Annotated in this window: 106 protein-coding genes and 2 tRNA genes (2 of these 108 cut by a window edge); 65 read left to right on the top strand and 43 right to left on the bottom strand. The window is 66.2% G+C overall.

Annotation, left to right across the window (positions count from 1 at the left end):
- From HPT29_RS17150 to HPT29_RS17070, 17 genes are all read left to right on the top strand, one after another.
- Positions 1-576, top strand: the 3' end of a protein-coding gene (locus HPT29_RS17150; RefSeq protein WP_173946989.1) for a baseplate multidomain protein megatron. The gene continues 3,282 nt to the left of window position 1, outside the view; only the last 576 of its 3,858 coding nucleotides appear in the window; the start codon falls outside the window, past its left edge; the stop codon is at positions 574-576.
- Positions 577-764: 188 nt separating this feature from the next.
- Positions 765-2,300, top strand: coding sequence for a DUF2793 domain-containing protein (locus HPT29_RS17145; protein WP_173946988.1), 1,536 nt, complete (start codon positions 765-767; stop codon positions 2,298-2,300).
- Between the two features lie 10 nt (positions 2,301-2,310).
- Positions 2,311-2,859 (top strand): glycoside hydrolase family 108 protein, encoded by a 549-nt coding sequence (locus HPT29_RS17140; RefSeq protein WP_173946987.1) that lies wholly within the window; start codon positions 2,311-2,313, stop codon positions 2,857-2,859.
- Between the two features lies 1 nt (position 2,860).
- A complete protein-coding gene (locus HPT29_RS17135) occupies positions 2,861-3,070 on the top strand; it encodes a hypothetical protein (RefSeq protein WP_173946986.1) in 210 nt (69 codons plus the stop codon).
- A 94-nt stretch (positions 3,071-3,164) separates the two neighbouring features.
- Positions 3,165-3,479, top strand: coding sequence for a PepSY domain-containing protein (locus tag HPT29_RS17130; RefSeq protein ID WP_173946985.1), 315 nt, complete (start codon positions 3,165-3,167; stop codon positions 3,477-3,479).
- 14 nt (positions 3,480-3,493) lie between these two features.
- Positions 3,494-4,165 (top strand): response regulator transcription factor, encoded by a 672-nt coding sequence (locus HPT29_RS17125; protein ID WP_173946984.1) that lies wholly within the window; start codon positions 3,494-3,496, stop codon positions 4,163-4,165.
- Complete coding sequence (locus HPT29_RS17120) at positions 4,162-5,559, top strand: sensor histidine kinase (protein WP_371823192.1); 1,398 nt, start codon at positions 4,162-4,164, stop codon at positions 5,557-5,559. Before HPT29_RS17125 ends, HPT29_RS17120 begins: the two co-directional genes overlap by 4 nt.
- Before the next feature lie 65 nt (positions 5,560-5,624).
- Positions 5,625-6,716: a c-type cytochrome biogenesis protein CcmI gene (gene ccmI, locus HPT29_RS17115; protein ID WP_173946983.1), complete on the top strand. Its 1,092-nt coding sequence runs from the start codon at positions 5,625-5,627 to the stop codon at positions 6,714-6,716.
- Positions 6,713-7,171: a cytochrome c maturation protein CcmE gene (gene ccmE / locus HPT29_RS17110; RefSeq protein WP_173946982.1), complete on the top strand. Its 459-nt coding sequence runs from the start codon at positions 6,713-6,715 to the stop codon at positions 7,169-7,171. The genes ccmI and ccmE overlap by 4 nt, the downstream gene beginning before the upstream one ends.
- A gap of 28 nt (positions 7,172-7,199) precedes the next feature.
- Complete coding sequence (locus HPT29_RS17105) at positions 7,200-9,179, top strand: heme lyase CcmF/NrfE family subunit (RefSeq protein ID WP_173946981.1); 1,980 nt, start codon at positions 7,200-7,202, stop codon at positions 9,177-9,179.
- Positions 9,180-9,182: 3 nt separating this feature from the next.
- Entirely contained in the window at positions 9,183-9,641 is a 459-nt protein-coding gene (locus HPT29_RS17100) for a cytochrome c-type biogenesis protein (RefSeq protein ID WP_173946980.1), read from the top strand.
- Positions 9,642-9,824: 183 nt separating this feature from the next.
- A complete protein-coding gene (locus tag HPT29_RS17095; protein ID WP_173946979.1) occupies positions 9,825-10,259 on the top strand; it encodes a hypothetical protein in 435 nt (144 codons plus the stop codon).
- Positions 10,260-10,552: 293 nt separating this feature from the next.
- Entirely contained in the window at positions 10,553-11,773 is a 1,221-nt protein-coding gene (locus tag HPT29_RS17090) for a S1C family serine protease (RefSeq protein ID WP_173946978.1), read from the top strand.
- Positions 11,774-11,914: 141 nt separating this feature from the next.
- Positions 11,915-12,613, top strand: coding sequence for a winged helix-turn-helix domain-containing protein (locus HPT29_RS17085; protein WP_173946977.1), 699 nt, complete (start codon positions 11,915-11,917; stop codon positions 12,611-12,613).
- A gap of 10 nt (positions 12,614-12,623) precedes the next feature.
- Entirely contained in the window at positions 12,624-14,057 is a 1,434-nt protein-coding gene (locus tag HPT29_RS17080) for a HAMP domain-containing sensor histidine kinase (protein WP_173946976.1), read from the top strand.
- 299 nt (positions 14,058-14,356) lie between these two features.
- Positions 14,357-17,344, top strand: a complete 2,988-nt coding sequence (locus HPT29_RS17075) for a bifunctional [glutamine synthetase] adenylyltransferase/[glutamine synthetase]-adenylyl-L-tyrosine phosphorylase (RefSeq protein WP_259060118.1) — start codon at positions 14,357-14,359, stop codon at positions 17,342-17,344.
- Positions 17,345-17,809: 465 nt separating this feature from the next.
- Positions 17,810-19,540 (top strand): calcium-binding protein, encoded by a 1,731-nt coding sequence (locus HPT29_RS17070; RefSeq protein WP_259060117.1) that lies wholly within the window; start codon positions 17,810-17,812, stop codon positions 19,538-19,540.
- 257 nt (positions 19,541-19,797) lie between these two features.
- On the opposite strand, the gene HPT29_RS17065 is transcribed toward HPT29_RS17070, so the two are convergent.
- Both HPT29_RS17065 and pepN read right to left on the bottom strand, forming a co-directional pair.
- A complete protein-coding gene (locus tag HPT29_RS17065) occupies positions 19,798-22,071 on the bottom strand; it encodes a PAS domain-containing sensor histidine kinase (RefSeq protein ID WP_259060116.1) in 2,274 nt (757 codons plus the stop codon).
- 245 nt (positions 22,072-22,316) lie between these two features.
- Positions 22,317-24,968, bottom strand: a complete 2,652-nt coding sequence (pepN, locus tag HPT29_RS17060; protein WP_173945063.1) for an aminopeptidase N — start codon at positions 24,966-24,968, stop codon at positions 22,317-22,319.
- A 210-nt stretch (positions 24,969-25,178) separates the two neighbouring features.
- On the opposite strand from pepN, the gene HPT29_RS17055 reads away from it, so the two are divergent.
- Entirely contained in the window at positions 25,179-25,619 is a 441-nt protein-coding gene (locus HPT29_RS17055; RefSeq protein ID WP_173945064.1) for a VOC family protein, read from the top strand.
- Between the two features lie 110 nt (positions 25,620-25,729).
- Here the strand turns inward: HPT29_RS17055 and HPT29_RS17050 are convergent, their stop codons facing one another.
- Positions 25,730-27,346 (bottom strand): calcium-binding protein, encoded by a 1,617-nt coding sequence (locus tag HPT29_RS17050; RefSeq protein WP_259060115.1) that lies wholly within the window; start codon positions 27,344-27,346, stop codon positions 25,730-25,732.
- Between the two features lie 276 nt (positions 27,347-27,622).
- Between HPT29_RS17050 and xdhA the strand changes: the two genes are divergently transcribed.
- The 9 genes from xdhA to HPT29_RS17005 all read left to right on the top strand — a co-directional run bounded on the left by xdhA (position 27,623) and on the right by HPT29_RS17005 (position 37,639).
- Complete coding sequence (gene xdhA, locus HPT29_RS17045) at positions 27,623-29,104, top strand: xanthine dehydrogenase small subunit (RefSeq protein WP_173945523.1); 1,482 nt, start codon at positions 27,623-27,625, stop codon at positions 29,102-29,104.
- A 4-nt stretch (positions 29,105-29,108) separates the two neighbouring features.
- A complete protein-coding gene (gene xdhB / locus HPT29_RS17040; protein ID WP_173945522.1) occupies positions 29,109-31,439 on the top strand; it encodes a xanthine dehydrogenase molybdopterin binding subunit in 2,331 nt (776 codons plus the stop codon).
- Positions 31,436-32,401, top strand: coding sequence for a xanthine dehydrogenase accessory protein XdhC (gene xdhC, locus HPT29_RS17035; RefSeq protein ID WP_173945521.1), 966 nt, complete (start codon positions 31,436-31,438; stop codon positions 32,399-32,401). Before xdhB ends, xdhC begins: the two co-directional genes overlap by 4 nt.
- A gap of 6 nt (positions 32,402-32,407) precedes the next feature.
- Complete coding sequence (locus HPT29_RS17030) at positions 32,408-32,893, top strand: nucleoside deaminase (RefSeq protein WP_247654710.1); 486 nt, start codon at positions 32,408-32,410, stop codon at positions 32,891-32,893.
- Positions 32,894-32,948: 55 nt separating this feature from the next.
- Positions 32,949-33,596, top strand: coding sequence for an urease accessory protein UreE (locus HPT29_RS17025; RefSeq protein WP_173945520.1), 648 nt, complete (start codon positions 32,949-32,951; stop codon positions 33,594-33,596).
- A gap of 29 nt (positions 33,597-33,625) precedes the next feature.
- Positions 33,626-34,096 (top strand): Cys-tRNA(Pro) deacylase, encoded by a 471-nt coding sequence (gene ybaK, locus HPT29_RS17020; protein ID WP_173945519.1) that lies wholly within the window; start codon positions 33,626-33,628, stop codon positions 34,094-34,096.
- A gap of 203 nt (positions 34,097-34,299) precedes the next feature.
- Entirely contained in the window at positions 34,300-35,298 is a 999-nt protein-coding gene (gene dusA, locus HPT29_RS17015; RefSeq protein ID WP_173945518.1) for a tRNA dihydrouridine(20/20a) synthase DusA, read from the top strand.
- Between the two features lie 1,088 nt (positions 35,299-36,386).
- Positions 36,387-36,602: a hypothetical protein gene (locus HPT29_RS17010; RefSeq protein WP_173945517.1), complete on the top strand. Its 216-nt coding sequence runs from the start codon at positions 36,387-36,389 to the stop codon at positions 36,600-36,602.
- A gap of 242 nt (positions 36,603-36,844) precedes the next feature.
- On the top strand, positions 36,845-37,639 hold the full coding sequence (locus HPT29_RS17005) for an ADYC domain-containing protein (protein WP_173945516.1): 795 nt from the start codon (positions 36,845-36,847) through the stop codon (positions 37,637-37,639).
- 31 nt (positions 37,640-37,670) lie between these two features.
- Here HPT29_RS17005 and HPT29_RS17000 read toward each other — a convergent pair whose 3' ends face one another.
- From HPT29_RS17000 to cobS, 3 genes are read right to left on the bottom strand one after another with little or no spacing between them, the layout of a single operon-like run.
- A complete protein-coding gene (locus HPT29_RS17000; RefSeq protein WP_173945515.1) occupies positions 37,671-38,384 on the bottom strand; it encodes a retropepsin-like aspartic protease family protein in 714 nt (237 codons plus the stop codon).
- Positions 38,384-38,599 carry a DUF1289 domain-containing protein gene (locus HPT29_RS16995; protein ID WP_173945514.1) on the bottom strand — a complete coding sequence of 72 codons (216 nt, stop codon included), beginning with the start codon at positions 38,597-38,599 and terminating at the stop codon, positions 38,384-38,386. The genes HPT29_RS17000 and HPT29_RS16995 overlap by 1 nt, the downstream gene beginning before the upstream one ends.
- A gap of 15 nt (positions 38,600-38,614) precedes the next feature.
- The gene (cobS, locus tag HPT29_RS16990; protein WP_173945513.1) at positions 38,615-39,451 is read right to left on the bottom strand and encodes an adenosylcobinamide-GDP ribazoletransferase; all 837 of its coding nucleotides are present in this window, start codon (positions 39,449-39,451) and stop codon (positions 38,615-38,617) included.
- A 77-nt stretch (positions 39,452-39,528) separates the two neighbouring features.
- Here cobS and cobT point away from each other — a divergent pair, with 77 nt between their 5' ends.
- From cobT to HPT29_RS16950, 8 genes are all read left to right on the top strand, one after another.
- On the top strand, positions 39,529-40,554 hold the full coding sequence (gene cobT / locus HPT29_RS16985) for a nicotinate-nucleotide--dimethylbenzimidazole phosphoribosyltransferase (RefSeq protein ID WP_173945512.1): 1,026 nt from the start codon (positions 39,529-39,531) through the stop codon (positions 40,552-40,554).
- Entirely contained in the window at positions 40,551-41,054 is a 504-nt protein-coding gene (locus HPT29_RS16980; RefSeq protein WP_173945511.1) for a thermonuclease family protein, read from the top strand. The genes cobT and HPT29_RS16980 overlap by 4 nt, the downstream gene beginning before the upstream one ends.
- A gap of 103 nt (positions 41,055-41,157) precedes the next feature.
- The gene (locus tag HPT29_RS16975) at positions 41,158-41,790 is read left to right on the top strand and encodes a uracil-DNA glycosylase family protein (protein WP_173945510.1); all 633 of its coding nucleotides are present in this window, start codon (positions 41,158-41,160) and stop codon (positions 41,788-41,790) included.
- Positions 41,791-41,966: 176 nt separating this feature from the next.
- Entirely contained in the window at positions 41,967-42,128 is a 162-nt protein-coding gene (locus tag HPT29_RS16970; protein WP_173945509.1) for a CsbD family protein, read from the top strand.
- A gap of 85 nt (positions 42,129-42,213) precedes the next feature.
- A complete protein-coding gene (locus HPT29_RS16965; protein ID WP_173945508.1) occupies positions 42,214-42,570 on the top strand; it encodes a hypothetical protein in 357 nt (118 codons plus the stop codon).
- 249 nt (positions 42,571-42,819) lie between these two features.
- Positions 42,820-43,611, top strand: a complete 792-nt coding sequence (locus tag HPT29_RS16960) for an enoyl-CoA hydratase-related protein (RefSeq protein WP_173945507.1) — start codon at positions 42,820-42,822, stop codon at positions 43,609-43,611.
- A 13-nt stretch (positions 43,612-43,624) separates the two neighbouring features.
- Complete coding sequence (locus tag HPT29_RS16955; protein WP_173945506.1) at positions 43,625-43,831, top strand: hypothetical protein; 207 nt, start codon at positions 43,625-43,627, stop codon at positions 43,829-43,831.
- Positions 43,832-44,075: 244 nt separating this feature from the next.
- Positions 44,076-46,388, top strand: a complete 2,313-nt coding sequence (locus HPT29_RS16950) for a caspase family protein (RefSeq protein ID WP_173945505.1) — start codon at positions 44,076-44,078, stop codon at positions 46,386-46,388.
- A gap of 63 nt (positions 46,389-46,451) precedes the next feature.
- Here the strand turns inward: HPT29_RS16950 and HPT29_RS16945 are convergent, their stop codons facing one another.
- From HPT29_RS16945 to moaA, 3 genes are all read right to left on the bottom strand, one after another.
- Entirely contained in the window at positions 46,452-47,318 is an 867-nt protein-coding gene (locus HPT29_RS16945; RefSeq protein ID WP_173945504.1) for an NAD(P)-dependent oxidoreductase, read from the bottom strand.
- A gap of 277 nt (positions 47,319-47,595) precedes the next feature.
- Positions 47,596-48,402, bottom strand: coding sequence for an ABC transporter substrate-binding protein (locus HPT29_RS16940; protein WP_173945503.1), 807 nt, complete (start codon positions 48,400-48,402; stop codon positions 47,596-47,598).
- 10 nt (positions 48,403-48,412) lie between these two features.
- Positions 48,413-49,453: a GTP 3',8-cyclase MoaA gene (gene moaA, locus HPT29_RS16935; RefSeq protein ID WP_259060740.1), complete on the bottom strand. Its 1,041-nt coding sequence runs from the start codon at positions 49,451-49,453 to the stop codon at positions 48,413-48,415.
- A 207-nt stretch (positions 49,454-49,660) separates the two neighbouring features.
- Here moaA and HPT29_RS16930 point away from each other — a divergent pair, with 207 nt between their 5' ends.
- A complete protein-coding gene (locus HPT29_RS16930) occupies positions 49,661-50,029 on the top strand; it encodes a gamma-butyrobetaine hydroxylase family protein (protein ID WP_173949213.1) in 369 nt (122 codons plus the stop codon).
- 128 nt (positions 50,030-50,157) lie between these two features.
- On the opposite strand, the gene HPT29_RS16925 is transcribed toward HPT29_RS16930, so the two are convergent.
- Entirely contained in the window at positions 50,158-50,742 is a 585-nt protein-coding gene (locus tag HPT29_RS16925) for a L,D-transpeptidase (RefSeq protein ID WP_173949214.1), read from the bottom strand.
- 247 nt (positions 50,743-50,989) lie between these two features.
- On the opposite strand from HPT29_RS16925, the gene HPT29_RS16920 reads away from it, so the two are divergent.
- A tRNA-Val gene (locus tag HPT29_RS16920) sits at positions 50,990-51,064 on the top strand.
- A 67-nt stretch (positions 51,065-51,131) separates the two neighbouring features.
- Here HPT29_RS16920 and HPT29_RS16915 read toward each other — a convergent pair.
- Complete coding sequence (locus tag HPT29_RS16915; RefSeq protein WP_173949215.1) at positions 51,132-51,833, bottom strand: HAD family hydrolase; 702 nt, start codon at positions 51,831-51,833, stop codon at positions 51,132-51,134.
- Positions 51,834-51,924: 91 nt separating this feature from the next.
- Here HPT29_RS16915 and HPT29_RS16910 point away from each other — a divergent pair, with 91 nt between their 5' ends.
- From HPT29_RS16910 to HPT29_RS16900, 3 genes are all read left to right on the top strand, one after another.
- A complete protein-coding gene (locus tag HPT29_RS16910; protein ID WP_173949216.1) occupies positions 51,925-52,380 on the top strand; it encodes a hypothetical protein in 456 nt (151 codons plus the stop codon).
- A 216-nt stretch (positions 52,381-52,596) separates the two neighbouring features.
- Positions 52,597-53,232 (top strand): ribose-5-phosphate isomerase RpiA, encoded by a 636-nt coding sequence (gene rpiA, locus HPT29_RS16905; protein WP_247654717.1) that lies wholly within the window; start codon positions 52,597-52,599, stop codon positions 53,230-53,232.
- A 30-nt stretch (positions 53,233-53,262) separates the two neighbouring features.
- Positions 53,263-53,763 carry a DUF2059 domain-containing protein gene (locus HPT29_RS16900; protein WP_173949218.1) on the top strand — a complete coding sequence of 167 codons (501 nt, stop codon included), beginning with the start codon at positions 53,263-53,265 and terminating at the stop codon, positions 53,761-53,763.
- Between the two features lie 71 nt (positions 53,764-53,834).
- On the opposite strand, the gene HPT29_RS16895 is transcribed toward HPT29_RS16900, so the two are convergent.
- The 3 genes from HPT29_RS16895 to HPT29_RS16885 form a co-directional block, all read right to left on the bottom strand.
- The gene (locus HPT29_RS16895) at positions 53,835-55,334 is read right to left on the bottom strand and encodes a tripartite tricarboxylate transporter permease (protein WP_173949219.1); all 1,500 of its coding nucleotides are present in this window, start codon (positions 55,332-55,334) and stop codon (positions 53,835-53,837) included.
- A gap of 10 nt (positions 55,335-55,344) precedes the next feature.
- The gene (locus HPT29_RS16890; protein ID WP_173949220.1) at positions 55,345-55,818 is read right to left on the bottom strand and encodes a tripartite tricarboxylate transporter TctB family protein; all 474 of its coding nucleotides are present in this window, start codon (positions 55,816-55,818) and stop codon (positions 55,345-55,347) included.
- Between the two features lie 68 nt (positions 55,819-55,886).
- Positions 55,887-56,858 carry a Bug family tripartite tricarboxylate transporter substrate binding protein gene (locus HPT29_RS16885; protein ID WP_173949221.1) on the bottom strand — a complete coding sequence of 324 codons (972 nt, stop codon included), beginning with the start codon at positions 56,856-56,858 and terminating at the stop codon, positions 55,887-55,889.
- 228 nt (positions 56,859-57,086) lie between these two features.
- Here HPT29_RS16885 and gor point away from each other — a divergent pair, with 228 nt between their 5' ends.
- The 5 genes from gor to gltX all read left to right on the top strand — a co-directional run bounded on the left by gor (position 57,087) and on the right by gltX (position 64,194).
- The gene (gene gor / locus HPT29_RS16880) at positions 57,087-58,472 is read left to right on the top strand and encodes a glutathione-disulfide reductase (protein ID WP_173949222.1); all 1,386 of its coding nucleotides are present in this window, start codon (positions 57,087-57,089) and stop codon (positions 58,470-58,472) included.
- Positions 58,473-58,506: 34 nt separating this feature from the next.
- Positions 58,507-58,734: a hypothetical protein gene (locus tag HPT29_RS16875; protein ID WP_173949223.1), complete on the top strand. Its 228-nt coding sequence runs from the start codon at positions 58,507-58,509 to the stop codon at positions 58,732-58,734.
- Between the two features lie 297 nt (positions 58,735-59,031).
- Positions 59,032-60,417, top strand: coding sequence for a class II 3-deoxy-7-phosphoheptulonate synthase (locus tag HPT29_RS16870; RefSeq protein ID WP_173949224.1), 1,386 nt, complete (start codon positions 59,032-59,034; stop codon positions 60,415-60,417).
- A gap of 500 nt (positions 60,418-60,917) precedes the next feature.
- Positions 60,918-62,651 carry an NAD+ synthase gene (locus tag HPT29_RS16865; protein WP_173949225.1) on the top strand — a complete coding sequence of 578 codons (1,734 nt, stop codon included), beginning with the start codon at positions 60,918-60,920 and terminating at the stop codon, positions 62,649-62,651.
- Between the two features lie 202 nt (positions 62,652-62,853).
- Positions 62,854-64,194 carry a glutamate--tRNA ligase gene (gltX, locus tag HPT29_RS16860; RefSeq protein ID WP_173949226.1) on the top strand — a complete coding sequence of 447 codons (1,341 nt, stop codon included), beginning with the start codon at positions 62,854-62,856 and terminating at the stop codon, positions 64,192-64,194.
- 111 nt (positions 64,195-64,305) lie between these two features.
- Here the strand turns inward: gltX and HPT29_RS16855 are convergent, their stop codons facing one another.
- The 3 genes from HPT29_RS16855 to HPT29_RS16845 all read right to left on the bottom strand — a co-directional run bounded on the left by HPT29_RS16855 (position 64,306) and on the right by HPT29_RS16845 (position 67,388).
- Positions 64,306-65,067 carry an ABC transporter permease gene (locus tag HPT29_RS16855; RefSeq protein WP_173949227.1) on the bottom strand — a complete coding sequence of 254 codons (762 nt, stop codon included), beginning with the start codon at positions 65,065-65,067 and terminating at the stop codon, positions 64,306-64,308.
- The gene (locus HPT29_RS16850) at positions 65,064-66,035 is read right to left on the bottom strand and encodes an ABC transporter ATP-binding protein (protein WP_210272267.1); all 972 of its coding nucleotides are present in this window, start codon (positions 66,033-66,035) and stop codon (positions 65,064-65,066) included. Before HPT29_RS16850 ends, HPT29_RS16855 begins: the two co-directional genes overlap by 4 nt.
- 225 nt (positions 66,036-66,260) lie before the next feature.
- On the bottom strand, positions 66,261-67,388 hold the full coding sequence (locus tag HPT29_RS16845) for a DUF2865 domain-containing protein (protein WP_173949228.1): 1,128 nt from the start codon (positions 67,386-67,388) through the stop codon (positions 66,261-66,263).
- Between the two features lie 157 nt (positions 67,389-67,545).
- On the opposite strand from HPT29_RS16845, the gene HPT29_RS16840 reads away from it, so the two are divergent.
- Both HPT29_RS16840 and HPT29_RS16835 read left to right on the top strand, forming a co-directional pair.
- Positions 67,546-67,971 carry a VOC family protein gene (locus tag HPT29_RS16840; RefSeq protein ID WP_173949229.1) on the top strand — a complete coding sequence of 142 codons (426 nt, stop codon included), beginning with the start codon at positions 67,546-67,548 and terminating at the stop codon, positions 67,969-67,971.
- A gap of 21 nt (positions 67,972-67,992) precedes the next feature.
- The gene (locus HPT29_RS16835) at positions 67,993-68,499 is read left to right on the top strand and encodes a CreA family protein (protein ID WP_173949230.1); all 507 of its coding nucleotides are present in this window, start codon (positions 67,993-67,995) and stop codon (positions 68,497-68,499) included.
- A gap of 84 nt (positions 68,500-68,583) precedes the next feature.
- On the opposite strand, the gene HPT29_RS16830 is transcribed toward HPT29_RS16835, so the two are convergent.
- Positions 68,584-69,195 carry a LysE/ArgO family amino acid transporter gene (locus tag HPT29_RS16830; RefSeq protein WP_173949231.1) on the bottom strand — a complete coding sequence of 204 codons (612 nt, stop codon included), beginning with the start codon at positions 69,193-69,195 and terminating at the stop codon, positions 68,584-68,586.
- Positions 69,196-69,289: 94 nt separating this feature from the next.
- Between HPT29_RS16830 and HPT29_RS16825 the strand changes: the two genes are divergently transcribed.
- Complete coding sequence (locus tag HPT29_RS16825; protein WP_173949232.1) at positions 69,290-70,180, top strand: LysR family transcriptional regulator ArgP; 891 nt, start codon at positions 69,290-69,292, stop codon at positions 70,178-70,180.
- Between the two features lie 13 nt (positions 70,181-70,193).
- Here the strand turns inward: HPT29_RS16825 and HPT29_RS16820 are convergent, their stop codons facing one another.
- Positions 70,194-70,517 (bottom strand): hypothetical protein, encoded by a 324-nt coding sequence (locus tag HPT29_RS16820; protein WP_173949233.1) that lies wholly within the window; start codon positions 70,515-70,517, stop codon positions 70,194-70,196.
- Between the two features lie 293 nt (positions 70,518-70,810).
- Here HPT29_RS16820 and cysS point away from each other — a divergent pair, with 293 nt between their 5' ends.
- The 4 genes from cysS to HPT29_RS16800 all read left to right on the top strand — a co-directional run bounded on the left by cysS (position 70,811) and on the right by HPT29_RS16800 (position 75,015).
- The gene (gene cysS, locus HPT29_RS16815) at positions 70,811-72,280 is read left to right on the top strand and encodes a cysteine--tRNA ligase (protein WP_173949234.1); all 1,470 of its coding nucleotides are present in this window, start codon (positions 70,811-70,813) and stop codon (positions 72,278-72,280) included.
- Positions 72,281-72,426: 146 nt separating this feature from the next.
- Positions 72,427-72,936, top strand: coding sequence for a GNAT family N-acetyltransferase (locus HPT29_RS16810; protein ID WP_173949235.1), 510 nt, complete (start codon positions 72,427-72,429; stop codon positions 72,934-72,936).
- Positions 72,933-74,528 (top strand): citramalate synthase, encoded by a 1,596-nt coding sequence (gene cimA, locus HPT29_RS16805; protein ID WP_173949236.1) that lies wholly within the window; start codon positions 72,933-72,935, stop codon positions 74,526-74,528. The genes HPT29_RS16810 and cimA overlap by 4 nt, the downstream gene beginning before the upstream one ends.
- 37 nt (positions 74,529-74,565) lie before the next feature.
- Positions 74,566-75,015: a DMT family transporter gene (locus tag HPT29_RS16800; protein WP_173949237.1), complete on the top strand. Its 450-nt coding sequence runs from the start codon at positions 74,566-74,568 to the stop codon at positions 75,013-75,015.
- A gap of 9 nt (positions 75,016-75,024) precedes the next feature.
- Here the strand turns inward: HPT29_RS16800 and HPT29_RS16795 are convergent, their stop codons facing one another.
- Positions 75,025-75,633: an LOG family protein gene (locus HPT29_RS16795; protein WP_173949238.1), complete on the bottom strand. Its 609-nt coding sequence runs from the start codon at positions 75,631-75,633 to the stop codon at positions 75,025-75,027.
- 129 nt (positions 75,634-75,762) lie between these two features.
- Between HPT29_RS16795 and HPT29_RS16790 the strand changes: the two genes are divergently transcribed.
- The gene (locus HPT29_RS16790; RefSeq protein WP_173949239.1) at positions 75,763-77,070 is read left to right on the top strand and encodes a LysM peptidoglycan-binding domain-containing protein; all 1,308 of its coding nucleotides are present in this window, start codon (positions 75,763-75,765) and stop codon (positions 77,068-77,070) included.
- 49 nt (positions 77,071-77,119) lie between these two features.
- Here the strand turns inward: HPT29_RS16790 and HPT29_RS16785 are convergent, their stop codons facing one another.
- Positions 77,120-77,254: a hypothetical protein gene (locus tag HPT29_RS16785; protein ID WP_259060112.1), complete on the bottom strand. Its 135-nt coding sequence runs from the start codon at positions 77,252-77,254 to the stop codon at positions 77,120-77,122.
- Positions 77,255-77,361: 107 nt separating this feature from the next.
- On the opposite strand from HPT29_RS16785, the gene HPT29_RS16780 reads away from it, so the two are divergent.
- The 8 genes from HPT29_RS16780 (at position 77,362) to HPT29_RS16745 (ending at position 84,579) form a co-directional block, all read left to right on the top strand.
- Positions 77,362-79,275: an ABCB family ABC transporter ATP-binding protein/permease gene (locus tag HPT29_RS16780; protein ID WP_173949240.1), complete on the top strand. Its 1,914-nt coding sequence runs from the start codon at positions 77,362-77,364 to the stop codon at positions 79,273-79,275.
- Between the two features lie 54 nt (positions 79,276-79,329).
- Positions 79,330-80,031: a phosphatidylserine decarboxylase gene (locus tag HPT29_RS16775; RefSeq protein WP_173949241.1), complete on the top strand. Its 702-nt coding sequence runs from the start codon at positions 79,330-79,332 to the stop codon at positions 80,029-80,031.
- A gap of 240 nt (positions 80,032-80,271) precedes the next feature.
- The gene (locus tag HPT29_RS16770; RefSeq protein WP_173949242.1) at positions 80,272-81,159 is read left to right on the top strand and encodes a CDP-alcohol phosphatidyltransferase family protein; all 888 of its coding nucleotides are present in this window, start codon (positions 80,272-80,274) and stop codon (positions 81,157-81,159) included.
- A 105-nt stretch (positions 81,160-81,264) separates the two neighbouring features.
- A complete protein-coding gene (locus HPT29_RS16765) occupies positions 81,265-81,915 on the top strand; it encodes a Maf-like protein (protein WP_173949243.1) in 651 nt (216 codons plus the stop codon).
- An 84-nt stretch (positions 81,916-81,999) separates the two neighbouring features.
- Entirely contained in the window at positions 82,000-82,203 is a 204-nt protein-coding gene (yacG, locus tag HPT29_RS16760; RefSeq protein ID WP_173949244.1) for a DNA gyrase inhibitor YacG, read from the top strand.
- A gap of 103 nt (positions 82,204-82,306) precedes the next feature.
- Positions 82,307-82,382, top strand: a tRNA-Phe gene (locus HPT29_RS16755).
- Between the two features lie 271 nt (positions 82,383-82,653).
- Entirely contained in the window at positions 82,654-82,956 is a 303-nt protein-coding gene (locus HPT29_RS16750; RefSeq protein ID WP_173949245.1) for a hypothetical protein, read from the top strand.
- A 327-nt stretch (positions 82,957-83,283) separates the two neighbouring features.
- A complete protein-coding gene (locus HPT29_RS16745; protein ID WP_173949246.1) occupies positions 83,284-84,579 on the top strand; it encodes an NAD(P)/FAD-dependent oxidoreductase in 1,296 nt (431 codons plus the stop codon).
- A gap of 91 nt (positions 84,580-84,670) precedes the next feature.
- On the opposite strand, the gene HPT29_RS16740 is transcribed toward HPT29_RS16745, so the two are convergent.
- The 3 genes from HPT29_RS16740 to HPT29_RS16730 form a co-directional block, all read right to left on the bottom strand.
- A complete protein-coding gene (locus HPT29_RS16740; protein ID WP_173949247.1) occupies positions 84,671-85,783 on the bottom strand; it encodes an amino acid ABC transporter permease in 1,113 nt (370 codons plus the stop codon).
- 3 nt (positions 85,784-85,786) lie between these two features.
- Positions 85,787-86,959, bottom strand: a complete 1,173-nt coding sequence (locus tag HPT29_RS16735) for an amino acid ABC transporter permease (RefSeq protein ID WP_173949248.1) — start codon at positions 86,957-86,959, stop codon at positions 85,787-85,789.
- A 65-nt stretch (positions 86,960-87,024) separates the two neighbouring features.
- Positions 87,025-88,062, bottom strand: a complete 1,038-nt coding sequence (locus HPT29_RS16730) for an amino acid ABC transporter substrate-binding protein (RefSeq protein ID WP_173949249.1) — start codon at positions 88,060-88,062, stop codon at positions 87,025-87,027.
- A 191-nt stretch (positions 88,063-88,253) separates the two neighbouring features.
- On the opposite strand from HPT29_RS16730, the gene HPT29_RS16725 reads away from it, so the two are divergent.
- Positions 88,254-89,891 (top strand): amidohydrolase, encoded by a 1,638-nt coding sequence (locus HPT29_RS16725; protein WP_173949250.1) that lies wholly within the window; start codon positions 88,254-88,256, stop codon positions 89,889-89,891.
- An 82-nt stretch (positions 89,892-89,973) separates the two neighbouring features.
- On the opposite strand, the gene HPT29_RS16720 is transcribed toward HPT29_RS16725, so the two are convergent.
- From HPT29_RS16720 to HPT29_RS16670, 11 genes are all read right to left on the bottom strand, one after another.
- Complete coding sequence (locus HPT29_RS16720; RefSeq protein ID WP_173949251.1) at positions 89,974-91,422, bottom strand: amidohydrolase family protein; 1,449 nt, start codon at positions 91,420-91,422, stop codon at positions 89,974-89,976.
- Positions 91,423-91,473: 51 nt separating this feature from the next.
- Positions 91,474-92,145, bottom strand: coding sequence for an aspartate/glutamate racemase family protein (locus tag HPT29_RS16715; RefSeq protein WP_173949252.1), 672 nt, complete (start codon positions 92,143-92,145; stop codon positions 91,474-91,476).
- A gap of 13 nt (positions 92,146-92,158) precedes the next feature.
- Entirely contained in the window at positions 92,159-93,601 is a 1,443-nt protein-coding gene (locus tag HPT29_RS16710) for an amidohydrolase family protein (RefSeq protein WP_173949253.1), read from the bottom strand.
- A gap of 70 nt (positions 93,602-93,671) precedes the next feature.
- A complete protein-coding gene (hydA, locus tag HPT29_RS16705; RefSeq protein WP_173949254.1) occupies positions 93,672-95,132 on the bottom strand; it encodes a dihydropyrimidinase in 1,461 nt (486 codons plus the stop codon).
- A gap of 211 nt (positions 95,133-95,343) precedes the next feature.
- Positions 95,344-96,585 carry an MFS transporter gene (locus HPT29_RS16700; protein WP_173949255.1) on the bottom strand — a complete coding sequence of 414 codons (1,242 nt, stop codon included), beginning with the start codon at positions 96,583-96,585 and terminating at the stop codon, positions 95,344-95,346.
- Between the two features lie 69 nt (positions 96,586-96,654).
- Positions 96,655-98,109: an amidohydrolase family protein gene (locus HPT29_RS16695; RefSeq protein WP_173949256.1), complete on the bottom strand. Its 1,455-nt coding sequence runs from the start codon at positions 98,107-98,109 to the stop codon at positions 96,655-96,657.
- An 18-nt stretch (positions 98,110-98,127) separates the two neighbouring features.
- Positions 98,128-99,858 (bottom strand): dipeptide ABC transporter ATP-binding protein, encoded by a 1,731-nt coding sequence (locus HPT29_RS16690; protein WP_173949257.1) that lies wholly within the window; start codon positions 99,856-99,858, stop codon positions 98,128-98,130.
- A complete protein-coding gene (locus HPT29_RS16685; protein ID WP_173949258.1) occupies positions 99,855-100,769 on the bottom strand; it encodes an ABC transporter permease in 915 nt (304 codons plus the stop codon). The genes HPT29_RS16690 and HPT29_RS16685 overlap by 4 nt, the downstream gene beginning before the upstream one ends.
- The gene (locus tag HPT29_RS16680; protein ID WP_173949259.1) at positions 100,766-101,737 is read right to left on the bottom strand and encodes an ABC transporter permease; all 972 of its coding nucleotides are present in this window, start codon (positions 101,735-101,737) and stop codon (positions 100,766-100,768) included. The genes HPT29_RS16685 and HPT29_RS16680 overlap by 4 nt, the downstream gene beginning before the upstream one ends.
- Positions 101,738-101,804: 67 nt before the next feature.
- Positions 101,805-103,370 carry an ABC transporter substrate-binding protein gene (locus HPT29_RS16675; RefSeq protein ID WP_173949260.1) on the bottom strand — a complete coding sequence of 522 codons (1,566 nt, stop codon included), beginning with the start codon at positions 103,368-103,370 and terminating at the stop codon, positions 101,805-101,807.
- A gap of 204 nt (positions 103,371-103,574) precedes the next feature.
- Positions 103,575-104,282 carry a GntR family transcriptional regulator gene (locus tag HPT29_RS16670; RefSeq protein WP_173949261.1) on the bottom strand — a complete coding sequence of 236 codons (708 nt, stop codon included), beginning with the start codon at positions 104,280-104,282 and terminating at the stop codon, positions 103,575-103,577.
- A 176-nt stretch (positions 104,283-104,458) separates the two neighbouring features.
- Here HPT29_RS16670 and HPT29_RS16665 point away from each other — a divergent pair, with 176 nt between their 5' ends.
- Positions 104,459-105,649, top strand: coding sequence for an amidohydrolase family protein (locus HPT29_RS16665; protein WP_173949262.1), 1,191 nt, complete (start codon positions 104,459-104,461; stop codon positions 105,647-105,649).
- A 58-nt stretch (positions 105,650-105,707) separates the two neighbouring features.
- Here HPT29_RS16665 and HPT29_RS16660 read toward each other — a convergent pair whose 3' ends face one another.
- From HPT29_RS16660 to HPT29_RS16650, 3 genes are read right to left on the bottom strand one after another with little or no spacing between them, the layout of a single operon-like run.
- Positions 105,708-106,868, bottom strand: a complete 1,161-nt coding sequence (locus HPT29_RS16660) for a M20 aminoacylase family protein (protein WP_173949263.1) — start codon at positions 106,866-106,868, stop codon at positions 105,708-105,710.
- A gap of 10 nt (positions 106,869-106,878) precedes the next feature.
- On the bottom strand, positions 106,879-108,114 hold the full coding sequence (locus HPT29_RS16655) for a Zn-dependent hydrolase (RefSeq protein ID WP_173949264.1): 1,236 nt from the start codon (positions 108,112-108,114) through the stop codon (positions 106,879-106,881).
- Positions 108,111-109,319, bottom strand: coding sequence for a diaminopropionate ammonia-lyase (locus tag HPT29_RS16650; RefSeq protein WP_173949265.1), 1,209 nt, complete (start codon positions 109,317-109,319; stop codon positions 108,111-108,113). The genes HPT29_RS16655 and HPT29_RS16650 overlap by 4 nt, the downstream gene beginning before the upstream one ends.
- 106 nt (positions 109,320-109,425) lie before the next feature.
- On the opposite strand from HPT29_RS16650, the gene HPT29_RS16645 reads away from it, so the two are divergent.
- On the top strand, positions 109,426-109,911 hold the full coding sequence (locus HPT29_RS16645; protein ID WP_259060110.1) for an Lrp/AsnC family transcriptional regulator: 486 nt from the start codon (positions 109,426-109,428) through the stop codon (positions 109,909-109,911).
- Positions 109,912-109,930: 19 nt separating this feature from the next.
- Here the strand turns inward: HPT29_RS16645 and HPT29_RS16640 are convergent, their stop codons facing one another.
- Positions 109,931-110,335, bottom strand: coding sequence for a hypothetical protein (locus tag HPT29_RS16640; RefSeq protein WP_259060109.1), 405 nt, complete (start codon positions 110,333-110,335; stop codon positions 109,931-109,933).
- 125 nt (positions 110,336-110,460) lie between these two features.
- Entirely contained in the window at positions 110,461-110,688 is a 228-nt protein-coding gene (locus HPT29_RS16635; protein WP_173949268.1) for a hypothetical protein, read from the bottom strand.
- Positions 110,689-110,995: 307 nt separating this feature from the next.
- Here HPT29_RS16635 and HPT29_RS16630 point away from each other — a divergent pair, with 307 nt between their 5' ends.
- On the top strand, positions 110,996-111,412 hold the full coding sequence (locus HPT29_RS16630; RefSeq protein WP_173949269.1) for a hypothetical protein: 417 nt from the start codon (positions 110,996-110,998) through the stop codon (positions 111,410-111,412).
- Positions 111,413-111,485: 73 nt separating this feature from the next.
- On the opposite strand, the gene HPT29_RS28655 is transcribed toward HPT29_RS16630, so the two are convergent.
- From HPT29_RS28655 to HPT29_RS16610, 3 genes are all read right to left on the bottom strand, one after another.
- Complete coding sequence (locus tag HPT29_RS28655) at positions 111,486-112,619, bottom strand: collagen-like domain-containing protein (RefSeq protein WP_285892594.1); 1,134 nt, start codon at positions 112,617-112,619, stop codon at positions 111,486-111,488.
- 117 nt (positions 112,620-112,736) lie between these two features.
- The gene (locus HPT29_RS16615) at positions 112,737-113,528 is read right to left on the bottom strand and encodes an ABC transporter ATP-binding protein (protein ID WP_173949270.1); all 792 of its coding nucleotides are present in this window, start codon (positions 113,526-113,528) and stop codon (positions 112,737-112,739) included.
- On the bottom strand, positions 113,525-113,686 hold the 3' portion of the coding sequence (locus HPT29_RS16610; protein ID WP_173949271.1) for an ABC transporter permease. The gene runs 615 nt beyond the window's last position; 162 of the gene's 777 nt are visible here — the last part of the coding sequence; the start codon falls outside the window, past its right edge; it ends in the stop codon at positions 113,525-113,527. The genes HPT29_RS16615 and HPT29_RS16610 overlap by 4 nt, the downstream gene beginning before the upstream one ends.

Here is a 113,686-nt window from a genome sequence, read left to right as displayed (position 1 = left end):
ATGATCGGCGAGCGCAGCTATCGGCTCTCGCGCTTCCTGCGCGGCCTCGCCGGGTCCGAGCCCGAGGCCGGCCGCACGGTGCCGGCGGGAGCCCTTCTGGTCAAACTCGACGAGGCTGTCGTACCGCTCGCCACGGGCCTGCAGGATCTCGGCCGGACCTGGCGCTACCGCGTCGGTCCCTCGGGCCGGGACCATGGGGATCCGGCGGTTGCCGAAACGATCGCGACGGCGGGGGCGGATGCACTCAGGCCCTTGAGCCCGGTGCATGTCACGGCCACCCACGAGGCCGGCGGCGTCCGCCTCGCATGGACGCGCCGCACGCGCCAGGGCGGCGACGGCTGGGAGCCGCTCGACGTGCCGCTGGCCGAGGATGCGGAGCGCTACGCGATCGACATCCTCAAGGACAACGGGGTCGTGCGCACGCTCGCCAGCCCACAGGCCTCCGTCCTTTACGCCCATGCCGACGAGGCGGCCGATTTCGGCGCGCCTCAATCCGCGCTCGCCGTCCGCATCGCGCAATGGAGCGCCGTGGCCGGGCGCGGCATCGAGCGGCACGCGACGGTCGCCGTGCGCTGACCGACCGCGTGCTTTTCGGCCGCGCCGGCGCGCCGGGCACGATACCCTCCACCGTCATGGCCGGGCTTGTCCCGGTCATCCCGATTGCTTGAAGCGCCGCGCTTTTCGTATCGGGATCACCGGCACAAGGCCGGTGATGACGTGGCGGGTGGCCCCATTTCCCTGTCTCCATCAGAGCCCATCACCTCATGTCCTCCACGCCTCATCTCTCCCTGCCGCTGCTCGCTGCCGCGCAGGCGCAAAAGCACGTCACCCACAACGAGGCGCTCGCATCGCTTGACGCGCTCGTGCAGCTCGCCGTCAAGGAACGCGGCCGCACCGCGCCGCCGGCCTCGCCCGAGGACGGCGACCGCTTCCTCGTCGGCGCGGGCGCCACGGGCGCCTTCGCGGGCCATGAGGGCGCCGTCGCGCTGTTCGACCTCGCGAGCTGGCGCTTCCTCACGCCGCGCCCCGGATGGCGCGCCTATGTGGAGGCCGAGGATCTGCTCGTCCTGTTCGACGGCGCCGCCTGGACTCCCGTCGGGGCGGTTCCGGACGCGCTCGACAATCTGGATCGGCTCGGGATCGGCACGGCGGCCGACGGGACCAACCGCCTGTCGGCGAAGCTCAACGCGGCGTTGTTCTCGGCGCTGTCCGCCGAGGAGGGCGGCACGGGCGATCTGCGCGTCGTGCTCGACAAGAGCACGGAGGCCGGGGTGCTGTCGCAGCTCTACCAGCGCGGATACAGCGGGCGCGCGGAGACCGGCCTGATCGGCAGCGACGATTTCTGCATCCGCGTGTCCGCCGACGGAACCCTGTGGCGCGACGCGCTGCTCGTGGACCGCCGGACCGGCGTCGCGTCGTTTCCCTGCGGCCTCGCGAACGTGCCGGGTGCGAACCTCCTGATCAACGCGGCCTTCCGGGTGAACCAGCGCCGGTTCGCCGGCGGGGCGCTCGCCGCCGGCGTCTACGGCTTCGACCGCTGGAAGGCCGGACCGGGCGGCTGCACCCTCGGCGTCGCGGCGGACGGCACGGTATCGCTGTCCGGGGCGCTCGATCAGGTGGTCGACTTCGCTCAGGCGGCCGAGACCGGCGCGGCGAGCTTCGCCGGCGCGACCCTGACGCTCTCGGTCGAGGATCCGTCGGATCCTCTGCCGGTCGCCGTCGGGACGAAGACCGCCACGATCCCGGCCGGTCCCGGACGGCGCTGGGCGAGCGTCACGCTCGACGGGTCCGAGACCTGGCCCGTCACGGTGCGGCTCCAGCCGTCGGCCCCATGCTCCTTCAGGCGGGTCAAGCTGGAGCTCGGCGCGCAGGCGACGCCCTGGGCGGGCGTGCCGGCCGACATCGAGGAGCTGCGCTGCCGCCGCTACTACCAGCGCCTTGCCGCCAGCGGCGGAACGCCTGCCATCCTCGGCGCCCTCGGGCAGCGCGTCGGCAACAACGTCATCGATTGTCCCTGCACCCTGCCGGTGCCGATGCGGGCCGACCCGGTGCTGACGACCAGCGGGCCCGGCTGGTTCAACGGAGCCCCGTCGGGCAACCAGATCGGCTTCTACAACAATTCTGGCGCGTCCTGGACGCTGATCACCGGAGCGCTGACCGTCACGACGCTGGCGGCGGCCGGTGCGGCCGGCCTCGTCCTTCGGCTGCAGGCCGGCACCGCGTTCAGCGGATCGGTTGGCGCGGTCGGTAACCTCTATCTGGGTAACCTGGCCTTCTTCGCCCTGCAGGCGGAACTGTGAGGAGACGCGGATGACTGGTTCTTCGTCACGCTTCGAGACCGCCGTCGAACAGACGCTCCGGCACGAAGGCGGCTTCGTGCAGCATCCCCGCGATCCGGGCGGCGCGACCAAGTTCGGCATCACCCGCGAGACCCTCGCCCGGGCGCGCGGCCGTCCGGCCTCCGCGGCCGACGTGCGGCGCCTCACCCGCCGCGAGGCGGTCGCCATCTACCGGCGGCTGTTCTGGAACGCCGTGCGGGCCGACGAGCTGCCGCCCGGGCTCGATCTCGCGGTGTTCGACCTCGCGGTCAATTCCGGCCCCGCGCGGGCCGCCGGCATGCTGCAGGAGATCCTCGGCGTCCCGGCCGACGGCATCGTCGGACCGGTCACGCTCGAGGCGGCCCGCGCGGCCGACATCCCGGAGACGATCCGCCGCCTCACGAAGGCGCGCCTCGGCTTGCTCGGACGCCTCGCCGCCTGGCCGGTCTTCGGCATCGGCTGGCGCCGGCGCGTCCTAGCCGTCGAGCGGGAGGCCCTCCGGCTCTCATCCCTTCCACCCTCGTCCTCAAGGAACGTCTGACATGCTCGATACCAAGACCATTCTCGCCAGCCGCACCGTCTGGGCCAACCTCGTCGGCCTCGCGGCGCTCGTCCTCGGGCTCCTCGGCTTCGACGGGTCGGCCCTGGCCACCGGCGCCTTCGAGGAGACGCTCGTCCAGCTCGTCGCGGCGGCGAGCTTCATCGCCTCGACGATGTTCCGGATCCTGGCCACGAAACAGATTCTGAATTAGAAGCATTTTCAGGGAGATGGGGCCGGTCGTCGGCACGGAGGCCGGCCCGATCGCATTCAGAATTCGTTCAGTGCGGCAAAGGCATGGTCGTCTCATGCGTCTGGTCTGGGTGTTGATAGCGTTGTGGGGCATGGGGGGGGCGGCGTCGGCGCAGAGCGCGGCCGCGGCCCTCAAGAACTGCCTGCCTCCCCGCGAGATGCAGGAGGCGGTGGCGGCCAAGGGCGTCGTCGCTCCGGCATCCGCCGTGATGACGGCACGGCGCCAGATCCCGGGCGCCGACGTGGTCCGGGCCAGCCTCTGCCGCAACAGCGACGACCTTGTCTATGTGATCTCGGTCCTGCAAAAGGACGGTCGCATCGTCCAGGTGACGATCGACGGACCCTCCGGTCGCGTGAAGTCGGTCCATTAAGGGAAGCTCGAACCGTGCGCCTACTCGTTGTCGAGGATGACAGAACCCTCAATCAGCAGATCGTGACCGCCCTTGAGCAGGCGGGCTACGCGGTGGATGCCGCCATGGACGGCGAGGAAGGGCAGTTCCTCGGCGAAACCGAGCCCTACGACGCCATCATCCTCGATCTCGGCCTGCCGAAGGTGGACGGGGTGTCGGTCCTGACCGCCTGGCGCCGCGAGGGGCACAAGACCCCGGTGATCATCCTGACCGCACGCGACCGCTGGAGCGACAAGGTCCAGGGCTTCGACGCCGGCGCCGACGACTACGTGACCAAGCCTTTCCACATGGAGGAGCTTCTCGCCCGCGTCCGCGCGCTGCTGCGCCGCTCCGCCGGCCACGCCACGAGCGAGATCGCCTGCGGGCCCGTGAAGCTCGACACCCGCTCGGGCCGGGTCGCCGTCGACGGCAACCCGGTGAAGCTCACCTCGCACGAGTACCGGCTCCTGTCCTACCTCATGCACCATACCGGCCGCATCGTTTCGCGCGGCGAGCTGACCGAGCATCTCTACGATCAGGATTTCGACCGGGATTCGAACACGATCGAGGTCTTCATCGGCCGCCTGCGCAAGAAGCTCGGGGTCGACATCATCCAGACGGTGCGGGGACTGGGCTATCTCCTCGACGCGAGCCAGACCAAGACGTGACCGGCCTGTCGCCGCTCGTCAAACGGTTTGCGGGCCGGCCCATCGCGGTCCGTCTCGCGGTCTCGTCCGTCTTCTGGAGCTTCGTGATCCTGCTGATCGCCGGGCTCATCCTGTCGACGCTCTACCGCGACAACACGGAACGCGCCTTCGACCAGCGGCTCCTCGTCTACGCCAACACGCTCGCGTCCAACCTCGTCGGGCCGGGCGATCCGGACCGGGATCTCGGCCCCATTGGCGATCCCCGGTTCGAGCTGCCCCTGTCGGGCTGGTACTGGCAGGTGGCGCGGCCCAATGCGGCGGCGGGCGAGATCCGCTCGTCGAAATCCCTGTTCGGCGGGCAATTGCCGAGCCTCGCCACCGGGGACAACCGCTTCGGCCAGATCCGCCGCGGCTACGGCCGGGCGCCGGACGAGCGCAACCTGCGCATCATCGAGCGCGACATCGATCTCGGCGAGGACGGACGCTACATCATCCGGGTCGCCGGCCCGGCCGACGAGATCGACGTGGCCGTGCGGGACTTCATCTTCGCCCTGACCGTCACCTTCGCGCTCCTCGGCATCGGCCTCGGCTTCACCACGCTCCTGCAGATCCGCTTCGGCCTGCGGCCGCTCGCCAATCTGCGCAGCGCTCTCGGGGCGATCCGGCGCGGGGAGGCGGAGCGGATCGTCGGCGAATACCCGCGCGACATCTCTCCGCTGGCAGGCGAGCTGAACCTTCTGCTCGACACCAACCGGGAGATCCTGGAGCGCGCCCGCACGCAGGTCGGCAATCTGGCCCACGCGCTCAAGACGCCGCTCAGCATCATCATGAACGAGGCCGAGAACGCACCCGACGACGTGGCCGCCCGGGTCCGCGAGCAGGCCACGACCATGCGCGACCAGGTCAATTACTATCTCGACCGGGCACGCGCGGCGGCGCTCGCGGGAACCCTCGGCACGCTCACCGAGGCCGAGCCCGTCATCGCGGGCCTCGCGCGCACCTTCGCGAAAATCTACCGCGACAAGGACCTGGAGGTGGCGCTGGCGGTCCCGCCGGACCTGCGCTTCCGCGGCGAGAGGCAGGACCTGGAGGAGATGGCCGGCAATCTCATCGACAACGCGGCCAAATGGGCCGCCGGCAAGGTCGAGGTGTCGGTCGAGATCGTGCGCGAGGACGACCGGCCCCGCTTCCGCCTGCTCATCGACGACGACGGCCCGGGCCTGCCGGAGGCCGCCCGCGCGGAGGTCCTCAAGCGCGGCCGCCGTCTCGACGAGACCAAGCCCGGATCGGGCCTCGGGCTCTCGATCGTCAGCGATCTGGCGGCGCTCTACCGCGGCTCGCTCCGACTCGACGCGTCGCCCATGGGGGGCCTGCGCGCCATCCTCGAACTGCCAGGGGATAGGAGCGCGCCTTAAGGACATTTACGCGTGACACCGTGCCACCGTCGTGCTTCAGGGGAACACGCAGTAAATAGGACTTTATGGTGATCTGGATCATTCTCCTGGCGATGACGGCGGCGGCCGTGATGGCGGTGCTTTGGCCGCTGTCGCGTCATTACGCCGTCACGCGGCAGGCGGATCCGGACACGCAGTTCTACCGCGAGCAGATCGCCGAGATCGAGCGGGATCAGGCGCGCGGCGTGCTGATGCCGAGCGAGGCCGACGCCGCCAAGGCCGAGGCCGGACGGCGCCTCCTGCGGGCGACCGGCCTGCACGGCCAGGATCAGGCGGCGGTCGGCGAGCCGGCCCTGCGCCGCCGTCGGGCGGCCTCGACCCTGGCCCTGTCGATCATCCCGATCCTGGCGCTCGCCACCTATGAAATCTACGGGTCGCCCCAGGCGCCCGCCCAGGTACCGACGGCTGCAACGGCCCAGCCGGCCGGCAACGTCGATCTCATGCAGGCGGTGGCCCAGATCGAGACCCATCTGGCGAACAACCCCCAGGACGGCCGCGGCTGGGAGGTCATCGCGCCGGTCTACCTCCGCATGGGCCGCATGGACGATGCCGTGAAGGCCTACGAGGCGGCGGTCCGCTCCCTGCCGCCGGATGCCGACCGGTTCGCCAATTACGGCGAGGTCCTGGTCATGTCCAAGGACGGGCTCGTGTCGGCCGATGCCCAGGCGGCCTTCGAACAGGCCGTCAAGCTCGATGCGGCTTCGCCCAAGGCCCGCTTCTACCTGGCCCGCGCGGCGGCGCAGGACGGGCAGACCGCGAAGGCCAAGGCCGCCTATGCGGAACTGCTCGCATCCTCGCCCGCGGACGCGCCCTGGGTCGAGGCCGTGAGGCAGGAACTGGCATCCCTCGACGCGCCGGCCGGCCAGGCGGCGGACAACCGGATCGGCCCGGAGGCGATCGCCGGCATGGTGGCGGGCCTCGCGAGCCGCCTGGAGGCGCAAGGCGGCTCGGCCGAGGAATGGGCGCGACTGATGCGCTCCTATACGGTCCTGGGCCAGCGTGATAAAGCCCTGGCGGCCGCACGACGGGCCCGGGAGGCGCTGGCGCAGGACAACGCCGGCTTGAAGACCATCGACACGATGGCCCAGGAACTGAAACTGACCGACGCTCAGCCATGACGCGAAAACAACGCCGCCTCACTCTCATCGGTGTCGCAGGATGCGTCCTGGCGATCGCGCTCGGCCTCGTGCTCTACGCCATGAACGACACGATCGTGTTCTTCAATTCGCCGGCCGACATCCAGGCGAAGAACGTGCAGCCCGGGACGCGCATCCGCCTCGGCGGCCTCGTCAAGGAGGGCTCCGTGCAGCGCGGCTCCGACCAGCAGATCACCTTCGAGGTCATGGACGCGCAGGCGGCCATCCAGGTGAGCTACAAGGGCCTGCTGCCCGACCTGTTCCGCGAGGGACAAGGCGTCGTGGCCGAGGGCGTGCTCGTCGGCCCAGGCGCCTTCCGGGCCGATTCCGTGCTCGCCAAGCACGACGAGAACTACATGCCCCGCGAGGTGGCCGATACCCTGAAGAAGCAGGGGCACTGGATGGGCGAGGCCAATGCCGCGCCCAAGACGCAGTAACGTGACGCAGTAGCAAGGGAGAGCCTTCGTGTTGGTCGAGGCCGGACATTTCGCACTCGCGCTGGCGCTTGGGCTGTCCCTGATCCAGTTCGTCGTGCCGCTCTGGGGCGCGCGCGCCAACGATCCCGTGCTCATGGCCGTGGCGCCGGCGGGCGCGCTCGCCGTGCTCGCCTGTATCGCGTTCTCGTTCCTGGCCCTGACCCTGGCCTACGTGAACTCCGACTTCTCGGTGCTCAACGTGGTCCAGAACTCCCATTCGGCGAAGCCGCTGATCTACAAGATCTCCGGCGTGTGGGGGAACCATGAGGGCTCCATGCTGCTCTGGGTGCTGATCCTGTCCCTGTTCGGCGCCGTGGTGGCGGTTGCACGAAACGTCCCGATGCGGCTGCAGGCGAACACGCTCGCCGTTCAGGCCCTGATCACCATCGCGTTCCTGCTGTTCATCCTCACCACGTCCAATCCGTTCGCCCGCGTCTTCCCGGCGGCCCCCGAGGGGCAGGATCTCAACCCGCTGCTGCAGGATCCGGGCCTCGCGATTCATCCGCCGCTGCTCTACATCGGCTATGTGGGCTTCTCGATCTCCTTCGCGTTCGCGTGCGCGGCCCTGATCGACGGTCGCATCGATGCGGTCTGGGCCAGGATCGTGCGTCCCTGGACGCTCGGCGCCTGGGCGTTCCTGACGCTGGGCATCGCCATGGGGTCGTACTGGGCCTATTACGAACTCGGCTGGGGCGGCTGGTGGTTCTGGGACCCGGTGGAGAATGCCTCGCTCATGCCGTGGCTCGCCGGCACCGCGCTCCTGCATTCCACCGTCGTGATGGAGAAGCGCGACGCGCTCAAGGTCTGGACCATCCTGCTCGCGATCCTGACCTTCTCCCTGTCGCTGCTCGGCACCTTCCTGGTCCGCTCGGGCGTGCTCACTTCGGTGCATTCCTTCGCGGTCGATCCGGAGCGCGGCACGTTCATCCTCGGGATCCTGATCTTGTTCATCGGCGGCTCGCTGGCGCTCTTCGCCTGGCGCGCGCCCATGCTCCGGCAGGGCGGCCTGTTCGCGCCCGTGTCGCGGGAGGGCGCGCTCGTCCTCAACAACCTCTTCCTCGCCACCGCCTGCGCGACCGTGTTCATCGGCACGCTCTACCCGCTCGCGCTCGAAGTGCTGACCGGCGAGAAGATCTCGGTCGGGGCGCCGTTCTTCAACTTCACCTTCCTGCCGCTGATCGTGCCGCTGCTGCTGCTGCTGCCGCTCGGCCAGACGCTGGCCTGGAAGCGCGGCAACTTCCTCGGCACGGCCCAGCGCCTTTATGCGGTGTTCGGCGTCTCGCTGGTGGCGACAGTCGCCCTGTTCGCGCTCCAGCACGGCGGGCCGGTGGCCGCGCCGCTCGGGGTCGGGCTCGGCGTCTACCTGGTTCTCGGCTCCCTCAACGAAATCCTCACGCGGTCCTGGTCCCGGGGCACGCCGCTTGCCGTCGCCTGGCGCAAGGCCTCCGGCCTGCCGCGCTCCGCCTGGGGCACGGCGATCGCGCATGCGGGCGTCGGCCTGACGGTCATCGGCATCGCCGCGACGGCCTGGGGCGTGGAAGCCATCGGCAGCCTGCGGGTCGGCGAGCGGCTCAGGGCGGGCGATTACGAGGTGCGCCTCGAACGCATCATTCCGCGCGTCGAGGCGAACTACCGGGAGGACGTCGCCATCCTGACGGTCATGGGGGCGGGCCGGGAGCTCGGCACGATCGAGACCATGAAGCGGCTCTACGTGACGCGCGGCATGCCGACCACGGAGGCCGGCATCCTGACCACGGGCCTCGGTCAAGTCTATGCCAGCATCGGCGAGGTGCAGGCGGACGGGTCGATCGGCATGAGGCTCTACCACAAGCCGCTCGTCCTGCTGATCTGGATTGGCTCCCTCGTAATGGCGGCCGGCGGCGCGCTGTCCCTGACGGACCGGCGGCTGCGCATCGGGGCTCCGGCGCGTGCGAAGATCGCGCCGCCGGCTGCGGTCCCGGCGGAGTAGGCCATGCGTTTCGTGCTCGCTCTCCTCGCGGCTCTCGCGCTCGCCGGTCCGGTCCTCGCCGTGCAGCCGGACGAGGTGCTGAAGGATCAGGCCCTGGAGAAGCGGGCGCGCGACATTTCAGCGGGCTTGCGCTGCCTCGTCTGCCAGAACCAGTCCATCGACGATTCCGACGCGCAGCTCGCCAAGGATCTGCGGCTCCTGGTGCGAGAGCGCCTGGTGGCGGGCGACACGGACGCCCAGGTGCGCGACTTCCTGGTGCAGCGCTACGGCGAGTTCGTGCTGCTCAAGCCCACGTTCCGAGGGCACACCCTGCTGCTCTGGCTGACGCCTGCGCTCGTTCTGGTCCTCGGCGGCATCGGGGCCTACGCGGCCATGAAACGCCGCCCGCGGCCCGCCGCCGCACTCGACGCGCAGGAGCAGAAGGCGCTCGAGGACCTGCTCAAGCGCGATCAGGGGGCCTGACGGCCCGCGGCCGGGTCCGCGGGACGGGCGATCCGGGCCGGTCTCTCGAACGGCGGCGCGGCGCGCGTTAAGCACGTTCCCGCCTTTCTGTTGAGCAAGCCATTTTGTCGCGGCGCCAAGCTGAGGATCGGCTGATATCCGACACTCACATCTCCCGATATTTCCCCTGCGAAAGGTCCGGTCGTGAAGCTTGCGGCCCGTGGATTGTGTCTGTTCCTTCTCGCCCTTCCTTTCACCGCCCGCGCGGGCGAGGATCTCGTGGCCGAGGATCTCGTCGCCAAGCGCGAGTCCTGCCGCATCGAGGCGCGAAGCCGGATCGTGCCCAAGCGCAAGATCCAGGTCGACGATTACCGGCGCATCGTGGAGCGGCGCGCGGCCTACGTGACCCAGTGCATCAGCAGCACCGTGGTGGCCCGCAGCAGCGCGCCGCTGCCGCCGCAGCGGGTGCTCGACGACGCCGACGGGCGGCCGGACGCGGTCCTGCCTGGCCGGGACGCGCCGAGCCGCAAGGTTGGGCGTGCGAACCGCGAGAGGACGAAGATCGCTTCGGCGAGGCCGGCCAAAGCGGCGAAGTCCAAGGGCCGGAAGGTCAGGGTCTCGTCCCGCCGGGGGCGGTAACGTCTCCCACGTCGTGGCCGCTTCAACACACTCGGGCTGTTTCAAGACACTCGGGCTGTTATGGCCGGGCTTATCCCGGCCATCCCGGTCCGGTGAGGCGCGGCACCTCAAACAAGCGAGATCACCGGCACAAGGCCGGTGATGACGAGGGAGGGGAGGCCGAGGCCGCCCATCCTCAAACCTTACCAACAATTCATCTCCGGGTGAGGGTGCCGTAAGGCGCGACCCCCCATCTTGCTCCCATGACGAACCCGAGAGGGTTCCGCCGAAGATTCTTCGAGGAGAGACAAGAGATGTTGGACAAGGTTTCCACCCCCGCCCGCAAGCGCACCGCAAAGTGGCTCGGCGCAGCGGCCGTGGCCGCGATCATCGCGGGCGGCGCCGTCGAGAGCGGTCTGGTTGCTCCCACGCCCGCCCATGCCGAACTGCGCTCGATGGCGCAGCCGGTCCAGAGCGTCCCGTCCTTCGCCGACGTGATCGACCGGGTCAAGCCTGCCGTCGTGGCCGTGAAGGTCAAGGTGCAGAACGTCGCCGACCGCAACAACAACGACGACGACGAGGACGGCCAGCAGTTCTCGATGCCCGACCTGCCCCCGGGCCATCCGATGGAGCGCTTCTTCCGCCAGTTCCGCGATCAGATGCCCGGCCGCGGCGATCGTGGTCCGCGCCAGGAGCGTCCGCGCCACTTCGGCCAGGCTCTCGGCTCCGGCTTCTTCATCTCGGGCGACGGCTATGTGGTGACGAACAACCACGTGGTCGAGAACGGCTCCGCGGTCGAGATCACCATGGACGACGGCAAGACCCTCGACGCCAAGGTGATCGGCACCGACCCGAAGACCGACCTCGCCCTGCTGAAGGTCGAAGGCAACGACTTTCCCTATGTCCGCCTGGCGCCCCAGAAGGCCCGGATCGGCGACTGGGTGATGGCGATCGGCAACCCGTTCGGCCTCGGCGGCACGGTGACGGCCGGCATCGTGTCGGCCCAGCACCGCGACATCGGCTCGGGCCCGTACGACGACTACATCCAGATCGACGCCTCGGTGAACAAGGGCAACTCGGGTGGCCCGACCTTCAACCTGGCCGGCGAGGTGGTCGGCGTGAACACGGCGATCTTCTCGCCGTCGGGCGGCAATGTGGGCATCGCTTTCGCGATCCCGGCGAGCACGGTCGAGAGCGTGGTGTCGTCACTGAAGGACAAGGGCTCCGTGACCCGCGGATTCATCGGCGTGCAGATGCAGCCGGTGACCAAGGAGATCGCCGAGGCGATCGGCCTCAAGGAGCCCAAGGGCGCTCTCGTGGCCGAGGCCCTGAAGGACAGCCCCGCCGCCAAGGCCGGCATCCGGACCGGCGACACGATCGTGGCCGTCGACGGCGAGCCGATCAAGGAAGCGAAGGATCTGTCCCGCAAGGTGGCGGGCGTCGCTCCCGGAAAGTCCCTGTCGCTCACCCTCTGGCGTGAGGGCAAGGAGCGGACCGTGACCCTCGAGGTCGGGGCTCAGCCGAAGGGCGCATGATCCACACAAGGTAGTAGGACACCGGGGTTTTGAGTTGATTGCCCCTGACACCTGGTGTCTTCTGCCCACGGCAGGCCGGCCTCATCCCCCTCCAAGGCCGGCCTGCCGTCGGGTTTTCTTCATCGCGTCACACGTGGGCTTATGCGGATTCTCATCATCGAGGACGACAAAGAGGCGGCGTCCTACCTGGTCAAGGCGTTCCGGGAAGCGGGCCACGTGGCGGATCACGCCGCCGACGGGCTCGACGGCTACGCGATGGCCGAGGAGGGCGATTACGACGTGCTCGTGGTCGACCGCATGCTGCCCAAGCTCGACGGCCTGTCCCTGATCCGGTCCCTGCGCGAGCAGCGGGTCGAGACGCCGGTCCTCATCCTGTCCGCCCTGGGCCAGGTCGACGACCGGGTGAAGGGCCTGCGCGCCGGCGGCGACGATTACCTGCCCAAGCCCTATGCCTTCTCCGAGCTTCTGGCCCGCGTCGAGGTTCTCTCGCGCCGCCGCAGCGCGGCCCCCAGCACCGAGCCTACGGTCTATCGCGTCGCCGATCTCGAGCTCGACCGCCTGTCCCATCGGGTGACGCGCTCCGGCCAGGAGATCGTGCTGCAGCCGCGCGAGTTCAGGCTGCTCGAATATCTCATGAAGAACGCCAACCAGGTGGTCACCCGCACCATGCTGCTGGAGCACGTGTGGGACTATCACTTCGACCCGCAGACGAACGTCATCGACGTGCACGTCTCGCGCCTGCGCGCCAAGATCGACAAGGGCTTCGACAAGCCCCTGATCCACACCATCCGCGGGGCGGGCTACATGGTGCGCGTCGGCCAGGAGGGCGACGAGGAATGAGCGTGCCGCGATGAACGCTTCCATGAGCGCCCTCGGCAAGCTCGTCCGGACGACGGCGTTCAAGCTGTCCTTCGCGTATCTCCTCATCTTCACCATCTTCGCCTTCGTGGGCCTGGGCTACGTGGCCTGGAACGCCCAGCGGCTGCTCACCGACCAGTTCGTGTCGACCATCGAGAGCGAGATCAACAGCCTGTCGGACCAGTACCGGTTCGGCGGCCTGCGCCGCCTCGTGAACATCGTCGAGCGACGCTCGCGCGCGCCGGGCGCCATGCTCTACCTCGTCACCACGGAAACGGGCGAGCGGGTCGCGGGCAACGTGGGCGCCCTGCCGCCAGGCGTGATCGGCCGCACGGGCCAGTTCGAGACGCTCTACAACCGCACCGACGAGACGGAGGCGCGGCCCGACATGGCGATCGTGCGGGTCTATCTCCTGCCCGGCGGGTTCAGGCTGCTGGTCGGGCGGGACATCGAGGAACGCCGGCGCCTTCAGGAGGTGATCTACCGCGCCTTCGGCTATTCGCTGCTCTTCATCGTCGTGCTCGGCTGCGTCGGCGGCTGGTTCATCACGCGGCGCGTGCTCAAGCGCGTCGACGACATGACCGAGATCACGCGCCACATCATGACCGGAGATCTGGGCGGGCGCCTCAAGATCGCCGGAACCGGCGACGAGCTCGACCGCCTGGCTCAGAACCTCAACGACATGCTCGACCGCATCGGCGAGCTGATGCGCGGCATGCAGGAGGTCTCGGACAACATCGCCCACGACCTGAAGACGCCGCTGACGCGCCTGCGCAACAAGGCCGACGAGGCCCTGCGTACCGCGAGCACGCCCGACGAGCTGAGATCCGCCCTCGAGGCCACCATCGAGGAGAGCGACAACCTCATCCGCATCTTCAACGCGCTGCTCATGATCGCCCGCCTGGAGGCCGGCAACGCCCGCGAGGGGCTGGCGGATTTCGACGCCGCCGAGGCGGTGCGGGATGTGGCCGAGCTCTACGAGGCGCTGGCCGAGGAGGCGGGCGTGTCGCTCGCCGTGTCCGTGGAGGACGACCTGCCTGTCCATGGCAGCCGCGAGCTCCTGGGCCAGGCCATGGCGAACCTCCTCGACAACGCGCTGAAATACGGTTCCGCGGCCGGCGGCGTGCCTCAGACGATCAGCGTGTCGGCGCATCGCCGCGACGGCGAGGTGCGGATCGCGGTGGCCGATCACGGCCCCGGCATCCCGGCCTCCGAACGCGGCCGCGTGCTCGAGCGGTTCGTCCGTCTCGAGACGGCGCGCTCCCGCCCGGGATTCGGCCTCGGCCTCAGCCTGGCGGCCGCCGTCGCGAGGCTGCACGGCGGAGCCCTGCTGCTGGAGGATAACGAGCCCGGCTTGCGGGTGATCCTGGCCATGCCTCTCAAGGCCGTCGAACTGCCGCAGGCGCCCCTGCAATCGGCCGCGTGACGGTGAAGGACATCGCTGCGGTTTCCACGTCATCACCGGGCTTGTCCCGGTAATCCCGACTGCTTGGAACGCCGCGGTTTTCCGTGTTGGGATGGCCGGCACAAGGCCGGCCATGACGAGAGAGGGTGTCAGGACGGGAGCGGGATGGCCGGGACTGATTCCCGGATCAAGCCCAGGGACGGCCATGACGGGGTCGGGTTCATTCCCGAGCGATGCAAACCCGCCGGGCAAGATTTCGATTGCCTCCTCGGCTCCGGCGTGAACACTCAGGGACCCCGCAGACACCCGATGGATTGGCCGTGCCGGACCCGACGAACTCCTTGCTCGAACGCCTGACGAAGGCCCCGCTGGTTTCGGATGCGAGGCGCGCCAAGGCGCAGCTGGCGGACTTCCTCGGGCGCGTCCGCGAAGAGCCCGAGGCGGAGGCGCTCGCGGGCCGTCTCGCGACCGGTCTGCCGCGCGACCTTCTTCTGGCGCTCGCCGATCACTCGCCCTTCCTCTGGCAGCTCGTGGTCAACGATCCGGTCCGGATGGCACGCCTCGCCTTCACGCCGCCGGAAGAGGCGCACCGCGCCATCATTGACAGCCAGACCCATCTGTTCCGCGAGGTGCGGGCCGGCGCGATGACGCGCCATGATGCCGTACGGGTGTTCCGGCAGAACCGCAACGCCCATGCGCTGCTCGTGGCGCTGGCCGATATCGGCGGACTCTGGGGCACGGAGCAGGTCACGCAGGCCCTGTCCGACTTTGCCGACGCCTCCGTGACCGGCGGCGTGAACCTGGTGCTGACCGAGGCGGCCGATCTCGGACGCATCCACCTCGCAAATCCCGATTCTCCCGGCGAGGGCTCCGGCTTCACGGTCCTGGCGCTCGGCAAGCACGGCGCGGGCGAACTCAACTATTCGAGCGACATCGATCTCGTCATCTTCTTCGACCCCGACACCACCGCCCTGAAGGATCCGTCCGAGGCGGCCACGATCTATACGCGCATCGCCCAGCAACTCGCCAAGCTCCTGCAGGAGCGCACCGCGGACGGCTACGTGCATCGTGTCGATTATCGCCTGCGGCCCGATCCGGGCTCGACGCCGACCGCCATGTCGCTGTCGTCGGCCTATGTCTATTACGAGACCGTCGGGCAGAACTGGGAGCGGGCCGCCTTCATCAAGGCGCGCCCCGTGGCGGGTGATCTCGTCCTCGGCGAGACTTTTCTGACGGAGCTTCGTCCGTTCATCTGGCGCAAGTATTTCGACTTCGCGTCGATTGCCGACGTGCATGCCATGAAACGGCAGATCCATGCGGTGCGCGGTCATGACGAGATCGCTGTCGCGGGCCATGACATCAAGCTCGGACGCGGCGGCATCCGCGAGATCGAGTTCTTCGTGCAGACGCAGCAGCTCGTCTTCGGCGGGCGCCGGCCCGCCCTGCGCGGGCGGCGGACCCTCGACATGCTCAAGGCGCTCCACGACGAGGGCTGGATCACGGCCACGGCGCGCGATGAACTCTCCGACGCCTATCGCTTCCTGCGCACCATCGAGCACCGGCTGCAGATGGTCGCAGACGAGCAGACGCAGCGTCTGCCTGCCGACGAGGACACGCTCAAGCGCTTCGCCAGGTTCTGCGGCTATCCCACCATCAAGGCTTTCGCCAGGGCCCTGACCGATCAGGCCAAGATCGTGCAGGGCCATTACGCGCTTCTCTTCGAGGAGGGGCCGGAGCTTGCGTCCGATGCCGGGAGCCTCGTCTTCACCGGCACCGGCGACGATCCGGAGACCCTGGCTACCCTCCAGCGCCTCGGCTTTCGCGAACCGGAGCGTGTGGCCGAGACGGTCCGCGGCTGGCATTTCGGGCGCCGCCCCGCAATTCAGAGCGCGCGGGCCCGCGAGGTCCTTACGGAACTCACGCCGGCGCTGCTCCTGGCGCTCGGCGGCACCGCCGAGCCCGATGGTGCGCTCGCGGCCCTCGACAGCGCCTTCGGCCGCATGCCCGCCGCCGTCGAACTCCTCACCATCCTGCAATCCCATGACAGGCTGCGCCTGCGATTTGCGGATCTCCTCGGCACCGCGCCGCGGCTTGCCAACACGGTTGCGCAATCCCCGCACGTGCTCGACGTGCTGATCGATCCCGCCTTCAACACGCCGCTCGTCGACGAGACCGCGATCGAAGAGCAGGTGCGCCAGATCATCGGCCATCCGGAGAGCTACGAGGACTTCCTCGACCGTGCCCGCGACGCCGCCCGGCAGATGCGCTTCATCACCGGCGCGCGGCTCCTTTCCGACATCATCTCGCCCGCGCAGGCCGGCGAGGCCTATGCGGCCGTCGCGACCGCCATCGTGCGGGCGTCCTTCGAACGGGTTCGCGAGGAGTTCGAGCCCGAACATGGCATTGTGCCGGGGGCGAGCATCGCGATCCTGGGTCTCGGCCGCCTCGGCACGAAAGAGCTGACGGCCGGGTCCGACCTCGATCTCGTGGTCATCTACGATTTCGACGAGGAGCGGCGCGACAGCACGGGACCGCGCCCCCTCGACGTGGTGGTCTACTTCACGCGCCTGACGCAGCGTCTCGTGGCGGCGCTCACGGTGCCGACGCGCCGGGGCCTGCTCTACGAGGTCGACCTGCGCCTGCGCCCGCAGGGCGGCAAGGGGCCCGTGGCGTCGCAGTTCAAGGGCTTCGTGGCCTATCAGACGACGGAGGCGGATCTCTGGGAGCACATGGCCCTCACGCGAGCCCGCGTGCTGGCGGGAGACGACGGCTTCGGCGCGAAGGTGCAGGCGGCGGTGCGGCGGATCGTGGGAGACCGGCGGGAAGCGGCAAAGGTCTTCGCCGAGGTCCGTTCCATGCGCGATCTCATCGCGCAGGAAAAGGGCGACGACGATCCGTGGGATCTCAAGCTCGTTCGGGGCGGTCTCACGGATCTGGACTTCATCGCGCAGGCCCTCGTGCTGGCGCACGGCGCCGCCCATCCGGACCTCATCGGCCATGCATCGGAGGAGACGTTCGCGGAGGCGAGCCGGGTCGGGCTGATCGACGGGGAGGAGGCGCGCAGTCTCGTGGAGGCGCATCGCCTGTTCCATGCGATCTTCCAATGGCAGCGCCTCACCATCGAGGGGCGCTTCGACCCCTCATCCGTCTCGCCCGCCATCCTGAAGCGCCTCGCCGCCATCGCGGGATTACCGAACCCGAAAGTGCTCCTGCACCACCTGAAGGAGACGCAGAGCCAGGTGGCCGGCCTTTACGACCGGATACTGAAGGTTGCAGAGGGCCGGGAATCCACAGGGCGGCGAACCTGACGGATCGACCCTGCTGCCCCTGAACCGAGCGGTCGATGCGGCGGCGATGAAGCATAGCTTTTGGCCTACCGCAGAGGTGGAATAAGGGGCGATGTTTCTGATTTCGGCAATTAATCAATATCCGTAGAAATACTACCAGTTTAATTTCAAATTGAACTATATGGTTTGGTTTAATCAAAGTAATTATATGATAATATTGATTTATTTCCGGCGCTATTCGTCGATTGTTATATAAAGTCATCCGATAATACTCGAATCGACATTCAAAACCTGGGGTTGAAATATACGTTGACTGTTTGACGTGTGTAAAAGCACTTGCCATCAAGTTCCACCGATATATTGTTTCAATTGTTCATGGGTGAACAATGTCGGTTGGCCTTTTGAATGCAGTCCTGCCCGCGGTCGGCTCTCGCCGGGCGCAGCGGATCCGTTCACAACGACCTCGCCGGCTGAAGGGGGCACAGCATGGCTACAGCCGCGACTATTCTTGAGCTTGATATGCAGCGCGTGTTCAGCAACACGGGCGGCGGCGGAATTGCCTGGGGAGGGACTGGCCAAACCGGAACCATCACCGGCAATCAGACAGGCGGAGCCGGAACGGGCTCCTCTTATTCCTCAGGCAGCACAGGTCAAACGCAAGGCTCCGGATCGAACGATCCTTACGCGGGCGTTACGGTCGTCTACAACCCGGTGACGGGCCGTATCGATACTTACGATCATGGTCTTCTCCGGAGCGTCGAGACGCCGGACGGAACGCCCATTTTTGTGGTCGGGGAAGACTTGGTCCTGACACTGCGAAAGGAACTCACCCTGGAGTTCGAAGACTATACCATCATAGAGAATGGAATCGAGACACACTACACCGCGGATGGCTCGCTGGCCGTCACCTTCGAGGAGCCCACTATCGTTGGAGGGTCGGTCACCGATCGCCCGCTGACGGTCATTTTCGAAGAGCCTACTATTGTCGGGGGACCGAATGATGGTCGCCCGCTGTCCGATGTTCTCGATGAGCAGCCATCATCCGGAGTGCCGAGTTCCAAGATTGATTGGGTGGTCAGGCGCGAAGCCATTTTCGGTAGTGACAAAGGTGGCCCGCTCGTTCGCTTCGATGTTTATTTCGGAACGCCCGGCAGTGACACGTTCAAGGGAAGCGGGCTTCTCCTGGGGCACGAGGGCAATGACGGCCTGACTGGCGCGACGGGCAACGATACGCTCGACGGCGGCACCGGCCACGATTGGCTCGACGGCGGAACCGGGGCTGACCTGATGGATGGCGGCGACGGCTGGGACGTGGCCTCGTACCAGAGCGCCACGAGCGGCATCACGGTCGACCTCACCAGCAACGCCAACAGCGGCGCGGCTGCCGGCGACACGATCCTGAACGTCGAGGTGCTGCAGGGCTCGAACCACGCCGACCGGCTCACCGGCCTCGACCGCGGCAATGGCAACGGCGTCCAGCTCTACGGCGAAGGCGGCGACGACGGGCTCACCGGCCGGGCCGGCGGTGATGCCCTGTTCGGCGGCGCCGGCAACGACTGGCTCGACGGCGGCCCGGGCGGCGACCTCCTCGACGGCGGCGCCGGCTGGGACGTGCTCTCCTACCAGAGCGCCACCGGCGGCGTGGTGGTCGACCTGACCACCAACCAGAACGGCGGCGCGGCGGCGGGGGATCAGGTCTCGAACATCGAGGTGCTGCAGGGCTCGAACTACGCCGACACGCTCACGAGTGTTGATCGCGGCGGCGGCTCGGGGGCGCAGCTCTACGGCGAGGGCGGCAACGACACGCTCACCGGCAAGGCGGGGGGCGACTACCTGTTCGGGGGCTCAGGCGGCGACTGGCTCGACGGCGGCTTCGGCTGCGACGTGCTCAGCGGCGGGGCAGGGGCGGACACCTTCCGGTTCAGCACGGGCCCCGGCGCGGGCAACGTCGACACGCTGCAGGACTTCTCGGCCGCGGAGGGCGACCGGATCGTGCTCAGCCGGAGCGTGTTCGCGAGCGCGGGGTATCAGTATCTGTCCGGTGCGGCATTCAAGCTGGGGGCTGCGGCAACGGCGGCGGAGCATCGCATCGTCTACAACCAGACGACCGGCGAACTGTTCTACGATGCCGACGGCTCGGGCGCCGCGGCGCAGGTCAAGTTTGCCGTGATCGCCAATCATGCGTCGCTCAGCGCAGCCAGCTTCTCCATCTTGTGAGATTCTTCTAGGCGGCCGGGCGGCAGGCTCGCTTCCGCCGCTCGACAATGGATCACATGGGGCGCGGCGGAGGCTGCGCCCTTCCTTTTCGAGCGAGACCATCGTCGTCGGTCCGACCACCGGCGGCTCGTGTGGTGCGCTCGTGCAGGGAGCGCACCCATGCTTCGGCCCGTGGGCCGAAACGACAGGCCTCCTGCCGGACAGGAAGGCACGGCCCCGACGATGATGTGCGAGTTTCCGGCGTTTTCGGCGTGCGATCAGGCAGCCGCGTCCGCGAGGGCGATGTCCGCGTTGGTGGCCTCGGTCAGCGGCAGGTGGACGAGCACGATGGTGCCGACGCCTTCCTGGCTTCTGATGCGCAGGCTGCCGCCGTGGAGCTCCGCGAGGGAGCGGGCGATGGCGAGGCCCAGCCCCGAGCCCTTGTAGCTCTTCGAGAATTCGGTCTCGACCTGCTCGAAGGGCTGGCCGAGCTTGTGCAGGGCGTGATCGGGAATGCCGATGCCGTTGTCTTCCACGTAGATGTTGACGGCGTTGCCGGCCTGGCGCGTGCGCACCGTGATGCAGCCGCCGTCGCTGGTGAACTTCGTGGCGTTCTGGAGCAGGTTGACCAGGATCTGGTGCAGGGCCCGTTCGTCGGCCGGCACGATGATGTCGTCGGGGTTCACGTCCACCGTGACGGAGAGGTTCTTGGCCTTGGTCTGCTCGCCCACGAGCTTGAGGGCGCGCTGGATCGATGAATGCACCTCGATCGGCTGCTTCGTGAGAGACGTACGGCCGGCCTCGATGCGCGACATGTCGAGGATGTCGTTGATCACCGACAGGAGATATTCGCCGCTCGAGCGGATGTCGGAGCAGTACTCCTCGTATTTCTCCGAGCCGAGCGATCCGAAGATGCCGCTCTGCATCACTTCCGCGAACCCGATGATGGCGTTGAGCGGCGTGCGCAGCTCGTGGCTCATGTTGGCGAGGAATTCCGATTTCGCCCGGTTGGCGCTCTCGGCCTGCGCCTTTTGATCGAGATAGCGCTCGGCGAGGTCGGCGAGCTGATGAGTCTGCGCCTCGAGCTTCTGGCGCGACTGCTTGAGATCGAGAACGGTGGCGATGAGTTCCTTCTCGGACTCGACGAGGCGGTGCTCGTGGCGCTTGAGCGCCGTGATGTCCGTGCCGACCGACACGTAGCCGCCGTCCTTGGTGCGGCGTTCGTTGATCTGAAGCCAGCGGCCGTCCTGCAGGCGGGCCTCGAAGGTGCGCGCGCCGACATCCTGCTGCTCGCGGCGCAGGAACTGGTGCTGCACCTCCGGCGGACGGCCAAGCGCCATCACTTCGGCATAGGACTTGCCCTGGAGGTTGGCGTCGGCGGGCAGCTCGTGGAGCTTCTGGAACTTCGAGTTGCACAGAACGAGATTGTTGTTGGCGTCCCAGAGCACGAAGGCTTCGGAGATCGCCTCGATGGCATCGTGCAGGCGGGCGTCGGCCTTGGCGGTCTTCTCCTCCAGGCCGCGCTGCTCGGTCACGTCGACCGCGATGCCGACCAGATGGCTTGCCGCATCGTCCGGATCGTTCATCAGCTCGGCGCGGGCGCGCAGCCACACCCAATCGCCCGAGATGCTGCGGATGCGGAACTCGTAGTCGACCAGCGAGGTGCTGGCGGAGGCGAGTTGCTCGGCCAGCGTGAAGAGATCCTGATCATCGGGATGGATCATCGTGTTCACTTCGCCGAAGGACAGGAACTCGTCCTGGCGCTCGTAGCCGAGGAGCTCGTACATGGAGTCGGACCAGTAGATGCGGCCGCGGCCGATATCCCAGTCCCACAGGCCGCAACGCCCGCGGTTGAGCGCGGAATCGATCCGATCGCGCACCTTCTCGCAGACCTCGTCGGCCGCGCGGGCGCGGTTGGCCTGCATCACATAGGCCACGCCGATGCCGAGCAGGACCATGATCGTGGCGCCGAGCAGCGACACGTGCCCGATCGTGCGCGTCCACCAGCCGGACAGAATGTGCGGCATCGGCTGGACCAGGGCGATCTGGCCCGAGGAGGCCTGCAGCGCGCGCACCGTGGCCATGCCCTCCGAGCCGCCGGGAAGCTTGATCGTCATGACGCCGGCGCGGTCGGCGAACAGCATCAGGGGCTGGGCTTCGCCGAGGACGTCCGTCAGCTTGGCCGGGGCCTCTTCCATGGGTGGGTGTACGGCCAGAACGGTGCCGGCCTGATCGACGAGCATGAGCGAGCGGTTCTGCGTCAGGGCGCTCGGCGGCATGTCCTTCGCGAGCCGCTCGAGCTGAGCGGCGGCCTGCGCGCGGTCGGCCGGGGCGCGGACGGCGCCGAGCTTCGCGGCCGAAAGCGACGCGATGATGTCGATGTCGTTGATGGCGTCGAACAGCGTGTCCTTGCGGCCGTCGCGGATCTGGATCCAGGCGCTGCCGGCAAGGGTGACGAGGAACAGGATCAGGAGTGCGGGAACGGCGAGCCTCAGCAGAGGCTCATATTGCTCGAGCCGTCGATAGGCCGGGTTCGCGTCTGATCGCGTCACCCCTAGAATCGTACCCGCGCGTGCGGGTACGCATGCGGTCACCGCCCCCGCCATGCGATGTTTCCTCCGGAACCATTTTCGTCCTGTTTCGGAGGACGTGCCGCATCTCTCCGAATCACTATCAATAGAATCTTGGGCGGGTGATTTGTCTAGTTAGTAGAACCCGAAGGTTAATAAAAAATTTCCCATCCCGCATTCCCCTGGGGAAATCTGGGACAACCCCGTAACCTATTGAAACAAACAGGTTATTTCGTCTGCTCTTCTTCCAGGGAACGGCTCACGATATCCCCTACATCGCGGGAAAGATTGGGCTTTTGCGCGATGGATCGGAGGGCCTGTTCGGCCTGCGATCGGCGGGTGCTTTCCATCATCCGCCAGGTGCTGAAAGCGGTCAGAAGACGGGCCGCAAGCTGTGGGTTCAGCTCGTCCACGCGCAGCACGATCGAGGCCAGAAACCGATAGCCTGCTCCGTCGGCGCGGTTGAACTGGACCTGGTTCAGCATGGCGAAGCTGCCGATGAGCGAGCGCACGCGATTGGGGTTGGAGATGGAGAAGGCCGGGTGCTGCATCAACCCGGTCACGCGCTCCAGGGTGCCGTCCTCCGGGATCGCCGCCTGCAGGGTGAACCACTTGTCGAGCACGAGCGGCTCGTTGCGGTAGCGGTCCCCGAACCGGGCGATGGCCTCCTCGCGTACCGAGCCGGGCAGGGTGGTCAGCACGCTCAGCGATGCGAGGCGATCGGTCATGTTGCTCGCCGATTCGAGCTGCCGCACGGCGAGCGCCTCGCCGGTGCCGGGGTCGGCCGCGGCGAGAAGGTCGAGGCACGCGTTGCGCAGGGAGCGCCGTCCGGCACTGGCCGCGTCCGGGCTGTAGGGGCCGGAATCGCTCAAGGTGTCGTAGAAGCGCTGCAGGGGCTCCGCGCAGCTCCGGCCGATCCGGTGCCGCATCTGCGAGCGCGCCCGGTGGATGGCGTCGGGGTCCACGTCCTGCCCGATCTCCTGCGCGACGTCCGCCTCGCTGGGAAGCGTGACGACGAGCGCCGCGAAGGCCGGGTCGTCGAGCGCATCCCTGGCCATGAAGGAGCAGAGCGCCCCGGCCAGGGCATCGATATCCCGGTCGTCCGCGTGAATGCCCTTCGCCAGGGCGGTGAGCAGGCGCATGGCCATGGTCTGGGCAGCCTGCCAGCGGTTGAAGGCGTCCGTATCGTGCCGGAGGAGAACCAGCAGCTCCTCATTCGGTAGATCGAGCGACAGCTTCACCGGGGCCGAGAAACCCCGGAAGAGCGACGGAACAGGCCGGGACGTCACGTCCGTGAACGTGATGCTGTCCGTAAGCTTGTCGAACAGGAATACGCCGCGGGAATCCAGGCGCTCGCAGGCGGTGTTCGCCAATGTGCCGTCCTGGGCGACGAGGCCGAGCGCCACCGGGATCGCCATCGCGTCCTTCTTCGGCTGACCAGGCGTCGGGGGCGTGCCTTGCTCGAAATCGAGGCGGAACGTCTTCGCGTCAGGATCGTGATGCCCCTTTACCGTGACCCTGGGCGTACCCGACTGCTCGTACCAGCGGGCGAAGTGGGACAGATCCCGGCCCGTCACGTCCGCGAAGGCGCCCAGGAAATCCTCGACCGTGGCGGCCGTGCCGTCGCAGCGCTCGAAATAGAGATCCATGCCGCGCCGGAAATCGGCCTCGCCGATGATCGTCTTGAGCATGCGGACGATCTCGGCGCCCTTCTCGTACACGGTCGCCGTGTAGAAGTTGTTGATCTCGCGATACTGGGTCGGGCGCACCGGATGGGCGAGGGGGCTCGAATCCTCCAGGAACTGCCGCGCCCTCAGGGTCTTCACCTCGGCGATGCGATGCACCGGGCGGGAGCGCTCGTCCGAGGAGAATTCCTGATCGCGGAAGACCGTCAGGCCCTCCTTCAGGCAGAGCTGGAACCAGTCGCGGCAGGTCACGCGGTTCCCGGTCCAGTTATGGAAGTACTCGTGCGCGATGATCGCCTCGATATGGGCGTAGTCCATGTCGGTCGCGGTCTCGGGGCTCGCCAGGACGTACTTGTCGTTGAAGATGTTGAGGCCTTTGTTCTCCATCGCGCCCATGTTGAAATCGGACACGGCCACGATGTTGAACACGTCGAGATCGTATTCGCGGCCGAACACCTTCTCGTCCCAGCGCATGGAGCGCTCGAGCGCGTCGAGGGCGTAATCGGCGCGGCTCTCCTTGCCGGGCTCCACGTAGATCGCGAGGTCCACCGCCCGTCCGCTCATGGTCGTGAAGGTCTTGGAGACCCGGCCGAGGCGTCCGCCCACGAGGGCGAACAGGTAGGACGGCTTCGGATGCGGGTCGTGCCAGACAGCAAAATGCCTGTCGGAGCCGTCGACGGTCCCGCTCTCGACCGGGTTGCCGTTGCCCAGGAGAACCGGAGCGTCCTCGCGATCCGCCTCGATCCGGGTGGTGTAGACGGCCATGATGTCGGGCCGGTCCAGGAAATAGGTGATGCGCCTGAAGCCTTCGGCCTCGCATTGCGTGCAGTAATTGCCGCTCGACCGGTAGAGGCCCATGAGCTTGGTGTTGGCCGTCGGGTTGATTTCGGTCTCGATGGTGAGCGTGAACGGCTGCCGCGGTGCCTGCGCGATGGTCAACGATTGCGGAGAGACCTCGAACTCGTCGGTGGACAGAGGGCGCCCGTTCAGGGCTACCGCCTTCAGGTTCAGCTCGTCGCCGTCGAGCACCAGGGGGGCGTCCGGGCGTCCCTCAGGGTTGGGCCTCATGGCCACGGTCGCCACGACCTTGGTCTCGGTGGGATGCAGTTTGACGTCGAGTTCGACGCGGTCGATCAGGAAGTCGCTGGGGCGGTAGTCCTCAAGGCGAACGATCTGCTGAGTGTCGGTGCGCATCAAATATCCGCGTGAAACAAAGTTGCGTTAAATGCGAGGGTCTCGGCGAGAGTCTTGGGGGAGAGACCTCCGGTCTGCTCGAAGCAGCATCCATAAGAGGCCATAGGATCTTGAGCAAATCCAAGGCTTTTTCTGCGCAAGAAAAAGGTACCTCTTGAACTCTCCGGCAATTACGCCATGACCTATCCCCGACCCATAAGGAATGTGACCATGGAATATCTGCACACGATGGTTCGCGTCTCGAACCTCGAGGAATCCCTCGATTTCTTCGTCAACAAGTTCGGGCTCGTCGAGGTCCGTCGGACGGACAACGAAAAGGGTCGCTACACCCTCGTGTTCCTGGCGGCTCCCAACGACGTCGACAAGTCGAAGGACACGAAGGCGCCGCTGCTGGAACTCACCCACAACTGGGACGAGAAGGAATATGCCGGCGGCCGCAACTTCGGGCATCTCGCCTATCGGGTCGACGACATCTACGCATTCTGCCAGAAGCTGATGGATGCGGGCGTCACCATCAACCGTCCGCCCCGCGACGGCTACATGGCCTTCGTCAAGACCCCGGACAACATCTCGATCGAGTTGCTGCAGCGCGGCGAACCCAAGCCGGTGCAGGAGCCCTGGGCGTCCATGCCTAATACGGGCACGTGGTGAGGCCGGACGATTCTTGAACGGCAATCGGCTGAGTGATGGACCCGCGAAGGAAAAGGCGCGGCTTTCGGGCCGCGCCTTTTCCTTCGGCGAAGCGCTGTCCTAGCGACGCGTCAGAGGATCTGGAAGTTTGCCGCGGTGAGCGACGCATGGTTGGCGAGCACCGCGAACTTGACCTGCGCCGCGCCGCCCACCCCGTCGGCATCGTAGAACAAGTCGCCGGTCTCCTGATCGTACACGATCCGGTGCACCGCCGTCGTGGCTGCCGTGCCGAGGGTGAACGCCGCCCCCGCCAGGGCATCGTAGCCGGCGCCGGCGAACACGCTCCGGCTGAGCAGGATGCGGTCGCCCTGCGCCAGTGATAAGTCCTGCAGCGTGTCGACGTTGCCCGCACCCAGGCCCGTGCTGAACCGGAACGTGTCCGCCCCCGCCCCGCCGCTGAGCACGTCATCGCCGAAGCCGCTGTCGAGGAGGTCGTCGCCGGCACCCCCGAACAGGTAGTCGCCGCCGCCCCGGCCGTACAGGGTGTCGTTGCCGCCCTCACCGTAGAGCTGCGCCCCCGAGCCGCCGCCGCGGTCGATGCTGGTCAGCGTGTCGGCGTAGTTCGAGCCCTGCAGCACCTCGATGTTCGAGACCTGATCCCCCGCCGCCGCGCCGCCGTTCTGGTTGCCGGTCAGGTCGACCACCACGCCGCCGGTGGCGCTCTGGTAGGAGAGCACGTCCCAGCCGGCGCCGCCGTCGAGGAGGTCGCCGCCCGGGCCGCCGTCGAGCCAGTCGTTGCCGGCGCCGCCGAACAGGGCGTCACCGCCGGCCTTGCCGGTGAGCCCGTCGTCGCCGCCTTCGCCGTAGAGCTGGACGCCGCTGCCGTTGCCGCGGTCGAGGCCGGTGAGCCGGTCGGCGTGGTTCGAGCCCTGCAGCACCTCGACGTTGAGGATCCTGTCGCCGGCGGCGGCGCCGCTGTTGGCGTTGCTGGTGAGGTCGACCGTGATGCCGCTCGCGGCGCTCTGGTAGGACACCACGTCCCAGCCGGAACGACCATCCATGACATCGCTGCCGGCGCCGCCATCCATCCAATCATTGCCGTTGCCGCCATCGATGATGTCGTTGCCGCTATAGCCTACAATGCTGTCGTTGCCGGCGCCGCCATAGACGAAGCCGGCTTGATGGAGAAAATCGCTGCCGGTCGAGCCTAAGGTCATCGCGGCGGTGAGATAGCTTCCATCAGCCAACTTCAAAACGACATTTGTCTGCTGAACGGTTGTGCCCCCGTCGTCCGTTCCACCGCTTGAACCACCGTCGCCGGCACCTCCACCCGAGCCGCCGTCTCCAGCGCCTCCATCGATGCCACCGCCGGTGCCGCCGTCAGCGCCGCTAGACGGCACTTCGCCGAAACGAATGCGATCGTGGAACGTTGCATCGAGCGTCGCCGTTGCCCCTCCGTCAGCTCCCTCTCCCAATCTGTAAGCCGGCGATCCATTTGGATTGGCAGGATCGATAGCATAACGTTGACCGTTGATGACGATGACGTCATGAAGTTTACCCTCGATCATGACTCGGTCGGCGACCTCAAGGGTGACCTCACCACCACCACTGATCCCACCGCCGCTGGAGCCTCCATCGGTCGGGCTGCTGATTCCACCGCCGTTCGCGGTCCCGGCCAAAACGGTTCCGGCGAGCACCCTTGCCTGCAGTCTCGCCATCTCTTCCCAAAGATTGTATGCCAATTTCATTCTCCGATCTTAAGGACGGAGATCGCCCTCGTTCGAGTGCACAGCCCTCAGAGCCACCCCGTATAATACGATATATTATTTCGAATTGTCATCAAGCTTAGGTTGCTCAAGAGCGGGAATCTTCCTCAGAAATTGCAGGAAAGAGTACCTAGGACCTTTTTTCGATCACGCTTCCAGCCGCCTTCGGCGCCGCACACGCGCCTATTGCGTAATCCTGCCGCTCGGTCATTCTATGCGGCTGATCAGCGAACCGGGACGAACCCGGCGGAGGACGATTTGAGGCGTGCAGCAATCCGCTTCTGGCGGAACGGACAGGCAGTCGAGGTTTCAGGTTTTCACCCGCGCACCACGCTTCTGGACTACTTGAGGCTTCAGGAGCGTCGCGTCGGCACCAAGGAGGGGTGCGCGGAGGGCGATTGCGGCGCCTGCACGGTGGCGCTCGGCCGGTTGAGGGGCGGGCGTGTCCATTACGAACCGGTCAACGCCTGCATCCTGCTGCTCGGCCAAGTCGACGGGGCGGAACTCGTCACCGTCGAGGATCTCGCCGCGAACGGCGAATTGCATCCGGTCCAGACCGCCATGGTGGCGAGCCACGGGTCGCAATGCGGCTTCTGCACGCCCGGGATCGTGATGAGCCTCTTCACCCTCTATCACGAGGGCGAGCGGCCGTTGACCCGGGAGAGCGCCAACGATGCGCTGGCGGGCAACCTCTGCCGCTGCACCGGCTACCGGCCGATCGTCGATGCGGCGCTTCAGGCCTGCGGCGGACAGGCCGGCGATCCCTTCTCGGCCAGGAGCGATCAAACCGCGCGCGGTCTCATGGACCTTGCCGACGGCCGTGACGTCTTCATCGGCAGCGAGGCCTGCTTCTTCGCCGCGCCCGCGAGCGAAGCATCCCTCGCGGCTCTCTATGCGCAGCACCCGGACGCGACGCTGGTCGCCGGCTGCACGGATGTGGGCCTTTGGATCACCAAGGCCATGATGGAGATCGAGAAGATCATCTGGCTCGGGCGCGTGGCCGGGCTCGATGTCATCGAGGATTCCTCCGACGCGCTCGGCATCGGCGCGACCGTGACTCACGCAGCCATCCATCCCGCCCTCGCACGGATCGACCCCGATCTCGGCGAGATCATGCGCCGCTTCGGGTCGCTGCAGGTGCGCGCCTCGGGAACCGTCGGCGGCAGCATCGCCAACGGGTCGCCGATCGGCGATCTCGCGCCGGTCTTCATCGCGCTCGGCGCGGAGCTGGAGCTGCGCCGGGGCGAGGCCACCCGCACCCTTCCGCTCGAAGATTTCTTCATCGCCTATCGCAGGCAGGATCGCCTGCCGGGCGAGTTCGTGCGCCGCGTGAGCGTGCCGAAGCTGAACGGCCATGAGGCCTTCCGCGCGTACAAGATCTCGAAGCGCTTCGACGAGGACATCTCGTCGGTGCTCGGTGCCTTCAAGCTCATCCTCGACGGGCGGCGCATCGCGGAGGCCCGCGTCGCGTTCGGCGGCATGGCCGGCACGCCGAAGCGCGCCGCCGAGACGGAGCGGGCGCTGGCGGGCGTCTCCCTCGACGAGCCTGAAACATGGGGCGAGGCCATGGCGGCCATCGCACGCGACTACCAGCCCCTCGACGATCACAGGGCCTCGTCGGCCTACCGCTCGACGGTCGCGCGCAACTTGGTCTTCAAGGCCCTGAGCGAAACGGCGTCGGGCGACACGCGGGCGACGCGGATCGTCGGCGGGCGCGAAGCGCTTCAGGCGGCGGAGTAGAGCCATGAACGCACCCGCCAAGCCGATGATGGAAGCAGAAGCGCTTCGCCACATCCGCCAGCCGCTCCCGCACGATTCCGGCCTGAAGCACGTTCAGGGCTCCGCTCAGTACATCGACGACATCCGCGAGCCCGACGGCACCTTGCATGTCGCCGTCGGGCAGTCGCCGAAGGCGCGCGGGCGCCTCGTGTCTCTTGACGTTTCCGCCGTACGCGCGGTGCCCGGCGTCGTGGCGGTGCTCACTGCGTCCGACATTCCCGGCAAGAACGACGTGTCGCCGGCCTTCGGCGACGATCCGCTCTTCGTCGACACCGACATCAGCTTCCTGGGCCAGGCCCTGTTCGCCGTCGTGGCGACGAGCCGCGACGTGGCGCGCCGCGCCGTCAAGAAGGCCGTGATGGAGATCGACGCGGAGACGCCCAGCATCACGGTCGAGGACGCGCTCGAGCGCGGCGAGACCGTGCTGCCCGATTATGCCTATGGCCGCGGCGACCCGGATGCCGCCATCGCTCAGGCGCCGCTGAAGCTGGCGGGACGGTTCCGCGTCGGCGGTCAGGAGCATTTCTACCTGGAAGGGCAGATCGCCCTGGCGGTCCCGGGAGAGGACGGGGACATCCATGTCTATTCCTCGACCCAGCACCCGACGGAAGTGCAGCATGTGGTGGCTCGCGTGCTCGACATTCCCGACGCATACGTGACCTGCGAGACGCGCCGCATGGGCGGCGGCTTCGGCGGCAAGGAGAGCCAGGCGACGCAATGGGCCGTGACGGCCGCCCTCGCGGCCCGCGCGACGGGACGGCCCTGCAAGCTTCGCCTCGACCGCGACGACGATTTCGTCCTCACCGGCAAGCGCCACGACTTCCGCTGCGACTGGACCGTGGGCTTCGACGGTGACGGGCGCATGCAGGGTTACGCGGTGGATCTGCTCGCCCGCTGCGGCTACTCGGCGGATCTGTCCAGCGGCGTCGTCGACCGCGCGATGTTCCACGCGGACAACGCCTATTGGATGCCTGCCGTGCGCATCGCGTCGAAACGACTGAAGACCAACACGGTGTCGAACACGGCGTTTCGCGGCTTCGGCGGCCCGCAGGGCATGCTCGCCATCGAGCACGTGATGGACCGGATCGCCTGGGCGACGGGGCGCGACCCGCTCGATGTGCGCTATGCGAATTTATACCGCGAGACCGAAAACGTCACGCCCTACGGCATGGAGGTCGAGGAGACGGACACGCTCCTCAATCTCGTGCGCACGCTCGAGCAGACCTCGAACTACCGCGCGCGCCGCGAGGAGATCGCGGCCTTCAATGCGTCCTCGCCGATCATGAAGCGCGGTCTCGCGCTCACGCCGGTGAAGTTCGGCATCAGCTTCACGCTCACCCACATGAACCAGGCCGGCGCCTTGGTGCACGTGTATCAGGACGGGTCCGTGCATCTGAACCACGGCGGCACCGAGATGGGGCAGGGGCTCTACGTCAAGGTGGCGCAGGTCGTGGCCGAGGAATTCGGCATCGCCCTGGAGCGCGTGCGCATCACGGCGACCACCACCGCGAAGGTGCCGAACACCTCGCCGACGGCCGCGTCATCCGGGTCAGATCTCAACGGCATGGCGGCGCGGGTCGCGGCCGGAGCGATCAAGCGGCGGATGATCGCACACGCGGCCGAGGCCTATGGCGTTCCGGAGGATCAGATCGCGTTCCGCGACGACCGGGTGTTCGTCGGCAATCAGAGCCTCTCCTTCGACGAGCTGGCGAAGAAATGCATCGCGGCGCGCGTGCCGCTCTCCGAGGCCGGACACTACAAGACGCCAAAGATCACCTGGAACCGCGACAAGGGCACCGGACGGCCGTTCTTCTACTTCGCCTATGGGGCAGCCTGCTCGGAGGTGATCGTCGATACGCTGACCGGCGAGAACCGCCTGCTGCGCGCCGACATCCTCCACGATGTCGGCCGCTCGCTCAATCCGGCCATCGACATCGGCCAGATCGAGGGCGGCTTCGTGCAGGGCATGGGCTGGCTCACCACCGAGGAGCTGGTCTTCAGCCGGGAAGGGCACCTGCTCACCCACGCGCCCTCGACCTACAAGATCCCGGTCGCCTCCGACGTGCCGGCGGAATTCAACGTGGCGCTCTTTCCCAACGAGAACCGGGAGGAGACGATCTATCGCTCCAAGGCCGTGGGCGAGCCGCCGATCATGCTGGCGAACAGCGTGTTCTGCGCCCTGGCCGACGCGGTCCATGCGATCGACCCCTCGCGGCCCGTGCCGCTCGATGCGCCCGCGACGCCCGAGGCGATCCTGCGGGCCTGCGAGGCACTGCGCGGGAGGCCGATGGGGTGAGGGTCTGGCGCCAGCTCACCGATCTCGTGACGCGGCACGGCTCCGCCGCACTCATCTCCGTGCATGACGTGAAAGGCTCCGCGCCCCGGGAGGCCGGGGCCCGTATGGCGGTGCGGCCCGACGGGGCGTTTCACGGCACCATCGGGGGCGGGCAGCTCGAATTCCGCATGCTCGATATCGCCCGCGAGATGCTTCAGGCCGGACGGGGGCCGGCCAGGATCGTCGATCAGGCGCTGGGTCCTGATCTCGGCCAATGCTGCGGCGGCCGGGTGGCGATCCTGATCGAGACCTTCGACGGGCGCGATCTCGATGATCTGGCGCCTCTGGTCGAAGCCGAGGCCGGGGGCGGGCCGTTCGAGGTCGAGTGCCGGATGGAGGAGGGGCGCGTCAGGCGCGAGCTCGCCTCCGCGGTGGGCGACGACCGCTGGACGGGCTGGCACGAGACCCACGGCGTGGCTCGCACGCCGGTCCTGCTGTTCGGCGCCGGCCATGTGGGGCGCGCGCTCGTCCTCTCCCTCGCGCCGCTGCCCTTCGCCGTCCGATGGCTCGACGACCGGGAGGACGCCTTTCCCTCCCATGTCCCGGCGAACGCTCGGGCGGTGCGCCTGCGCGACCCGGAAGCGGAGATCGCCGGGGCCGATCCCGCCTCCCTGATCCTCGTCATGACCCACGACCATCCCCTCGACATGGCGATTACGGCCGCGGCCCTGAAGCGGGCCTTTCCCTATGTGGGCCTCATCGGCAGCGCCACGAAGCGGGCGCGCTTCGAGAAACGCTTCCGGGAGCTGCACCTGCCCGAGGAGAGGATCCGCGCACTGGTCTGCCCCATCGGGCTGGCCGGGATCGCCGACAAGGATCCGGCGGTCATCGCCGCCTCCGTGACGGCGCAGCTGCTGCAGGTCCGCGAAGGCGGGAATCCCGAGCGAAATCTCTCGCCTCCCGCGCCCTCAAACGATACATAAGCCTCCATGAACACCATGAAGACCGACGATCAGCGCTATCTGGCGCGCGCCATCGAATTGTCCCGCGAGCACATGGACCGGGGAGCCGGCGGCCCGTTCGGCGCCGTGATCGTGCGCGACGGTAAGATCCTGGCCGAGGGCTGGAACCAGGTCACCTCCGCCAACGACCCGACGGCCCATGCCGAGGTCACGGCGATCCGCCGTGCGTGTCAGGAGATCGGTGACTACTCGCTCGAGGGCGCCACGCTCTATACGAGCTGCGAGCCGTGCCCCATGTGCCTCGCCTCCGCCTATTGGGCCAGGGTGAGCCGCATCGTCTTCGCCAATACCCGGCAGGATGCGGCCGACATCGGCTTCGACGACAGCCTGATCTATGACGAGATCCCCAAGTCCATCCCCGAGCGCATCCTGCCCATGGACCACCTTCCGAGCCTGGAGGCGCGGGCGGTGTTCGACGCCTGGGCGGACAAGGACGACAAGATCGCCTATTAATATCCCGCTGCGCTTCCTATCTGAGCTTCACCCGACACTCATCGAGATCTGCCCCATGCCCCGCGTCACCACCATCGTCCGCAAGCCCGCCGTGAAGGCCGACCGCGTCATCGATACGATCGCCCTGGACCACGAGGCGCGCAATCGCCGCCAGGGGAGCCTGCGGGCCGAGGGCGGGACCGAGATCCTGCTCGACCTCGACATGGAGACCACGGTCAACGACGGTGACGCCCTGCGGCTCGAGGACGGACGGCTGGTCCAGGTGAAGGCAGCGGCCGAACCGCTCTTGGAAGTGAAGGCCGAGAATCCCTTGCGTCTCACGCGGCTCGCCTGGCATCTCGGCAGCAGCCATGGCCTGGTCGAGGTCACGGCGGACGCCCTCTACGTCGAGAACGATCCGTCGGTCGCCGAGCTCGTGCGCGGGCAGGGCTGCACCGCGACCCCGGTGGAGCGCCCCTTCCGGCCGGAGCGCAGCGCCCATGTCTGCGATCACGACCACGGCCATCATCACCATCATGATCACGGCCACAGCCATGCCGAGAGCCACAGCCACGCTCATGCGCACAGCCACGACCATCACGATCATGGCCACGAGCACGATCATGACCATCATCACCATGACCACGGGCATCACCATGATCACGGCCCGGGCTGCGGATGCGGTGGGCATCACCACCATCATGGGCACAAGCACGATCACTGACCGCACCTGACGCTCCCCACGCCACGACCATGTCGAAGACCACCCGCGCGACCCAGGCGCTGCAGCAGGCCCGAGTCGCCTTCACGGTCCACGCCTACGACTACGACCCGAACGCGGAGCGCATCGGCCTGCAGGCGGCCGAGGCCATGGGGGCCGACCCGGCGAGCGTGCTCAAGACCTTGATGGTGCTGGTGGACAACCGGCCGGCCTGCGTGATCCTGCCCTCCGACCAGGAAGTGAACCTGAAGAAGCTCGCGGCCGCTCTCGGCGGCAAGGCGGCCCAGATGATGAAACCCGGGGATGCGGAGCGCATCACGGGCTACCATGTGGGCGGCATCAGCCCCTTCGGTCAGAAGAAGCGCGTGCCCACGGTGCTCGAACAATCGGCGCTCAACCACGCCGAGGTGTTCATGAACGGCGGCCAGAGGGGCCTGCAGGTCAAGCTGGATCCCCGCGCGGCGGCGGCGGTGCTCGACGCGAAGGTGGCCGGGGTGGTGTGAGGGTCTCCAACGCCGTCATGGCCGGGCTCGTCCCGGCCATCCCGATCCGGTGAAGCGCGGCGTTTCAAGCAAGCGCGATCACCGGCACAAGGCCGGTAGACAACCCCCTGTCGCGGTATCGGCTCGCGGCTATTTGCCTTGAGCGCTCCATCACCATATGAAAGGGCCGCTCCCCGAGATCCCGACCGATTGCTTTGCCGACAATGACGCAGAAATTTATCTCCGTGGCCCCCATGATGGACTGGACCGACCGACATTGCCGGGCGTTCCACCGCGTCCTGTCGCGGCGGACGCGGCTCTATACGGAGATGGTCACCACCGGGGCTGTCATTCACGGGCCGCGGGACCGGCTCCTGGGCTTTGATCCCTCGGAGCATCCGGTGGCTGTGCAGCTGGGCGGCTCCAGCCCGGAGGAGCTCGCGCAGGCCGCGGGGATCTGCGCCGATTTCGGCTATGACGAGATCAACCTCAATGTGGGCTGCCCGTCCGACCGGGTGCAGAACGGCCGCTTCGGCGCCTGTCTGATGCAGGAGCCCGAGCTGGTGGGCGAGTGCGTGGCCGCCATGAAGGCCGCCGTGTCCCTGCCGGTGACGGTGAAATGCCGGATCGGCGTCGACGATCAGGATCCGGAAGAGGCCCTGGACCGTCTCGCGGCCAGTGTCGTGTCCGCCGGCTGCGACGAGCTGACGGTCCATGCCCGCAAGGCCTGGCTCCAGGGGCTCTCGCCAAAGGAGAACCGGGACATCCCACCGCTCGACTACCCGCGCGTCTATCGCCTCAAGGCGTCCCGACCCGATCTGCCGGTCGCCATCAACGGCGGGATCAAGACCTGGGGCGAGATCCGCCAGCACCTGACGCAGGTGGACGGCGTCATGCTGGGCCGGGTCGCCTATCACGAGCCCGAGATCCTGCTCGGGGTCGACCGCGAGCTTCATGGCGAGGAGCCGCCGGTGGCGGACGGCTTCGAGGCCGTCGAAGCCTACGAGCCCTACATCGCGTCGCACCTCGAGAGGGGCGAGCGCCTGAGCAGCATCACCCGCCATATGCTGGGGCTCTTCACCGGACGTCCGGGAGCGCGGGCCTACCGGCGCCATCTGGCCACCGAGGCGGTCAAGCCGGGAGCCGGTCTCGCGACGCTCCGCGAGGCGGTCGCGCATGTCTCCCGTGCGACGGAGTGCCAAATTCCCGCCGACGCGGCCTAAAAGCCCCGGGCTGAATCCGGCACTTCTGCTGCCGCCCGCCGCTCACAAGGGTGATTCCCTAGAGGCAAATCGTCCAAATGGCTGAAAGATAATCGTATTTTCGCATCGGCGATCAAAATAGTAACATCGTTACTTTAAGGCGTGCCGTCGCTGTTGCGCCTATCCAGGGTTGGATCTGAGCCGAACTTCAACATGAAGTTTGACGCGCTGACAATCGATAATTGATTGTTCTGCCTCCAGGTTAACTCTGGATTGCAAAATGTTATTCCAATCCATTTCCTGCTTTACAATAACGTTATGACATTTATTGTTGTTCTTGAGAGTTAAGCAACTCTAGAGACTGTCTCTTGGGAAACTCTCATAAATCAGTGAAAAGGGGAATATTATGCTCGTTCAAATCTATCCTTCCTCTAAATATCCTTCTCTCTACCCTGCCGCACGCTACCCGGAACAGCTGCCGCGCTGAACCGATCGGGAGGCAGTTATACTTTCCAGATAACCAAATCCTAGTCACCAATACTCATTAAATGGAGAGAGGAGCCTCTTCTGGTTCGCGAAGGGGCTCCTTTTCTTAGTCTTCCTTCACCTGTCTGCAGCGCTCGCTCAAGTCTGGGGATCGGCCCGCATGAGGGTACCGGGGCGTCGCGCCGCTCCCGTGATGAAACGAGGTTCGCACAATAATGAGGGTGCCGCTACTGGCGTGGTCTTGTGCGCCGGTTCCTCGGATCGGTGATGCGCCGCCTTGAGTCGAGCGTGGCGGCCGGGCAAGGGGCACCGGAATCGTCTCGATGTCCCTAGTCGGAACGCTTCGGGGAGCGCAGTGCCTTCAGGCGCATCTGGCCCGACGCCCCGGTGCCGGACGTGCCGGGCGCCGTGCTGAGTCGTCCTCACGATGTCACGCGCCGATTTCAGCAACCTGTAGTCATAGGACTGCAACCGATAATATTTCGACGTTGAAGTTTGTCCGCGAAAACTTCGAAAATACAGGTTCGAGAGCCATGGCGAGCTTTACTGTAACAAAGTAACGACTATCTTGCCTCCCTGGGCAGGCACTACGGCCTGGTCACCCATCTGGAGGAAGAATGATTATGTCCCTTCGTTCGTGCGCGGCCGTTTTGGCCATCATCGCCGGTGTCGCGGCCACATCAGCCACACAGGCAGGTTTCGCTACAAACGGGCTCACCATCAACGGTCTGACGATCAACGGCAGGGCTGTCCGAGGAAGCGCGCTCGGCGTTCCGTCCGGCGGGAGCCGCGTGACGTCTGTGATCCTCCAGGACGGCTCCACGGTCGCTGTTCGCTGATGTCGTGTTCAACCTCCCTTGCGCGAGCGGGGAGGTCGATCCCGCCCGCATGCCGCCGCGTGTTCTCCGGGATGAACCGGCGCCAGCATGACCGGACGGACAGACGCGACTGCGAGCCGCGATGGCAGCCAGGCGGCCGCTCCCAGGGCCGCTATTCTGCCCGACGGCACCCGCCTCCTCGTCAAGTGAACGGATCCACGATTGAAAGCTCCTCCCGCGTGAAGCGGGGGAAGCATCGGCTCATGCGTCTGTTTTATCGCTTCGTGTTCCTGCTGTCTCTCGTCGCGGCTTCGGTCAGGCCCGCAGCTGCCCTCGAGGGGCATTTCCAGGCCAATGGGCTCGACCTCGTTCTCAGCCTCGACGACGGGCGCATCTTCAGAGGTCAGGCCCTCACCGGCATGATTCTGGTTCTCGGCACGGCCGCCGGCGACAGGGAGATCCGCATCGACGGCGTCGTCCACGAGGGGAAGGTCAGGGACCTTCCAGCCACGCTGTTCCGGATGTCGGTCAAGGACCGCGAGACCGGGATGTTCGAGGAGCTCTGCGAGCGCGACCCCAAGGGCGACCGCGTTGCCTTCGCCTATCCGGACGGCGCCGGCGGCTTTGCCCTCGCATGCACCAGCGGGGCCGAAGGCAAGTGCATCCTGTTCGGGTATTTTCCGTGGCAGAGCGATCCGGCCGTTCCCCTGCGCGATCTGCATCGCGCCTGCACGCACATGCTGCGCGCCGATTACGGCGGCGACGACCGGCCGAGCACCCGCGATGGCACGGCGGTCAACGTCTATGACCGTTTCGGCATTCAGACGCCGGACCACGCGCCCGGCATGGAGTTCGAGGCGGCCTGGGGGGCGGACGGGGCGATCTGCGTGTCGCATCCGCGCATCGCGGACAACATCGATCTGGACGAGTTGGCGCGACGCTACCCGCAGCTGCTCGGGCGTCTCGGCCCGCAGGCCTGCCATGAGCAAGCGATGCGCAGGGACCCGCGGGCGCTGCTCTTCAACGAGTCGATATTGACCTGGCGCACGCGGAAGTGACGGCCAGCGGATCGCCGTCGCGGCGGAACGATCAGTCCGGATCGTTCTGTGCGGCCTGCGCCCTGAGGATCAGCCGGTTGCCGCGCACCTCGTAGGAGCCCAGGCGCTCCAGGAACGTCATCCCGAGCAGGTTGGCGTGAAGCACGCCCGAGCGGGCGATCAGCGCGCGAACATTGCGCTCCGTGATCGAACCGACCGTCAGGCGCTCGATCACGACCGGGGCCGCGAGGGCTCCCCCGTTGGCCGTTGCGACCGGAATCGAATAATCGAGGCGGTCCAGCCTGAAGCCCGTGGCGGCCGCATCTTCGGCGCGCAGAACCACCGTGCTGGCGCCGGTGTCGAAGACGAAGCGGGTCTCGTGGCCGTTGACCTCGCCGCGCACCACGAAGCTGCCGTCGGTGCGGCGTGCCGCGACCACCTCGCCCTCGGGCGTGACGACGGTGCGGCCGACCGCGATGTCGCCGATGGCGCGGTCGATCACGGCCTGCAGTTCGCCGCGGGACGCATAGGTGACGAGCAGGGCGATCAGGATGCCGCCGCTGACGGCGACGGACTGCACGCCATAGGTCCAGTGGCGGGAAAAGCCCTCGACAATGGAGTCGGCCATGAGCAGGGACAGGCCGCCGAGGCCCAGCAGGCCGGCCGCTTCCAGGGCCGAGAACTCGCCGATCGGATCATCGCCGAACAATCCGACCAGAAGGGCCGCCAGGAGAAGAAGGAAGCCTGCCCCGCGAGTGCCCGGCATCACTGAGCCTTGTCGGATTGGGGCGCGAAGGGCGACTCGACCGCGAAGGCCTCGCGCATCCGGTCCGGCAGCGCCGCCATGATCTTCTGGCGCTCCTCTTCGGGGATGCGATACCAGCTCGCAATCTCGTCCCGCGTGCGGCCGCAGCCCTCGCACAGGCCCGTTTCGGGATCGATCATGCAGACGCGGATGCAGGGGCTGGAAACGCGGGTCATCACACCTTCATGTCGTCATGGCCGGAGAGCGGTCAAGAGGCCGATCAGCGCAGCGATCTCCGCGGCCTGCTGGGCGGCGCCCGCCACATCCCCCGTCTGTCCGCCGAGATGCCGCGATGCGAAGCGGGTGAGCGCGAGGCCCGACACCCCCGAGAGAACCAGCATGAGGGCGATGCCGACGGGTGGCAGGCCCGCGAGCGCCCCCAGGCCAACGGCGATCACGCCGGCGATTCCGGCCGCGAGCCAGAACGTCTCCCGCGCCGGCTGCCCGACCGCCCGGGACAGGCCGTCCAGGCGAGCCGGTGGAAGGAACACGATGGGCATCAGGCCCGCGGTCCGCGACAACGAGGCGACGATGAGAACCGCCGCCATGGCGGCCCCGCCGTCGGCCCGGGACGCGAGGGCGGCGAGGGCGCCGATTCGCAGGGCCAGGCTGAGGCACAGCGCCGAGGCGCCGAACGAGCCGATTCGGCTGTCCCGCATGATCTCCAGGCGTTTCTCGCGGGTCGGACCCCCGCAGCTGTCGGCCAGGTCGGCCAGTCCGTCCTCGTGGAGCGCTCCCGTGGTCGTCACCATGGCGGCCACCGAGAGCATCGCCGAGAGCCAGGGGCCGAGACCGGCGAGCAGGGCCAGGCCCAGCACAGCCGCCGGCAGGAGGCCGATCAGGAGGCCGGCGAGCGGGATCGCCCGCACGAGGCGCGGGAAGCTCGGAAGCGCATGGGCGTCCTGCTCCCAGGGCAGGGCCGGGACCGGAAGGCGGGAATAGAAGCGCACGCAATGGGCCAAGTCGACCGCGAGCGCCCGCCAGCCGCCCCCGTTCGCTGCTTCGCCCTGTTCAAATTGCTCCGACATGCTTCACCCCGCGTGCCTGGATCGTTATAGGTCACGCCTCGTCGCGTTCTGCAATGCCCCCCGGGCCGGAGCCCTCCATGTCTGATGCCGTGTCCTCACCTTTCGACGATATCCGCCGCCTGATCACGACCATGCCCGGTCCGGACGAAGCGGCCGTCGAGGCCGTGCGGCAGCGGGACGGGCAGCTCACCAAGCCGGCCGGGAGCCTGGGACGCCTCGAGCGGATCGCCGAGTGGCTCGCGGCCTGGCAGGCCAAGCCTTCGCCCAGCGTCGACCGGCCGCTCGTCTGCGTGTTCGCGGCGAGCCACGGGGTGACCGCCAAGGGCGTGTCGGCCTTTCCGTCCGAGGTGAATCGCCAGATGCTGGAGAACTTCGCGGCCGGCGGAGCGGCGATCAACCAGATCTGCGCGGCCTACGGCCTCGGCTTCAAGGTCTTCGATCTCGCCATCGACATGCCGACGGGCGACATCACCGAGGCCGACGCCATGGACGAGAAGGCCTGCGTGGCCACCATGGCGTTCGGCATGGAGGCGATTGCGGGCGGCACGGACCTTCTTGCCGTCGGTGAGATGGGCATCGGCAACACCACCGTGGCGGCCGCCATCTACACGGCGCTCTACGGCGGGCCTGCCGAGCACTGGGTCGGGCGCGGCACGGGCGTGGACGACGAGGGTTTCAAGCGCAAGATCGCGGCCGTCGAGGCGGCCATGGCCCATCACGGCGACCACCTGAAGGACCCGCTCGAGGTTCTGCGCCGGGTCGGCGGGCGCGAGATCGCCGCCATGTCGGGGGCCATCCTGGCGGCGCGCCTGCAGCGCATCCCGGTGGTGCTCGACGGCTACGTGGCGACGGCGGCAGCCGCCATTCTCCACGCGATCCATCCGTCGACCCTCGATCATTGCATCGCCGGCCATCTCAGCGCCGAGGGAGCGCACCAGGACGTGCTCACCCGTCTCGGCAAGGTTCCGCTTCTGGCGCTCGGCATGAGGCTCGGAGAGGGATCGGGCGCGGCGCTCGCCGCAGGCCTCGTGAAGGCCGCGGCCGCCGTGCACCGGGACATGGCCACCTTCGGGCAGGCAGGAGTTTCCGAGCGTCTGTCGTGAGGCGGTCCGGTCATCGCTCCAGGTCGAGCGGAATCGCCTCCGTGCTCGTCGCGCTGGTGCTCGCCGGCGGGGCTGGGCTCGTGCTGAAGCCGAGTGGGCGCTCCCTCGAGGGCAGGGCACAGGTCACCGACGGAGACACGATCCGCATCGGCGAGTCGCGCATCCGCCTCAAGGGCATCGACGCCCCCGAGATGGAGCAGCGCTGCTCCCGTGCCGGCCGCTCCTATGCCTGCGGCGAGACGGCCCGCCGGGTGCTGATCGACCTCGTGTCGGGCGAGACCGTGCGCTGCCGCGCCACCGGACGGGACCGCTACCAGCGCGTCCTCGCCCGCTGCACGGTGAACGGCCGCGACATCGGCGCCCGCATGGTGGAGGGCGGCTGGGCAGTCTCCTACGGGCGCGATTACGAGCCCGAGGAAACCCGCGCCCGCAGCCGCTCCGCCGGTCTGTGGGAGGGCGATTTCGAGCGTCCGCAGGCTTGGCGCCGGGAGAACATGTAGGCTGGCTGTGAAACATTCCGATGCCCCGGCAGGGCCCTGCTGAGACGTTTCGCCCGATGCCTGCGCTCTCACGAGTCCGGGCCGCGAAACCCATGTCTCAGGGATGAATCCCTCTCCAGCATTTGACGATCTCGCCGGGCAGCTGCGAGCCTGCCGGATCTGCCGCGATGCGCCGCGCTACGGAACGGCCCTGCCGCACGAGCCGCGGCCGATCATCCAGGGCAGCGCGACGGCCCGTCTGTGCATCGCCAGCCAGGCGCCCGGGACCCGGGCCCATGCGAGCGGCATCCCATTCGACGACCGGTCGGGCACGCGGCTGCGCGACTGGCTCGGGGTCGACAGGGCGACGTTCTACGACGCCTCCAAGGTCGCCATCGTGCCCATGGGTTCATGCTTTCCCGGACAGGATGCCAAGGGCGGCGACCTGGGCCCGCGCCGGGAATGCGCCGAAGCATGGCGCCGGCCGCTCTTCGAAGCGCTTCCCGGTCTCGACCTGGTCCTTCTGATCGGCCAGTACGCCCAGGCTTGGCATCTGGGCGATGGCTCCAGGGACGGTCTGACCCAGACCGTCCGACGCTGGCGGGAGATCCTCAGCCAGCCGCAGAAGCCCCGCACCCTGCCGCTGCCGCACCCCTCCTGGCGCAACAACGGCTGGCTCAAGACGAATGCCTGGTTCGAGGCCGAGCTTCTGCCGGTGCTCAGAGCCGAGGTCCGGCGGATGCTTCCTGAGAGATGATATTCACATGAAAAATGAATAAGAGCTCTCAATAGAAATTCTTAAAAATACATGACGAGTTAGTACGAATATTTTGGAACATTAAGGTAAATGGGACGTTACCAAAGTATCGATTAGGTATTTTCATGTCGTTTGTCGCTGATAATCATAGAAGTTCCATCTTCGCCGGGCGTCCGATGCGGGAGATCCAAGCCAAATGGGATCGCCTGTCCATGTCGGATCTCGCGCAGATCAAGACAAAGGCGCAGCTGATAGCCCGCGTGCAGGAGCAATATGGACTGCCTCACGAAGTGGCGGTCCGGGATGTCGAGATCTGGAATCTCGACCGTCGCTTCTGATCGATACGACGCGCCGAAGGACCGCAGGGGCAAATCCCCGTTCATGCATGGCGGCCTGCATGGACATCACGAAGGAGTTGCCATCATGAGAGCTCACCATTTCGCCGTCGGAGACCACGTGCTCTATACGGAGCGCCGGTTTCCTCATCTCGTCTGCAAGCAGCCCTACACGATCGTCGGATGCCTGGATTCACGGCGTTTCGAGCCGCAGTATCAGATCCGATCCGAGACCCGGCTTTATGATTGCGTGGCTGGCGAAGACGAACTCAGCCGCGGCGGATCGCCGATGAGCGCCTTCCGCAACGGGGAGGTTCCGGACTTCCTTGACGGCACCGGCACGACCGAGCCGGCGAATCTCAATCTCGTTCCCTGGACGAGCCTGCCCCGCAGGGCCCGGCACAAGAACGAAGAGGTCTGTGCATTGAGACATCGGCAGGCATGATCAAGCGCGGATCCCGCCTGAGGGCGAGTGGCCCGACGTCCCTGGTTGTGGCGGGTCTCGCGGTCATTTTCTGCTTCGGCCTTTTCACCATGATCCTTCTCTGAACGCCGGGGCCGCTATCGGGGCGCGTCCGGCGGACACCGGCGATCTGCCGTCGATCCGATCGTCCTTAGTCGGAACGCGACTTTTCCGGGTTCTCCGCCTCAAGATCCGTTCTATGTTCTAGCTTGAGGATCAGGAGCCCGATGCATGAGCCCAACCACCCTGCGCTGCACCGTCGACGGATCGGTCGCGACGATCACGCTCGCGCGGCCCGAGAGGATGAACGCGTTCAACGCCGCCATGCATGCGGACCTGCGCGATGCGCTGGATCGGTGCGAGCGGGACGAGGCCGTGCGCGTGGTGGTGCTGACCGGGGAGGGGCGGGCCTTCTCCTCCGGCCAGGATCTCACCGTCGACCTGAAGCGCGACGATCAGGGCCGCATCGATCTCGGCCCCGCGCTCGCCCGCGACTACAACCCGCTGGTGCTCCGGCTCGCCAACTACCCGAAGCCCACCATCGCGGCCCTGAACGGCCCGGCGGTCGGAGCCTCCATGAACATCGCGCTCGCCTGCGACATCGTCGTGGCGGCACGCTCGGCCTATCTGCAGGAGGCCTTCGCGCGGATCGGCCTGATCCCGGACGCGGGCGGTACCTGGATCCTGCCGCGCCTCGTCGGCCCCAAGCAGGCGCTCGCTCTCATGCTGAGCGCCGAGGCGGTTCCGGCCGAGGAGGCCCGGCGCATGGGCCTCGTCTACAAGGTGTTCGACGACGCGTCCTTCGCGGTCGACGTGGCGGCCTTCGCGGCGCGGTTGGCCGAGGGCCCGGGGCTCGCCTACCGCCTCACCAAGCGGGCGGTGGCGGAAAGCCTCGCCAACAGCCTGGAGACGCAGCTCGACCTCGAAGCCAGGCTCCAGAGCGAGGCCGGATCGAGCGAGGACTTCATGGAAGGCGTCGCGGCCTTCCGCGAGAAGCGGACACCCCGGTTCGAGGGACGATAAGGAGATCAGCCCGATGCGCCCCACCTACTGGATTCTTGGCCTCGCCACCCTGAGCATCGTGATCGGGCTGTTCATGTCGCGGGATCCCGAAAGGGCCGAGCGGCTCAACCAGATGTACCGGGACGCGGCTCTGACGGGCGAGACGCGCCAGATGGTGATCGTGGGCCTTGCGGTCGCGATCGGGGCCTTCGTGGTCTACCTGACCATGACCCGGCGGTAATGATCGAGCACGTCCGCCCCCTTGCTGACCCTGCACGTCATCAACCGCTCTGTGCCGGTGATCCCGATTAAGGAAAAACGCTGCGCTCCACACGATCGGGACCGCCGGGACTGGCCCGGCCTCAATGGACAGGATAGCGTTTCGAAACCGATTCTGCCGTTCCGCTTTGTTCACGGGCCATTCAACTGATCTGACCTTATCTGTTCGCAAAGGCCCGCGCGGCGGGTGAAAGGGTGAATGAACCGTGTCTCGTCTGAAACGTGCTATCGTTATTGTCGGTTTGACCCTGGCGGCCTTGGGCGGGCCGGCATCGGCGGCGTTCGCGCAGGATCGCCTTGCCCTGGTGATCGGGCAGGGCGCCTACACGGGGCGCTCGCTCGCGACCGCGATCAATGACGCCGGGCTTGTCGCCCAGACCCTCACCAGCGCGGGATTCGAGGTGATCCAGGGGCGCGATCTCGGCGCCAACGACCTGCGCAGCCTCGTTCGCGACTTCCTCGACAAGGCCCAGGATCTGGAGCCCGGTTCCACCGTGGTGGTGTATCTTGCCGGCCACGGGGTCCAGCTCGAAGGCGAGAACTATCTCGTCCCCGTCGATGCCCGCATCGAGCGCGACGTGGACGTGCCGATCGAGGGCTTTCGCCTGTCCGATCTCGTCCGCTCCCTCGAGCGCAGCCCTGCTCAGGCGCGGATCGTCGTGGCCGACATGGCGCGGGATTACCCGCTCGCCGCCGCGGGCGAACCGATCGCCAGGGGCCTCGCCCTGATGGAGCCGCCCGCCGGCTTCCTGATGGCCTATTCCTCAGCCCCGAACATCACCGCCGTCGACGGCCAGGGACCCTACGGGCCATATGCGACCGCGCTGGCCGAGATGATCCGCCAGCCGGGCATGCCGCTCGACGAGGTTTTCGCCCGCACGCGGCTTCGCACGCACGAGGCGACGAACGGCGTGCAGATCCCCTGGCATTCGGCCAATCTCGGGCAGGCCTCCTTCGTGTTCTTCGAGCAGGCGGAAGCCGCGGCGCCGCCCCTGGTGCGCGAGGTGCGCCGGATCGAGGAGGTGCCCGCCGAGGAGGCCTATGCCATCGCGGTCGAGCGCGACACGATCCAGGATTACCAGGCGTTTCTTCGCCGCTACCCGGATCATCGTCTGGCCCGCCGCGTGACCGCGCTTCTGGCCGCCCGCCGCGAAGCCCTCGTGTGGCGCCGGACCCTGGCGAGCAACACGCGTGAGGCATACTGGACCTATCTGCGCCGCTATCCGAACGGCCCGCACGCGCCGGACAGCCGGCGCCGGCTCGCGCGCCTGTCCGCACCCTACGCTCCGCCGGCCGCCTTCGAGGAGGTGGTCTATGACGACCTGCCTCCACCCTTGCCCGAGGTGGAGCGGGTCGAGGTGGTCGAGGTCGTGACCATCATCCGCGATGTGCCGCCGCCTCGGGTGCCCGTCTATCTCCTGCCGCCGCCCGACGAGGACGAGGATTTCGTGACCATCATCCGCGAGCCCCCGCCGCCGCCGGTGATGGCCGGAATCCTGCCGATCCCGATGGCGATCCCGGTGCCCGTGCGGGCCCGCCCGCCGCGGTCGTTCTACCAGCCGATCGCACCGGTGACTCCGCGGGGTCCCGTCGCCATTCCCGTGGCCGCTCCGCCGGTTCTCGGTGCCCTCATGGGCGCCGAGGGTGGCCCCCGCCCGCGTCGAGGCCTGCGTCCCGAGCAGCCGGTCGTCCCGCGCCAGCCCGGGCTCGCCGCACCGATCCAGCCGATCCCGGCTTCGGTGGATCGCAGGGGACCACGCGAGGACAGGGGTGCCCGCCCCGGAGAGGCGCCACGCGCCGGTCCGGTCCGTCTTCCCACGCGCCCGATCCCGCTCGCGGACGTCCCGCGGGAGCGGCTGCGTCCGGAGCGGTTCGACGCGGGCGAGCCGCCGCGCCCGGACGGGCCGCGCGGCCTGCGTCCCGCCGCGCGCGACCCCGAGCCCCGCCGGCTCCGCCCCGAGGCGCCCGTTCGGGATGCGGCCCGGCCCGGCGACCCGCGGACCGACAGGGGCGAGATCCTGCCGCGCCAGCCTCGTCCCGAGCGGCCGCGGCCCGACAGTGAGCGGGAACGGCCGGGATGGGGCGACCTCGACCGCCCGGCACCGCGCATCAGGCCCGAGCAGGGCGCTCCCGCGGCCGTTCGTCCGGCGGATGGGCTTCCGCCCCCGGAGGAGCGCCATTACCGCGGGACCGACCGCCCTCGTCAGCCTGTCGAGCGCGAGCGGCCTGCCACGATGGAGAGACCGGACCGCGAGCGTCCTTCGCGGCGCATAGCACCCCAGTTCGAGCGCCCGGACGCGCCGACGGTTCAGCCGAGGCCGGTCCCGCGGATGGAAGTGCCGCGGGAGGAGCGGGCCTTCCGCGAGATGCAGCGCCCACCGGCCCAGCCGCGTCCGGGCCGCGGCGATGACCAGCCCGCTCGGATCCGGCCCACCCCCGGGCCGTCGGGCGGGCGCCCGAGCGGAAACGGCTCGGAATGGTGCCGACCTGGGTATCCTTGCGCCGAACGACTCCGCTGAAACGAAAAGCGCCGGAACCGCGAGGCTCCGGCGCTTCTGTTTCAGCTTCCTGAAGGCAAAGGTTTACTTGCCAAGCCGGGCGATCAGGCTCGACGTGTCCCAGCGCTTCCCGCCCATCTTCTGTACGTCGGCGTAAAACTGGTCGACGAGGGCCGTGACCGGAAGGCTCGCGCCGTTCTTGCGGGCTTCCCCCAGAACGATCGACAGGTCCTTGCGCATCCAGTCGACGGCGAACCCGAAATCGAACTTGCCCTGGTTCATGGTCTTGCCGCGGTTCTCCATCTGCCAGGAGCCGGCCGCGCCCTTGGAGATCACCTCGAGGACCGCCTCGATGTCGAGGCCAGCCTTCTGGCCGAAATGGATGCCTTCTGCCAGCCCCTGCACGAGGCCCGCGATGCAGATCTGGTTGATCATCTTGGTGAGCTGGCCGGCGCCCGCTTCGCCCAGGAGGCGGGATGCGCGGGCAAAGCTCATGATCACCGGCTCGGCCTTCGCGTAGACGTCTGCGTCGCCCCCGCACATGACCGTGAGGACGCCGTTTTCCGCCCCGGCCTGACCGCCCGAGACAGGCGCGTCGATGAAGGAGAAGCCCTTCTCCTTGGCGGCGGCATGGAGTTCGCGGGCGACCTCCGCCGAGGCCGTGGTGTGATCGACGAAGACGGTGCCCTGGCCCATGCCGTGGAAGGCGCCATCGGGGCCGAGCGTCACCTCGCGCAGGTCGTCGTCGTTGCCCACGCAGGCGAACACGATCTCCTGTCCCTCCGCGGCCTCGCGCGGCGTCCTGGCGGCGCGCCCGCCGTTCTCGGACACCCATTGCTCGGCCTTCGCCGCCGTGCGGTTGTAGACCGTCACCTCATGGCCCTTGGCCTTGAGGTGACGCGCCATGGGATAGCCCATCACGCCAAGTCCGAGGAATGCAACCTTCGCCATCGTGTGCTCCCTGAATGCTTCGCCGGTTCTAGCGCATCGCGCGCAAAAGTGGACCCGGTTTTTCCACGATCCCCGGTGCGGACAGCAACGGGGAGGCCGGTGCCGCCCTCGCACGTCATCACCGGGCTTGTCCCGGTGATCCCGATCGGATGAGCGTGGCGCTTCAAACAATCGGGATGGCCGGCACAAGGCCGGCCATGACGTGAGAGGGTGTCAGTGAGGCCGCAGGATGGCCGGCACGGGGCCGGCCATGACGGAGGAGACGGATCCCGCGCCGCTACTTGATGTCGAAGGAAAAATACTTGGCGCTGATCCGGTCGTAGGTTCCGTCCGCCTTCACCTGCGCGATGGCCCGGTTGAACTGGTCGCGCAGGGATTCGTCCTCCTTGCGCAGGCCGATGCCGTAGGCCTCGCGCTTGTAGGCGGGCTCCGCGGGCGCGTCCCCGATGATGTGGCAGCAGGCGCCCTCGCGGCTCTCCAGGAATTTCGAGAGGAGCAGTTCGTCCGCGAAGACGGCGTCGATGCGGCCGACGAGGAGGTCGAGATTGGCCTCTTCCGCCTTGGCGAAGAGCACGATCTCGGAATCTTTGTAGAAGGTCCTGAGATAGGTTTCGTGATCGGTGCGCTCGATGGTGCCGATCCTCTTGCCCGCCATGGCGGCCGGCGTGACCTCGCCGGGAGCCGTCTCCTTGGAGCCGATGAACACCGCCGGGATGCGGTAGTACGGATCGGAGAAGGCGATCCGCTTCTGCCGCCGCTCGGTGATCTCGAGCGACGACATGACCGCATCGTATTCGTGGGTTACGAGACCCTTGATGATGCCGTCCCAGGCATGGGGCACCAGCTCGCACGTGGCGTTCATGGCGTCGCAGAGGCTCTTGAGAAGATCGACCTCGAAGCCCTGCAGCTCGTTGTTGGCATCGATGAAGTTGAAGGGCGGATAGGCGCCCTCGACGGCCACGCGGATCACGGGCTTCTGTGCCGGGGCAGCGTCCTGCGCCAGACAGGCCTGCCCCCCGATCGCGACGAGCAGGCCGGCGAGAACCGCCAGTCGCCGCCCGAACATCCCGATTCTCTGACTCATGGAAACGCGCTCAGCCCCCTGTCACGCTCATGTGGCGGGAGAGGGCCGGGCGGGCGTGGCGCCGGTCGATGATGAAATCGTGCCCCTTCGGCTTGCGGGCGATGGCCTCGACGATGGCCCGATCGAGCAGCTCGTTGCTCTCGGAGGCGCGAACCGGCGCCCGCAGGTCGGCCGCGTCCTCCTGGCCGAGGCACATGAAGAGCTGGCCCGTGCAGGTCAGGCGCACCCGGTTGCAGCTCTCGCAGAAATTGTGGGTCAGCGGCGTGATGAAGCCGAGCCGTCCGCCCGTCTCCTTCACCCGCACATAGCGCGCCGGTCCGCCGGTGCGGTCGGCGAGATCCTCCAGCTCGTAGCGCGCGGCGAGGCGCGCGCGCACCTGGGAGAGGGGCAGGAACTGGTCGATGCGCTGCCCGTCGATCTCGCCCAGCGGCATCACCTCGATCAGGGTCAGGTCCATGCCGCGCCCGTGGGCCCATGCGAGCAGGGATTCGATCTCGTCCTCGTTCACGCCCTTGAGCGCGACGGTGTTGATCTTCACCTTCAGGCCGGCGTTCTGCGCGGCATCGAGCCCCTGGAGCACCTTGGTGAGGTCGCCCCAGCGGGTGATGGCGCGAAACTTGTCGGGGTCGAGGGTGTCGATCGACACGTTGACCCGCTTGACCCCGCAGGCGGCGAGGTCCCTCGCATGGCGGGCGAGCTGCGAGCCGTTGGTGGTGACCGTGAGTTCGTCGAGCGCGCCCGAGTCCAGATGGCGCGACAGGGATCCGAACAGGGTCATGATGTCCCGCCGCACCAGGGGCTCGCCTCCGGTGATCCGCAGCTTGCGCACGCCCCTGTCGACGAAGGCCGAGCAGATCCGGTCGAGCTCTTCCAGGGTCAGCAGGTCGCGCTTGGGCAGGAAGGCCATGTCCTCGGACATGCAATAGACGCAGCGGAAATCGCAACGATCCGTCACTGAGACGCGCAGATAGGTGATCGCCCGGGCAAACGGGTCCAGAAGGGACCGGCCGGTCTTGCTGGAAGTCTCGGGATGAGCCGGGAAGGCCCCCATGGCGGAGAAATCCTCGTTCGCGCGAACGCTTGCCTTCGATTTGACGATCAAGCACTTAGCACATCGTGCGGAAAAGGGGATTCTCATTTCCGCGCAGATAGTGGGCTCATCGAAGATGGGGGCATCGGGTGGATCCCGACAAGGGCATACCCGGTTCTCGCGTCCGCGAGCCCGGCGTGAGACCGAAAATCAGGAAAGGGACGGGCCATGACATCCGAGCGCTGGCCGACGGAACTCCGCCTCGCCAAGGACAGGCGCAGCCTGCGGGTCGCTTTCGACGACGGCACAGCCTTCGACCTGCCGGCAGAGTATCTGCGGGTGACGAGCCCCTCGGCCGAGGTCCAGGGGCACAGCCCGGCAGAACGCAAGACGGTGCCGGGCAAAAGGGAGGTCGCCATTCTGGCCGTGGAGCCTGTCGGCAACTACGCCGTCAAGCTCGTGTTCGACGACATGCACGATACAGGGATCTACGGCTGGGACTTCCTCTACCGGCTCGGGGCCGAGCGGGGGGAGAAATGGCAGGCCTATCTCGACGAGCTCGCCGCCAAAGGATTGTCGCGGGATCGCGTAAGGTGACAAGAAAGGCGGATCTCTCCGGACCGTCATCACCGGGATTGTCCCGGTGATCTCGATTGCTCGAAACGGCGCGCTCGTCCGCTCGAGATGACCGGCACGAGGCCGGCCATGACGGGAACGGTGATACCTCAGCGCTGGACGACGACCCGGGCGCCCACCTTGGCGCGGTTGTAGAGATCCGTCACATCCTCGTTGGTCATGCGGATGCAGCCCGAGGAGACGGCCTCGCCGATGGTCTCCGGCTCGTTCGAGCCGTGAATGCGGTAGATCGTGCTGCCGATATACATGGCGCGGGCGCCGAGCGGATTGTCCGGGCCGCCCTTCATGTAACGGGGCAGATCGGGACGCCGCTTGAGCATGGCCGCCGGCGGACGCCAATCCGGCCATTCGCGCTTCATGGTGATCGAGTGGGTGCCGGCCCATGTGAAGCCCGGACGGCCGACGCCGATGCCGTAGCGCAGGGCCTGGCCGTTGCCGAGGACGAAGTACAGGCGACGTTCGCTCGTGGAGACCACGATCGTGCCGGGAGCATAGCGTCCGTCGAAGGACACGACCTCGCGGGGAACCGGCGAGGCCTGCGCCTTCAGGGCCTCCTCGGTGCTGTAGAGGGGCTGGCGGGTCAGAGGATCGAATGCTGTAAATGCCGCAGCCGGCGTCGCAACGGCGACGAAGGCGCCGACGAGCCCGGACAGAGCAGCGCGAGTGCGTCCCATTTTTGCCTCGGATAAAACACGGTTGATGGCAGGTCCTGCATGTCGATAACGCAACAGCCCCGCTTCGGATCCAAGCTTTATCAAGGTTTTGCTATAAAATCCTAGTGCCGAGATGCCCCAATCCAGCCACATCGTAAGCGGCAGGTTAAAGTCACGGTGCCACAATTCATGGATCGAAATACTTCGCCGGCAGCGTGCTTCTTTGGCTTGACGCAGGGGGTTGTGCGCCTTTAGAAGGCCCTTGTCAGGGCGCGTAGCTCAGCGGGAGAGCATTCGCTTCACACGCGAAGGGTCACAGGTTCAATCCCTGTCGCGCCCACCATTCCTTCCTGACAAGCCAAGCTTCACATTGTCGTGTGCGACGGGTCGCACGCGATCCATGCGGCACATCACGCGGCCATGGGTCTCAGAACGGCTCGCACGGCGGCGAACAGGCCGTCGAAATGGTCGATGACGAGGTCGGGTCCCAACTCGCGAACCGGCACGTCGGTATAGCCGAAGGGGACCGCCACCACCGGGATGCCCGCGTTCTTGGCCGTCACGATGTCGGTCCGCGAATCGCCGACCATCACGGCCCTGCCCGGGTCTCCCCCGGCCCGCTCGATGGTGAGCGTCAGGTGGCGCGGATCGGGCTTGAAGTAGGGAAAGGTGTCGCGGCCGCAATTGGCCGCGAAGCGGTGGCCGATGCCGAGCGCGTCGAGCAGTTTGACCGAATGCTCCTCGACCTTGTTGGTGCACACTGCCAGGATGAAGCCGGCCTCCTCCAGCCGATCCAGGGCCGCTTCCACGCCAGGATACAGTTTGGTGCGGACGCAGATGTTCTGCCCGTAATGGACCATGAACTGGCGGAACAGCTCATCGAGCCGGGAGGGCGCCAGCTCCTTGCCGGCAGCCTCGAAGCCGCGCTCGATCAGGGCTCGGGCGCCTGCGCCGATCATGTCGCGCGCCTGCGCCACGGGCAGGGCGGCGAGTCCCTCCCGTTCGAGGATCACGTTCAGGGTCCCGACGAGGTCGCCGGCCGTGTCTGCCAGGGTTCCATCGAGATCGAAGACCGCGATGGGCGAGACGATGTGCGGGGTATCGATGGCCATGAAGGTCGGCTACCTGCTGGAGGCAAGGGAATCAAGCCTTGGGATGATATGGTGCCTATGGTTGATTCGTTCTTACCGGATGGAGTGTTGAATGCGGTTCCTTGGTTCCGCGGCGTTGATTTTGGCTGTCCTGGCGCCGGGAGGTCTTGTCGGCCCCGCCCTGGCGGCCTCCTATGATTTCGTGCCTGCACCTCAGACTGACCTGAACAGGATTTATAGGATCGATCGGATCACCGGCGAGGTGAGCTCCTGTCAATATGGGCTGCAGGAAGGCACCGTCGGGGTCACCCTCTGCTATAGCGCCGGCGAGGGCGCTGGAGCCCAGGCCCCCGGTGAATACGGTCTGGTCGCCTCCCGGCACGAGCGGGAAGGGGGCGTTTTCCGGGTCAATTACCGGACCGGCCAGATGAGCATCTGCTACGTTTTCGACGAGCGGGTGGTCTGCACGCCTCAGATGACGCCATCGCCGGCCGCCTCGACGGCAGCGCCGACGGGGGCCACCCCGAGCGTCGGACCGGGCACCGGGGCCTCGCCGCAGCGTCCATGAGGTTCTCCATGAGCTTCATGGACGCTTTGGAGGCTCTGGCGGGGGCTCCGCGGTCGGCTCAAGATGAAACGTTCTTTCTTCCTGCCGTCCTGACATGCTAGAGGCGAGCGAAAGGCCAACTGCAAGCCAGGGCGGACGCAATCTCAGAGGATTTCAGTGAGCGACAATCTCAAGCGCGCTGCGGCCGAGAGGGCTGCCGAGCTCGTCACCGACGGCATGAGGCTGGGCCTCGGCACCGGTTCGACGGCCGCCCATTTCGTCGCGGCCATCGGCGAGCGGGTCCGGGGCGGCCTCAAGGTGGTGGGCGTTCCCACCTCCGAGGCGACCCGTGACCAAGCGCAGCGCGAAGGCATTCCCCTGTCGACACTCGACGAGACCCCGGATCTCGATCTGACGGTCGATGGAGCCGACGAGCTCGACGACGATCTGCGGCTCATCAAGGGCGGCGGCGGCGCGCTCCTGCGCGAGAAGATCGTCGCGTCCGCGAGCCAGCGGATGATCGTCATCGCCGACGGGTCGAAGCACGTCACCAAGCTCGGTCGATTTCCCCTGCCCATCGAAGTCGTGCCCTTCGGCCTTACGGCCACCGAGCGGGCCATCGTCCGGCTTTTGGACAGCCTCGGCATGAGCGGTGAGCTGCAACTGCGGCACGCGCCCGACGGGGCCGCCTATGTGACGGATGGGGGTCACTTCATTCTCGACGCGCATCTCGGGCGCATCGACAAGCCGAACGTGCTCGCCTCGACGCTGAACAACATTCCCGGCGTCGTGGAGCACGGTCTTTTCCTGGGCCTTGCCACCGGGGCGATCCTCGCAACGGGCGACAGGCTCGTCGAACTCGGTCAGCTCTGACCCTAAGCCATGACGATTGGAGCCACTTCTATGATCCGCACCGCCTCCCGCCTGGCCGCGACCTCCGTCGCGCTGTTCCTGCTCGCCAGCCCGGCTTTCGCCCAGGCCCAGCCGAGCGCGAGCCACCTCGCCGTCGCCCGCGAGGTCGCCATGAGCTCGGGCATGACCCGCTCGTTCGACGCCATGTCCGAGCCGTTTCTCGTGCAGCTGCAGCAGATGAACGTCACCCGTCCCGAGATCAAGCAGGATCTGGAGCAGGTCGTGGCCATCATCCGGCCGGAGCTCGAGCAGCAGAAGCAGAAGATGCTCGACAACGCCGCGCGGGCCTTCGCGCTGCGCCTGTCCGAGTCCGAGCTGAAGGACATCGCGGCCTTCTACAAGTCGCCGGCCGGGGCCAAATACGTGCAGGTCCAGCCGGGCGTCCTCGACGACATCGTGCGGGATCTCGCGGCCTGGACGCAGCAGACCTCCCAGTTCATCATGACCCGCGCCCGCGAGGAAATGGGCAAGCGCGGCCACCAGCTGAACTGAGCTAGGCTGCACCCCGACATGAAAAAGGCCCGGGAAACCGGGCCTTTGTTTTTGAAGCGGTGCCTTCGAGGTCAGTCCTCGACCGCCTTGAAGCGTCCCAGGCCTTTCAAGAAGAAGGGCAGGACCAGGGCGATCACCGCGATGCCGAGCAGGGTCGCGGAGATCGGGCTCTGCAGCAGCACCATCGGGTCGCCCAGGCTGATCGAGAGGGCCCGGCGCAGCTGGCTCTCGGCGATCGGTCCCAGGATCAGCCCGACCACCACCGGGGCGATGGGGAAGTCGAACCGCCGCATCAGGAAGCCGAGCACCCCGAACACGGTCAGCATGATCAGCTCGACCGGGGATGGGTTGGCCGCGATGGTGCCCATCGTGGCGAAGACCAGGATGCCGGCATAGAGCCAGGGCTGCGGGATGGCGAGGAGCTTCACCCAAAGGCCGACCAGCGGCAGGTTCAGCACCAGCAGCATGGCGTTGGCGATGAACAGGCTGGCGATCAGGCCCCACACGAGGGCAGGCTGCTCGGCGAAGAGCAGGGGGCCGGGATTGAGGCCGTATTGCTGGAAGCCCGCGAGCATCATGGCGGCCGTGGCCGAGGTGGGAAGGCCGAGCGTCAGCAGGGGCACGAGGGTGCCGGCCGCGGACGCGTTGTTGGCGGCCTCCGGGCCGGCGACGCCCTCGATGGCGCCCTTTCCGAAATCCTCCGGGTGCTTGGTGAGGCGCTTCTCGGTCGCGTAGGACAGGAAGGTCGGGATCTCCGCCCCGCCCGCCGGAAGGGCCCCGATCGGGAAGCCGAACATGGTGCCGCGCAGCCAAGGCTTCCAGGACCGCTTCCAGTCTTCCTTGGTCATCCAGAGCGAGCCGCGGACGGGCTCGAGCTTCTCCTCATGGATGTGGCGGCGTGACGCCACGTAGAGGGCCTCGCCGACAGCGAAGAGGCCGACCGCCAGGGTCGTCACCTCGATGTTGTCGTAGAGCTCCGGAATGCCGAAGCTGAGGCGGGACTGGCCGGACAGGATGTCGATGCCCACCAGCCCGAGCAGCAGGCCGATGAACAGGCTGGTGAGGCCGCGGACCGGGGAATCGCCGAACGTGGCCGAGACGGTCACGAAGGCCACGCACATGAGAGCGAAGTAATCCTCCGGCCCGAAGCTCACGGCGATCTCGACGAGATAGGGGGCGAGCAGCGTCAGGCCCAGGGTGGCGATCGTGCCGGCCACGAAGGACCCGATGGCCGAGGTCGCCAGCGCCGGGCCGCCGCGGCCGGCCTTGGCCATCAGGTTGCCTTCAAGCGCCGTTGCCATGGAGGCGCTTTCGCCCGGCGTGTTGATCAGGATCGCGGTGGTCGAGCCGCCGTACATGCCGCCGTAGTAAATGCCGGCGAACATGATGATCGAGCCCGCGGGATCGAGCTTGAAGGTGATCGGCAGGAGCAGCGCCACGGTGAGCGCCGGGCCGATACCGGGCAGAACGCCGACGGCGGTGCCGAGAAGGACGCCGATGAGGGCGAACAGCAGGTTCATCGGCTGAATGGCGACGGCAAGACCGCTCGCGAGGGACGTGAAGGCTTCCATGGGCAGGGCCTCAGAACAGACGCTCGAGCGGCCCTGCCGGGAGGGACAGGGTCAGGAGCTTGCCGAACAGCAGATAGACGAAGACGGCGATCACGGCGCCGATCAGGAGATCGGTCAGGAACGCCCGGCGGCCGAAGGCGGCCGAGGTGGTGGCGAACAGGATGGCCGTGCCGATCATGAAGCCACCGCCGATCGCGATCAGGACGATCAGGGCTGCAAGACCGCCGAGGATCAGGATGATGGGCTTCCAGTCGAGGCTGTCACGGGGCGGGAGATTGCCCTGCAGGGCTCCGATGCCGTTGCCGATCGCGAGCAGCGTCAGGCCGATCGAGACGACGACCGGCATGACCTTCGGGCCGAGATCGTAGGGGGACAGGATCTGGAGCTTGGTCATGTCCCACCAGACAAGACCGGCCAGGCCGAGAAGAAGAAGCGCGATGACGAGGCCTGCCACGTCGACGCGCCGCTGGGGTGATGTGCTCATAGGTTATCCCAAAAAAGAAGCGCCGCGCTCCGAGAACGCGGCGCTTCCAACGGGCTTTATCTTGAAATTTAAGACTTCACCAGCCCCACGGCGGTGAGCACTTCTTTCGTGCGGGTCTGCTCGTCGGCAAGGATCTTGGTGAAGGCGTCGCCGGACACGTAGGAATCCTCCCAGCCCTTGGCCTTCAGGATTTCCTGCCACTCCTTGGACTTGGCCATCTTGTCCATGGCCTCGGTCAGGGCCTTCTTCTGGTCGGCCGAGATGCCGGGAGGGGCCACGACCGCGCGCCAGTTGGCGATCTCGAGATCGACGCCCTGCGCCTTGATCGACGGCAGGTCGGCGGTGGCCTTGTCGGCCGGCGTGGTGAGGCCGATGAGGCGAAGCTTGCCGGCCTTCACCTGGCTCTCGAACTCGCCGTAACCCGAAATACCCGCCGTCACCTTGCCGCCAAGGATGGCCGCCAGGGCCTCGCCGCCGCCGGAGAACGGGATGTAGTTGATCTTGGTGGGATCGGCGCCCGCCGCCTTGGCGAAGAGAGCCGCCGCGATATGGTCGACGCCGCCCGCGGAGCCGCCGGCCCAGGTCACCTTGGCCGGATCGGCCTTGATGGCGTCGGCGAGTTCCTTGGCGCTCTTGATCGGCGAGTTCGCCGGAACGACGATCGCCTCGTATTCCGCGGTCAGGCGGGCGATGGGGGTCGTCTGGTCGAGGGTGATCGGCGACTTGTTGGTGAGGAGGGCGCCCACCATCACGTAGCCCATCACCATGAGCTGGTTGCCGTCACCCTTGGAGTTGTTGACGAGCTGGGCGATGCCGATGGAGCCGCCGGCGCCCGGAACGTTGGCGACCTGCACGCTCTTGGCGATGCCCGACTGGGTCAGGGCCTGTTGCATGGAGCGAGCCGTCTGGTCCCAACCGCCGCCGGGAGCCGCCGGAGCCATGATCTTGAGCTCCATCTGAGCTGCCGCCGTTGTCACGAACCCTGCCACGGCCGCCGCAGCGAGAGCGCCGCGCCAAAGACCTTTACGAAACTGGCTCATCGATTTCCTCCGTTGACGCCGACATCCGGTCGGCCTGTCGCGGCAGACCCTAATGAGGGAACAGCAGGGCGGCAAGCGGCTTGCACCTTTATCCTTACCGTACCTTCGCGTAAGAGCTGCGCTATTCAGGTGAGCAGCCATGTCTCCGAAGCAGGGCTGGCGGAGGACTTCGGCGAGAACCGTCCTTATATGAATGATCGAGTTGCAGAATTGAGCGGAGACCGCCCCATGTCCTCTTTCGACGTTGACCTCTTCGTGATCGGAGGCGGATCCGGCGGTGTTCGTGCCGCCCGCATCGCGGCGGGCTATGGCGCGAAGGTCATGCTGGCGGAGGAATACCGGGTCGGCGGCACCTGCGTCATCCGCGGCTGCGTGCCGAAGAAGCTGATGGTCTATGCCAGCCGCTTCGCCGACGACTTCCACGATGCGGAAGGCTTCGGCTGGAGCGTCGGCGAGACGCGCTTCGACTGGGCGACCCTGATCCGCAACAAGGACCGGGAGATCGACCGGCTCGAGGGCATCTACCGGGCGAACCTGGAGAAGGCGGGCGTCGAGGTCATCGACAGCCGCGCCGTGATCGAAGACGCCCATACGGTCCACGTGCTTAAGACCGGTGCCCGCATCCGCGCCCGCTACATCCTGGTGGCGGTGGGCGCCCATCCGACCCTGGAGCCCGTGATTCCGGGCGGCGAGCTCGGCATCACGTCCAACGAGGTTTTCCATCTGGACACCCTGCCGAAGCGCATCCTCGTGGTCGGCGGCGGCTATATCGCGGTCGAGTTCGCGGGCGTCTTCGCCGGGCTCGGCAGCGAGGTCACCCTGCTGCACCGGGGCGACAAGCTCCTGCGCGGCTTCGACGAGGATGTCCGCGATGCCCTCGGTGAGGCCTACGCCCAGCGGGGAATCGACCTGGCTCTCGGCACGACCCTCACGCGGCTGGAGAAGACGGCGGACGGGATCGCCGCGACCCTGTCCGACGGCTCGGTGCGGATGGTCGACCAGGTTCTCGTGGCCACCGGGCGGCGGCCCAACACCAAGGGGCTCGGCCTCGAGAAGGCCGGCATCACCGTCGACGAGGTCGGGGCCATCCCGGTCGACGGCTATTCCCAGACCCTCGCGCCCTCGATCTATGCGGTGGGGGACGTGACCAACCGGGCGAACCTCACGCCCATCGCCATCCGCGAGGGACACGCCTTCGCCGATACGGTGTTCGGGGCAAAGCCCACCATCGTCGACCACGACCTCATCCCCACGGCGGTCTTCTCGACCCCGGAGATCGGCGTCATTGGCTGCGGCGAGGCGGCGGCCCGGGCGATCTACGGCGAGATCGACGTCTACAAGACGGCCTTCCGGCCCATGAAGGCCACCCTGTCAGGCGGCAAGGACCGGGTCTTCATGAAGCTCATCGTCGACAAGGCCAGCGACAAGGTGGTGGGCGTCCATATCATGGGGCATGATGCGGGCGAGATGATCCAGCTCGCTGGCATCGCCGTCACCATGGGGGCGACCAAGGCCGATTTCGACCGCACCGTGGCGGTTCACCCAACGGCATCCGAGGAACTGGTCACCATGCGCACGCCCGTGGTGGTCAAGAAGCCGGTGGCGGTGGGATAAAGACGCCCGAGCGCTCTGTCAGAAGGGGAGAGGGGTGAGCCTGATCCATAACGAGCAGACGAAGCTGACGGCGACGGCGCTCAACAACGTCGCCGTCGCGTTCGTGATCGCCGGGTTCGTGGGACCGATGGTGGCCGTCGGGTACGGGTCGGACGCCATGCCGAGGGATGCCATCGCCATCGTGGTCAGCATCATTTGGCTTTTCGTAGGCTTTATCCTACATTCCATAGCGAAGTTGATCTTGAGAGACCTGAAGCCATGACCCTCCTGGAAGCCTATGTCTATTTCGGCATCCCGGTCATCGCCGTCGCGATGGGGTTCGGCGCCCTTTGGATGTCCCGGCGCGAGAGCCGCCAGCGCCACGCCCGCTGAGGAGCGCCATTCTTCCATATCGAAGGATTTGCGGCTCGATTCGAGGCGCCGCGGCATCCGGTCCTCTGGAGCGGGTCTGTGAACTAGCGCACTCGCCTTTTTGAATATGTCGTGTATAGGTGCCGTTTCGTGCCGCTTGTTGCGGTGCACGACGAGAATTTTGAGAAAGGACACGGGGGTAAGTGTCATGACCGAGCGGTGGACGCCCGACAGCTGGAGAAACAAGCCGATCCAGCAGGTGCCGGCCTATCCGGACCTTGAGGCGCTTGAGAGCGTCGAGCAGCAGCTCGCCGGCTTTCCCCCGCTGGTGTTTGCGGGCGAGGCCCGCAAGCTGAAGCGGACCCTGGGCAAGGTTGCCAAGGGCGAGGCCTTCCTGCTCCAGGGCGGCGACTGCGCCGAGAGCTTCGCCGAGCATTCGGCCGACAACATCCGCGACTTCTTCCGCCTGTTCCTCCAGATGGCCGTGGTGCTGACCTATGCGGGCGGCTCCCCGGTCGTGAAGGTCGGACGCGCGGCCGGCCAGTTCGCCAAGCCGCGCTCGGCCCCGACGGAGACCATCGACGGCGTCGAACTTCCGAGCTATCGGGGCGACATCATCAGCGACATCGCGTTCACGCCGGAGGCGCGCACGCCCGATCCGCGCCGCCAGCTCATGGCCTACCGCCAGTCTGCCGCGACGCTGAACCTGATCCGCGCTTTTGCCACCGGCGGCTACGCCAATCTCGAGAACGCCCACCGTTGGATGCTCGGCTTCGTGAAGGATTCCCCGCAATCCTCGCGCTACAGTGAGCTCGCCGAGCGCATCACCGAGAGCCTGAACTTCATGCGGGCCATCGGGGTCGATCCGGAAACCCATCCCGAGATGCGCTCGACGGATTTCTACACCAGCCACGAGGCCCTTCTGCTCGGCTACGAGGAGGCCATGACCCGGGTCGATTCCACGACCGGCGACTGGTACGCCACCTCCGGCCACATGCTCTGGATCGGCGACCGCACCCGCCAGCTCGACCATGCCCATGTGGAATACATGCGCGGCATCAAGAACCCGATCGGGCTCAAGTGCGGCCCGTCGCTCACGGCCGACGGTCTGCTCAAGCTCATCGAAGCCCTCAATCCAGAGGACGAGGCCGGGCGCCTCACCCTGATCTGCCGCTTCGGCGCCGACAAGGTCGCCGATCACCTGCCGGGCCTGATCCGGGCGGTGCAGAAGGAGGGCCGCACCGTGGTGTGGTCCTGCGATCCGATGCACGGCAATACGATCAAGGCGGCCTCGGGCTACAAGACCCGTCCGTTCGAACGTGTCATGGGCGAGGTGAGGGACTTCTTCGCCATCCATCAGGCGGAGGGCACCCATGCGGGCGGCATCCACCTGGAGATGACCGGCAAGAACGTCACGGAATGCACGGGCGGGGCGCGCGCGCTCACCGATGCGGACCTGCGCGACCGTTACCACACCTATTGCGACCCGCGCCTCAACGCCGAGCAGGCGCTGGAAATCGCGTTCCTGACCTCGGAGCTCATCAAGCGCGAGCGCCAGTCAAGGGAACGACCGAGCGCCCTCGCGGCGGAATGAGCGACTGGTCGATTTAAGAAAAAGGGGCGCTTGGGGCGCCCCTTTTTCTTTACGCATACGCAACTCTACTCGTGATTGGGCTTAACTCAGCCAGCCCATGAAGAAGAGGATAAGAATGATCGGCAGAGGGATGCCGATAAGCCAGAGCAGGCCGCCTTTCAACATGTCAGTCTCCCAGTGTTTCGTGTGGAAATAACGAACTGGACTGTTGCGGGTTCCACCAAAAGCTTGAGCTTTGCAGGGAATGTGAAATCGAGAGATTCGAGTTTGCGCGGGACCCATGCCGCGCACTTGGATCAGCCTTGCTCCACGCGCGTTTAAGAGTTCACGGGAAAGCTTTACGCTTGGATTGCTGCCCACCCGGCAGCGCGCTAGATCCCAGCGCATCCTGCGGAAAAGTGGTCCCGGTTTTCCGCGCAGAATGATGCGTCCAGCAAGAAAGGGAGCATCGGATGGCTCTCAAAAGTGGCTTCCACGTTTGAGTCCGACGCTCAGGAATCATGGCTCAGAACACGCTCAAGATCGCCCTCGCCCAGCTCAACCCCATCGTCGGCGACGTCGCCGGCAACGAGGAGAAGGCGCGCCAGGCCCGCGCCGAGGCGGCCCGTCTCGGGGCCGACCTCGTGATGTTCACGGAGCAGTTCCTCGCCGCCTATCCGGCCGAGGACCTGGTGCTCAAGCCGGCCTTTCAGGATACCTGCCGGGCGGCCCTGGAACGCTTGGCGCGGGAGACGGCCGACGGCGGTCCGGGCATGCTGATCGGGCTGCCCTGGCGCGAGGGGGACGCCCTCTACAACGCGTATGCGCTGCTCGACAACGGCGCGATCACCGTCCGCTACAAAGTGGATCTGCCGAACTACGACGTGTTCGACGAGAAGCGCAATTTTGATCCCGGCCCCCTGCCGGGACCGGTGAACTTCCGCGGCATCCGGATCGGCGTTCCGATCTGCGAGGACATCTGGAGCGGCGACGTGGTCGAGTGCCTGGCCGAGACCGGAGCCGAACTGCTCCTGGTGCCGAACGGCTCGCCCTATCATCGCGGCAAGACGGACGAGCGCTTCAGCATCGCCAGCGCCCGGGTGACGGAAAGCGGCCTGCCGCTCGTCTATCTCAACCAGGTCGGCGGCCAGGACGAGCTCGTCTTCGACGGCGCCTCCTTCATCCTTAACGCGGATTGCTCGCTCGCCGGCCAGCTGCCGGCCTTCGAGGAAGCCATCGTCCTGACCGTCTGGGAGAAGGGCGAGGAGGGCTGGGCCTGCCGCGAGGCGCCCGTCGAGACGGTCGAGGAGGGCCGGGAGGCCGATTACGCCGCCTGCGTCCTGGGACTGCGCGACTACGTGGAGAAGAACCGCTTCCCCGGGGTGGTGCTGGGTCTCTCGGGCGGCATCGATTCCGCCATTTGCGCCGCCATGGCGGTGGATGCGCTCGGGCCCGATCGAGTTCATTGCGTGATGCTGCCCTATCGCTACACCTCGGGTGAATCGCTCAAGGACGCGGAGGACTGCGCCAAGGCGCTGGGCGTCCGCTACGACATCCTGCCGATTGCCGAGCCCGTCGAGGGCTTCGAGGCTGCCCTGCAGCCTCTCTTCGCCGGCCGGGAGCGGGACATCACCGAGGAAAACCTCCAGAGCCGCGCCCGCGGCACGATCCTGATGGCGATCTCCAACAAGTTCGGCGCCATGGTGGTGACCACGGGCAACAAGTCGGAGATGTCGGTGGGCTACGCCACCATCTACGGCGACATGAACGGCGGCTTCAACCCGATCAAGGACCTCTACAAGATGGAGGTCTACCGCATCTCGGCCCTGCGCAACCGCTGGAAGCCGGACGGCGCCCTCGGGCCGGACGGCATCGTCATCCCCGAGAACATCCTGTCGAAGGCGCCGACCGCCGAACTGCGCGAGAACCAGAAGGACCAGGATTCGCTGCCGCCCTACGAGGATCTCGACGAGATCCTCCGCGGCCTGGTGGAGGAGGAGCTTCGCGTCTCCGACATCGTGGCCAAGGGCTACGACCTGGAGGTCGTCAAGAAAGTCGAGCGGCTGCTCTATATCGCCGAATACAAGCGCCGCCAGGCGGCGCCCGGCGTGAAGGTGACGCGCAAGAATTTCGGCCGCGACCGCCGCTATCCGATCGTCAATCGCTTCCGCGACCAGGGGCTCGTCGCCCACCGGAAGGACGAGGCCCTGGAGCGCGCCATGGGCAAGCCGCGGGTCGGCCCACAGGACGTTTAGGGTTCTCGAAATCCGCCACGTCATCACCGGGCCTGTCCCGGTGATCCCGATCGCTTGAGACGCCACGCCTTCCCGACCGGGGCCGGGACGAGCCCGGCCATGGCCGGGAGGGTAATCGTGCCCGGTGGTTCGCACGCCGGGAACGAGGGCGAAACGCCCGTCACCCCTTGCGCGGCCGAGCGCGCTTCGCCATAGCATCTGCATGTCCAAGCCCATCGTCCGCTTCGCCCCGTCCCCGACTGGGCACATCCATATCGGCAACACCCGCGTGGCCCTGCTCAACGCGCTCTTCGCGCGCCGGGAGGGCGGCACCTTCATCCTGCGCTTCGACGATACGGACGTGGCGCGGTCGAAGAAGGAATACGCGGATTCCATCGAGACCGACCTGCGCTGGCTCGGCATCCCGCCGGACGTGATCGTCCGTCAGTCCGACCGGTTCGATCTCTATGACGCGGCCGCCGAGCGGCTGAAGGCGGTCGGCCGTCTCTATGCCTGCTACGAGACGCAGGAAGAGCTGGAATTCCGCCGCAAGCGTCAGCTCGCCCGCGGCCTGCCGCCGATCTACGACCGGGCCGCCCTCAGGCTGACCGATGAAGACCGGGCCAAGCTGGAGCAGGAAGGACGCAGGCCCCATTGGCGCTTCCGCCTCGAGCCGACGAACGTCACCTGGGACGATCTCGTGCGCGGGCCCTGCCACGTGGATTGCAGTTCGCTGTCCGACCCGGTGCTGGTGCGAGAGGACGGAACCTATCTCTACACGCTGCCATCCGTGGTGGACGATATCGAGCTCAAGATCACCCATGTGATCCGGGGCGAGGACCACGTCACCAACACGGCGGTGCAGATCCAGATCTTCGAGGCGCTCGGCGCGGCCGTGCCCACCTTCGCCCATCACAGCCTGCTGATCACGGCGAGCGGCGAGGGCCTCTCGAAGCGCCTCGGCCATCTCTCGATCAAGGGGCTGCGCGAGGCCGGCCTCGAGCCGCAGGCGGTGGCCTCGCTCGCCGTGCTGGTCGGCTCGGCGGAGGCAGTGCGGCCCGTTGCCGATCTCAATGACCTCGCGCGCCTGATCGACTTCTCCCATATCTCCCGTGCGCCCGCGAAGTTCGACGAGAGCGAGCTGGAGCATCTGAACGCTCGCCTGATCCACGACATGCCCTACGAGGCCGCTCGTGAGCGGCTGGCGGAGCTCGGGGCCGACGAGGGCGAGGGGTTCTGGAACGCGGTGCGCGGCAATCTGACGAAGGTGCGCGACGCGGCCGAATGGGCGAACGTCGTGCGGGGCCCGGTGTCGCCGGTGATCGAGGACGAGGCGTTCATCGCGGCGGCCACGGCCGTCCTCCCGGCGGAGCCCTGGGATGCCGCGACCTGGAAGGCCTGGACGGAGGCTGTGAAGGCCGCCACAGGCGTGAAGGGCAAGGCCCTGTTCATGCCGCTGCGCCTGGCGCTCACCGGGCTCGACCACGGTCCCGAGCTCGGCGCCCTGCTGCCGCTGATCGGGCCCGAGAGGGCGAGGGCACGGCTGGCCGGGCAGGCAGCTTGAAACACCCGACGTCATGGCCGGGCTCGTCCCGGCCATCCCGATCAGACGAACGCGGCGCCTCACATCATCGGGATCACCGGCACAAGGCCGGTGATGACGTGCGGTGCAATTTTAGGCCTTGATCTTGTAGCCCGTCCGGAAGATCCACCAGACGGCGCCGAGGCAGATCAGCATGAACACCAGGGTCATGAGAAGGCTTAACGCCACGCCCACGTCGGCGACGCCGTAGAAGCTCCAGCGGAAGCCGCTCACGAGATAGACCACCGGGTTGAACAGGGCCACCGTCTGCCAGAAGGGCGGCAGCATGTTGATGGAGTAGAAGCTGCCGCCGAGGAAGGCCAGAGGGGTCACGATCATCAGGGGCACGACCTGCAGCTTCTGGAAGCTGTCGGCCCAGATGCCGATGATGAAGCCGAAGAGGCTGAAGGTCACCGAGGTCAGCACCAGGAAGGCGATCATCCACACGGGATGTTCGATGGAGAAGTCCACGAAGAGCCGTGCCGTGACCAGGATGATCGTGCCGATGATCACCGACTTGGTGGCCGCCGCCCCCACATAGCCGATCACCGTCTCCAGCGCCGAGATGGGCGCGGACAGGATCTCGTAGATGGTGCCGGAGAATTTCGGCATGTAGATGCCGAAGGAGGCGTTCGAAATGCTCTCCGTCAGGATGGACAGCATGATCAGGCCCGGCACGATGAAGGCGCCGTAGCTCACGCCGTCGATATTGGCCATGCGCGACCCGATGGCGGATCCGAACACGATGAAATAGAGCGAGGTGGAGAGCACCGGCGAGGCGATGCTCTGCATCAGCGTGCGCCAGGTGCGCGCCATCTCGAACAGGTAGATGGCTTTGATGGCATAAAAGTTCACGAGCGCCCCCTGACCAGACTGACGAAGATCTCCTCGAGCGAGCTCTCGGAGGTCTGCAGGTCCTTGAAGTCGATGCCGTGCTCGCTCAGGCGGCGGAGAAGTCCCGCAATGCCCGTCTCCTGCGTCTGCGTGTCGAAGGTGTAGACGAGTTCGGTTCCGTCGGCGGAGAGTTGCAGGCTCTCGGATTGCAGCTCCGGCGGCAGGCTTGCGAGAGGGCTTTGCAGGTGCAGGGTCAGCTGCTTCCTGCCGAGCTTCTGCATCAGGACGTGCTTGTCCTCGACCAGAATGATCTCGCCCTTGCTGATCACCCCGATGCGGTCGGCCATCTCCTCGGCCTCCTCGATATAGTGGGTGGTCAGGATGATCGTGACGCCGTTTCCCCGAAGGCGGCGGACCATGTTCCACATGTCGCGCCGCAGCTCCACGTCGACGCCGGCGGTCGGCTCGTCGAGGAAGAGGATCTTGGGCTCGTGCGACAGGGCCTTGGCGATCATGACCCGGCGCTTCATGCCGCCGGAGAGCGTCATGATCTTGCTGTCGCGCTTCTCCCACAGGGAGAGATCCTTCAGGATCCTCTCGAGATAGACCGGATTGGGCGGCTTGCCGAAGAGGCCCCGGCTGAACGTCACCGTCGCCCATACGCTCTCGAAGGCATCGGTGGTCAGTTCCTGAGGAACGAGGCCGATCTTGGTGCGGGCGGCCCGGTAGTCGCGGATGATGTCGTGGCCGTCCGCCGTGACCTTGCCCGTGCTCGGGTTGACGATCCCGCAGACGATGCTGATGAGCGTGGTCTTGCCGGCGCCGTTGGGCCCGAGCAGGGCGAAGATCTCGCCCCGGCGGATCTCCAGGTCGACCGACTTCAGGGCCTGGAAGCCCGACGCGTAGGTCTTGCTGAGGCCCGAGACGGCAATGATGGGATCGGACGCACCCGCCGGGCGGGGCATCTCGAGGGAATCGAGCGGTTTCATGCCGGGTTGATAGCATGACCGTGGGCAGGGTGGAACGGACGGCATTCCTGCCCGAATGGGGAGGCTACGACCAACCTTCCGTCATCAGCGGCCTTGTGCGGTGAATCCCGCTTGCTTGAAGCGCCGCGCCTCATCTTGTCGAGATGGCCGGCACAAGGCCGGCCATGACGTGGGTGCGTGCTCGCTCGGCCTGAGACCGACGGGGAGCCGTCTTCGGTCAGGCGATCAGTTCTGCGCGTGCGGAACCGGGATGACGTTCGGGGCGATCACCCGGACCGTCTTCTTCTGGCCATTGCCCGCCTCGACCTCCTGCTTCGAGCCTTCGCCCTGGCCGACCACGGCATTCGTCTCGATCGATTGCGGGCCGATGCCGGCCGATTCCTTGCTGGCCGTCGGAGCGGCTGCGGCGATCTCGGCCGCTTCCTTGGTCTCGTCGTCGGCCTTCTTGTCGGCGGCCTTGCGGGCCGCCTGCGTCTTCGGCCGGGAGAGCTCCTCGGCTTTCTCGGCGGTCACGATCAGGTCGCCCTTGCGCTGCTGGAGCATGCTCTCGGCCTTGCGCAGGACCACGGCCCAGCTTTCATCCGACTTCTTGCAGGCGCAGCTCTCGTCGAAGCTCTTGCGGAACTTGAAGGCGTTCGCGAGCGACGTATAGGGCTGGTTCGTGGACAGGGAGGCGGCCCGGTTCAGGCCCTGATCGCCGCCCGGATAGGCATAGGCCAGGGTCTCCGTGCCGGGGCAGAGGGCCTGACACATCTCGTTCGCGCTCTGGCCGCCGCCCGGAGGCGTAGTCAGCGGGAAGAACGACCCGTCGCAGGTCTTCACGCAAATCAGGCGGCCGCCGCCCATGGAGGGTGGCCCGTCATCGGCGATGATCGGCTGGCCCTCGGGCATGATTTGCTGCTGCGGCTGCTGCTGGCGCGGGGCGCCGAACAGGGATTCGAAGAAGCCGCGCGGCTGGTCGGTGGAGCAGGTCTGCTGGACGGCCACCTGCAACTGCCGGCGGCGCGCCTCGATCTGGCTCTGGTCGACGGCCTGAGACGCGAGACGGGCATAGCCGGCCTCGAGCTGGCGGATCTGCCCGGCGATCGAGCCGCATTCGGCCGGGGCCGGGCCGGCCAGGAAGCCGAGCGGGCCGCGCTCGCAGCCGATGTTGCGGTAATAGCCGACGAGGCGGTTGATCTCTGCCCGCTGCGCCTGCATCTGGCCGGTCGGCGCGCTCCCGCCGCTGCGCTCCAGGGACGCCAGCTCGGCCTGGAACCGCTGGCACTGCGCCGACTGGGCATAGGCCGCCTGGCCGGCGGCCAGGAAGGCCGCGACGGCGATGAGGGAGCGGAGAAAAGATGTCTTTGCCATTGAGCTGATCGCAGAACCGGTCCGTTACGGCGTCGAATGCCTGGATAGGCTGGTCATGTGCCGCTGGAATTTGACCCTATTATGATTAACGCCTTGCCTGCTTCCAGGGAAGCTGTCTAGCTCCCTTCAGACCGGCACCAGCGAAAAGTGATCCTGCATGTACTCCCATACGACCATCGGGACAAATGACCTCACCCGCGCCAGGGGCTTCTACGACGCGGTGCTGGCGCCCCTGGGGCTCGAGGTCCGGTTCTCCGACGACACCATGATCGGCTGGGGACAGCCCGGCGGGCGGCCGCAATTCCTGGTCGTGCGCCCGTTCGACGGCCGGAAGCCGAGCCCGGGCAACGGCTCGATGATCGCCCTTCTGGCTCCGAGGCGCAGCCTGGTCGACGCCTGCTACGCCGCCGCGATGGGGAACGGTGGCACGGACGAGGGAGCCCCGGGCCTGCGTCCGCACTACCATGCCGATTATTACGGCGCCTATTTCCGCGACCCCGAAGGCAACAAGATCTGCATCGTCAGCCATCACGCCGAAGAGGCTCTCGTCAAAGCCCGGAACCATCCCCACATGTCAGCCTGACCGTGGGAGTTGAATGAACCGATGCTTGCTCGAAATGCCCTGGCTCTGGCCGTGACCCTGGCTGCCGTGACCGGTGCCGCCGCCCAGGAGCCTGACCTGATCTTCAAGAAGTCCACGGTCTGGCGGGCGCTCACCCCGGACGACAAGCTGGCGGTCTACGGGCTCGACGATCCCGTGGTCGAGGGCGTGGCCTGCCACTACACGACCCCGGAGCGCGGCGGCATCTCGGGCACCTTCGGCGTGGCCGAGGAAGTGTCCGACATCTCGCTCTCGTGCCGGCAGGTGGGGCCGGTGAAGTTCAAGCAGAAGTTCGGCCAGGGCGACGTGGTGTTCAGCGAGCGTCGCTCGCTGATCTTCAAGAAGATGCAGATCGTCCGCGGCTGCGACGCCAAGCGCAATACCCTGGTCTACATGGTCTATTCCGACCGGCCCATCGAAGGTTCGCCCAAGAACTCCACTTCGACCGTTCCTCTGATGCCCTGGGGCACCGAGGTGCCGCCCAAATGCGGCGAATGGCTCAACAAATAGGGCGGGCGGGAGATAGGAACCATTCCGGTCGTCATGACCGGCCTCGTGCCGGTCATGACGTGTGGCTGAACTGCTGCCGAGTCTTCAAACCGAGCCTTCATTCAACAGCAGCCTCGCGGCCGTCGCCCACATGATGATGCCGATCCCGATGTCGAGGATGCGCCACGTGACCGGCCGGGCGAAGAGCGGCTTCAGCAAGCGCGCGCCGAAGCCGAGGGCGAAGAAGAACGTGAAGGAGGCCATCATGGCGCCGGTGGCGAACCAACCCTTGCCTTCGTCGAACTGGGTCGAGATCGAGCCGATCAGCACCACCGTGTCGAGATAGACGTGCGGGTTGAGCCAGGTGAAAGCCAGGCAGGTGAGCACCACCCGGCGAAGGCTCTCCGGTGCTGCCTCGGACGGCCTTAACGAGGCCGACCCGAGCGCGGCCAGGAAGCTGCGCGCCCCGTAAGCCACGAGAAACGCGGCGCCGCCATAGAGCAGAACCGTCTCCACCCAGGGGACCCGTGCGCTGAGCTGCGCGAAACCCGCTATCCCGGCCAGGATCAGCGCCGCATCCGAGAGTGCACAGGTGAGGCACACGGCGAGAACATGCTGGCCGCGCAGCCCTACGCGCAACACGAACGCATTCTGGGCTCCGATGGGAAGAATCAGGCTGAGGCCGAGAAGGAAGCCGGCGAGGAGGGGAGCGGTCATGTCGAGGGTCCGATTGGGATTTGACGTTTCCTAGGCGAGCCGATCGAATTAGAGAAGTTAAAGTTAGTGATCTTGATTTAGGAATTCTAATTCGATGCTGGATTATGCCCTTCTGTCTGCCCTTGCTGCGGTCGTGCGTACCGGCAGCTTCGACCGGGCCGCGCAGCAGCTCAACGTCACGCCCTCGGCGGTCTCGCAGCGGATCAAGCTTCTCGAGGAGCGGATTGGGGCCGTTCTGGTCGTCCGCGGGCAGCCCTGCCTTGCGACCGAGATAGGGCAGCGCCTGTGCCGGCATGTGGAGCAGGTCGCCATGCTCGAAAGCTCCCTGCGCGAGAACCTCCCCGGCCTGGAACCGGAGGGCCAGCCGGTCACCCTGCGGATCGCGGTCAATGCGGACAGCCTCGCCACCTGGTTCATCCCGGCCATGGCGAAGACGGAGGGATTCCTGTTCGATCTGGTTCTGGACGATCAGGATTGCAGCGCGGACTGGCTGCGCCGCGGCGAGGTCGTGGCGGCGGTGACCTCGCATGGACGGCCGATCCAGGGCTGCGACTGCCATCCCCTCGGGGCTTTGCGCTACGTGGCGACGGCCAGTCCCGGCTTCGTCGAGAGATGGTTTCCTGCCGGGGTGAGCGCCGGCGCGGCGGCCCGTGCGCCGTGCCTCGTCTTCAATCAGAAGGACCGGCTGCAGTCGTTATGGCTGGATCAGGCGCTCGACGGCGCAGTGCAGCCGCCTCTCCATTGGCTTCCGTCGTCGCAGGCTTTCGTGGACGGCGCATTGGCGGGATTGGGCTGGGGCATGAACCCGGAAATCCTGGTCCAGGCCCATCTCCGGGCGGGGCGGCTGGTGACTTTAAAGCCCTCCCAGCCTCTCGATGTTCCCCTGTACTGGCAGCAGAGCCGCATCGTCGGTCCTCTGCTGGCGGACTTGACCCGAGCCGTGCTGACCACCGCCCGGGCCGTGCTGGCGCCGATGGCGCCCTGAGCTGGGCCGTCCGTCAGTTCGAGCAGGTCACGGAGACCGGCGGCTCCTTGGGTCCGAGGGAGGCCTTCTGGATGTTGCCGGTGACCTCATCCGGGGTGATCTGCCGGTAGGAGACGGCTTTCGCGTAGCCGTGGGCCTCGCACCAGGCATTCGCCACAACTTGGCCACATGCCTGGTTTGTGATGAGGCACTCGGCAACGCCATAGCCGTCGGCGGCGGGTACCATGAAGGTTGCTTCGGTCGAAGAGGCCTGGGATCCGTTGGGGAGCAGCGTCAAGGACGCGGCTGCAAAAAACACGACAGTACCCATTCCGAGCATGGCGAATGCGCGGCGCATCGAAGACCTCTTTTGTTGAACTCGGGCTATTATGCCACGAGTGTGCGTGAACAAAGCTCTAACGCGCTTGGCCGGAACGCGTTTCATGCGGCCCTGCAAATAAAACATGCTTACCAAATGGGAAACCTTGACGTCCCAGGGCTGAATCGGCATTGATGGCTTCATGAACACGGCAACGGTCCTCATTTCCGGGATTATTTGCGGCTAGCGCATTTCGCTGGCTGGAGCCGTCTCGTTCTCATTCCAAGATCGAAACCACCCTCCGGCCTGCGGCCTGACAGGGATTTGGTTTCATGGCGGCACGCTTGAGGCTCTACAACACGCTGACCCGGTCGAAGGACTCGTTCGTCCCGATCGACCCCGAGAACGTGCGCCTCTATGTCTGCGGACCCACCGTTTACGACTACGCCCACATCGGCAACGCCCGCCCGATCATCGTCTTCGACCTTCTCTTCCGTCTGTTGAGACATGTTTACGGTACGGAAGCCGTGACGTATGTGCGCAATATCACCGATGTCGATGACAAGATTAACGCCCGCGCGGCCCGGGATTACCCGGGCCTGCCCCACAACGAGGCGATCCGGGTGGTCACGGGCAAGACCGAGGAGCAGTTCCACGCCGATATCCGGGCGCTCGGCGTGCTCATGCCGGAGGAGGTGAACGAGGCCGGCAAGGCTCCGCGCCTCGTCGAGCCGCGAGCGACCGAGCATATCGCCGAGATGCGGATGATCATCGAGCGGCTGATCGCCCGCGGGGCCGCCTACGTGGCCGAGGAGCACGTGCTCTTCTCGGTGGCGGCCATGCAGAACCTGCCGAATGTCCCGCAATACGGCGCCTTCTCGAAGCGTTCCCTCGACGAGCTGCTCTCCGGCGCCCGAGTGGACGTGGCGCCCTACAAACGCGACCCGATGGATTTCGTGCTCTGGAAGCCCTCGGGCCCCAAGGATCCGGCCTGGCCGTCGCCGGCCGGGATCGCAGCCCCGGGCCGTCCCGGCTGGCATATCGAGTGCTCGGCCATGTCCTGGAAGCACCTGATCCAGGCCTTCGAGACAAGGCTTTCCTGCTCCGACCCGACGGCCCGCGAGATCTTCGACATCCACGGCGGCGGCATCGACCTCGTCTTCCCGCACCACGAGAACGAGATCGCCCAAAGCTGCTGCGCGTTCGACACGCCGCGCATGGCCAATGTGTGGATGCACAACGGTTTCCTGCAGGTCGAAGGCGAGAAGATGTCGAAATCGCTCGGCAACTTCTTCACCATCAACGAACTCCTGCAGGACTGGCCCGGCGAGGTGCTGCGCTTCAACATGCTGCGCACCCATTACCGCCAGCCCATCGACTGGACGGTGAAGGGGCTCGAGGAAAGCGAGAAGACCCTGGATCGCTGGTACGACCTGGCGGGCAGGGGGGAGGCGGCCTTCCTGTCGGACCACATCGTCGAGGCTCTCTCGGACGATCTCAACACGCCGAAGATGCTGGCGGAGCTTCATGCCCTCGACGGGCAGGGGGCTCACGCGGAGCTCGGCGCCAACCTGCGGGCGCTCGGCTTTCTCCTTGAAGGGGCCGAGGCCTGGAAGGCCCGCAGGCAAGCGTCCCTCGGCGTCGATTCCGAACAGGTCGAGGCACTGATCGCGGCCCGCAAGGACGCCCGCGCGGCCAAGAACTGGGCCGAGTCCGACCGCATCCGTGACGAGCTCGCGGCCCTGAACGTCGTCGTGAAGGACAACAAGGACGGCACGACCACCTGGGAGGTGGCGCGGTGAGGGACGATGTCTCTCCCCGTCATGGTCCGGATCGTCCCGGCCATCCCGCTGCATTGAGGCGCCGCGCCCCTCGGGATCGGGATCACCGGCACAGGACCGGTGACGACGGATGCGAAGCGATGTGCGCGACCAAGAGAGAGACGCTGATGGGACAGGCCTTGCCGAAACCGGGGCTCCGGCCCTTCCTGCCGGCGGATCTGCCGCTCCTCGTCGACATCTACGAGGAGAGCATCGCCGAACTGACGGGCGAGGATTACAGCGAGAGCCAGCAGGAGGCCTGGATCGCTCGCGCCGAGGACGATTCCTTCGCCGAGAGGCTCACGAAGAGCCTGACCCTGATCGCCACCGTCGAAGGCTCTCCGGTGGGCTTCATCGCGCTGAAGGACAACGAGCTGATCGATCTGTTCTACGTGCATCCCGCGGCCGCCGGCCAGGGGATCGGCACGATGCTCTACGACGCCGTCGAGAAGCTCGCCGGCGCGCGCGGCGCTGCCCGCCTCGAGGCGGAGGTCAGCGACAATGCGCTGCCCTTCTTCCAGAAGCACGGCTTCCAGCCGCAGCGTCGCAATACCATGCCGCTCGGCGACGAATGGCTCGGCACCACCACCATGGAAAAGCGTCTGACGCCCCAGGAAGACAGGAAGTTGTCGTCATGAGCCGCGAGCGCATCACCCTCTTCGACACCACCCTGCGCGACGGGGCACAGACGACCGGCGTGGACTTCTCCCTCGAGGACAAGAAGGCGATCGCCACGCTCCTCGACAGGCTCGGCATCGACTACGTGGAAGGCGGCTATCCGGGCGCGAACCCGCTCGATACCGCGTTCTTCGCCGAGAAGCGCACGAAGAACGCCAAGTTCACCGCATTCGGCATGACGAAGCGTGCGGGGCGTTCCGCGTCGAACGATCCGGGTGTTGCGGCGCTGCTCGAGGCCGAGGCGGACGCGATCTGCTTCGTGGCCAAGTCGTGGGACTACCATGTGCGGGTGGCGCTCGAGACCACCCCGGAGGAGAACCTCGCGGGCATCCATGAGAGCGTCGAGGCCGCCCGCGCGAAAGGCCGCGAGGTGCTCGTCGACTGCGAGCACTTCTTCGACGGCTACAAGGCTAACCCGGATTATGCGCTCTCCTGCGTGAAGACCGCCTACGAGGCCGGCGCGCGGTGGATCGTGCTCTGCGACACCAACGGCGGCACCCTTCCTCACGAGGTGACGGAGATCGTCACGGCGGTCTCCAAGGTCGTGCCGGGCCGGCATCTCGGCATCCATGCCCATGACGATTGCGGCTGTGCGGTCGCCAACTCGCTCGCGGCCGTGGAAGCCGGCGCCCGTCAGATCCAGGGCACGCTCAACGGGCTCGGCGAGCGCTGCGGCAACGCCAATCTGATCACGCTCATCGGCGCCCTGAAGCTGAAGGACGGCTATGCGGCCCGCTTCGATCTCGGCGTGACGGACGACGCGCTGGGCCAGCTGACCCATGTGTCACGGCAGGTGGACGAGATCCTCAACCGGCAGCCGAACCGCCATGCACCCTTCGTGGGGGCGAGCGCCTTCGCTACGAAGGCTGGCATCCACGCCTCCGCGGTGCTGAAGGATCCCCGCACCTATGAGCATGTCGAGCCGGAAGTCGTCGGAAACGCGCGCAGGCTTCTCGTCTCCGACCAGGGCGGGCAGTCGAACATTCTGGCCGAGCTGAAGCGCTGCGGCTTCGCGCTCGAAAGGGGCGATGCGCGGATCGCACGGGTGCTCGACGAGGTGAAGCGCAAGGAGGCGCAGGGCTTCGCGTTCGAAGGCGCGGACGCGTCGTTCTACGTGCTGGTCAAGCGCATGCTGGGCGAGGTGCCGGCCTTCTTCGACGTGGAGCGCTTCTCCGTCAACGTGGAGCGCCGCTTCAACGCGGTCGGCGAACTCGTCACCGCCTCGGAGGCCATCGTGAAGGTGCGCGTGGGCGACGAGGTGCTGATCTCCGCCGCGGAGGGCAACGGTCCGGTGAACGCGCTGGACGTCGCCCTGCGCAAGGATCTCGGCAAGTACCAGAACCTGATCCAGGACTTGGAACTGGTGGACTACAAGGTCCGCATCTACCAGGGCGGCTCGGATGCCGTCACCCGCGTGCTGATCGAGTTCACGGATGGTTCGGGCGAGCGCTGGACCACCATCGGAGTGTCCCCCAACATCATCGACGCATCGTTCCAGGCCCTGACGGATTCGATGGTCTACAAGCTGTTGAAGGCGGGCGCGTCGCTCTAGATTCGATCGCCACGCTCTTCTGCGCGCAGGCACCCTCATGAACGTTTCGATCCTGCTGCCGCTCTTGGGAATCCTCCTGGGCGGCGTGTTCCTCGCGTCCCAGGCGCCGATCAACGCGGCCCTGGCGAAGGCCCTCGGCGATCCGGTGCTTGCGGCCTGCATCTCGTTCGGGATCGGCTTCGTCGTCCTGGCGGCGATCAGTGCCTTCCGCGGGGCGTGGCCCTCGGGCAGCGCCGCGGGCTCGGCTCCCTGGTGGTCCTGGCTTGGTGGGGTTCTCGGGGCTTTCTATGTGGCCGTCGTGATCTGGGGCGTGCCGCAGCTCGGCGTGGTCAGCACCGTGGCGGCCCTGGTCTTCGGCCAGGTGGCCGCCGCGCTGATCCTGGACGCGGTGGGAGCCTTCGGCCTCCCCGTGCAGGCGATCACGTGGCAGCGGCTGGTGGCGGCAGGCATGATCCTGGGCGGGCTCGTGCTGTCCCGTACAGGCTGAGGCTCTGACCTAGAACTGGCTTTCGATCGCCTCTTCGTTACTGACGATTCCGATCCGCCGGGCCGCATCCTCGACCATGGGGATGACCTCCTCGACCCGTTCCGCCACGAGGTAGTTGAGCTCCAGGCCAGGGCGGATGAAGCCCTGTTCGCGCATATGGGCGATCAGGGTGAGAAGCGGCTTCCAGAAGCCCTTGGTGCTCAGCATCAGGATCGGTTTGGTGTGCCGGCCGAGCTGCGACCAGGTCATCTGTTCGACCAGTTCCTCCAGGGTCCCGATGCCGCCGGGCAAAGCCACGAAAGCGTCGGCTTTCTCGAACATCAGGCGCTTGCGGGTGTGCATGTCGGGAACGACGATGGTTTCCTGCACGTCGTCGAGGAGCTTCTCGCGGGATTTCAGAAAGTCTGGGATGATCCCTGTGACATAACCGCCGTGATCGAGCACGGACTGGGCGACAGTGCCCATGAGGCCCACATTGCCGCCGCCATAGACGAGATTGATCTCTCGTTCGGCCATGAGGCGGCCCAATAACGCCGCATTCTCAGCGAAAACGGGATCGTCCCCGAAGCCGGAGCCGCAATAAACGCAGATGGATTTGATCGGTCTGTTGGATGACATGGGCATTTCGGGGAGGCGGGGAGCCTCCCGCGCTGAGTCGTCGTAGAGCATTAATTGTCCTTTATGGCCGTAGCCTTTTGAAAGATAAACGGTTTAAATGCACGAAAGTGCCGCGTTCGAGAAAAGACCATGGCGGATCCGAGGGAAATAAAAGGTACAATCGCGTTGCTTGGCGCCGCTGCTGCAGCCGTTGTCGCAGTCCTTCTCGGGGTGCTTTACTGGTCCTGGTCCGGCAAGCCGGAAGCCTCCCAGAATGCCGCGCCCGCTCAAACGGCCCAGACTCCCACGCCTGGCGCGCCAGGGCCGGGCCAGCAAGCAGCCGCCAAGCCGGCCGCTTCCAGCGAGGCTCCCGCGGCAAAGCCCAAGGACACGCCCATCGCGCCATCCTTCGACCTCGTGCGGGTCGAACCGGACGGCGAGAGCGTGATCGCCGGCCGCGCCGCTCCCGGGGCGACGATCGAATTGCTGAGAGGCGATCAGGTCCATGCCCGTGCCGCGGCCGATGCCTCGGGCCTGTTCGCCATCGTGCCTCCGCCCCTGCCGCCCGGCTCCCATCTTGTCGCGCTGCAATCCATTGCGCCGGATGGAACCCGCCAGCGCTCGGCGCAGAGCGTCACGGTTGTCATCTCCGATGCCAAGACGCGGCCCCTCGTGACCCTGACGGCTCCGGACCAGCCGACGGTGGTGCTGTCGAACCCCGAGCCGCCGGCCAAGGTGGCCGAGGAGCCGAAATCCGACACCAAGACGGCTGACACCCAGCCGGTCGCGCCTCCGCCGGCCGCACAGCAGCAGGCCGGCCTCGCGCCGACGGTGTCCCCGCCGCCAGCCGCTCCTGGGCAGCCCGCCCAACCGGCCCCGCGGCCGGAGATCAAGATCGTGACCGTCGAGGCCGAGGAGGGGAAGCTCTTCGTGTCCGGCCTGTCTGCCCCGGGGGCGACCGTGCGCCTCTATCTCAACGAGAGCCTCATCGCGCCGGGCGGGGCAGGCGGCGACGGCAAGGTGTCGTTCTCGATCGGGAGCGGCGTAAGGCCGGGCGACTACCGGATCCGCCTCGATGACGTGGACCCGGTCTCGGGGCAGGTTCGCTCCCGCGCCGAGGTGGGCTTCAACGTGCCGGTCCAGGTCGCGTCGGCTCAGCCGCAGACTGCCGGATCGTCGCCGTCCGCAGGCTCGTCGGCCCCTGCTTCCCGGGAGGTGGCCTCCGCTCTGCCGGAAGGACAGATGGCCAGCGTCGGGTCGGTGGTCATCCCCAACATCAACACCACCATCGTGTCGCGTGGCGACAATCTCTGGCGGATCAGCCAGCGGATCTACGGCAAGGGTCTTCGCTACACGGTGATCTACGGCGCGAACCAGGAGCAGATCCGCAATCCAGACCTGATCTATCCCGGTCAGGTCTTCGTGCTGCCGGGCGATCAGGCTCCCAAGAGCAACTGAGAGCAATTGAGCCGGACCGCTCATCGGTCGGATATCCACCGCGACCTCATCACCGGCACATGGCCGGTGATCCCGCGTGCTTGAGGCTCAGTGCCTTTCCGATCGAGATGGCCGGCACGAGGCCGGGCATCACGTCCGGGTTCCATCGCCCGGCCTCCTCGGTCTCCAAGCGATCGAGGGACATCGGGAACGCTGTGCTCCGCTGAAACCTGGAACAATGACAGACTTGGGGTGAATTCACCCGTCCAATCGCCTATATCGGGACCTAACACCTCGATTGGATTCTCGCGTATGCCTCCCTCCACCGCCGTCCCGACGACGAGCGCTGCTGCGCCAAAGCCCAAAGGCTTGGCGGCCACCTGGACGAAACTCTGGCCCTATCTCTGGCCGCACGGCCGGCCGGACCTTCAGCGCCGCGTCTTCCTCGCCTTCGGGCTGCTTCTGGTAGCCAAGGGCGTCACCATGGTGACGCCGTTCGCCTTTAAATGGGCCACGGATGCGCTCGTGGCGGCCACGGGAGGCACTGCCCAGGGAGCCGAGGCGGCCGCGACGGCAGGCTCCTGGCTCTGGAAGGCGCCGATCCTGCTCACCGCGATCTACGGCCTTACCCGCATCCTCATGGCGGTCCTGACCCAGATGCGCGACGGCCTCTTCGCTAAGGTCGCCATGCACGCGGTCCGCAACCTGGCGCTCCAGACCTTCGAGCACATGCACCGCCTGTCCCTGCGCTTCCATCTGGAACGCAAGACCGGCGGCCTGACCCGCGTGCTGGAGCGCGGCCGCGAGGGCATTGAGGAGCTGTCGCGCCTCGTGGTTCTGACCCTCGTGCCGACGATCCTCGAGTTCGTTCTGGTTCTCGGACTGCTCGCCTGGGAGTTCAACTGGCTCTATTCCGCCGTCGTGTTCGTCATGGTGGTCGTCTACCTCGCCTATACCTACAAGGCGACCCAGTGGCGGATTTCGATCCGCAAGCAGATGAACGATTCGGACACGGATGCGAACACCAAGGCGGTGGACTCGCTCCTGAACTACGAGACGGTGAAGTATTTCGGCGCCGAGCAGCGCGAGACCGCCCGCTACGATCGTTCCATGGCGAAGTTCGAGAGCGCCTCCACCCAGACTTACACGTCGCTGGCGGTGCTCAACGCCGGCCAAGCGGTGATCTTCTCCATCGGCATGGCCATCGTCATGGTGCTGGCCGCCCGGGACATCATGGCTGGGCGGGCCTCCATCGGCAGCTTCGTGCTCGTCAACGCCATGCTGGTGCAGCTCTATATCCCGCTGAACTTCATGGGCATGCTCTACCGGGAGATCAAACAGGCCCTGATCGATATCGACGACATGTTCGCGATCATTGAGCGCAATCCCGAGATTCAGGACAAGCCCGGCGCCAGGCCGCTCCAGGTTGCGCAGGGCGTCGTTCGATTCGAGGACGTGCATTTCGCCTATATTCCCGAGCGCCCGATCCTCAAGGGCGTGAGCTTCGAGGTTCCGGCCGGCCATACGGTGGCGATCGTCGGTCCGTCCGGCGCCGGCAAGTCGACGATCTCACGGCTGCTGTTCCGCTTCTACGAGCCCACGAGCGGGCGCATCCTCATCGACGGGCAGAACATCGCCGAGGTGCAGCAGGGCTCCCTGCGCAAGGTCATCGGCATGGTCCCCCAGGACACGGTGCTGTTCAACGACACCATCGGGTACAACATCCAGTACGGCCGCTGGGATGCAAGTCCGGACGAAGTGAGGGAGGCCGCGCGCCTTGCCCAGATCGACCGGTTCATCGGACTCCTGCCGGAGGGCTACGACACGCCGGTGGGCGAGCGCGGCCTGAAACTGTCAGGGGGCGAGAAGCAGCGGGTGGCGATCGCCCGCACGATCCTGAAAAGCCCTCCGATCCTGGTCCTCGACGAGGCGACCTCGGCGCTCGACACCTTCACCGAGAAGGAGATTCAGGACGCTCTCGACCGGGTCAGCCGGGGGCGCACCACCCTGGTGATCGCCCATCGGTTGTCCACAGTCATCGGGGCCGACGAGATCATCGTCCTCGATCAGGGCAGGGTGGTCGAGCGCGGCGACCATGGGAGCCTCCTGGCCCTCGGCGGGGTCTATGCCGCCATGTGGAACCGCCAGCGCGAGGCGGATCAGGCGCGCGAGACCCTCAAGCGGGCCGAGGAGGAGGAGCGCAGCCCCGAGAGCGTGGCAGGTTGACGGAAGCGTCTGCGCCTGCCATCCCCTGGCAAACCTTCTCAAGGCTGTGAAAGAATGACCGATATCCTGGAATCGATGCGCCGCATCTTCGTGCCGATCCACAAGGAGGGCTATCCCTTCATCCTGATCGCGCTGTTTGCGACGATCGTGCTGGCGTGGCTGTGGTCGCCGCTCGGCTGGATCGGGACGATCCTGACCGTGTGGGTCTGCTACTTCTTCCGCGACCCTCCGCGGGTGACGCCGATCCGGGAAGGCTTGGTGGTCTCCCCGGCGGACGGACGAGTGAATCTCATCACCACCGCTGTGCCCCCGGCCGAGCTCGACCTGCCGCCCGAGCCGATGACCCGCATCTCGGTCTTCATGAACGTGTTCGACTGCCACGTGAACCGCTCTCCGGTCACCGGCCGGATTGCCCAGATCCTCTACACGCCGGGCCTCTTCCTCAATGCCGAGCTCGACAAGGCGAGCGAGGACAACGAGCGCAACGCCCTGGTGATCGAGACGGCCGGCACCAAGATCGGCGTGGTCCAGATCGCCGGCCTCGTGGCGCGGCGCATCGTATCGTTCGTGAAGATCGGCGATCATCTGAGCACCGGCGAGCGCTTCGGCCTGATCCGCTTCGGCTCCCGTCTCGACATCTTCGTACCGCTCGACGCCCAGGTGCTCGTCGGCCTCGGCCAGACGGCGGTCGCCGGAGAGACGGTGCTGGCCGACCTCACCGCCAACGAGCCCGCGCGTCAGTACCGGGTGGGCTGACGCCTTTTGCCCGCGGGAAAGGCCTCCTTCCCGCGGTCTTTCCTTACGGAACCGTTGACCGCATTCTGCGCTTCTCCCATGGTTCGCAAACGGCCGAGCTCGGGCTGGATCCCCGCCATCGTCAAGCCCGAAAGTGGACGCCGTTTTCGGGGTTTAGCCGACGATCGCCTTTTTGAAGAGCGCATCCTTCAAAAGGGAAAACCGGGTCCACTTTTCCGTACGATGCGCTAGGTTGTTGCCATGAGTGACCTTTTCCCGCCCTTCGCCCCGGATCCGAACGAGCCGCGCAAGCGCCTCTTCAAGCCGGTTCCGTTCCGGATGATCGCCCCCAACATCATCACCCTGATCGCCCTCTGCCTGGGGCTCTGGGCGATCCGGCTGGCCTTTGACGGGCAATACGAGAGGGCCGTGGTGGCGGTGATCGTGGCCGCCTTCCTGGACGGCGTCGACGGGCGGATCGCCCGCCTTCTGAAGGGAACCTCCCGGTTCGGCGCCGAACTCGACTCCCTGGCAGACTTCCTGAACTTCGGCGTCACCCCGGCGCTGATCCTCTACAGCTTCGTCCTGCACGAGCTCGGACGGGTGGGCTGGATCGGTTCGCTCGTGCTCGCCATCGCGGCGGCGCTGCGCCTGGCCCGGTTCAACGTGATGATCGACGATCCCAACCGGCCCGAATGGAAGAAGAATTTCTTCGTCGGCATGGCGGCTCCCATGGGCGCCATGAGCGCCCTTCTGCCGCTCTACCTCTCCTTCCTCGGCGTTCCCATCCAGGGTTCGTCCGTCGGGCCGGTCATCCTGGTCTACGTTGTGGGCATTGCGTTTCTCATGGTGTCGACGATCCCGACCTATTCGGGAAAGACGATGGGCAAGTACGTGCCGCGCCAGTGGGTGCTGCCGATCTTCGTTCTGTCCGTGGCGGCGTTCGGCCTCCTCGTCAGCTTTCCGTGGGAAATGCTCAGCCTGATCACGGTGGCGTTCCTGCTGCTGATCCCGGTCAGCGTGGTGCGCTATCGCAAGCTCGAGCGGCTCGATGCCAAGAACGACCCGGTGGCCAAGAAAGACCCGCTGGCCAAGAACGACCCGCTGGTGAAGCCGTCGTCCGCCGGCACCGAGCCGCCCATCGTCTGATCGGCTTGATTCGCCTGCGCCCGGTGCCATTTTGTGACCCGGCGTAGCTATTGCCTTGATGAGTATCCTTGAAGGGCCCGACGGGGCCGGAGCGTGGAGAGAAAAGTGGCGTCTTCTTCCGAGGTGTCGAATCCCAGCTGGCGTCCGAAGCTCGTTCTCGCCTCCGCGTCGCCGCGCAGGCTCGGCCTCCTGCAGCAGGCCGGCATCGAGCCGGACGCCCTTCTGCCGGCGGATGTGGACGAGACGCCCCTCAAGAACGAGGGCGCCAAGGAGTTGGCCAAGCGCCTCGCCCGCTCCAAGGCGGAGGTGGCCCGGAAGGTGGCCCGGGCGCGCGAGGACCTGAAGGACTCCTACATCCTGTCGGCCGATACGGTCGTGGTGGTCGGCAAGCGCGTCCTGCCCAAGGCGGAACTCGTCGACGAGGCCGCCGGCTGCCTGAGGCTGCTCTCGGGGCGTGCCCACCGGGTCTACACCTCGGTCTGCCTGATCACCCCGCGGGATTCGGTCCGCGAGCGCCTGGTGGAGACCCGTGTGCGTTTCAAGCGTCTCTCCCGGGATGAGTTCGAGCGCTATCTCGCCTCCGGCGAGTGGCGCGGGAAGGCCGGCGGCTATGCCATCCAGGGCCTTGCCGGCACCTTCGTGGTCAAGCTGGTGGGCTCCTATTCCAACGTGGTCGGCCTGCCTCTCTACGAGGCCGCGGCCCTGCTCGACGGGGAGGGGTATCCCGTCCGCTTCAGCTGGCTCAGTGCGGCCTGAGGCCGGGTTGCCCATCCTCCGGACCGACTTGCGCGGCATGGCGCCTGCAACCACCTAGTTGCTCTGCATGGAAAGGACGCGCATGTGAACGCCGCCAACGAGAACAAACCCCTGGCTTCCTCCGGCAAGTGCCCGATCTGCGGCAAGCCCGCCCAGCCGGACTACCGGCCCTTCTGCTCGAGGCGCTGCGCCGACGTGGACCTGAACCGCTGGCTGTCGGGCAGCTACGCGATCCCAGCGGTCGAGAACGAGGAAGACGACAAGGACGAGGACGGGCGTGAGGCCTGAGCGGCAAATTCCCGGCATTTTTGTCGTCCGAGACGCTGGACATGCGGCCCCGGTCTGACTATACACCCCTCCACGACGCGCACGGCTCCGCCGCGCTTCGGATGCCCAGGTAGCTCAGTTGGTAGAGCATGCGACTGAAAATCGCAGTGTCGGTGGTTCGATTCCGCCCCTGGGCACCACTTCTCTTTTCCTAATGTCTCGAATGTTCGAAGCGCGGGCCTGTTGAGGTGCTGCCCTTTGCTGTTGCCCGTTAGGTTCCCATCCTGGTCCGTGGGCTCGTCCACCGTTCCCTCGGCCGCGCCCGAATGCGGGCCGGCCAGCAGAATTCGAGAGACCAACAGATTAGTCTGCCGACACGTGGACCGAGACAATAAAGCGCGGTAGCTTATGCAGTGGTGGGGATGATCAACAGGGGGGAGACACTCCCTGGCATCGTTTGGGGGCGGCACCGTGTTCACGTTTCTTGCTCAGTTCTTCCTTGGAGAGCCACCGCGGCAGCAAGATTTCGACGTTGGGCCGATCTATCACTCTCCCAACCTGCACGCATTTTTCATGTTCGGCCTCATCCTGTTCTGCATGTGCGTGGCTCCGGCCGTGCTCGCCCTGTGGAAGTCTCAAAGGCAGGGATGGGCGCTCGGGATTGGACTGAGCCTCATCATCGCGGCCGCTGTGGCGTCAGGCGGTGTTTACGCCAGCGGGTACTCGGAGGCGAAGTATCCGGGCTTTCACGTGAAGGCAGCCAGGAGCTTCTGAGCCGCAAATCGAGCCGACGTCCAGACGCCAGTTCGTGTTCGGTGAATCGCGGCCATCACCTCTCGTCGATCGCGATGGCGTTGCGGGAGCCGAGCATGGAATGGATTGACGAGAAGGCTCGTCCGACCCTGGAACCTTGATGACGCGTTGCGCGCGGTCAGGTCTGCAGAGGCAAACCGAGATGGTGGGAGTTAGAACAGCTCAGTCAGTGACTGGCTCGCCGCAGCTTTCGGCACAAAGGACTCAATCGGTCGTGGCCGAAAGGCGGATCCACATTTCCGCAGGATGCGCTAGGCTTCGCGCATACCACGAGGATCGGAGCGCTTCATGACCGGCTATGGCGACACCTACTATGCCCGCACGCTCACGGATGCGGCGCGCTGCTCCTCGCTTGAGGGCGCCGTGAGCGCCGACGTCGTCATCGTGGGTGGTGGATTGGCTGGTCTCACGGCCGCTCTCGAACTCGCGCGGGCAGGGCGCTCGGTGGTGGTTCTGGAGGCGGAGCGTGTCGGATGGGGAGCGTCCGGCCGCAATGGCGGCTTCGTCGGTCCTGGCTATGCGACGAGCCTTGCCAACATCACCCGCATGGTGGGAGCCGACCAGGCGAAGGCTCTGCATCGGCTGTCGATCGAAGGCGTGCGTATCGTCGAAGACAACCTCAACACTCTCGGCATGACCGACAATGCTCGCGTCTATGGCAAGATGAGCGTTCTCCGATACCATGATCCCGACGGCCTTGCGCGCCAGTGCGAGATGATGAAGCGGGAATTCGATTACCGCCTCGAGGTGATGCCGACCGACGCCGTCAGGGACGTCCTGCGGTCGTCGAAATACTATCAGGCGCTCTACGATCCTGCCTCCTTTCACTTCCACCCGCTCAACTACGCCCGCGCCCTGGCGAAGGCGATCCAGGACCTGAACGGACGAATCTTCGAAGAATCACGCGTGGTCGGCTGCGATCTCGAAGGAGCCGAGAAGATCGTCAGGACGGAGCGGGGAGAGGTGAGGGCCCGTGACGTCGTTCTGGCGGGAGGCGGGTATACGGACAATCTCGTGCCGCGCCTGCGCCGGAGCATCCTGCCGATCGCCACTTATGTGCTCCTGACCGAGGCCGCGCCTGAGAAGATCGCCCAGGCCGTCCGGACACCCATGGCGATCAGCGACAACCGTCGTGCGGGCGATTACTACCGCTTGGTGGACGGGGGAACCCGGCTTCTCTGGGGTGGCCGGATTACCACGCAGACGACGGAGCCCCGCCGCCTGGCTGACATGATGCGCAGAACGATGGTCTCCACCTATCCGCAGCTCGAGGGCGTTCGCGTGGAGACGGCCTGGTCCGGCCTGATGGCCTATGCACGCCACCTGATGCCTTTGATCGGGAAGCTCCAGCCCGGAGTCTGGCACGTGTTCGGATTCGGAGGTCGCGGCATGAACACGACGGCTATCGGCGGGCGCGTCATCGCGGAAGGCATTCTCGGCACGAGCGACCGTTACCGGCGCTACGAGCCCTTCGGTCTCGCGTGGAACGGAGGTCCGTTTGGAGTGGCAGCCGCGCAGCTCACGTACTGGACCTATCAGGCCATGGATCTCGCGAAGGAACGCCGGGCGGCCCGCGCGGCCTGAAGGGTGTCCGTCGCTAGCGCATCGTGCGGCCCCGGCTTTCCGCACGATGCGCCGCTCAGGAAGGGATTGAGCATCGGATCCGTGCTCTAGGCTAGTCGTGGCCGAGACGCATGCGCCGTTCCAGGAACCGGCTGTAGGCGCCCATGCCGTAGGAGAACACCAGGAACACGACGGCTGCGAAGACGTAGCCCTCCAGAACAGCGATGCCGACCCAGTTCGGATCCGTCATCGCCGTGCGGACGGTCGACAGAAAGTCGAGCAGGCCAATGATCGTCACGAGAGTCGTGTCCTGGAAGAACCCGATGGAGATGTTGACCAGCGGCGGAATGGCGATCTTCAGGGCCTGCGGCAGAACGACGAGACGCATGGCCTGCCAGTAATGCAGACCCATGGCGCTCGCCGCCTCGTGCTGCCCGCGCGGAATGGCCTGCAGGCCGCCGCGGACCGCCTCGGCGATATAGGCAGCGGCGAAGATGATGATGGCGATCTGCGCCCGCAGCAGCTTGTCGACCGTGATCCCGCTCGGCATGAAGAGCGGCAGCATCACGGACGCCATGAACAGGATGCTGATGAGAGGCACGCCCCGGATCACCTCGATGAACACGATGGCGATCACCCGAATGGCGGGAAGCTTCGATGAGCGGGCGAGCGCAAGGACGACCCCGAGCGGAAATCCCAAGGCAAGCCCGACCGCAGAGAGCAGGAACGAGAGAGGCAGGCCACTCCATTGGGTCGTCGGCACGTAGGGCAGACCGAGAACGCCGCCGCCAATCAGGATCGCCGTCGCCACGATCGTGACGCCCCAAAGCGCGATGAGATTTCTGTTCCAGAAGCGCGGGATCATGGTGATCGCGATCGCACCCAGGAAGAGCACCATGGCGAGAAGCACGCGCCAGTGTTCGTCGTAGGGATAGACGCCGAAGATCATGAATCGAAGCTTCGCTTCGTAGAAGGGCCAGCAGGCCCCATGCCCGACCTTGCAGGCCTGGGCTCCACCTTCGGTCACGGCCCGCGTCACGAGCCAGCCATAGGCTCCCTTCACCCCGAGCCACAGGATCCACAGGCAGGCCAATGTGATGACGGCGTTGACGGGCGTTCCGAAGAGAGGCTTGAGCGTGCGATGCAGAAGCCGGCGCTCCACGCCCGGCTCTCTCTGCAACGGCATCTTGACCTGGGCTTCGGCGATGTCGGTCGCGGTCGTCATAGCTCAACGCTCCTTCAGCGCGACGCGGCTGTTGTACCAGTTCATGAACACGGAAATCGTGATCGACAGGCCGAGATAGACCAGCATGAAGATCGCGATACCCTCGATCGCCTGGCCGGTCTGGTTCATGGTCGTGTTCGATACCATGACGAGATCCGGATAGCCGATGGCGATCGCAAGCGACGAGTTCTTGAACAAGCTCAGGTAGCTGCTGGTGAGGGGCGGGATGATGACGCGCAGTGCCTGAGGCAGGACCACGAGGCGCATGGTCAATCCGTCCCGCAGACCCAGCGCACGGGCAGCCTCCCATTGACCCTTGCGTACGGAGAGAATGCCGCTCCGCACGATCTCGGCGATGCCGGCTGACGCGGACAGAGCAAGGCCGACGAGAAGGGCGGTGAATTCCGGCCTGAGCTGGGCACCGCCCGTCAGACGGAAGCGTCCCTTTTCCGGAAGGTCGACCGCAAAGTCGGGTTGCACGAGCAGAAGCGCGAGAACCGGCGGGAGCAGAACCGCCAGGACGATCCAGGGCCACAGGGCTCGTACGTTGCCGGTTCTGATCCGCTCGGCGGTCGCCCGGCGGTGAAAGATGACACCCAGGATACCGCCGAAGACGAGCGCCAGAAGAACGGTCGTGTGCGCGCTGGTCCACACGAGGGACGGCACGGTCAGGCCGCTGTTGCTGAGAAAGACGTGCGGCAGAATCTCCCATGCTTCCCGGACGGACGGCAGGCTCGTGACGATCAAGGCATACCAGAGGAAGAGATAGAGAAGCAGAGGCACGTTGCGAAGCGCCTCGACATAGAGGAAAGCCAAGAAGGCCAGCAGCGGATTGCGGGAGAGGCGGGCGATGCCCACGACAAGCCCGAGGATCGTCGCGAGAACGACGCTCCAGGCCGAGACCCAGACCGTATTGACGATTCCGGCCAGGATCGCACGTCCATAGGTGTCCGTGGGCTTGTAGTCGATCAGGGTCTGGCTGATCACGAAGCCTGCTTCACGGCTGAGATAGCCGAAGCCCGTCGCAATGTTCTGCTCCGCGAGCTTCTGCGACACGTTCGAGAACAGATACAATCCCAGAAGGACGATGCCCGCGACGGCGATCACCTGATAGAGAATGGCACGGAACCGCAGATTGTAGAGAAGTCTCGTCCCACTCATCGCATCGGCGCGCATGATGATCCTTTCCGGACAGAACCGAAGGCGAGCGGGCGACCGCGAGGCCGCCCGCCGATCTCAGGTTACCGGAACGGCGGCGCGTAAAGCAGGCCGCCCTTGGTCCAGAGTTCGTTCGGACCGCGCGTCAGGCCCAGCCGGGTCTTCGGCCCGAGATTGCGATCGAAGACTTCTCCGTAGTTCCCGACGGACTTGATGATGTTGTAGCCCCACTTGTTGTCGAGGCCGAGCATCTTGCCGAAATCGCCGTTCACGCCGAGCATGCGCTGGACTTCCGGGTCCTCGCTCTTGAGGAACTCGTCCACATTTGCCTGCGTGACACCCTTCTCCTCCGCCCCGATGAGCGTATAGACGGACCAGTTCAGAATATCGCGCCAGTTTGGGTCGTTCTGACGGATCGTCGGCGCAAGCGGCTCCTTCGAGATGGTCTCGGGCAGAACCACGTATTGCGACGGATCATTGGCGATGGCGCGGACGGAGGCAAGGTCCGAGCGATCGGTGGTGATGGCGTCGCAGCGTCCGTTGAAGAACGCATTTCGCCATTCATCCGAGTTCTCGAACACCACGGACTCGTACTTGATGTTCTTGGGACGGAAGAAGTCTTCCAGGTTCTGGAGCGTCGTGGTGCCGGGCAGGAGGCAGATGGCGGCATCGGCGAGTTCGCTGGCGCTCTTCACGTTGAGCTTGGAGGGAGCCATCAAGCCCTGACCATCGTAGAACACGACAGGGCCGAAATCGAGCCCGAGGGATGCGTCGCGCGTGAAGCTCCAGGTGTTCTGGCGGGACAGGATGTCCACCTCTCCGGACTGAACGGCCTGGAAGCGGACATTGGTGTTCAGCGGAACGTACTCGACCTTGTCGGGATCAGCGAAGACGGCGGCCGATACGGCGCGGCAGATGTCGACGTCGAAACCGCGCCGAACGCCCTTGTCGTCGGCATAGGAAAAGCCCGGGGCGACCGGCGACACGCCGCACAGAATCTTGCCGCGCTTCTTGACCGTGTCGAGTGTCGACTGAGCGGATGCCGGCGCTGCCGAAACAGCGGCGACGCTGGCGATGAGGCTCATTGCGAGCCAACGAACCATGGATTTTGGCTGTATCATAGCACTCCCTCTTCTCTGCGCCTTATCTGGTCGCTGAAGCGTAAAGCTAGACCCGAAACAACAATGGTTTCAAGGACTGATTTTCCTAGCGTGAGGCGTTTGAGACCTTGCTGATTGACTAAAAGGTATGCAAACTCGCCCGCGTTCAACCGCAGCGACTGCTGCACCCGCCCTTGCTGCGCGAGTGGTCCATGCCGATCCTTCCCAAAGCCGACATCGTCCTCACGAACGGCCGCGTCTTTCTTGGTTTCTCAGAACAGGTGACCGAAGCCATCGCCCTCTGGGCCGGGCAGGTCTTGGCCGCGGGAACCTCCGCCGACATGGAGCCTCTCATCGGGCCGGCGACCCGGGTGATCGACCTTCGCGGACGCCTCGCAACGCCCGGTCTGTGCGATTCACACATGCATCTTCTCCCCTATGGGGTGATCATGGGACATGTGGATGTGCGTGCCTCTTCCGCCCCGACCCTTGCTTCCCTGCTCGAAAAGGTGCGGCAGCGCGCCTCAATGACGCCGCCGGGCCACTGGATTCAGGGGCGCGGATACGATCAGTTCGAGCTCGACGTCGGACGTCATCCGCTGCGGGAGGAACTCGATGCGGTGGCGCCCGAACATCCCGTTGCGATTGTCAGGGCATGCGGCCATGTGACGATCTGCAATTCGAAGGCGCTCGAATTGGCCGGCATCGACGAGACGACGCCCGTTCCGCAGGGCGGCGCCATCGAGCAGCGAGACGGTCGGCTGACCGGCCTGCTGGCCGAGACCGGTCGTGATCGCCTCAAGGCTGTGCTGCCGGAGCCGACCGATCAGGAGCTCGTTCAAGCCATCGACGATGCCGGCCGGGCCTGCCTGTCCTACGGCATCACCAGCGTCATGGATGCAGGCGTGGGAATGAGGGCGGGCTACCGCGAGGTGGCCGCCTATCGCACGGCCCAGCGCCTCGGTCGTCTGCCGGTGCGGACGACCCAATGCCTGCTTGGAGGGCCGGGCGGGATCGTGGAGCAGGCCTATGCGGATGGCGTGGTGACCGGCGTGGGGGATTCCATGCTGCGGGTCGGACCGGTCAAGATCTTCACCGACGGCAGCGCTGGCGGCCGGACGGCCGCGATGAGCGAGCCTTATGTCGGAGAGCCGCGAACCACCGGTCTGATGCTTCTGCACGACAACGAGATGAACGACCTCGTGCACGATTACCATGCCAAGGGCTATCAGCTTGCGGTCCACGCGATCGGCGACGCCGCCATCGAGCAGACCCTCAACGCGTTCGAGCTTGCCCTCGAGGCGATGCCGGATCCCGATCGTCGCCATCGCATCGAGCATGCGGGCTATGCCAGAGCGGATCAGAACGACCGAATGAAGCGCCTCGGCGTTCAGCCGGTGCCGCAGCCGGTGTTCATCTATGATTTCGGCGACCTGTATGTTTCAGTGGTCGGCGAAAAGCGCGCGAAACCGTCCTATCCCCTCCGGACGTGGATCGACCTTGGCTTCAAGCCTGCGGCCGGCAGTGACGCTCCGGTCTGCGACATCAATCCGTTCCCGAACTTCTTCTCCATGCTGACCCGCAAGACATCGCACGGAACCGTCATGGACGAGCGGGAAACGGTGTCGATCGAGCAGGCCATCATGGCCTTCACGGAATTCGGAGCCTACGTGAACAAGGCGGAGCATGAATGGGGACGCCTCGTCCCAGGCTTTGCGGCGGATATCGCGGTCTTCTCACGCGACATGCTGACGGCATCCCCTGAGGATATCCTCCATGATACCCGGTGCGATCTCACGATCCGCGGCGGCGAGGTCGTGTTCGACCGCCATGGCGAGACCACCCGCTGATTTCAGCGCATCGGACGAAACGCGAAAGGCCCCAGAGATCTCCGGGGCCTCTTTTCATACTGCGAGCGTCGCTCAAGGTTGATCAGCCGCGAACAGGAAAGACCCGGGGGCTCAGTTCTTCCAGACCGCGTCCGGCCCAGTCACGCTGGGGCGCAGCCGCAATCGCTTCCGCCTGACCCCGGCGCAGCATTTCGAGATCCTCATCGATGTCGAAGTCGAGAACCTCGCCATCCCGAACGACTTGGCGGCCGTCCACATAGACGTCCTTGATGGCCCTGTCATTGGCCGAATAGACGAGGCTGCGAACCGGCTCGTAGTCGGGCTGCATGTAGGGATTGGCCATGTCAACGACGGAGAAGTCGGCCTTGCAGCCGGGCGCTAGGCGGCCCAGATCGGGGCGGCGGATCATGTCGGCGCCGACGGCCGTGGCCGCCATGAACGCGTCGTGGGTCGTCGCCGCCGTGAAGCTTCCCCCCACGATGCGGCCCGCATAACAGGCCATGCGGAGTTCATCGAGCATGTTGTGCGGGAAGCTGTCGGTGCCGATCCCGCATCGGATGCCGGCCTTCACGTAGCGCGTCAGGGTGTTCAGGGCGATGCCGCGCCGGGCGAAAACCACAGGGCAATGCGCCACCTGGGCGCCGCTGTCGCGCAGGCGCTCGAAGTCGTTGGCGTGCGGCCAGTGCAGCCAAGGATGATCGTTCAGGAAGATGCAGTGGCCGATGATCGTGTCAGGGCCAAGCGCGCCGATCCTGTCCAGCCATTCGATGGGGGTGCAGCCATAGCGCCGCATGATCTCCTGGAACTCGACGACGCTCTGGGCGGCGTGGATCTGGATCGGCTGACCGCGCTCCCGCGCCGCATCGAGCGCATCGCGGATCTGTCCTTCGGTGCAGGTATCGATCTGGGCCGGGCCGATAAAGCCCGTGATGCGCCCGCTCGAGTGCTTCGAAGCGGCATCGGCAATCTCGATCGCCTCGCGCAGGAGCCGGTCGCCCGTCGCCGGATCGAGATCATAGTCGACCGAGTGGCCATTGGTGGTCTTCCAGGGGCCAGACCGGAACATGCCCCAGAGCACGGCCCGAATGCCGGTCTCGGCATATTCGTCGGCCCAGGACGCCCGCGGGCGACCGAGGTCGCAGATGGTCGTGACGCCGCTCTTCAGCAATTCCGATGTCGCGACACGCAGCGCCGGGCGCGTGTATTCCGGGCCGATCTGAAAGACCGGCATGAACTCGTAGAGCGAGCTCTGACCCAGACGCGGGCTGCCCAGTTCCTCGAGCATGCCCTTCCAGCCGGGCTCGTGTCCGGGATGGCTGTGGACATCCACGAATCCGGGAATGATCATCATTTTGCGGGCGTCGATCTCGGCGTCGACCGGACCGGCATAATCCTGTCCGACATGAACGATGTTGTTGCCTCGGATCGCGAAATCCGCGTTCCTGAGGTAGACATGGGATCGGGCAGCCTCCTCCCAGGCGACGATCCAATCGCAATTCCGGAAGAGGGTCGTCTTGGTGGCGCTGGTCATTGCAGGCTCCATGAAGGCAGAGAGGGGGCTGAACCGGAGGTATGAATAGATTTACGCCGTGACGGCGTCCGACAGACGCACGTGACCGACTGCCATGGCGACGGCGGCCTGGGTCGGTTCGACGATCGGAATCCCGACAGCCTGTTCCAGGGCCCTGCGATAACGGGCCATGCCGGCGCACCCCATCACGAGAACGTCGGCGCCGTGGGTGGTTTTCAGAGTGTTTCCGACGTCGATCATGCGCCCCAGCGTCCGATCCTCCTCGGACAGATCCGCAACGCCGAGCCCGATCGGCAGGTCGGCGGCGAAGCGGTCTAGGACGCCCATCGCGCCGAAATAGCGAAGGTGCCGCGGGATGGATGTGGGCAGGATCGCGATGACGCCGAACCGCTGTCCGAGGGTGAGCGCCGTCAGCACGCCGCATTCCGCAATTCCGAAGACGCGGCGCCCGCTCTGTTCGCGGAGGGCATGGAGACCCGGGTCCGAGAAGCACGCGATGACGAACGCGCCCGCGTCCTCCTCCAGCTCGGCGGCCTTGCGCAGCATGGGCATGATGACGCCGTCCACGTCGCGTTGCGACTGGATTCCGGGCGGTCCTTCGGCCAGGGACAGGCACACGATGTCCGGTCCATCGGCGCTGCGCAGAGGAGCCACGGCTCTGTCGATCGCCGCCATGACGGTCTGCGACGAGTTCGGGTTGATCACATAGACGGGCGATCCCATGGTGACCTCATCCTCAGCGAGCGAGCGGCAGGGAGTAGGGCGCAAGAACCGACAGGGAGCGACCTTGCGGATCGTCCCGTTCGGCCTGCCGGCAGGCGCGCTTCTGCGCATCACGCAGTTCCCGCACCGCGCCGTCATAGTCGAGATGGACGATGCATCTGTCCTTCACCACGGCTTGGCCGTCCACATAGACGTCGCGGATGGCGCGCTCCGCCGCGCAATGAATCAGATTGCGCAGCGGATCGTAGACCGGCTGCATGGCCGGATGGCTCAGATCCACCAGGGACAAATCCGCCTTGGCCCCGGTGGCAAGACGTCCGATGTCGTCCCGGCCGAGAGCGCGTGCGCCGCCGGTCGTGGCGGCCGAAAACAGGCCTCCGGTGTCGAGATCGAAGACGCTGCGGCCGGCGACGCGTGAGCAGATCAGCGCCTCGCGCATTTCCTCCAGCATGTTGAAGGGATAGCTGTCGGTGCCGAGCCCGACATTGACGCCCGCACGACGATAGGTCCCCAGGCTTTCCAGGGTCATGCCGCTGCGCGCGAAGGTGACCGGGCAATGAGCGACGGACGTGCCGCTCTCGGCCAAGCGCGCGAGGTCGTCTCGGCTGCGCTGCCGGGTCCAGGAATGGTGATCCAGAAAGATGCAATGGCCGAGGATCAGGTCAGAGCCGAGAATGCCCAGGCGCTCAAGCATCTTCGGTGCGGTCTCACCGGTCCGCCGCAGCAATTCCTCGTGCTCGGCCATGGTCTGCGCCGCATGGATGGTGATGCGCAGCCCGCGGCTGCGGGCCTCGCCAACCGCCATCTGCAGCAGCTCTTCGGAACACGTTTCGATCTGCGACGGGGCGACGACGCCGTCGATACGGCCGCTGGGATGTGCACGGGCCTCCTCCACGAAGGCCAGAGCGTCGGCATAGCGCTCGCGACCTCGGCCCTTGTTCCAGTCGAAGTCGAGACGATGGCTCCCGGCCATGCGCCATTGTGCCTCCCGGAATCCGGGCGCGAGATAGGCCCGCAATCCGCTCCCCGCCGCAAGCGAGAGCCATTTCGGATGCGGCGATGCGATGTCGAGATGGGTGGTCACGCCGCTGCGCATCAGGTCGCCCAGCATCACCGTCTGGCAGGCGGCCTTGGCATCCGCGTCCGAATCGATCAGAGCCGAGTACTCATAGAGGGCATTGCCCCACAGAGCGGCGGTTCCGACATCCTCGAACAGGCCCTTGGCAATCGGCTCGTCACCGGAATGGCAATGAACGTTGACGAGGCCCGGCATCACCATCAGGCTCTCACCGGCGATCTCCTCGTCGGCAGGACCCGAGTATGCCGGGCCGATATACACGATGCCGGACCTCGAGAAGGCGACGTCGGCGTCTTGTCGATAGACATGGCACGAGGCCTCCTCGTCCCAGGCGACGACCCAGGCGGCCTGTCGAACAACCTTGATTGTGTCTGTCATGATTGATCGGATCCATGCAAGCGGGTTGAGGGGCAGCGGCCAGCGTGCCGACAGGCTTTCGAAAGGACGATCACAGCAGTTGCGCGCCGAAATTGCTGCCCGGATCGAACTCGGGGCTCAGCCGCCCCGTCGGCCGCATGGAGGGCGCGCAGCCGCGCAGCTGCAGCCGACCCGATCCGGGAGCAGCCTTGAGCGTGCCGTCGGCGAGGATCGTGTCGCCACGGCGCAGAACGGTCTCCGGCCAGCCCTTCAGCCTTCGACCCGCAAAGGGGTTGTAGCCGACATTGTCGTGCAGTCCGTCGTCGGTGAGAACGACCTCACGGTCCGGATCCCAGACAACGACATCCGCATCGGCGCCGACCGCGATGGCCCCCTTGCGAGGATGAAGCCCGTAGATCTTCGCCGGAGCTGTCGCGGTCAGCTCCACGAATTTCTCGAGGCTCGAACGTCCCTGGCTCACCATGGCGTCGAAGAGCAGCGGCAGGCGGGTCTCCAGCCCGGGCAGCCCGTTCGCGATCTGCTTGAAGTCGGGATTGGCGCCGGCGGCGAGCTTGCCGCTTTCATCGAACCTGTACGGAGCGTGATCGGAGGAAACCACCTGGAGGTCGCCGAGTTCAAGCCCGCGCCACAAGGCCTCCTGATCCGATGTGGCGCGGGGAGGCGGGGAACACATCCACTTGGCGCCTTCCAGTCCGGGCCGGTCGAGGTCTTGAGCCGTGAGGAACAGATATTGCGGGCAGGTCTCGGCGAAGACCTTGATGCCCTCGCCGCGCGCGCGCCGGATGACCGCGGCACCCTCGGCCGTCGACACATGGAACAGCATGATGGGCTGGTCGAGAAGCTGGGAAAAGCGGATGAGGCGCTCGAAAGCCTCGATCTCGCAGACCCGCGGATGACTGACGCCATGGTATTTCGGCGCCACGTATCCGCGGGCTACCAGCCTGTCGGCCATCCACTTGATCATGCCGTGATTTTCGGCGTGGGCGCAGATCATGGCTCCATACTTGCGGGCCACCATCATGACGTCGAGAATCTGTTCGTCGAGAAGGCGGACCCGATCATAGGTCATGAAGATCTTGATCGACCGGTGTCCGGCCTCGATCAGCCGGGGCAGGTCCTGCTCCAGAGTTTCGGGGGTCGGATCGGAAATCCACAGATGGAAGGCGTAATCGATCACCGCCCCGGCCGCGGCCAGACGCGCGTAGTTCTCCACGACGTCACCCAGCCTGTCGCCCCGATGTTGCGCCGCGAAGGATATGACGGTGGTCGTGCCGCCGAATGCCGCCGATCGTGTGGCCGACTCGAACGTGTCGGCGTTCATCAACCCGCCGCCCGAAAGCTGCTCGATATGGCAATGGGCATCCACGCCGCCGGGAAGGAGCAGCTTGCCGGCGGCATCGATGGTCGACCGGCCCTGAAGCTCACGGCCGAGGGCAGCGATCAATCCATCCTGGATCGCCACATCCATCGCAGCGACGCCTTCCGTCGACGCGACACGCCCGCCTTTGATGACCAGATCGTATTCGGTCAATAGATTTCCCCCCGAGGGTGCCCGGATGATCGCTTGCTTTTCTGTTCTTGCGACTCGCAATCTACGCTGACGAATTCGGCATCAGCAAGGATAAGTTGACGGTGGACGCGAGATCCAAAAAAGACTTTGCGGAGCACCCCGCAGGCCTCCGGCGCATTTCGCAAGTCGCCCCCGACGAAGGTTTTGCACCGCAACAGCGTGAGCACCAAGTTCAACCGGCCTTCAGCTGAGGCAGAACATGCGCCGGAACGGCGGCTTGGAGGCCGCACCAGGTGCAGGCTGCCGTCACGATCAGTACGATGATCGCAGGTCCGGCGAACGGGTCGTGTCCACCCCGCAAGAGACCTACGGCGAAGGGGCAGAGCGATGCACCGAGATAGCCGATGCTCTGCGACATGCCCGACAGCATGGCTGTCACCTCGGCTGTCGGCGCCCTGATGGTGACGAACAGAAGCGCCATGCCAAACAATCCTCCCTGACCCAGACCGAGAAGCAGTGCCCAAAGAAGTCTGCTCTCGAGAGGAGCATAGATCAGTCCGAGAAAGCCCAGGCAGGTCGCCGCAAGAACGAGCACGATCATCAATCGCGGGGATACACGCTCTGCTGCGAGTGAAGGAACCAGAAGGGCCGTCGCCGTCTGCGCCAGGATCGACACGGAGGTCGCGGCGCCGGCATCCAGGACGTCGAGGCCACGATCGCGCAGCAGGGTCGGCAGCCATCCGAGAACGATGAAGGCCAGTCCGGCCTGGAGCCCCATGAAGGCCGTCACGTACCAGGCGAGCCGGTCTCGCAGCAGAAGCGAAAAGCGCGGCAGCGAGCCAGTCCCCGTCGTGGCGGCTCCGGAAGAGGCAAGGACGACCCACAGCAATCCGGCGACGAGAGCCGGCGCGCTCCAGCTTGCGAGCGCCAACGTCCAGGACTGCCAAGTCCTTTCGAGGATCGGCGTCAGCCCCGCGGCGCTGGCCCCCCCGATGCTCAGGACCATGGTATAGAGACCTGTCATCAGCCCGAGGCGGCCGGGAAAGCGACGGCGGATCACGACGGGCAGGAGTACGCCTGCCATGCCGATCGCTGCCCCGGCCACTAGCGTTCCGGCGAACAAGGCCGAACTCAGAGGCAGCATGCGCAATGCAAGCCCGGCGGCCAGGCCTGTGAGGAGCAGCGCGATCGCGCGCTCGAGCCCGAGTTTTGCGGACAGGAGCGGTGCGAACGGCCCGAAGATCCCGAAGCAGAGCACCGGCAAGGTCGTCAGAACGCCGATCCAGACGCTGCTCAGGCCGAGCCCGTTCTGAATTTCGGCCGCCATGGTGGCGATGGACGTGAGGGCGGGGCGAAGGTTTATCGCGGCCAGAACGATGCACGCGATCGTGAAAGCCACGGGGACATGACGAACCCGCGCAGTGGAGTGCGGAGCCGCCATTCCGTCGGACTTCAGATCATTGCGCTTGAGCATGACACATCCTTCCAGTCACGGGATCATGACCGGCCTTGTCGGTTCGACCATCCTTGCGAACTCAGCCCGTCAGGTTCCGATCTGGTCCGTGGCCCGCACGTGCCGCCAGAACGTTGTCGGCGTTTCCAGCATGGACCGGAAGCCGGTCCGGTCGAGCATCGCCTCGGTTTCGCGTTGCGCGTCGTCGAGGATCTCGTCCTCGTCCACGAAGGTCGCCTTGCGGTTCTGCAGCGCGATGCGGCCGTCCACGATGACGGTGTCCACATCGTTGCCATTGGCGAAGTAGATGAGCCGGAAGACCGGCATGTTGAGCGGGTAAAGGTGGGGACGCCGCAGATCGAGCAGCACCACGTCGGCCTTCTTGCCGACTTCGAGCGATCCGATATCCTTGTCCATGCCGAGCGCCTTGGCGCCGTCGATGGTGCACATCTCGAGAACCCGACCCGGTGGCAGCCAAGTGGGATCCTTGAAGTGGGTCCGGTGGTAGTGCATGCATTGCTGCATGTGCCGGAACATGTCGCCGGAGCGATCGGGCGCGGTGGCGTCCGATCCGAGGCACACGTTGGCTCCGGCCTCCAGCAGTTCCGGAACGGGGCAGCGGCCGAGGATCGACGCAATGGCGCTCGGGTTGTGGGCGATGCTCGTGCCCGTGTCCGCCACGATCCTGATTTCGTCGTCGGTGAGGTTGGTGGAATGGGACAGGAGGGCGTTCGGCCCGAGGATGCCGAGCTCCTTCGCATAAGCGACGCTGCCATTCGTGTGGCCGTCCTGGGTGAAGACGAGCCCGGCCTCGCGGGCGAGATCGGCCGTCAGGCGGGCCTGACGCCTGGCCTCGTTCAGGTTGTCTCGCCCGAGTTCATCCACGTGCTCGGCGCGCAGGGTGGGAGTGATCAGCGCAATGTTGAGGCGACCGCCATGCGTGCCGTGCCAGGATTCGATCAGGGTCCGGCAGGTCTCGAACTGCTCTTCGAACGTCACGGGACGCTCGACGGCCCTGCCGTCGACGAAGCGGGCATAGGTGCGCGGATGCGGCGGTCGCGTCGGCCCAACCGCGACGACGGATCGGGTCCCGACCTCGCGCACGCCCTCGCAATGGGCGTCCCCGTAAACCGGCTCGTCGGTGCGCAGAATCGTGTCGCCGCCGCCCAGTAGGGAGACGCCCGTCGTCACGCCGAACCGCAGGCGCTCGAGCGCCGCCAACCGGGCTTCGGCCCGCCAGAATTCCGGCGTCGACGCGACGGTGTAAGCCTGATGACAGGCCTCGTACCAGTCGTCTCCATTGCCGCCGCCCATCGTCTTGATGAGGCCGTGGCCCGCATGGGCGTGCCCGTCGACCAGCCCGGGCATGACGATCTTGCGGCTGGCGTCGATCACCGTGGCGGCCTGATGATCCGTGAGGATCTCATCGGTCGTCCCGACGGCGACGATGCGGTCCTTCTCGATGGCAACGGCGCCGTTCTCGATGACCCGGCGCTCCGGGTCCATCGTGACGACGATGCCGTTGGTGATGATGATGTCGGCCATGCCATATGCTCCGGTCGGTCAGGCGGCTTTGGGTTCGCCGCGGATGCGGTCGAGGGTGGGGACGAGCGACAGCAATTCCTGCGTGTAGGGATGCTGCGGCCGGTCGAAGAGAGATTCCGAGTCTGCCTGTTCCAGCAGCTTTCCCTGTCGCATCACGGCGACGCGGTCGCACATCTGGCGCACCACGGCGAGATCGTGGCTGATGAGCAGCAGGGTGAGGCCGGTGGCGTCGCGCAGATCTTTCAACAGGTTGAGGATCTGCGCCTGAACCGAAACGTCGAGGGACGATGTGGGCTCGTCGCAGACGATGAGCTTCGGACGGGCGCCCAGGGCTCGGGCGATGGAGAGGCGCTGCCTCTGGCCGCCGGAGAAGGCATGCGGGAAGCGCTGCGCGGCCTCCGCCTCGAGGCCGACGGCTTCGATGAGCCGTGCGACATCGCTCTCGGCCTCCGCGCGGCTGCCGGCGAGCCGGTAGAACAGGATCGGCTCGGACAGAATCGATCCGATGCGCATGCGACTGTTGAGCGACGAGTAGGGGTCCTGGAAGATCATCTGGATCGCCTGCCGCAAAGGTCCGATCCGCCGGGTCGCGCCGTCGCCCGCGATGCTCTGGCCCCGGTAGAGCACGCGGCCTTCCGAGGGACGCACGAGCCCCGAAACGACATTGGCGATCGTGGTCTTGCCGCAGCCCGATTCTCCCACGAGGCCGAACACTTCGCCGCTGCGGACCGAGAAGGACACGTCGTCCACCGCGCGAAACTGCCGCCCGCGCGAACCCGGGATCCAGCCGCCCGTGACATAGTCGACGCACAGGTTCTCGACGGACAGGATGGGCGATGAATCGGCACCGGCTTCCGGGCCTTGGGCCCTCGCGCGCAATTCCGCACGAGCCTCCTCGGCGCGGCCCTTGCCCTCGTCGCCGAGAACCGGGAACCGGTCGAGACGCTGATCGATGCGCGGGACGGCGCCGATCAGGGCCTTGGCATAGGCCGCCTTCGGCCGGCGCAGAACCTCCTCGGTCGTGCCGGTCTCGACGACCTTGCCCCGATGCATGATCGTGACGCGATCGGCAATCTGAGCGACGACGCCCATGTTGTGCGTGACCAGCAGAATGCCGATGCCGCGACTGTCCGCCAGATCGCGCAGAAGCTTGAGGATCTGAGCCTGGACCGACACGTCCAGGGCTGTCGTCGGCTCGTCCGCGACCACGAGCTTGGGATTGCAGGACAGGGCGGCGGCGATCACGACGCGCTGGCGCTGGCCGCCGGACAGTTGGTGCGGGTAGGCCTTGAGGCGCCGCCGCGGCTCCGGGATCCCGACCGATTCCAGCAGTTCGAGCGCGCGAACCCGGGCAGCAGCCTTGCCGAGCCTGAGATGGAAGCGCATCGCCTCCGTGAGCTGGCTCTCGATCGTGAAGAGCGGATTCAGGCTCGTCATCGGGTCCTGAAACACGGCCCCGACATCGCGGCCGAGAACGATGCCGGCGGCCGATCCCTTGGCCGCGTCGAACTTCCTGCCGTCGATGTGAATGGTGCCGGCCGCGATGCGTCCGGGCTTCTCGAGAAGCCCCATCACGGTGTTGCCGATGGTCGTCTTGCCGGCGCCGGATTCGCCCACCAGGGCGTGGATTTCGCCGGGGCGGATGATGAGGGACGCATTCTCGACGGCCGTGAAGACCTCTCCGCTGGCGAGAGGATACTCGACCTGCAGGCTGTCGATGGCGAGCACGGGAGTGGATGGCGCGGTCATCGTTTGACCCTCAACTTGGGATTGAAGCGGTCGCGGAGCCAGTCGCCGACGATGTTGACGGCAAGAACCAGGATCACGAGGGCAAGCGCCGGGAACATGGCGATCCACCAGATGCCCGAGAACACGAACTCGTTGCCGATCCGGATGAGGGTGCCGAGCGACGGATAGGTGGGAGGCATGCCGACACCGAGGAACGAAAGGGTCGCCTCGGTGAGCACGGCGGCCGCGAGATTGATCGTGGAGATGACGAGGACCGAGCTCATCACGTTCGGCAGGATATGCCGCAGCATGATCCGCCGCGGCGGCAGGCCAATGACCTTTGCGGCGCGCACGTAGTCCTTCGCCGTCTCCACCATGGTGGCGGCCCGGACGGTCCGGGCATATTGCACCCATTCATGAATGGCGATGGCGCAGATCAGGATGAGGGGCGCCCATTCGGCTGTCGCCGCGCCCGGGAAGATCGCCCGCGCGATGCCGCTGACGAGAAGGGCCAGCAGGATCGTGGGAAAGCTCAGGATCACGTCGCCGATCCGCATGATCAGGGCATCGACCTTGCCGCCGTAATAGCCGGCGAGAAGGCCCAGCGTGACCCCGAGCGTGGCCGCCAGCAGGACCGCGCCGCCGCCGATGGCGATGGACACGCGCGCACCGTAGAGCATGGCGGAGAGGAGGTCGCGCCCCTGATTGTCGGTGCCGAGGAGGAAGCGCGGATCCCCGTCGGTCACGAAGGCGGGAGGCAGTTCGGCATTGATCAGCTCGAAGGAAGCCAGATCGGTGGGATCGTAAGGGGCGATCCAGGATGCCAGCAGCGCGCACGCGATAATGAGCAGGGCGAGGATTGCAGCGACGATGACCGAGATCGGAGCGCCCAATCGAAGGAACAGGCCGGGAGTGGAAGCGAGCGTTTTCATGCGGACCTCGCGCGCAGGCGGGGATCGACCACCGCGTAGAGGATATCGACGACGGCGTTGATGAGGACGAAGAGCAGGCCGACGAACAGCAGGTAGGCGGCCATGACCGGGATATCGACGAAACTCACAGCCTGGATGAACAGGAGGCCCATCCCCGGCCATTGGAAGACCGTCTCGGTCACGATGGCGAAGGCGATGAGCGAGCCTATCTGCAAGCCCGTCACCGTGATGACGGGCATGAGGGCGTTCCGGAGGGCGAGCCGGAAGTGAATGTATCGTGTAGGCAATCCCCGGGCTTTCGCGAAGCGGATGTAGTCGCTGGACAGCACGTCGATCATCTCGGCCCGCACCAGCCGCATGATGAGAGTGAGCTGATACAGAGCAAGCGTGATACCGGGGAGCAGAAGAGACTTGAGGCCGCTTGCCGTGAGAAAGCCTGTCGACCACCAGCCGAGATCGACCACCTGGCCGCGTCCGAAGGAGGGCAGCCAGCCCAGAGACACGGCGAAGACCAGAATGAGCACGATGCCGGTCACGAAGGTCGGCGTCGAGATCCCGATGAGCGAAAGGGCCTGCACGAGCCGCGCGGCAACGCCGTTCGGCCTGAGGGCACAGAGCACCCCGAGCGGGATGCCGAGGGCAAGCGACAGGACCGTCGCGACCAGCACCAGCTCCAGCGTCGCGGGAAGCCTCTCGGCAATGAGCTGGGTGACCGGACGTTGATTGCGGTAGCTGATGCCCAGGTCGCCGCTCAGGGTTCGGCCGAGAAAGCGGCCGTACTGGACGACCAGCGGCTGATCGAGGCCGAGGGAGCGCCGGAGCTCCGCCTTCTCCTCCACGGAGGCGTTCTCGCGCGACATGGTCGCAACGGGATCGCCCACATAGCGGAACATCACGAACGACACCGCCGACACGACGAGCATCACGAGGGCTGCCTGACCCAGCCGGGAGATGAGGACTTTGAACATGGGTGCTTCCCCGGCGGCCCGCCCGGATCAGGCGAGCCGCGCGTCTCCAAAGGGTTGACTTGCGGGTTCACTTGACCGTCGCGAACCACAGGCGGACGTACTCGTCCGGGAACTGCGGAACGTCGACGCCGTCGCGGACCGCCCAGGCCAGCGGCTGCTGGTGGAGCGGGATGTAGGCCACTGTGTCCCGTGCGACCTTGAGCGCTTCGGCCAGCATGGCGCGGCGCTTGGTCTCGTCGAGCTCGACGGCGGCCTTTCGGGTCAGCTCCTCGATCTTGGGATTGCTGTAGGTGCCCGCGTTGGAGCCGCCATAGCCGTCCTTCTGCTCGGTGAGCAGGGACGAGAGCACGCTGAAGCCGTCCATGGGCGGCAAGGTTGCCCAGCCCACCATCGAAACATCGAACTCGCCGCGGTCCTGGCGCGGGAAGTAGGTGGCGCGGGACTCGGTCTGGAGTTCCGCCTGGATGCCGACCTTCGCCCACATGGACGCAATCGCCACGCAGGTCTGCTCGTCGTTGATGTAGCGGTCGTTCGGGCAGTTCAGCTTGGTCTTGAAACCGTTTGGATAACCGGCTTCAGCCAGGAGCTGCTTGGCCTTGGCCTGGTCATAGGCCAGAGGCACGTCGTTCTCCTTCGCGTAGCCCGGGACCGGCGGTGCGACGAGCGTTCCGGTCGTCCGCGACTTGTCGCGCATAACCCGCTTCTTGATCGTCTCGAGATCAATGGCATGCCACATGGCCTGACGCACCTTGACGTCGAGCAGCGGGTTCTTCTGGCCCGGCATGGCCTTCAGCTCGGGACGGACATTGAGCGAGAGCATGATCAGGCGGAGCGACGGCTCCTCGATGACCTTGAAGCCCGGAGATGCGGAGATCCGCTGGAGATCCTGGAGCGGCGCCGGGGCGATCAGGTCGAGTTCACCCGACAGGAGAGCCGCGACTCGGGTTGCGTCCGACTTCACCGGCTTGAACTCGATGCGGGTGAGGTTGTGCTGGGGCTTGTCCCACCAGTCCGGGTTGACCACGAAGGTCGTGCCAGCGTCCGGCTTGTACGATTCCACCTTGAACGGCCCGGTGCCGACGGCGGTGGTCGATGCGGCCGTCGTGACGCCGGTCGCGATGTTGCCGGGCTTCAGGGCGCCGTTGGCCTCCATCCATTCCTTGTCGAGGATGTAGATGCCGGCGAGATCGTTGAGGAGAAGCGGATAGGGTCCCTGCGTGACGATGTCGACCGTGAAGTCGTCGACCTTTTCCGCCCTGACCACGGTCGCCAGGTTGCCGCGGGCCCGGGCTCCGGGATCGAGGATGCGGCTGATCGAGGCCACCACGTCGTCCGCCGTGAATGGGTTCCCGTTGTGGAATTTCACGTTCCGGCGCAGCTCAAAGCGCCAGGTGTCCGGCTTCACGGTCTTCCAGCTTACCGCCAGGGCCGGTTCAAGCTCGAGCGTGCGGCCGCGGCGCACCAGCGGGTCGAAGACGTGGTGGAGCATGCTCGTGGTGAAGCTCTCCGTATGGGCGTAGGGATCGAGTGTGGTGATGTCCGTGGGCGAGGCCCACCGCAGGGTCTTGGCCTCTGCCGGCATCCCGATCAGGACGCCGGCGATCGTCAGGCTGGCAGCGAGTCTGGTGTTCATTTCGGCCTCCACAGATCCTCTGGAATGGATTCTTTATTGGATACAATGGAGTCGAAATTTGCATACAAAAATGAGGGCGTCAATTCTGCTCTTGACCGAATATTCACCACCCGCAGGCGCAAATGCAGGCAGGCCCGGCTCAGTGACCAAGCGGCGAAGGTTTTCCAATGTCTATGGGATCGGCTGAGAACCGGCAGGCCGACGTCAGGACGCGTAGCGGTCCAGAATGGACCGGATGTCGCGGTGCCGGTCGGAGTTCGAGGACAGCAGCGCCCTGTCGGTCACCGCCTTGAGATGGTGCTCCATCGCATCGGCAGCAGCCTGGCTGTTGCCCGTCCGGAGCGCGTCGATGATCTGCTGGTGCTCGTTGATGGAGCAATCCGAGGAATGCGGCCTGCCGTAGAGGGCTAGGATCAGCGAGCAGCGCGACACCACTTCGTCCACATAGCGCGCAAGGACGCCGTTGCCGGAGAGGGAGGCCAGCAGAATGTGGAACTCTCCCGCCAGACGGATTGCCGCGGGGCCGTCATGCGCATTGGCCTTGGCCTCGAGCGCCACATGCTGCTGCAATTGCTCGATATCCTGATCCGTCACCTTTTTCGCAAGCCGAACAAGAACTTGACGCTCAAGGCACATTCTCGCCTCGAAGACGTCGTGGGCTTCCGACAGGCTCGGCTGAGCGATGGTAGCCCCCTTGTTCGGCTGCATGTCGACGAGACCCTCGGCATGGAGGCGGGCCAGGGCGGTTCTGACGATCGTCCGGCTGACGCCGAACCGGTCGCCGATCAGATCCTCGGTCAGCTTGTCGCCCGGCATCAGGGCCTGCTCGATGATCGCGCGGCGAAGCCCGGCATAGACGGACTCGCTTCGGGTGCCGGTGGCTGATTTTGGCTTTCTGACCGGTGCGTTCATGACGGCGTGCTGGGCAACTCGAAGGACTAAGGACGAACTATGTTCCACAAAACTCCCCGCGCAGGAAGAGGAGTTTTTGTTGGCATTCTGTATTCAACATTGTATACAAAGTAGACGAACCGGCAAGGCCCTTGGCCAATGCCGGATGGAAACAGACGTAAGAAGCGAGGCTGCTGATGCATACCCTGGTGATCCGCAACGTGCGCCCGATGGGCGGAGAGGCGACCTCGGTGATGATCCGCGAGGGGCGGATTGCCGGTTACGGACAAGAGGTCGAGGGCGGCGCGGAGACCCTGGACGGGGGCGGGGCGATCATGATCCCGGGCCTCGTGGAGGCTCATACCCACATGGACAAGACGCTCCTCGGGATGGGCTGGTACCGCAACGAGGTCGGACCGCGCCTGATCGACAAGATCGAGAACGAGCGGATGCAACGTCGGGTTCTCGGAATCGATCCGGCCCGCCAGTCGGCCCGGCAGGCCGTGCTCGCCGCCTCCCTCGGAACGACCCATATCCGGACCCACGTCGACGTGGACACCGAGGTTGGCGTCGCGGGCATCGAAGGCGTTCTCGAGACGCGGGAGCGCTACCGCGACATGATCGACATCGAACTCGTCGCATTCCCGCAGAGCGGCATGCTCATCCGGCCCGGCACGGTCGAACTCATGGACAGAGCCCTTCAGCTTGGCGCCCAAGTGGTCGGAGGTCTCGATCCGGCAGCCATCGACCGCGACCCGAAGGGGCATCTCGACGCCGTGTTCGGGCTCGCCGAGCGCCATGGCGTGCCGGTCGACATCCATCTCCATGAACCGGCGGAGCTGGGGGCGTTTTCCATGGAGCTCATCATCGAGCGCACGAAGGCGCTGGGTCTGCAGGGGAAGGTTACGATCAGCCACGCCTTCTGCCTCGGCATGGCCGATCAGGACTACGTCGCGGCGCTGATCGACGCCCTGGCCGAGGCTCGGATCCACATCCTGACCACGGCGCCCGCCTCGAGACCAGCCCCTGCGGTCAAGCGTCTGGTGGAAGCGGGCATCGTCGTCGCGGCGGGCACCGACGGCGTGCGCGATACCTGGGGCCCCTACAACAACCCGGACATGCTGGAGCGCGCCGTGCTCGTGGGCTTGCGCAACAATCTCCGGCGCGACGACGAGGTGGCGCTGGCGCTCGACACATGTACCCATGGCGGTGCGCGGATGATGGGCCTGGACGATTACGGTCTCAACACCGGCGACAGAGCCGATCTCGTTCTCGTCGAGGGTGAGACTCTGGCAGATGCCGTCGTCAGCCGCCGTCCGCGCAGGATGGTGCTGAAGGGCGGAAAGGTCATCGCTCGCGACGGCGTCGCATTGTTCGAGGCACCGTGAGGCCGCATCGCTCGTTCGAGCGGGTCGTCGTCATCGACATCGTGTCGGCTCGGTCACGTCAGGCCGACGGGAGACGCTTTCGGGCGATCGCAGCGTGGAAACGCGCGCCGAAGAGCAGCCCCTCGTCGTTGAAGTCGTAGGCCGGATTGTGCAGGGGCGCGGAACTCTCGCCGTTGCCGATGAAGGCGAAGCATCCGGGCACATGTTCGAGGAAGCGGGCGAAGTCCTCGGAGCCGGTCATGGGCTCGCGCGCCGTTGCGACATGGTCGTGTTCGAACACGGTTCGCGCGGCCGCGAAGGCTTCGTCCACCAGGGCCGCATCGTTCAGAGTCGGCACGAATTCACGCGTGTAGGTCACCTCGGCGGCGACGTTGTAGGTCAGCGCCGTACCCTCCGCGATGACGCGCATCTGCTTCTCGATCCCGGCGCTGATCTCGGGCCGGAAACTGCGGGCGTCGCCCAGGATGCGTGCGAGCCCAGGCAGGGCATTGCGGGTACCGTCCGTGGTGAGCTCGGTCACCGATACGACGCCGACATCGGTCGGGCTGAGGCGGCGCGACACGATGGTCTGGAGGTTCATGACGGTGGCGCAGGCGGCGACCAGCACCTCGCTGCCCCAGTGCGGGCGGGCGGCATGTCCGCCGACGCCCTTGAGAACGATCTCGAAATTGTCCTCCGCCGACATGATCGGCCCCGGGCGCGTCTGGAAATGCCCGACCGGCAGACCCGGCATGTTGTGCAGACCGTAGATCTCCTCGAACGGGAACCGCTCCATCAATCCGTCGGCCAGCATGGCGAGCGCTCCCTTGCCCCATTCCTCGGCGGGCTGGAAGACGAAACGCACGGTGCCGTCGAAGCCGCCATCCTCGGCCAGGAGCTTCGCCGCCCCCAGCAGCATGGCGGTGTGGCCGTCATGGCCGCAGGCATGCATGATACCGAGGTTCTGGGAACGATAGTCGCAAGCGTTCTGCTCCGTGATGCGCAGCGCGTCCAAATCGGCCCGAAGGGCGATCGCCCGATTGCCGCTGCCTCGCGTCAGCGTGCCGACGACACCTGTTCCGCCGATACCCTCGGCGACGTCGTCGAGACCGAATTCGCGCAGTTTCGCGGCCACGAAGGCGCTCGTTCGCTTTTCCTCGAAGCCGAATTCCGGATGAGCGTGCAGGTCACGCCGCCAGGCGGTCATCTCCCGTTGGAGGGCATCCAGATCCAGGGCCATGGGGTTCTCCTTACCGGGCTGCGAGGCGGGCGACCACGTCGAGCAGGATGTTGGCGCCCGCGACGAGATCGGCGTCCGGGGTGTGCTCGCGGGGATTGTGACTGATGCCGCCGATGCTCGGCACGAAGATCATCGCCGCCGGCGCGATCCGGGCGATCATCTGGGCGTCGTGGCCGGCGCCCGATGTCATGCGCTTCACGGCCAGACCGCGTTCCCGGGCAGCACCCTCGATCAGGGCTACGATGTTCCGATCGAAGGTCACGGGCTCGAACCGCGCCAACCTGTCCACCGCAATCGTGACCTCTTCGGAGGCGGCCAACTCCTTCAGGTAGTCGGCAAGAGCGGCTTCCTCGGTCCGGAGCCGCTCCCCGTCGGGATCGCGCAGGTCGACCGTGAAGATGGCGCGGGAGGGAATGACGTTGATCGCATTCGGCTCGAAGCTCATGCAGCCCACCGTCGCGACGGTGGGCGAGTTCGCGTTGAGGGCCCGATCGCGCAGAAATGTGACCACGCACGCCGCCGCGTGGCCTGCGTCCCGGCGCATCGCCATCGGCGTCGTTCCGGCATGGTTGGCCTCGCCCTCGATGGTGATGCGCTGCCAGGAGATGCCCTGGAGGTTCTCGACCGCGCCGACGGACACGCCCTCGCGTTCCAGAACGGATGCCTGTTCGATGTGCAGCTCGACATAGGCGTACGGCCTGAGGAAGCCGGGCTCCTCGGTGCCGGCATAGCCGATCCGCTCCAGCTCGGCCCCGAGAACAGTACCGTCGGTGCCGATCGTCGCCAGCGCTTCGTCGACGGAGAGGCCGCCCGCATGAACGAGCGAGCCCATCATGTCGGGCGCGTAGCGCACGCCTTCCTCGTTCGTGAACGCGGCGACCGCGATCGGCCGCGTCGGGGCGTACCCGGCAGCCTTCAGGGTTTCGATAACTTCGAGCCCGGACAGGACGCCGTAGCAACCGTCATAGATGCCCGCGTCGATGACGGTGTCGATATGCGAACCGAGCAGGGCGGGAGCCTGCTCCGCATTCGCGTCGTTGCTCCAGATCCCGAAGATGTTGCCGATGCGGTCGACGACGACCTCCAATCCTGCGGCGCGGATCCAGGCGACGAGGGCGTCGCGGCCGGCTCTGTCGGCATCGGAGGCGGCGAGCCGCACAAGCCGGCCATCATCGTCTCGACCGATCTGCCCGAGATCCCGCAGACGTCCGAGCAGTCGCTCCGCGTTGATGGAAAGTGGTGTCACGCATCTGCTCCCTTGGTGGTGGTTGCCACGTCGTCAGGCGGCATCCCGACCAAATCGGCGTAGCGCTCCGGATCGGTGGCCCCTTCGGTGTTGATGAGGAACACGCGGGACGCCTCATCGAGGCCAAGTGCTACCCTGCTCCCTGGATCGGCCGCCGCGCAGACGAGGCCGGCCAGGCCCACTCCGCCGCTCTCGCCGGCCACGATGGCCGGATCGCTTCCGGCAGGGCGGGCAAGGCGCCTCATCGCCCCGACGGCGTCATCCTCGTCGACGGTCATGAAGGCATCCGCCACGCGACGAAGCACGCGCCAAGCGACGAGGGACGGCTCGTAGCATTCGAGCATCGCCATGACGGTCGGCTCGCCATGCTCGATCTTGACCGGTCGTCCCGCCCTGGCAGTCTCCAGCAGACAGGCAGCCCGCGCGGGCTCGACCACCACGAAGGTCGGCCGCCGGTCGCCGAGCACGAGGGCGAGATGTCCCGCTACGGCGGCAGCGACGCCGCCGACACCGGCCTGCACAAAGACATGGGTCGGTGGTCGGGGGAGCTGGCGCAGGGCTTCCCGCACCATGGCCGTGTAGCCCTGCATGACCAGCCCAGGGATCCGCTCGTAGCCGGGCCAGGACGTATCCGACACGACAATCCAGTTCCGCGCGGCCGCGACTTGGGCAGCCTCGGCGACCGAGTCGTCGTAGGTGCCAGCGACCCGGATGATCTCGGCGCCGAAGCGCGCGATGGCCGCCACCCGCTCGTCGCTGACGCCGCCATGCACGAAGATGGCGGCTTTGGCCCCCACGAGCTGCGCGCCCTGGGCGACCGAGCGGCCGTGGTTGCCATCCGTCGCGCAGGCGAAAGTCATGCCGGCCGCGATCGCTCGAACGTCCGCCGACCGGAGGTCGGCGATATCGACTGCTCGTCCGAGCCGCCTGCTCGCATCCTCCCGCACGAGCCGGATGACCGCGTACGATCCGCCGAGTGCCTTGAAGCTGCCGAGGCCCAGGCGAAAGCCTTCGTCCTTGATATGGACCGCACCCACGCGGAGTTCGGCCGCCAGGATCGGAAGTGTGCGAAGGGGCGTCGGAGCATGGTTGGCGCGGTGGAGCAGATGCCGCTCGACGTCCTCGGCGGCCTTCACGCTCAGGGTCTCGGCATCCGCCGGATCGAGCGGCATGTGGTAGTCGGAGTGCCTGTTGGAGAGAAACATCGCCGCCCTCGTGCCTCGAATGGCGGGAAGATATTGCAATGCCGACGAGAGATGCGCTCTATCTGAGGCCCTTATACGCAAGTTTTTTTCATTCCCAGGAGTTTCCGTGTCCAGGTCCTTGCCGTCGATCACCCTGGATCGCCATGATCGGGCTATCCTGGCCATTCTTCAGCGGAATAACGCGACGCCGCAGCGGCTGATCGGCGAGGCCGTCAACCTGTCGGCACCGGCCGTGCAGCGCCGCATCCGACGCATGGAGGAGGCGGGTGTCATCACGGCCAATGTCGCGGTCGTCGATCCAGCGCGGTTGGGGCCGTCGATCACGATCGTGGTCGAGGTCGAGGTGATCAGCGAGACCGCCGAGCTGATCGATGCCGCCAAGCGGGAGTTCGCTGCCATTCCGGAGGTACAGCAGTGCTACTACGTCACCGGAGAGGCCGACTTCGTGCTGATCGTCGTGGTGCCGACGATGACGGCCTATGAGGCGCTGACACGGCGGCTGTTCTTCGGAAACAACAACGTGAAGCGGTTCCGCACGTTGGTTGCCATGGACCGCATCAAGGTCGGATTGACGGTTCCCGTGGCGGAGTGACGGGGCCGCACCGGCGTGTCTATTGTGCCGCCGATCCTGGCCCCGGTCGGCCTGACGGCGTTCCGTCCGGGTTCATGCCGTATTTCCTGTATGTCGCCTGCATATCCTCTTCTTCGGCTTCCTTGACGCGAGCCTCGCTTCTGGCTTGGTAAGCCGCGTTGGAAGCGTTCACGCCGATGAGCAGGGGAATGGAAGCTGCGCCCGTCTTGTCCATGGATGCCGCCATGGCGGCAACGCCCTGGGCGGTGCCGAGCGCGCGGGCTTCGGCGTCCAGTTCGGCGTGGACCCTTGCCGAGGCTGATCCCGGCTCACCGACGCTTACGCCTGGAGACGTTGCCGACGCCATGGGGCCGGAACTCTGACACCCGGCGAGAACCATGAGGGATGCCGCGGCCAGTGCGAGCTTTCTTGTCGGAGGTGGCATGGAACGGACCTGCTATGACGTAGCGATATGTTGCTACGATAGCATGGCCCTGACGTGGCCTTCCCATCCAAACATGGAGGTTCGTGAGGGTTTATCGAGAGGTTCGCGACGGCCTGTCGATGCGTTCAGGATGGAAGCTGAACGACGTCGTCTTCGCGGGCAGGTTCGAGAACCTTCGCCATGATGAGAGAAGATAATAGGCTGCGGGACGTCTGTCGATGCAGGAGCAGGATGGCCGTGCGGGCGAGATCTCTGAATTGCTCTTGCAGAGCCTCGGGAGCATCGCCCCAGTCGCCTGGGTATTCTGCGCCGTAGAACGCCTGCGCGACAAGTTCGACCTGGTCTGGCGTCATGCAAGTCTCCCTGCACCTTTAATCAGATAGGTACCAAAAGAGGTATTCGTTCCCTCTCTCTTTCGGCTTACCACTTATGAGAAGAGGCAACCGATTGATCTTATTCGCTTCAATACCACTATTGGATAGGAGGGGTCTTAGGATCATTTCCATAGATGAGCTTGAGAAACGCGGCAGTCCACATGTAACCGCCACAAGAGCGCATGCGCCTTGGACTTCAATTCAGAGCGTTGAAACATTTTCTACTACTCTTGGGTTACACCTATGTGCTATCGTCAATAACGTAATATAGTTCGAGACATGGCCAATGACGAACCTCGACGAGCTGAAAAAGACCGTTGCCGCAAAGTGGCGCGACGCCGAGATGGCGTCATCGGCCTGCTATGGAATCGACGCCTATGCCAAGCTCTGGCCCTATGTCTTCATGGTCAATGACTGGCTGATCTGGAACGAGAGCGGGCGAGACCTCAAGCCCGAGGTGGTCCGCTGGCTCGACGAGCAGGAGAGCGACTGGGAGTTCTACCACCTGCTCGACGAATGGGGGCTGGTGGGCTTCGACGACCTGAGAGCCGCGACCCGCTTCAGGCAGCGCTGGTTCGGGGGGCTGAAAGTCGTCTCGTCGTCAGACGCCACATGGAACCCGCATCCGCTTAACAGCAGCTTCGCTCCGAGGCTCGCGGGCGACACCGCGACGCGGTCCAAGGACAGTCACGCGACGCAATAGCGTCCCTGCATCATGCCTCATCGGGGGTAATCGGGGGCTCGCCCCGGGACCCGTTTGCGATTGATCCAGCCGTTCACTTCTTCGCGCAAATGGCGCGGGCGATCATGCCTTTCGGGCTGTCGCCGGTGGAGAAGCAGTAGACGCCGGCTTCATCCATGTCGAAACGGTCGCCGCGGTTGCATGTGCCGTTGATCGGATACTCGTCCTCCTCACAGCGTGCCATGCACCGGCCCTGCGAGGCGCATTCCTGAACGAAGACGCGCAGGATCGTTCCGGCCGGTCCGGCCTTGCCCTCGGGACCTGCCGGGCCGGCCGGCCCGGTGAGGCCAGCAGGACCCGTAAGGCCCGCTGGGCCCATTGGACCCGGTGGTCCGATGGGACCGATCGCGCCCGCGACTCCCTGAGGTCCTGGTGGTCCTGCGGGGCCAATGGCGCCGGCCGGTCCTGCCGCTCCGACGGGGCCCGGCGGTCCGACCGGGCCGGGTGGGCCGACAGTCCCTGGTTCGCCGCGCGGTCCCGGCACGCCCTGGGGTCCTTGCGGCCCCTGGTGACCTGCCAGCCCCTGCGGCCCCTGTGGCCCGGGTGGTCCCACCGGACCTTCAGGGCCGACCGGACCTGCCGGTCCTGCAGGGCCAGGCTGACCTTCCGAGACGGCGCGCGCTTCTGTATTCGCCGGTGGTCCGGGAGGACCGGCGGGTCCCTGCGCCCCGATCGGACCTGTCGGTCCGGGCTCTCCGCGCGGGCCGGGAGGGCCCGCCGGCCCCTGCGGACCTGCTGGTCCTTCCGGACCGGCAGCCCCCTGAAGGCCGGGGGCTCCATCACGGCCGGGCTCGCCCTGTGGCCCGGGTGGTCCGGCAGGCCCGGGCTCGGTCGGTGTGACGGCTGCGGATTGCTGTGCGGGGCCTGATCCTTCCGGCCCGCGTTGACCGCAGAATCCGACGACCGCCTGACGCTGTTCGTTCTCCGCCTGCAGATTCACGATGCAGTTGGCGGGATGATAGGGGATGCGGAAGGTGAAACGGCCGCTGGCATCCGATTTCGCCTCGAAGCGCTCGTCGAGGAAGATCGACACCTGTCGCGGTTTGCTCAACCGCCCGACGACCCGCAATTCGCCGGCGGTGATCATCGCCTGATCGATGACGATGTCGGCCATGGCGGGCATGCCGCTGGCGATCAGGATGGATCCGGCTAACAGGCGCTTGAGCATCGTGCCTTGTCCTATATGACAGACACGAAGGGTCGCCTGAAGACGGTTGAAGCGTCAATTCACCCGGAAGGGTAGCGCAAAGGCCTTACGTTGTATGCGCTGCGGCCGCCTCGAGCGTCAATGCACGCCTTCCGCCTGCATGGCCTCGACGCGGATCTCTTCGGTCAGCTGCGCCTTCAGGCTCGAGAATTCCGGCGTCGTCTTCATGGTGTAGTGGCGGGGATGCGGCAGGTCGACCGGAATGTCCGCCTTGATCCGCCCCGGGCGGGCCGACATGACGACGACGCGGGACGCGAGGAAGATCGCTTCCTCGATGTCATGGGTGACGAAGAGCACTGTCTTGCGCTCGCGTTCCCAGATGCCCAGCAGCAGCTCCTGCATCAGTCCGCGGGTCTGGTTGTCGAGGGCGCCGAAGGGCTCGTCGAGGAGCAGGATGTCCGGATCGTTGGCGAGCGCCCGGGCGATGGCGGTGCGCTGCTGCATGCCGCCGGAGAGCTGCTTGGGATAATGATTCTCGAAGCCGCGCAAGCCCACCTTGTCCGTGTACGACGCGACGATGTCCTGGCGCTCCGCTTTGGCCATGCCCTTCTCGCGCAGGCCGTACGCGATGTTCTCGGCAATCGTCAGCCACGGGAACAGGGTGTAGGACTGGAACACCATGCCCCGATCCGCGCCCGGTCCCTTGATCCCGCGGCCGTTGAGCAGCACGCGGCCGCCGCTCGGGCGGTCGAGGCCCGCGACGATGCGCAGGAGCGTGGATTTCCCGCAGCCGGACGGGCCGAGAATGGTGATGAAGTCGTTCTGCACCACCTGCAGGTTCGTGGGCTCGAGCGCCCGCACGGGCGCGCCGCCGCGCACGCCCGGGAACACGCGCGAGACGTTGTCGATCTGGAGGATCGTGCCGGTCATGCGAGCCTCCAGGGGAAGAGCGAGCGGTTGAGAGCCTTGAACAGGAAGTCCGAGATGAGGCCGATGACGCCGATTACGATGATGCCGAAGATCATCTGTCCCGTCGCGAGAAGCGCCTGGCTGTCGATGATCATGTGCCCGATTCCCGACGAGGAGCC

Origin of the sequence: Microvirga terrae, assembly GCF_013307435.2 — a bacterium.
Taxonomy (GTDB): Bacteria; Pseudomonadota; Alphaproteobacteria; order Rhizobiales; family Beijerinckiaceae; genus Microvirga; species Microvirga terrae.
The sequence above is the reverse complement of the archived record's forward strand: the minus strand, read 5'-3'. Positions and strand labels throughout refer to the sequence as shown.

Bases quoted from the DNA above. Each gene is read 5' to 3' on its own strand.
- HPT29_RS17090 (WP_173946978.1), top strand. From the start codon at position 10,553: ATGTTGGACAAGGTTTCCACCCCCGCCCGCAAGCGCACCGCAAAGTGG.
- HPT29_RS17030 (WP_247654710.1), top strand. From the start codon at position 32,408: ATGAACACCATGAAGACCGACGATCAGCGCTATCTGGCGCGCGCCATC.
- HPT29_RS16640 (WP_259060109.1), bottom strand. From the start codon at position 110,335: ATGCCACCTCCGACAAGAAAGCTCGCACTGGCCGCGGCATCCCTCATG.
- HPT29_RS16730 (WP_173949249.1), bottom strand. From the start codon at position 88,062: ATGATACAGCCAAAATCCATGGTTCGTTGGCTCGCAATGAGCCTCATC.
- HPT29_RS17005 (WP_173945516.1), top strand. From the start codon at position 36,845: ATGCGTCTGTTTTATCGCTTCGTGTTCCTGCTGTCTCTCGTCGCGGCT.
- HPT29_RS16960 (WP_173945507.1), top strand. From the start codon at position 42,820: ATGAGCCCAACCACCCTGCGCTGCACCGTCGACGGATCGGTCGCGACG.
- HPT29_RS16870 (WP_173949224.1), top strand. From the start codon at position 59,032: ATGACCGAGCGGTGGACGCCCGACAGCTGGAGAAACAAGCCGATCCAG.
- ybaK (WP_173945519.1), top strand. From the start codon at position 33,626: ATGTCGAAGACCACCCGCGCGACCCAGGCGCTGCAGCAGGCCCGAGTC.
- HPT29_RS16690 (WP_173949257.1), bottom strand. From the start codon at position 99,858: ATGACCGCGCCATCCACTCCCGTGCTCGCCATCGACAGCCTGCAGGTC.
- HPT29_RS16635 (WP_173949268.1), bottom strand. From the start codon at position 110,688: ATGACGCCAGACCAGGTCGAACTTGTCGCGCAGGCGTTCTACGGCGCA.
- HPT29_RS16665 (WP_173949262.1), top strand. From the start codon at position 104,459: ATGCATACCCTGGTGATCCGCAACGTGCGCCCGATGGGCGGAGAGGCG.
- HPT29_RS16995 (WP_173945514.1), bottom strand. From the start codon at position 38,599: ATGACCCGCGTTTCCAGCCCCTGCATCCGCGTCTGCATGATCGATCCC.
- ccmE (WP_173946982.1), top strand. From the start codon at position 6,713: ATGACGCGAAAACAACGCCGCCTCACTCTCATCGGTGTCGCAGGATGC.
- HPT29_RS16825 (WP_173949232.1), top strand. From the start codon at position 69,290: ATGCTGGATTATGCCCTTCTGTCTGCCCTTGCTGCGGTCGTGCGTACC.
- HPT29_RS16720 (WP_173949251.1), bottom strand. From the start codon at position 91,422: ATGACCAGCGCCACCAAGACGACCCTCTTCCGGAATTGCGATTGGATC.
- HPT29_RS16800 (WP_173949237.1), top strand. From the start codon at position 74,566: ATGAACGTTTCGATCCTGCTGCCGCTCTTGGGAATCCTCCTGGGCGGC.
- HPT29_RS16975 (WP_173945510.1), top strand. From the start codon at position 41,158: ATGAATCCCTCTCCAGCATTTGACGATCTCGCCGGGCAGCTGCGAGCC.
- HPT29_RS16930 (WP_173949213.1), top strand. From the start codon at position 49,661: ATGACATCCGAGCGCTGGCCGACGGAACTCCGCCTCGCCAAGGACAGG.
- HPT29_RS16780 (WP_173949240.1), top strand. From the start codon at position 77,362: ATGCCTCCCTCCACCGCCGTCCCGACGACGAGCGCTGCTGCGCCAAAG.
- pepN (WP_173945063.1), bottom strand. From the start codon at position 24,968: ATGCGCACCGACACTCAGCAGATCGTTCGCCTTGAGGACTACCGCCCC.
- HPT29_RS16790 (WP_173949239.1), top strand. From the start codon at position 75,763: ATGGCGGATCCGAGGGAAATAAAAGGTACAATCGCGTTGCTTGGCGCC.
- HPT29_RS16830 (WP_173949231.1), bottom strand. From the start codon at position 69,195: ATGACCGCTCCCCTCCTCGCCGGCTTCCTTCTCGGCCTCAGCCTGATT.
- HPT29_RS16850 (WP_210272267.1), bottom strand. From the start codon at position 66,035: ATGAAACCGCTCGATTCCCTCGAGATGCCCCGCCCGGCGGGTGCGTCC.
- HPT29_RS16865 (WP_173949225.1), top strand. From the start codon at position 60,918: ATGGCTCAGAACACGCTCAAGATCGCCCTCGCCCAGCTCAACCCCATC.
- HPT29_RS16910 (WP_173949216.1), top strand. From the start codon at position 51,925: ATGCGGTTCCTTGGTTCCGCGGCGTTGATTTTGGCTGTCCTGGCGCCG.
- HPT29_RS16835 (WP_173949230.1), top strand. From the start codon at position 67,993: ATGCTTGCTCGAAATGCCCTGGCTCTGGCCGTGACCCTGGCTGCCGTG.
- dusA (WP_173945518.1), top strand. From the start codon at position 34,300: ATGACGCAGAAATTTATCTCCGTGGCCCCCATGATGGACTGGACCGAC.
- HPT29_RS16895 (WP_173949219.1), bottom strand. From the start codon at position 55,334: ATGGAAGCCTTCACGTCCCTCGCGAGCGGTCTTGCCGTCGCCATTCAG.
- cobT (WP_173945512.1), top strand. From the start codon at position 39,529: ATGTCTGATGCCGTGTCCTCACCTTTCGACGATATCCGCCGCCTGATC.
- HPT29_RS16740 (WP_173949247.1), bottom strand. From the start codon at position 85,783: ATGACGACCGCGACCGACATCGCCGAAGCCCAGGTCAAGATGCCGTTG.
- HPT29_RS16940 (WP_173945503.1), bottom strand. From the start codon at position 48,402: ATGAGTCAGAGAATCGGGATGTTCGGGCGGCGACTGGCGGTTCTCGCC.
- HPT29_RS16945 (WP_173945504.1), bottom strand. From the start codon at position 47,318: ATGGCGAAGGTTGCATTCCTCGGACTTGGCGTGATGGGCTATCCCATG.
- HPT29_RS16795 (WP_173949238.1), bottom strand. From the start codon at position 75,633: ATGTCATCCAACAGACCGATCAAATCCATCTGCGTTTATTGCGGCTCC.
- HPT29_RS16695 (WP_173949256.1), bottom strand. From the start codon at position 98,109: ATGGCCGACATCATCATCACCAACGGCATCGTCGTCACGATGGACCCG.
- HPT29_RS16885 (WP_173949221.1), bottom strand. From the start codon at position 56,858: ATGAGCCAGTTTCGTAAAGGTCTTTGGCGCGGCGCTCTCGCTGCGGCG.
- ccmI (WP_173946983.1), top strand. From the start codon at position 5,625: ATGGTGATCTGGATCATTCTCCTGGCGATGACGGCGGCGGCCGTGATG.
- HPT29_RS16745 (WP_173949246.1), top strand. From the start codon at position 83,284: ATGACCGGCTATGGCGACACCTACTATGCCCGCACGCTCACGGATGCG.
- HPT29_RS16660 (WP_173949263.1), bottom strand. From the start codon at position 106,868: ATGGCCCTGGATCTGGATGCCCTCCAACGGGAGATGACCGCCTGGCGG.
- HPT29_RS17000 (WP_173945515.1), bottom strand. From the start codon at position 38,384: ATGCCGGGCACTCGCGGGGCAGGCTTCCTTCTTCTCCTGGCGGCCCTT.
- HPT29_RS17140 (WP_173946987.1), top strand. From the start codon at position 2,311: ATGACTGGTTCTTCGTCACGCTTCGAGACCGCCGTCGAACAGACGCTC.
- HPT29_RS17135 (WP_173946986.1), top strand. From the start codon at position 2,861: ATGCTCGATACCAAGACCATTCTCGCCAGCCGCACCGTCTGGGCCAAC.
- HPT29_RS16820 (WP_173949233.1), bottom strand. From the start codon at position 70,517: ATGCGCCGCGCATTCGCCATGCTCGGAATGGGTACTGTCGTGTTTTTT.
- HPT29_RS17055 (WP_173945064.1), top strand. From the start codon at position 25,179: ATGGAATATCTGCACACGATGGTTCGCGTCTCGAACCTCGAGGAATCC.
- HPT29_RS16840 (WP_173949229.1), top strand. From the start codon at position 67,546: ATGTACTCCCATACGACCATCGGGACAAATGACCTCACCCGCGCCAGG.
- HPT29_RS17085 (WP_173946977.1), top strand. From the start codon at position 11,915: ATGCGGATTCTCATCATCGAGGACGACAAAGAGGCGGCGTCCTACCTG.
- HPT29_RS16735 (WP_173949248.1), bottom strand. From the start codon at position 86,959: ATGCGCGCCGATGCGATGAGTGGGACGAGACTTCTCTACAATCTGCGG.
- HPT29_RS16915 (WP_173949215.1), bottom strand. From the start codon at position 51,833: ATGGCCATCGATACCCCGCACATCGTCTCGCCCATCGCGGTCTTCGAT.
- HPT29_RS16675 (WP_173949260.1), bottom strand. From the start codon at position 103,370: ATGAACACCAGACTCGCTGCCAGCCTGACGATCGCCGGCGTCCTGATC.
- HPT29_RS17100 (WP_173946980.1), top strand. From the start codon at position 9,183: ATGCGTTTCGTGCTCGCTCTCCTCGCGGCTCTCGCGCTCGCCGGTCCG.
- cysS (WP_173949234.1), top strand. From the start codon at position 70,811: ATGGCGGCACGCTTGAGGCTCTACAACACGCTGACCCGGTCGAAGGAC.
- HPT29_RS16970 (WP_173945509.1), top strand. From the start codon at position 41,967: ATGCGGGAGATCCAAGCCAAATGGGATCGCCTGTCCATGTCGGATCTC.
- HPT29_RS16890 (WP_173949220.1), bottom strand. From the start codon at position 55,818: ATGAGCACATCACCCCAGCGGCGCGTCGACGTGGCAGGCCTCGTCATC.
- HPT29_RS17025 (WP_173945520.1), top strand. From the start codon at position 32,949: ATGCCCCGCGTCACCACCATCGTCCGCAAGCCCGCCGTGAAGGCCGAC.
- rpiA (WP_247654717.1), top strand. From the start codon at position 52,597: ATGAGGCTGGGCCTCGGCACCGGTTCGACGGCCGCCCATTTCGTCGCG.
- moaA (WP_259060740.1), bottom strand. From the start codon at position 49,453: ATGGGGGCCTTCCCGGCTCATCCCGAGACTTCCAGCAAGACCGGCCGG.
- xdhB (WP_173945522.1), top strand. From the start codon at position 29,109: ATGAACGCACCCGCCAAGCCGATGATGGAAGCAGAAGCGCTTCGCCAC.
- HPT29_RS16650 (WP_173949265.1), bottom strand. From the start codon at position 109,319: ATGTTTCTCTCCAACAGGCACTCCGACTACCACATGCCGCTCGATCCG.
- HPT29_RS16770 (WP_173949242.1), top strand. From the start codon at position 80,272: ATGAGTGACCTTTTCCCGCCCTTCGCCCCGGATCCGAACGAGCCGCGC.
- HPT29_RS17130 (WP_173946985.1), top strand. From the start codon at position 3,165: ATGCGTCTGGTCTGGGTGTTGATAGCGTTGTGGGGCATGGGGGGGGCG.
- HPT29_RS16615 (WP_173949270.1), bottom strand. From the start codon at position 113,528: ATGACCGGCACGATCCTCCAGATCGACAACGTCTCGCGCGTGTTCCCG.
- HPT29_RS16775 (WP_173949241.1), top strand. From the start codon at position 79,330: ATGACCGATATCCTGGAATCGATGCGCCGCATCTTCGTGCCGATCCAC.
- HPT29_RS16715 (WP_173949252.1), bottom strand. From the start codon at position 92,145: ATGGGATCGCCCGTCTATGTGATCAACCCGAACTCGTCGCAGACCGTC.
- HPT29_RS17080 (WP_173946976.1), top strand. From the start codon at position 12,624: ATGAACGCTTCCATGAGCGCCCTCGGCAAGCTCGTCCGGACGACGGCG.
- HPT29_RS16900 (WP_173949218.1), top strand. From the start codon at position 53,263: ATGATCCGCACCGCCTCCCGCCTGGCCGCGACCTCCGTCGCGCTGTTC.
- HPT29_RS16965 (WP_173945508.1), top strand. From the start codon at position 42,214: ATGAGAGCTCACCATTTCGCCGTCGGAGACCACGTGCTCTATACGGAG.
- HPT29_RS16685 (WP_173949258.1), bottom strand. From the start codon at position 100,769: ATGAAAACGCTCGCTTCCACTCCCGGCCTGTTCCTTCGATTGGGCGCT.
- HPT29_RS16700 (WP_173949255.1), bottom strand. From the start codon at position 96,585: ATGCTCAAGCGCAATGATCTGAAGTCCGACGGAATGGCGGCTCCGCAC.
- HPT29_RS16925 (WP_173949214.1), bottom strand. From the start codon at position 50,742: ATGGGACGCACTCGCGCTGCTCTGTCCGGGCTCGTCGGCGCCTTCGTC.
- HPT29_RS17010 (WP_173945517.1), top strand. From the start codon at position 36,387: ATGTCCCTTCGTTCGTGCGCGGCCGTTTTGGCCATCATCGCCGGTGTC.
- HPT29_RS17050 (WP_259060115.1), bottom strand. From the start codon at position 27,346: ATGAAATTGGCATACAATCTTTGGGAAGAGATGGCGAGACTGCAGGCA.
- HPT29_RS16630 (WP_173949269.1), top strand. From the start codon at position 110,996: ATGACGAACCTCGACGAGCTGAAAAAGACCGTTGCCGCAAAGTGGCGC.
- HPT29_RS16725 (WP_173949250.1), top strand. From the start codon at position 88,254: ATGCCGATCCTTCCCAAAGCCGACATCGTCCTCACGAACGGCCGCGTC.
- HPT29_RS16785 (WP_259060112.1), bottom strand. From the start codon at position 77,254: ATGTCCCTCGATCGCTTGGAGACCGAGGAGGCCGGGCGATGGAACCCG.
- HPT29_RS28655 (WP_285892594.1), bottom strand. From the start codon at position 112,619: ATGCTCAAGCGCCTGTTAGCCGGATCCATCCTGATCGCCAGCGGCATG.
- HPT29_RS17070 (WP_259060117.1), top strand. From the start codon at position 17,810: ATGGCTACAGCCGCGACTATTCTTGAGCTTGATATGCAGCGCGTGTTC.
- HPT29_RS16845 (WP_173949228.1), bottom strand. From the start codon at position 67,388: ATGGCAAAGACATCTTTTCTCCGCTCCCTCATCGCCGTCGCGGCCTTC.
- HPT29_RS16955 (WP_173945506.1), top strand. From the start codon at position 43,625: ATGCGCCCCACCTACTGGATTCTTGGCCTCGCCACCCTGAGCATCGTG.
- HPT29_RS16810 (WP_173949235.1), top strand. From the start codon at position 72,427: ATGGGACAGGCCTTGCCGAAACCGGGGCTCCGGCCCTTCCTGCCGGCG.
- gltX (WP_173949226.1), top strand. From the start codon at position 62,854: ATGTCCAAGCCCATCGTCCGCTTCGCCCCGTCCCCGACTGGGCACATC.
- gor (WP_173949222.1), top strand. From the start codon at position 57,087: ATGTCCTCTTTCGACGTTGACCTCTTCGTGATCGGAGGCGGATCCGGC.
- HPT29_RS17145 (WP_173946988.1), top strand. From the start codon at position 765: ATGTCCTCCACGCCTCATCTCTCCCTGCCGCTGCTCGCTGCCGCGCAG.
- cimA (WP_173949236.1), top strand. From the start codon at position 72,933: ATGAGCCGCGAGCGCATCACCCTCTTCGACACCACCCTGCGCGACGGG.
- HPT29_RS16680 (WP_173949259.1), bottom strand. From the start codon at position 101,737: ATGTTCAAAGTCCTCATCTCCCGGCTGGGTCAGGCAGCCCTCGTGATG.
- cobS (WP_173945513.1), bottom strand. From the start codon at position 39,451: ATGTCGGAGCAATTTGAACAGGGCGAAGCAGCGAACGGGGGCGGCTGG.
- HPT29_RS16670 (WP_173949261.1), bottom strand. From the start codon at position 104,282: ATGAACGCACCGGTCAGAAAGCCAAAATCAGCCACCGGCACCCGAAGC.
- HPT29_RS16710 (WP_173949253.1), bottom strand. From the start codon at position 93,601: ATGACAGACACAATCAAGGTTGTTCGACAGGCCGCCTGGGTCGTCGCC.